This is a genomic window from Pseudoclavibacter sp. AY1H1 (genome assembly GCF_002931055.1).
Taxonomy (GTDB): Bacteria; Actinomycetota; Actinomycetes; order Actinomycetales; family Microbacteriaceae; genus Pseudoclavibacter.
The window spans coordinates 793,430-905,167 of record NZ_PSXX01000001.1; the positions used below are offsets into that span (position 1 = coordinate 793,430).

A 111,738-nucleotide genomic window follows, 5' to 3' on the forward strand; every position below is an offset into this window, starting at 1 on the left:
GCTCGGCTGGCCTGGCCTGCGCATCAGCGCCACGAGCATCCCCGCCAGCGCTCGAGCCGCCCTCGGTGTCGCGCACTCGCTCGCCGAGGTGGCCGAGCTCGGGCGCGGCGCGGCGCTGCCCACTCCTCCCGGCCCCGAGGACCTCGCAGCGGTGCTGTTCACCTCGGGCTCGACCGGACCTGCGAAGGGCGTCGTCTACACGCACCGTCAGCTGCAGGCCGTGCGGGACACGCTCCGCGACACCTACGGGGTGACGGCCGAATCGGGCCTCGTCACGGGCTTCGCGCCCTTCGCCTTGCTCGGCCCGGCCCTCGGAACCCGGTCGGTGACGCCGGATATGGACGTCACCTCCCCCCGAACCCTCACGGCCACCGCGGTGGCCGATGCGGTCATGGCGGCGGATGCTCGCATCGTGTTCCTCTCGCCGGCCGCGATCCTCAACGTCGTCGCGACGCGAGACGACCTCGATGCGGCGCAGCGGGAGGCCCTCGGGAGCGTCGACACGTTCCTCTCGACGGGAGCGCCCATCGGGGCTCGACTGCTCGACGACGCCTGCGCCCTCATGCCGAACGCGGAGGCGCACACCCCGTACGGAATGACCGAGTGCCTGCTCGTCACCGACATCGACCGCGAGGGCATCTCCGCTGCCGCGCTCGCCGCTGACCACGGCGTCTGCGTCGGCACGCCGATCGGGCGCAACGTCGTCCGCATCAGCGCTCTCGACGAGACGGGTGCCGCGACCGGCGCCCCCTCAGACGAGGCTGGTGTGCTTGGCGAGGTCATCATCAGCGCCCCCCACCTCAAGGAGCGCTACGACCGCCTCGCCATGACCGATCGGGCCGCCGTGCGCGATCTGCCCCACCGCGGCGCAGAGGCCGCCGGCCAGGGACACTCAGATCAGGCAAATCCCCACCAGGATGACCTGGGCCGCTGGCACCGCACCGGCGACGTCGGCCACCTCGACGCGGAGGGGCGCCTCTGGATCGAGGGCCGCCTCCCCCACGTCTTCGTGACGGTCGACGGTCCACTCGCGCCGGTCGGCACCGAGCAGGACCTCGAGACGCTGCCGTGGGTGCGGCGCGCCGCGGTCGTCGGCGTCGGACCGGCCGGAACGGCGCAGGCGGTGGCCGTGCTCGAAACCAGGGAGCCCTCTCGCGGGGTCCGCGTGGCCGAGGCGGAGCTCGCCGACGCGCTTCGCGCCTCCACGACGCAGCCGCTCGCTGCCGCGCTCATCGTTCCCGAGCTGCCCACCGACATCAGACACAACTCGAAGATCGACCGGACAGCGCTCGCCAGCTGGGCCGAGCGCGCGCTCTCCGGGGAGCGGGTGTCGGCCCCGTGAGGGTGCTCGTCACTGGGGCGAGCGGCATGTTGGGACGTGCCGTCGCGACGCAGCTGCGCGACGAGGGCCACGAGGTCACGACGATGCAGCGCAGTGCGAGCGGCATCGACGGCGTGACGGATGCGCTCGGCTCGATCACCGACGATGCAGCCGTGGCGCGTGCCGTCACCGGGATGGAGGGGGTTGTCCACCTCGCCGCCAAGGTGTCGCTGAGCGGATCGGAGGCCGAGTTCGAGGCCGTCAACATCGCCGGGACCGAGCGCCTCGTCGAGCACGCGAAGGCTGCGGGCGCGACGCGCTTCGTCATGGTCTCCTCCCCCTCCGTGGCCCACTTCGGTGCGGCCATCCACGGCGCGGGTGCTGATGTGGCCAGGCCCGACCTCGCCCACGGCAGCTACGCCCGGACGAAGGCGGAAGCGGAGCTGCGGGCTCTCGCCGCCGACTCCCCGGACTTCGCCGTGGTCGCGGTGCGCCCGCACCTGGTGTGGGGCCCCGGCGACACGCAGCTCGTGGCGCGCATCCTCGACCGGGCCTCGAGGGGCACGCTGCCGCTCCTCGGGCGCGGTGCGGCCCTCATCGACTCCTGCTACGTCGACAATGCCGCGTCGGGTATCGCAGCGGCGTTGCGGCGAGCGCCGGTCGCCCACGGGAACAGCTACGTCATCACGAACGGGGAGCCGCGGACCGTCGCGGAGCTCATGGAGGGGATCTGCCTCGCGGGTGGGGCTCCGCCGCCCCGCCTCCGGGTGCCTGCCGTCATCGCTCGGGCCGCCGGCTCCCTCATCGAGGGTGTGTGGCGCATCCGACCGGGGCAGGACGAGCCGCCGATGACACGATTCCTCGCCGAGCAGCTCTCGACGGCGCACTGGTTCGACCAGCGACGCACGCGCGCCGATCTCGACTGGGCGCCGGCCGTTTCACTGGAAGAGGGGCTGCAGCGCCTCGCGGATCACACCGCGGGTTGCAACCCGGGATCCGGCCAAGCGCGACGCTAGCTCGTGTCACACCGTGCCTAGTCGAGCAGGCCCCGCCGTTCGGCGGCGGCCACCGCGGACCGCCGGTCGCCTATCCCGAGCTTGCGGAACACGCTGCGCAGCTGAGCGCGCACGGTGTGCACGGAGACGAAGCGCTGGGCGGCGATCTGCGCGTTGGTCCAGTTCTGGCCCACGAGCCTGAGCACCTCGATCTCGGCGCTCGAGAGCTCCTCGCCGACCGTAAAGGCTGACAGCGGGCGGGAGTCTTCCGCGGCGACGACGAGCAGGGCGGCGATGCGGCTCGGGAGCCTGTCGCTGATGGACGCCATGAGGGCAGCGTCGCTATCCGTCGCGAAGCGGAGCGCGAACCGGGCGTTGCGGTCGTCGAGGCACTGGGTGGCGATCGTCGCGATGCGGTTGGCGGCGGCGGCCAGGTTGCCCATCCGCAGCAGGCACAGCGCCGTGATCGTTCGCCCGATCGATGCGAACCTCGGGGCGATCCGGGTGTCGGCCAGGGCCGCCTCGGCGTGCGCGAGGGCTTCCCTGTGCCGGCCGTCGGCGAGCTCGACGAGGCTCCGGGCGAGGCTGATGTAGCAGTCGCCCTGCGCACCTTCGTAGTCGGCGGCCAGCTGCGCGCGGGCGCTCTGGCCGCGCGTGAGGAAGAAGGTCGTCGCGGCGAACGTTAGCAGGGTGGAGGGTCGCCCATCGCGCCAGGCCTTCGCGCTGAGCTCGAGGAGTTCATCGACCTCGGCGATCGGGTCCTCGTCGCCGACGAGCGCTTCGATGAGGATCCGGACGCTGGCCGCCGTGTCCTGCGGCAGGACCGCTCGCGGCAGGTCTCGGAGCTGCCTGGCCAGGTCGAGCGCTCCCGCTTCATCGCCGTTGTCGAGCAGCTCGAAGCACTCGGCGAAGCCCGGGAGGCTCCGCCCGCTGAGCTTCTCCGTGTCGGCCTGGCGGACGCCGCAGATGATGCCGATGATCTCGACGTGCCGCAGCGCATCCGCGTCGGTTCGGTTGAAGCTCTCGCCCTGCTCGGCGGCGAGCGCGGCGAGCTCGAGTGCGAACGGCAGGTCGTCGGAGAGGATCGCGGCCCACTCGAGGACGAGGCAGTCGGCCGCGAACCGGCCCCGAGCGACGGGAGAGGCGGCGAGCGCGGCGAGCAGGGTCTCGTCGCCGTCGCGGAGGAGGGCCTTCGCGTCACGGAGACCCCGCCGGGCAGCCGCACGGTCGCCCCCGAAGGAGGTCGCAAGCGCGTGCCTGGTGATCTGGGCGAAGAGCCCGATGGGGTCGCTCGGGGCGATCCTCGTCGTCGCGAGGCTCGACTCGCGGAGGCTGAGCAGGACGCCGCGTGTCGCCCCGAAGCGCCGCCACTTGAAGAGCGCGACCAGCAGGCGCGTGCTCAGGAGGCGAGCGAGCACGCTCGTCGGCACGTGCACCATCTCCTCGACGGTCTCGCGGGGCGCGTACTCGTAGATGGTCCTGAAGTGGCGTTGCGCGATCGACTCGACCTCACCCCATGAGCGAGCTCTCAGGGCGAGGAAGAGCCGCTGCATGACGTTCTGCTCACCCGGGAAGGATGCGACGGCCGCGGCGGCGGACGCCCGCGCCTCGTGTGGGGAGCGGTCTGCGTTGAGGTGCCGGAAGGTGTCGGAGTGCCAGACGAACTCGACGTCGAGCGTGATGCGGTTCACCTCGGTGGTGCCGTACGGCGAGGAGGCGAGCTGGTCGAACCAGTGATCACCGGCGATCTCGGGGGCGAGCAGGTGGAGGTCGCCCCTCGAGAAGCGGCGCAGGACGCTCACGGCTCGCATCATGCGGACCGCGTCGACGCGGGCGAGTTCGGCGGGGTCGAAGCGGCGGAGCTCCTGCAGGGTCATGGCGGCGCTCGACGCACCGCTGACGACGGACCATCCTTCCGCATCCGCGTCGGAACGATACCGCTGCAGGGCTATGCGGGTTGTGAGGGGGTGGCCGGCGAACGCATCGAGGAGCCGCATCCGAAGCCCTGGCGGTGCCCCCGGCTCGTTGAGCGCCAGCAGCCCGTCGAGCTCGGAGATGTCGAAGGCGAGCTCGCTCGGATGGAGCACAACCCCGTCGGAGCCGAGCGAGGAGGCCCAGTCCGGCATGGAGAGGGATGCGACGAGGAACCGCACGCCCCGCTCGCGGTCGGGGCCAGCCACGAACCGCCTGATGTCCTGCCACAGTTCGTCGTCCTGCGCCACGATGACGTCGTCGAGCATGACCGCGGGGCGACCCGTGTGCGCCCCGGAGTCCAGCTCGTCGAGGATGCGAATCAGCTCGGCCCGAGAGTGGCACCAGAGGACCGTGGAGCCGGCCGCGCCGAGCTTGCCCTGCATCTGCCTGAGGAGCGTGGTTCGACCGCCGCCCGGCATGCCGACGATGAGGGTGAGGCGTTGTTCGGCGAGCGCGAGCTCGGAGAGCCGGTCGCGTTCGAGCGTGTGCCAAGGCTCTGCGGCCCGAGATGCATCAGTGAGCGTGCTGCTGGACATGCGTGTTCTCTCCTGCTGATTCCCAGCGCTGAGCGCTGCGGACTCCCCCCAGAGTCCTGCGTGGTCTCGGAGATCGTCCTCCTTCGCCACGCCTCGGCCCCACGATACGGTTTCGGAGATACACGCGTCGTATACGGTCCAGCGCTGTCCAACGGCGTCCACTCGATGCGACGCACGAACTCCGTTTCAGCTCGGGCGCGCCCCGCCTCGGGTGGAGCAGCAGGGTCGCTTCCGTCAGATGCCGAGCACGGATTTGGCGATCGAGAAGTAGACGATGAGTCCCGTCGCGTCGCAGAACGTGGAGATGAAGGGTGTCGAGAAGACGGCCGGATCGACCCGGATGGACTTCGCGACGAGCGGCATGACGCCGCCGACGGTCGCCGAGATGGTGCAGACGGAGAGCAGGGTCAGGCCGATGACGGTGCCGATGCCCACCCCGTAGAAGAACGTCGCGACGGCGAAGGCCACCGCTCCCAGCGAGATGCCGAGCACGATGCCCGTGCGCAGCTCCTTGAGGGCGACGGGCCAGGCGTTCCTCGGTCGCACCTCTCCCATCGCCAGGGCCCTCGTCACGGTTGTCGCGGCCTGCGATCCCGTATTGCCGCCGATGCCGGTGAGGAGAGGGATGAACAGGGCGAGGGCAACCTGCTGCTCCAGGGTCGCCTCGAAGAGCTCGAGGACGCTCACGGTCAGGATGGCGGAGATCGCGAGCACGAACAGCCAGACCACGCGCGAGCGCACGACCGCGAAGACCGGAGTGGTCAGGTAGGGGCGCCTCAGCGGCTCGGAGGCGCCGGCGTGCGCCTCGTCCTCGTCGCGGGCGGCCTCGACCATGCGGTGTGCGTCGTCGCCCGTGAGGAGACCGAGGAGGCGCTCCTCGCGGTCGACGATGGGCATCGCCAGGACCCCACGGTCGACGAGCGTCCGGGCCGTCACCTCGGCGTCGTCATCGGCGTGCGCGTAGAGGGCGGTCGCCATGTGCGCCTCGACGGCGTCGTGCGGCGACGCGAAGAACAGCTCACGGAGACTCACGACCCCGAGGAGGCGTCGACCGTCGTCGACGACGGGGATCGTGTAGATCGTCTCGGCGTCCCCGCCTCGCTGCTGGATGCGCTCGAGCGCCACTCCCACGAGCTCGTGCGCGTAGACGTGCACGTAGTCGGGGGTCATGCGCCTGCCGACGGACCCGACCGGGTAGCCGAGGATGATCGCCGTCTCGCCGCGTTCATCCGCCGGCAGCTCCTGCACGAGGCGCTTCGCGATCTTCGCCGGGAGCTCGTCCATGAGGGCGACGCGGTCGTCGGCGTCGAGCTCCGCGAAGACCCGGGCCACGTCGGCATCGGAGAGCTGCGTGACGACCTCGCGCTGAGCTGGGGCGTCCATCCGCTCGAACACGGTCATGGCCTCGTCCTTCGGCAGCAGCCGGAACGCGACCCCGGCATCCCGGGCCGGGAGGCGCTCGAGCAGCACCGCAAGGTCCGGGAGCGGCGCGCTCGCCAGGGCGGTCGCGGCGGCGCTCAGGTCTCCGCGAGCGAGTTCGGTCGAGACGAGTTCGACGAGATCGTCGAGGGAGTGGATCGGAGGCATGGGGGCATCGAAGCACACCCTGCCCTCGGGATCGTGGCTCGCGCCTCGGCGGGTCGCTACGATCGCGGCATGCATGAAACCATCCGCGTGCGCGGCGCTCGTGAGAACAACCTCAAGGGAATCGACGTCGACATCCCGAAACGCAAGCTCACGGTCTTCACGGGCGTCTCCGGATCAGGCAAGAGCTCGCTCGTGTTTGGGACGATCGCGGCCGAGTCCCAGCGACTCATCAACGAGACGTACACGGCCTTCGTGCAGTCGTTCATGCCGAGCCTCGCCCGGCCGGACGTCGAGGTGCTCGAAGGGCTGAGCGCGTCCATCGTGGTCGACCAGGAGCGCATGGGGGCAAACGCCCGCTCCACGGTCGGCACGGCGACCGACGCGCACACCATGCTCCGCATCATCTTCTCCCGCCTCGGGGCTCCGTCAGCTGGACCAGCCGGCCACTTCAGCTTCAACCTCGCCGAGGGCATGTGCCCTCGCTGCGAGGGCATCGGACGCGTCACCGACCTCGACATCGACGAGGTCGTCGATCGAACGAAGTCGCTGAACGAGGGCGCGATCACGATTCCCGGCTACAAGGTCGATGGGTGGATGGTGCGCGGATACTCGGACGCGCCGTTCCTCGACGGCGACAAGAAGATCGCCGACTTCTCCGAGGCCGAGCTGCAGGACTTCCTGTACAAGGAGCCGACGAAGGTCAACATGCCGGCTCTCAACATGAACCTCACCTACGAGGGGCTCATCCCCCGCATCCAGAAGTCGATCCTGTCGAAGGACCCGGAGGCGGTGCAGCCCGCGATCCGGGCCTTCATGGACCGAGCGGTCACGTTCACCGCCTGCCCGGAGTGCCGAGGGGCGCGCCTGAACCAGGCGGCCCTCGCGAGCCGCATCCAGGGCAGGAACATCGCGGACTGCTCGGCGATGCAGATCAGCGACCTCGCGGCGTTCATGAAGGGCGTGCAGGACCGGCAGGTCGCCCCGGTCATCGCGACCCTGCAGGAGACGCTCGACTCCCTCGTGAACATCGGGCTCGGCTACCTGAGCCTCGACCGGGAGTCGGGGAGCCTCTCGGGTGGCGAGGCGCAGCGCGTGAAGATGGTGCGGCATCTGGGCTCGAGCCTCACCGACGTCACCTACGTGTTCGACGAGCCGACGGTTGGGCTCCACCCGCACGACATCCAGCGCATGAACGAGCTCCTGCTGCGCCTGCGCGACAAGGGGAACACGGTGCTGGTCGTGGAGCACAAGCCCGAGACGATCGCGATCGCCGACCACGTCGTCGACCTCGGTCCCCGTGCGGGCTCCGATGGTGGGGAGCTGCAGTTCGCGGGCACCGTCGAGGGCCTGCGCGCGTCGGGGACCCTCACGGGCAAGCACCTCGACGACAGGGTCTCGCTCAAGGAGGAGCCGCGGAGTTCGAAGACGAGCCTCGAGATCCGTGGGGCGACGCGTCACAACCTCAAGGACGTGGACGTCGATATCCCCTTGGGCGTGCTGACGGTCGTGACGGGGGTCGCAGGCTCGGGGAAGAGCTCCCTCATCCACGGGTCGATCCCGAAGTCGGCCAACGTGGTCGTCGTCGACCAGACCGCCATCCGCGGCTCCAGGCGGAGCACACCGGCCACATATACGGGGGTCCTCGACGCGATCCGGGCGGCCTTCGCGAAGGCCAACGGCGTCAAGCCGGGCCTCTTCAGTGCGAACTCCTCCGGCGCCTGCCAGAAATGCAACGGCCTCGGGGTCATCTTCACCGACCTCGCCATGATGGCGGCGGTGTCGACGGTGTGCGAGGAATGCGAGGGCAAGCGCTTCCAAGCTGAGGTGCTCGCCTACACGCTCGACGGCAAGAACATCAGCGAGGTGCTGTCGATGTCGATCGCGGAGGCGCACGAGTTCTTCGCGACCGGTCCCGCCAACAAGGTGCTGGGGCGCCTCGTCGACGTCGGGCTCGGCTACCTGGGGCTCGGGCAGCCGCTCACGACGCTCTCGGGGGGCGAGCGCCAGCGGCTCAAGCTCGCGATCCACATGGCAGAGAAGGGTGGCGTGTACGTGCTCGACGAGCCGACGACGGGCCTGCACCTCGCGGATGTGCGGCAGCTGCTCTCGCTCCTCGATCGGCTCGTGGACTCGGGCAAGTCGGTCATCGTCATCGAGCATCATCAGGCGGTTATGGCGCACGCCGACTGGATCATCGACATCGGCCCCGGCGCTGGTCACGATGGCGGCTCGGTGGTGTTCGAAGGGACGCCGACGCAGCTCGTGGCCGATTCGTCGACCCTCACCGGCAAGCACCTCGCGAGCTACGTGGGCGCCTAGCTGCGAATCGCTTCGAGCTCGCCCTCGAGGTTCCGTCTCGCGCGTTCCTCCCAGTCCTCCGGGGCCGCGGGTGACACGAAGAGGCGGGGCGTCGCGAGCAGCGTCTCGAGCACGGACGCGCGGCCGGCGCGCCACTGCTCATCGGTGACGTGCGCGTAGTCGCGTCTGACCAGTGCGACGTAGCGCGCGTAGCCGTCCTCCGAACGGGCGAGGACGGCGAGGTCGGCGTCCATGAGGATCTGGCCGGCCGTGTCGCTCTCCGCCACCGCGTGGACGATGGTCGCGAGCACGAGGCGCTCGACGTCGCCGACGAGGGCGGGGTCGACGCGGAGGGCCGTGAGCCGTTCGACGGCGAGGTCGGCGCTGGCGCGTTCGTCGTCGCCGGCGGCGCCCGCGTAGACCGCGTCGTGGAACCAGGCGGCGAGCCTGGCGGTCAGCAGTTCGCGCTCGGCCAGGGGCGACCCGGTCTCGGCGGCGCGGAGGCGCATGATGTCGATGGCGTCCAGCACCGAGAGCAGGTGCGTCGCGTCGTGGTAGTGACGGGAGGGAGCCGACCAGGCGTCCAGGAGCTCGTCGCGGAGTGCATCCGTCGCCGGCCGCCGGTCAGCAGTCACGGGCAGCTCGAGCTCGGCCCAACGTCGGATGAGGGTGAGCCGGGCTCGCTTGGGCCTGTCGCGGGCGGGCACGCGCACGCCTCCCGCCACGAGTCGGCGCACGAGCTCGGAGCCCCCGACGGGTTCGGCCCCGAGCGCGACGAGGGCGTCGTACTGCTCGGCGGGGACGTCGTAGTGGTCGACGTCGAACGCGCGGTCGCGGATGCCCGCCCTTCGGGCGAAGGCGTGCAGCTCGTCGACGGAGGCGTCGGACACGAGGTGCGAGAACGTCGTGCCGTGCGCGGGCCAGACGGGTGGATCGATCAGGATGACCATCCAGAGAGACTACGACTACCCTTGCCACATGGTCTCCCGTGTCAAAGGTGCAGTTGTCCGTGGTAAGAACGAACCGGTGTCGATCGAGACGGTGCTGGTCCCCGATCCGGGGCCAGGCGAAGCCGTGGTCGACATCATCACGAGCGGTGTCTGCCACACCGATCTCCACTATCAGCAGGGCGGGATCAGCGACGACTTCCCGTTCCTGCTCGGCCATGAGGCCACCGGCCGCGTGTCGGCGGTCGGCGAGGGCGTGACGGAGGTCGCGGTCGGCGACCGGGTCATCCTGAACTGGCGCGCGGTGTGCGGCGAGTGCCGTGCCTGCGCGAAGGGGCAGCCTCAGTACTGCTTCAACACCCACAACGCGACGCAGAAGATGACGCTGGAGGACGGCACGGAGCTCTCCCCGGCACTCGGCATCGGCGCGTTCATCGAGAAGACGCTCGTCGCCGCCGGTCAGTGCACGAAGGTCGACGAGGAATCGGATGCGGCTGCCGTCGGCCTGCTGGGCTGCGGTGTCATGGCCGGTATCGGTGCCGCCATCAACACGGGCGAGGTGAAGCGCGGCGAGTCGGTCGCGGTCATCGGCTGCGGCGGGGTGGGCATGGCGGCGATCGCCGGGGCCGCCCTCGCCGGGGCGACGACGATCATCGCCGTCGACATCGACCCAGCGAAGCTCGAGCGTGCCGCCCACTTCGGGGCGACGCACACCATCAACTCCCGCGAGGAGGACGTCGTCGAAGGCGTCAGGGCCCTCACGGGCGGCTTCGGAGCCGACGTGGTCATCGAGGCCGTGGGTCGCCCCGAGACGTACAAGCAGGCGTTCTACGCTCGCGACCTCGCCGGTCGGGTTGTGCTCGTCGGGGTGCCGACGCCTGAGATGACACTCGAGCTCCCGTTGCTCGACGTCTTCGGCCGCGGCGGCGCTCTGAAGTCGTCCTGGTACGGAGACTGCCTTCCGAGCCGCGACTTCCCGATGCTCGTCGAGCAGTACCGCCTCGGCAGGCTCGACCTGGACGCCTTCGTCTCGGAGCGCATCGGCATCGACGACATCGAGGCGTCGTTCGGCCGCATGAAGGACGGCACGGTTCTGCGTTCGGTGGTGGAGCTGTGAGCGGCCACGGCAAGGTGCGCATCGACCGCGTCGTCACCAGCGGCACGTTCTCCCTCGACGGGGGCACGTGGGACGTCGACAACAACGTGTACCTCGTCGGCGACGACGAGGACGTCGTCGTGATCGACCCGGCCCACGACGCCCAGGCGGTGCGTGATGCGGTCGGCGACCGCCGGGTGCGCCGGGTGCTCCTGACGCACGGGCACGACGATCACATCGCGGCGGCGCAGGAGTTCGCGACGCTCGTGGACGCGCCCGTCGCCCTGCACGACGGCGACCGGATGCTCTGGGATGCCGTCTACCCCGACTCGGCTCCCGACATCGAACTGGCGGACGACGACCGCATCGTGATCGATGAGGTCGACCTGCAGGTCCTGCACACGCCGGGCCATTCGCCCGGGTCAGTCTGCTTCTACGCCCCGGCCCTCGGGGCGCTGTTCAGCGGAGACACGCTCTTCAGTGGCGGGCCCGGGGCCACGGGTCGGAGCTACAGCGATTTCGGGACGATCATCGCGTCGATCTCGGAGCGCCTGCTGACGCTGCCGGCCGAGACCAAGGTCTTCACGGGTCACGGGGACTCGACGACGATCGGGGCGGAAGCGCCGCACCTCGAAGAATGGATCGCACGTGGCCACTGAGTCTCAGGCCTCGTCCGAGGCAAACGTGCCTCCCACGGCTGCGACGACGTTCGACGTCATCGTCATCGGCGCGGGCCCCGTCGGGGAGAACGTCGCTGACCGCACCGTTCAGGGTGGCCTGAGCACCCTCATCGTCGAGAAGGAGCTGGTCGGCGGTGAGTGCTCGTACTGGGCGTGCATTCCCTCGAAGGCGCTCCTTCGGAGCGGGGCCGCTCTGCGCGCGGCGCGTGCCGTGCCGGGCAGCCGCGAGGCGGCGACGGGAGACCTCGACGTGTCGGCGGTCCTCGCTCGTCGCGACTCGTACGTGTCCGAGTGGAGCGACGAGGGCCAGGTGGCCTGGCTCGCGGACGCTGGCATCGAGCTCGTGCGCGGGCATGCCCGCCTGGCGGGTGAGCGTGAGGTGACGGTCGGCGAGACGACGTACTCGGCGCGTGTCGCCGTCGTCGTCGCGACCGGGTCGGCGGCACTGCTGCCCGACATTCCGGGGCTCGCTGACGCGGAGCCGTGGACGAGCCGAGAGGCGACGTCCCTCGAGCGCATCCCCGAGTCGATCACGATCATCGGCGGCGGCGTCGTGGCGGTCGAGATCGCGACGGCCTACACCGATCTCGGCGCCCAGGTGACGCTGGTCGCACGGAGCACGGTGCTCGGCAGCTTCGAGGCGTTCGCCGGTGAGGCGGTCGTGGCGGCCCTGCGTTCGCGTGGGGCGACGATCATCACGGGTGCGGCGCCAGCTGGTGTCGTCCGGGATGCGTCCGGCCGGGTCACGGTGACGCTCGACGACGGCCGCACACTCGAGAGCAGTGAGCTGCTCGTGGCGACGGGCCGGGTCCCGCGCACGGGCGATGTCGGTCTCGAGACGGCCGGGCTCGAGTCCGGGGCCTGGATCGATGTCGACGACACGATGCTCGTCCGCGGCAGCGACTGGCTGTACGCGGCGGGCGACGTCAACCATCGCGCCCTGCTGACGCACCAGGGCAAGTACCAGGCGCGGGCGGCGGGTGATGCGATCGCGGCGCGCGCCGCGGGGCGCACCCTCGACGATGGACCCTGGGGCACGCACGTCGCGACGGCTGACCATGCCGCGGTGCCTCAGCTCGTCTACTCGGACCCTGAGGTCGCCGCTGTCGGGCTCACGGCTGGTGCCGCCGAGGAGCAGGGCCTTCGGGTGCGGGCCGTCGACGTGCCCATCGGCAACGTGTCTGGGGCTTCGCTGCACGCGGAGGGCTACGAGGGAACGGCCCGGATGGTCGTGGACGAGGATCGCCAGGTTGTCGTCGGGTTCACCATGGTGGGCCCCGACGTGGGCGAGCTGCTGCACGCGGCGACGATCGCGGTCGTCGGCGAGGTGCCACTGTCACGGCTGTGGCATGCGGTTCCGTCGTTCCCGACGATCAGCGAGCTCTGGCTGCGGCTGCTCGAGGGATACGGGCGCCCGCAGTAGCAGGCGGCTCACGCGCGCGCCCACCGGCGGAGGGCGCGAGCGGGTTCTGCGAGCCCCTCCCGCCGGTACGGGGTATTGGCGCGAGGTGCTGGTGCCGGGTGCTGCTGCGGGCGGGTGGTTGGGCGTCAGCAGACCGGCGGCTCGGCATCACCAGACCGGCGGCTCAGCGTCAGCAGCCCGGCGGCTCGGCATTACCAGACCGCAGGCTCGGCATCACCAGACCGCAGGCTCGGCATCACCAGACCGCGGGCTCGGCATCACCAGCCCGGCGGCTCGGCATCAGCAGCCCGGCGGCTCGGCGCCACCAGACCGCAGGCTCGGCATCAGCAGACCAGCGGCTCGGCGTCACGAGACCGCGGGCTCGGCATCACCAGCCCGGCGGCTTGGCATCACCGAGCGTCGGCTCCGTGTCACCTGACGGGCGGGAACCCGGCATGTGCGAGGCAGTGTGCATTCCAGGTTGGGCCTCGGTTCTGGCACTCGCGCTCGCTTCGGTACTCGCTCCGACCCAGGTCTCGCTCTTGCTCTGAATTCTGCGTCGGCGACGGCTCCGACTTTGACTTCGGCACCGGTTCTGACTTTGCCACCGACACCGACACCGGCACCGGCTTCGACTTCGCTTGTCTCAGCCGCCGTGGTCGCCGGAGAAGACCTGACGAACTGTCGGCGCACCCTCATCAGCAGTCTCGAGGACTTCGACGGTGTCGCCCGCCGCGATCTTGCCGTTCTTCGCGACGCGAAGGTAGGCGCCGACGCGGGCGGCTGCGCTGAATCGCTTCACCCAGCCACGTTCGTCGTCTCCCCCGACCCACCTGGCGAAGGTCTGGCATGGGACGCGCGGGGCGGTCACGACGAGTTCGACGACGCGGGATGAGCCCGCGGCGGTGAGGTCTCCGATGCGGAGGGTGTCACCGATGTGGAGGTCGTTGACGTCGAGCCCGTCGATGCGGAGGTTCTCGCCGAAGAACCCCGGAGGGAGCTGGCGGCCGAGTTCCTCGGCCCAGTGGTCGGCGTCAACCTGCGAGTAGGCGTAGACCGCCTGGTCGAGGCCGCCGTGGTGCTTCCGATCGGCCTGCACGTCGCCGTAGACCCCGTAGCGCCCCACCTTGACGGGCCCCTCGAGGGTCCGCTTGTCGATCGCGGTCACGCCGACGGCACCCGGGTCCCGGCGGAGCTGCGCTACGGCGCAGACGGCGAGCAGCTGGGCCAAGGTCGGCTCAGTTCTTTCGCTTCGCGTGCAGTTCGGCGACTCGGGCGTTCTCGGCGCGGACCTTCGCCTGGACGCCTCGCTCGTGGGAGAGCCACGATGGGGCGCTTTCGAGGAGAGCCTGGATCTCTTCAGTTGTGAGCGCTTCGGTGACGCCGCCACGGGCGAGGCCGGAGTTGGTGATGCCGAGCTTGCGGGCGACGATGTCGCGCGGGTGGGGACCCGTGCGGCGCAGCTCCTGCAGCCATTCGGGTGGGGTCTCCTGCAGCTCGAGGAACTCGCTGCGGGTGAGCGGGGCCTCCTGGAATGCTTCTGGGGTTGCCGGCAGGTAGATGCCGAGCTTCTTGGCGGCGGTCGCCGGCTTCATGGTCTGGTCTGACCCGCGGTCGGCCGCGGTGTGGCTCTCGGCCGAGTTGCCTTCTGATTCGCTCATCTGAGCATCGTACCCAGTAGCCTTGCGGGCATGGAGACTCCGACGCACCTCACGGTCGCTCTCGCCCCCGGCATCAACCCACGGAAGTGGTCTCGAGTGTGGGAGGAGCGGAGAGCAGAGACGCCGCTGGAGTTCGCGACCCTGCATTCGGCCGAGGCCAGGCAGCTCGTTCTCGACGACGGCGCGCAGGTCGCCTTCGTGCGGCATCCCTTCGAACGTGAGGGGTTGAACGCGATCGACCTGTTCGCCGAAGATGTGGTCGCTGTGGTCGCTGTCGAGTCGGATCTCGACATCGATGAACCGTTGCGGTTGGAGGAGCTCGACGACTGGCAGCTGGTGCTGGCCGCTTGGACCCCCGATTGGGCGGAGGCGGCAGAGCGCCTGGGGCTCGACTCGGGCGAGGCGGCCATGACGACCGATCCGGCGGACGCGATGGAGCTTGTGGCGGGCGGGGCCGGGGTGGCGATCGTCCCTCAGTCGGTCGCGAGGCAGCACGCCCGCAAGGACGTCACGTATCGGGTCATCAGCGACCTCCCTCGGGTTCCCGTTTCTGTGGTTTGGGCGGTCGCCGATGACCGTCTCGACACCGAGGAGTTCGTCGGCATCGTCCGCGGGCGCACCGCGGGGAGCTCGAGGGGACGCACCGGCGCAAAGTCTGCCGCGCTGCAGCGGGAAGAGCAGCAGGCGCTGGCGGAGGCCGAGCGCCGCGTGAAGGAGCAGCAGAAGAAGCGGGCGACCGCGAAGCGAATCGGCACCTCCTCCGGGACGAGCCGCGGCGCCCAGCTCGCCGCGAAGCGCGCAAAGGCGGGCGGATCGGGCGGCAAGCGCAAGCGCCGCTAGCGCTGGCTGGGTGGCTGGCTCGCTGGCTTGTTGGTTCGCTCGCTTGTTGGCCGACCGGCTGCGTGCTCGCCTGCCAGACAGATGAGCCAACAAACCAACAGGCAGGCAGGCAGGCAGGTACGCACGCACGCAGGCGGGTAAGCAGGCAGGCAGGCCGAGCTCTTGCCGACTTCTCTGACAGGGTTCGGGTGAAATCCAGCGGCAGCGGCAGCGGCAGCGGCAACGGCAACGGCAACGGCAACCTTCTTGACGTCGCGCGGCACCGAGCCTAGAAGGGCGGCGATTCGTCTGCGCTCCCCCGCTGCTCCGGCTCATCTGGGGCTGGCGCCTCAACGTTGCTGTTCTGCTGAGACGTTGGCCGCGGCATCGCCATGCCTGTCGGGGCGCGACCGTCGCGCGCCTCATCGCTCGGCCTGAATTCGATGTTGGTGTTGGCGTGGGTGTCGTGGTGTTCGGGGTGGTCGGTGTACGTCTTGCCACTGGGGGTGCGCCATTCGAGGACGCCGCCGCCGAGTTGTCTCACGGTCCAGGCGGTGGCGTGTTTCATGACGTGGTGCCCTCTGCACAGTCCGCAGAGGTTGTCGATGCTGGTGGTGCCGCCGTGTTCCCAGGCGTGGGTGTGGTCGAGGTCGCAGCGCGCGGCGGGTTGCCGGCAGCCGGGCCAGCGGCAGTGAATATCTCTCGCGGTGAGGAAGGCGCGCATCGCCGCGGTGGGACGGTAGGTATCGACGGCCGCGACCGCGCCCGTGATGGGGTGGGTGAGGATCCGCTGGAATGAGGGAGCGTTCGCCGCGAGTCGTTTCGCTTCCTCGAGCGGAATTGGTGACATGCCGTTCAGCAGCGCGGGCGCCGGAGTCAGGCGATCAGTGTCCGAGGCGACAGCGCGGTCAGAGCCGAGGAGAGTGAGGATCGGGATCGTGAACTGCACGCTCGCCTGTATCCCCGCAGCCGCGACGTTGGAGGTGGGCGTCGAGGTGAGGAGCACGTCTGCGAACAGGTCGGCCTTGACCTGGTCGACCGTTCGCTCATCCGAAGCCTCGTCCGTCATCTCGCCCGGCATCACGCCCGGCTCCTCATCCCGAGTCGCGTCCGCCCCCTCGGCGCGGGCCCCGCTCGCGGCGCTCTCGCTGATCCCAATACCCCCGGTGCTCTGGGTGCTCTGGGTGTTCTCGGTGTTCTCGGTGCTCTGGGTGTCCCCGGCCCTCCCGGCAGTCCCGGCCCTGCCCGTGATGCCGGCGGGTGCAGGCCTCGCCCGGATCACGGCCTTCGCCTGCTTGCGCAGGCGGTCCGCGATCGCCCTGCCCTCGATGAGCGGCAACCGAGCTCGCAGCAGGCACATGCCGTTCTCCGCCTCGGTCACCGACATGTACCGCGTCTTCCGTGCCCGCGCGAACCGCTCGCACACCGACTCCTGCGTCAACGACTCCGCGACCCTCGCCGCCGTCCCCCGCAACGCGCGGGGCGGCAGCACCCGCGCACCAACCTCCGCGAGCATCACGCGGACGAACGCAGCTCGGCGTGCTGTCTGCTCCCCCGCATTCACGTGCGACACCGACAGGCCTGCCTCGGTCAGAACCCGCAGTTGCGCCTCGCTCACCGCGCCCGCCCCCATTGCGTCCACGAGCCCCGGGAACTCACGCACCGCGGTCACCGCCTCCTGCAGGAGTCCCTCCGCGACCGACTGCCCAACCTGTTCGACCAGCGCCACCTCGGCTGCCAGTGACCGCACATGCAGACCGTGTTCCACCGAGCCCTCAGCCGCATCCAAGGCTGCCGCGATCTCCGCCAGCTCAGCCCGAACTCGCACCTGCGCCGCCGCGACCACAGCCGCCGCTGCCATCAGCCCCGTCTCCCTCGCCAGGAGCAGCCGACGACGCGCAGCGACCGACCCCGGATCGCGGGGATCGCACCCCAGCCCGGTCGGCGTCACATCATCGTTCGAAGACATACCCGAATCTTGGACCGGACCACCGACAATTGGCACCCCGGGTGCTCACCGTTCAGCGAAACCCCAGATCAAACGGCGAGTTTCCGGGAAGCAGGGAGACGCCCGACCCCCGGCCGGTGGTAGCTTGAAAGGCACGAACAAGGAGGTTCGCTGATGCGCAAGGTCACCTACTCGCTGGCCCTCACCCTCGACGGGTACATCAAGGACTCAGACGGCAGCTTCGACTGGGGAGACCCCAGCGAGGAGGTGTTCCGCTTGGCGACCGAGGAGGTGCGAGCGGCCGACTTCCACCTGATGGGTCGCCGCCTCTACGAGACGATGGTCTACTGGGAGCCGACCGATGAAGCCCGGGAATATGGGGAGCTCGAGACGGAGTTCGCCGAGCTCTGGCGCGCCCTGCCGAAGATCGTGTTCTCGAACACGATCACCGAGGTGCAAGGCAATACCAGGATCGCCGAGGACGGGCTCGCCGAGGAGATCGAACGCCTGAAGGCCGAACCGGGAGAAGGACCGATCGCGATCGGTGGAGCAGAGCTGGCGCATCAGGTTGCTGATCTCGACCTGGTCGACGAGTACCTGCTGCGCATATGTCCCGTCCTCGTCGGAGGCGGCACGCCGTTCTTCTCACAGAACGACCGCCGCACGAACCTCGAGCTGCTCGACTCGCGAACCTTCGAGTCGGGCGTCGTGCATCTCCGATACCGCGTCCTGCGCTGACCCGCGCTGTCGACTACCCCTCGCGCGACCAGCCGATCGCCGGAGCGATGTGCTCGGCGATGGTGGCGAGCATCCGCGTGTTGTAGGCGACACCGAGCTGGTTCGGCACGGTCAGCAGAAGCGTGTCCGCCGCCTGGACGGCAGCATCCGCCGCGAGCTCCTCCGCGAGACGATCGGGAGTGCCCTGGTAGGTGCGACCGAAGCGTGAGCGCATCCCGTCGAGTACACCGACCTGATCGCCCTCCCCGCCGCCTCGCCCGCCGAAATAGGTCACGTCCTCATCGGTCGTGATGGGGATGACGCTGCGGCTCACCGAGACCCGGGGCTCTCGACGGTGTCCGGCGGCCGCCCACGCGTCCCGGTACCCCTGGATCTGCTCGGCCTGCAGCTCATCGAACGGAACGCCCGTGTCTTCCGTGAGCAGCGTCGAGCTCATGAGGTTCATGCCCTGCTCCGCAACCCACACGGCACTGGCTCGGCTTCCGGAGCCCCACCAGATGCGGTCGTCCAGGCCGGCGGACTGCGGCTGGATGGGGAGCGGCGCCGTCGAGCCTGTCATCTGCGGGTTGCCGGCAACGAGCCCCGCACCGGTGATCGCCGCGCGGAACAGCTCCGTCTTCGCGCGGGCCAGCTCGTCATCGGTCTTGCCCGCAGGCGGGGTGAAGCCGAACGCGTGTGCGCCGTCCTGGGCGGGCTCGGGTGAGCCTCGGCTCAGACCGAGCTGGAGCCTCCCCTCGCCACCGGCGTGTGCGCTGATGAGGTCGGCAGCGGCAGCCTCCTCCGCCATGTACAGGGGGTTCTCGTAGCGCATGTCGATGACGCCGGTGCCGATCTCGATGCGGCTGGTCCGAGCCCCGACGGCTGCCAGGAGCGGGAATGGGGCAGCGAGCTGTCGCGCGAAGTGATGCACGCGGTAGTAGGCGCCATCGATGCCGAGCTCTTCCGCCGCGACCGCGAGTTCGATGGACTGCACGAGCGCATCACCGCCCGTTCGCGTGCCCGATTGCGGAGACGGGTGCCAGTGCCCGAACGAGAGGAAGCCGATTTTCTTGCGCATGCTGAGCACAGCGTCTGGGATGCATGTCGCATTCCCGAGACCGCTCGCGTGTCGCCTTCTCCCGATTGTCGGAGGTCGGGGTTACCTTCCTCGCATGACGAACGTGATCTACAACACCGCCACGACCCTCTCCGGCTTCATCGCCGACGACGACGACGCTCTCGACTGGCTGTTCGTCGTCGACCAGCCCGACGACGACAGCTTCGGCTCGTTCCTGGCGAGCGTCGGGGCGCTCGTGATGGGATCGACCACCTACCAGTGGGTCTACGACCACGAGGGTCTCGACGAGCATCCCGAGAAGTGGCGAGCCTCCTACGCCGACCGTCCGACGTTCGTGTTCACGAGCCGCGACCTGCCCGTCCCTGAGGGACTCGACATCCACCTCGTGCGAGGTGCCATCGCCGACCACATCGGCGCCATTGCAGCGGCCGCCGGCGACCGCGATATCTGGGTCGTGGGTGGCGGAGACCTCGCCGGCCAGTTCTACGACTCGGGCCACCTGACTGAGGTCCGCCTCTCCATCGCGCCGGTGACCCTCCCCTCCGGAGCTCCGGTACTCCCCCGCCGCATTGAAGCGGATGCACTGCGCCTGACCTCCGCGCACGCGCGGGGACAGTTCGTGGAAGCCCGCTACGAGGTGAGCTACCCGCGGAGGTGACGAAGGCGTGACCTCGTCGCCAGAGCGAGCACAAGCGCGCCCGCGACCAGAAGCACGATCGAGACGACTGGAAGGCCCACAGCCCAGAGCATCGTCGCGGCCAGCCCGAGGAGCCCCGAGATGATGACCGAGTCGAGCTGCCAGACGAGCCTCGCGAGCACGGACACGTCGCCGACCTCGCTCGGCATGGGCGTCAGGAGCAGCGGAGGGAGGTGCCCGCGGCCCGCTTCGTAGGCTCGCACGGCGACCATGGCGAGGCTTGCGAGCAGGGGCGCGGCACCACCACCGCCACCCGAGACGAGGAGCGTGACTCCGACGACAAGGACGACGACGACCAGCGGGAACGCGGCGTGCAGGAGGAACTGCTCGCCCGTCGGCGTTCCGAAGACGGCGGCCCCTGCGGCAGCGTCGGCCGCATGCCGGAACCCCTCGGTGAACGGGGCCAGGGCGAGGAACATCAGAATGGAGCCACCGAGCGCGGCCAGCGCGGCGACCGCCGACGGGCTGACGGCCAAACCCAGGAGCAGGGCCGCGGCCACAACCCCGACGAGCCCGAACACGGTCCGCTGCGGTGTCCGCAACGCACCGACCCCATCGCGGACCAGCATGGACAGCACGCGCGGCCCGCCGACGACGGCTCGAAGCCCCCTCCCCATCGAGGGCACCTCGCGGTACGCCGCCGATGCGCCCGCCAACTCTCCTGCCGCTGCGGCGAAGGCGGCAGCCTCACGGCGCCGTGCCTGCCGGAGGAGCTCGTCACCCCGCAGTCGATCCAGCAGCCGAGGCACGGAGGCGAGCGCAACCGCAAGGACCCCGAGGAGCACCAGTGCACCGACGAGAACGAGACTCAGGCCCGCGTCATGCCCAAGCCAGCCCTCGAGGGCCGAGTGGAGCCCTCGACCGTTCCCGCCGCTCAGGCCGACGACGCCGGTCCAGATCGACCCGAACCAGGCCCCGACCCCAACGGGCGCCACCCCGAGAAGACCGAGAGCGATCGCCGCCACCCACGCGCGCAGGCTGCCGATGACCTGGCCTACGAGCGCCGCGATCACGCCGAGGCACGCCAGGGCGACGGACGCCGCCACGAAGCACGCCACTGGCACCAGAGGGGCCCCGACGCCCACGACCAACGCGGCCCCCAGGAGACAGGCCAATAGCCCCGTCCCCGCCGAGGCTGCGAGTGCACTCCGCCGGAACGGCCGCCGCAACGAGACGCGCCTCGGCACGTCATTGGAACCGAGGGTGACCGTAGCGAAGGGATCAAGCAGGGCCGGACCACGAGTCGTCCCCACCAGCAGACCGAGGGGTACCACCGCGGCAGCCACGATCCGAAGTTGCTCTGCGAACGCCGGAGACGTAAGCCAGGCGATCGAGGCCGGTTCCAGGAGCGCGATGAACAGCATCCGCGCCAGTGGCGCGACCGCGACGAGCACCACCGCCCCCACAAGGTACGCGCGATACGCACCCTCACGCCGCCGCACGCCCACCGCCCTGGTCGTCGCCATCGCGTTCGCGTTCGCCGGCAAGCCGCAACTCGTCCGCACCCAGCGCCTCGATGAGCGCTCGGCTGTGGGTCGCGACGATGATCGCCGCGCCCCTGTCTCGCTCTTCCACGAGGATGCGGGCAAGCAGCTCACGTCGCTCCTCGTCGAGACGCTGCTCGGGTTCGTCGAGCACGAGCACGTCGAACGGACGCGCCAGAACGGTGGCCAGTGAGAGCAGCTGGAACTGCCCGGACGAGAGCTCGTGCGGGAACCGCGTGGCCAGATGCTCGATGCCGAGGCGCGCCAGCACCGTATCTGCGGAACGCTCCCCCTCGAGCGTGGTGGTCCCCCACGATGCTGCGACGGCCGTCAGATGCTCTCGTGCAGTCAGGGTGAGCGAGAAGGGGACCGACCCGAGCAGAGCCGCGAGGCTGCGCCGGAACCGCGGACTCCGTTCATCCACCGGCCGGTCGTCGAGGAGGATTCGGCCCTCGCTCGGCGTGACGAGCCCGGCCAGCGCGCGGAGCAGCGTCGTCTTCCCTGAGCCGTTCGCCCCCGTCAGGCACAGCACCGATCCGGCCGGCACCGCGAGATCGACATCGGAGAGCACCCGCGTGCCCCCGCGCTTCACCGAGAGACCCTCGACGCGGACGACTGGCACGCAGCCATCCTCCGCTCGACCAGGACCGCGATCACGTCCCCCAGGGCCGGACCCGCTCACGGCCGCAGCCCCTCGACGAACGCTTCGAGGCGGCGCAGCCCTTCGACGAGCTCCGCTCGCGAGGCGGCATAGGAGAGTCTGACGTGGGTCTCGCCCGTGTGCGCTCCGAAGTCGCGGCCAGGTGTCAGCGCGACCTGGGCCTCCTCGAGCGCCCGTCCGCAGAAATCCCACGAGGACAGACCGGTCCGGGACACGTCGAAGTACACGTAGAAGGCTCCGTCGGGCAGGACTGGAACCGGGAGACCGATGCGCTGCAGGCCCTCGAGCACGAGTTCGCGACGATTGGCGAGCTCGACCCGGCGCTCCTCGCAGATCGACAGCGACTCGGGGGTGAACGCGGCGAGAGCGGCAAGCTGCGCCGGTGCCGACGCCGACAGGAAGTAGTTCGTCGCGAGCTTCTCGACGGCCGGGACGAGAGCCTCAGGGAGCACGGCCCAGCCGAGTCGCCAGCCGGTCATGCCGAAGTACTTGGAGAAGCTGTTGATGACGATCGCTTCCGGATCGACGCTCAGGACGCTCCGCGGAGGGGTGCCGTCCTCGCCCGGGTCGGAGAGGTTCAGGTAGATCTCGTCGACGATTCGCCACGCGCCCCGCTCTCGGGCAAACGCGCAGAGGGCACCGAGCTCCTCGAAGGGCACGGAGGTGCCGGTCGGGTTCGACGGCGTCGCGACCATGATCGAGGACGTCCGCTCACCCCAGACCGCTTCGACGCTGGACACGTCGAGCTGGTAGCGGGACTCGATGCTCGTGGGCACGCCGACCACCCGTCCGCCGAAGCTCTCGACCAACTGCCGATTGCAGGGGTACGACGGATCGGCCATGACCACATCGTCACCGGGGTCGGTGGTGGCGGCCACGACGACCAGGAGGGCCGCCGAGGCGCCCGAGGTCACGAGGATGCGGGCCGGGTCGACCTCGACGTCGTGACGGATGCGGTAGAACTCGCTGATCGCCTCGCGGAGCGCTGGGAGCCCGAGCGCGACGGTGTACGGGAGCGGCCGACCATCCATGGCATCGCGCATCGCCTCGCGAACCTGAGGCGGCGCCCCGAAGTCGGGTTCCCCCAACGAGAGCTTGACGACGCGCTTGCCCTCCGCTTCGAGGGCGGCGGCACGCTGCCCGAATGCCATGGCGTGGAACGGCTCGACCGTCTGGGCGCGATGCGAGAGCTTCATACCCCAAGGATGCCAGGTGGCCCGGTCTCAGGGCAGCTGGCGGGTCGTCCGCCGAGCAGCGCGACGCTCAGCTCCTGGTGGCGCCAGCCCCGGTGCGCGCGCCCTGGGACGGAGAAGAGCCCTGGGACGGAGAAGAGGCCTGGTCGTCCGTGATCGCTCGCACTCGCGGGCTCCTGCCCGCTTGGGTGTGCAGCCAGGCGCCCGCCGGGACGGTCTTGATCGACTGCCAGGCGTCCCGGTCGAGGTGCCCAGAGCGGGGCGAGAAGACCTCCTCGAGAAGTCGGGGGTCGTCGCTGATGAACGCCGACGTGCCTTCCTCCAGCCACACCGGCCTGCTCTCCCCTCGTTCTCCGAGGCGTGCGCCTTGGACCCGCAGCGCCCCCGCCCGGTCCTTGGCGATCATGATCGCGGATGGCACGAGCAGCTCCGGGACATCGTCGAGCTCGTCCAGGAATCGTCGCCCCTGGGCCCGCAGCACGACGGACGTCGCCGGCTCACTGGAGAGGCGAGTGAGGAAGATGAGGTCGAGGTGCCTCGTTCGGACCTCGGTGAGCGCCCGCTCCAATGGTCGCGCGAGCAGCCACGGTGCACCCGAGCCGTGGTCGGCGACAACTCGAAGACGCCCTTCGACGATCGCCAATCGGACGTCAGGATGCACGTCCTGGTCCGGATGTACGAGTACTCCCACGGCTCTCCAAACTCACGAGCGGTGTTGCTCCGCACTGAAAATCTCCGCGCAACGTAGCATGCTGACGGAGCAGTGTCGGCGCGTTCGCGACGAATTCGTCTTCACATATGGCCGATACCGCCATCCTCGCCACACCCCGAACGGGGTGCGGTACTGCCCCGATCGTCACTACACTCACTGGCTATGAATGCCCTCGCCCGATCGGCCGGCGGACCCCAGCAGCAGCGCAGCATCCAGACTCGGAGTCGCCTGGTGCTCGCAGCGGCCACCACCTTCGTGGAGTACGGCTTCGCCAGCTCGACCCTGTCGCGCATTCGGGCGAACTCGGGAGTCACGAACGGGGCCTTCTACCACCACTTCGCGACCCGCGAGGCGGTCGCCGAGGCGGTCCTCGGCGAGTACGCGGCGCGGGCATCGAATGCGGTGGCCGAGGCCACGAGGTCGGCGGCAAGCGGCATCGACGCGCTCCTGAAGGTGTCCGTCGCGTTCGCGAAGCTCCTGCAGAGCGATGTCGTGGTCCTCGCAGGCGTCATCGTGACGTCGGAGATCGGCTCGAGCTTCCTGTCGCACGGCTCCTATCTCGACTGGCTCGCGCGCATCCGTCCCGTCATTCGCATCTGCCAGCGAGAGGGCAGCATCCGCGGTGACTTCAGTGCCGACCACGTCAGCTCGCTCTTCGTCTCGTCCTTCACGGGCACGCAGCTGCTCTCTGGGGCGCTGACCGACCGGCAGGACCTCGTGGAGCGTATCGGCGTGCACTGGCGGATGATCCTGCTCGGCCTCACGACGCCCGAGAGCGCCGAGCGCGTCGAGAAGCTCGTGGACTCGGCCTTCGGCGACTACCAGACCACCCGCGTCTCCGAGATGACTGACGACGCGCTGAGCACGTCGCGCACGGAGGAGGCTCAGCATGCCCTTCGCTGATGAGCTCCTCGGAGCCCAACAGGCTTCCGCGATGGTGCAGCTGCTGCAATCGGCGGCCGGAGGCCATCAGCTCTCCGCGACGCGGGCGACCGCTGATGGCCTCGACGGGCTCGCCCTCGGCTCGCGGAGCTCCCACCTCGCCGCCTCCATCTTGGAGGACCTCCCGGTCGGCTACCCCGAGTTCGCCGCGATCATCCGCCGTGCGCTGGAGTCGTCCGCCCTCGAAGGGTGGATGGTGTGGCCGATCTCGAATGCGGTTTCCGCTGCCGCCATCGCCGATGGCGGCGCTGCGGCGTTCGACGACGGCATGCAGCTCCTCGCAGAACTCACCCCTCGGCTGACCTGCGAGTGGGCGGTGCGGCCCATGCTGCGGGCGAGGCTCGAGCGGGCACTCGAGATCATGCTCGAGTGGACCAGGAGCGACGACGAGCATGTGCGTCGGCTCGCGTCTGAGGGGACGCGGCCGTACCTGCCGTGGGGCACTCGAGTCGCCGAGATCACCCGCGATGCGCGGCTGTGCATCCCGATTCTGGATGCGCTCTACCGCGACGACAGCGAGGTCGTTCGCCGTTCGGTCGCCAACCACCTGAACGACATCAGCAGGCACGACGCGGCCCTGGTCTGCGAGACGGCCGCCGCGTGGCTCGCCGACGGTGACGAGCAAACGCCGAGACTCGTTCGCCACGCCCTCAGGACGCTCGTGAAACGGGGAGACCCCGACGCCTTGGCGCTCCTCGGCTTCGGCTCGGCGGAGGTCGTCGTGGAGGGGCCCACGCTCGATCGCGCGAGCATGGTGCTCGGCGAGGAACTGCTCATCACCGCCACCATCATGAATCGCGGTGAGGTCGCGGCGGATCTCGTCGTCGACTACGTCGTGCACCACGTCAAGGCGGACGGCAGCCGCACCCCGAAGACGTTCAAGATCTCGACGACGACACTCGCACCGGGCGCCACGCTCAGCATCAGCAAACGGCACGCCGTCAGACCCATCACCACGCGCCGCTACCATCCCGGCGTGCATGCCATCGAGCTGCAGGTCAACGGTGTCCGGCACGGATTCGCCGAATTCGACCTGGTTCTCGACCCGGTGTGCTGAGATACCCGCATGTCCGAAGAACCCTCCGAAGCAGTCGACACCGAGACCATTCGCCTCGAGCGGAGCGTGGACACCGCTCGGGAGGAGCTGTGGCTGTGGTTCACGGCGAGCGAGAAGACGGCCAAGTGGATCGGCCCGTGGCACTTCACTGACGAGCAGCGCGGCCGGATCGGGCTGCAGCTCGTGGCCGAGGAGGGTGCCCCGGCAAGCGCCGCGACGATCCGGCGCTGCGAGGCCCCGAGCCTGTTGGAGGTCACGACCGAGGATGCAGCCGGATCGTGGCACCTGCGTGTCTCGCTGGCGGAGTCCGGGGTGCGGGGCGAGGCCACTCGGCTCGTCTTCGAGCACTTCGAGGTGCCCGTGGCGATGCTCTCGGACATCCGGGCAGGCTGGAACTACTACCTCGACCTGATGCTGGCTGCCAAGGACGGCCTCGAGACGCCCGTCTTCGAGGACTACCTAGAGGCCCCCTCAGCAGAGGCCTGACCGACCGCGCGATCACCACTTCTCCTCGCATCACCCGAGCGGATGTCATTCCCGGTCATGATGGATGCCGTGTCACATTGTCGATACACAGCATCGGTAGCCTGGGCTCATGCTCGAAGCCCCAACGAACTCCCCCGCCAGCCGCACTGAGGCTGGCGCTGAACTGCCAGATGAGCTGCGCTCTGACGTGCACCTCCTCGGCACCCTGCTCGGCCAGGTCCTGACAGAGACGGGAGGCCCCGAGCTCCTCGACGACGTCGAGCGACTGCGTCGCCTCACGATCTCGGCCTACGAGCACGACGGCGCGGCCGCGAACGACTCGTTCGCCTCCGCCGAGGAGCTCGTGGATGCGCTCTCGCCGGCACGAGCAGACGAGGTCGCGCGGGCGTTCACCTGCTATTTCCACCTCGTGAACCTCGCCGAGGAGCACCACCGCGTGCGCGTGCTTCGCGCCCGCGGCACCTCACCATCGAAGCAGCAGGAAGACACGATCTCGCAGGCGTTCGCGCGCCTGAGCGACGAGATCGGTGCGGAGGCCGCGTCGGTGCGGGTCCGCGCCCTGCGTTTCCACCCCGTCTTCACGGCGCACCCGACCGAGGCCCGCCGACGGGCTGTCTCCTCCGCGATCCGTCGCATCAGCGACCTGCTCGAGGAACGCGACGAGCAGCGGCTCTCGGGTGGCGCATCCGAGGGCAGCCCCGCCGCTCAGGAGCTGACCCGTCGCCTGCTCGAGGAGATCGACCTGCTGTGGCGCACCTCGCCGCTGCGCAGCGACAAGCCGACGCCCGTCGACGAGGTGCGCACCGTCATGGCCGTCTTCGACGAGACCCTCTTCACGACGGTCCCCCGCGTCTACCGCCGAGTCGATGAGGCCCTGCAGGGTGCGCTCTCTGGAACGTCGAAGCCCATCGCCGAACCCTTCGTGCGCGTCGGCTCCTGGATCGGCGGCGACCGAGACGGCAACCCGTTCGTGACCGCGAAGGTCAGCCGTCAGGCCGCCGTCATCGCATCCGAGCACGTCCTCCTCGGCCTCGAGCGCGCCTCGGCTCGAATCGGGCGCACGCTCACGCTCGGCGCCGACACCACGCCCCTCGACGCGGCCGCCGCGACCCTACTCGCGCGCCTCGGCAGCGGCGACGAGAGTGCCGCGGCCGAGATTGCCCAGCGCTCGCCCGGAGAGCCGCACCGCCGCATCCTGCTGCTCATCGCCCGCCGCATCGAAGCCACCCGGAGACGCAACGCGGACCTCGCCTACAAGGTGCCGGACGAGCTGCTGCGGGAGCTGCGCATCCTGCAGGCATCGCTCGTCGCCGCTGGCGCTGGCCGGCACGCCTACGGCGAGCTGCAGCACCTCATCTGGCAGGTCGAGACGTTCGGCTTCCACCTCACCGAGCTCGAGGTGCGCCAGCACTCGCAGGTGCACCGCAAGGTGCTCGCCGAACTCGCCGAGCAGGAGGCGGGCGCGGAGCCCAGCGAGCTGACCGCCGAGGTGCTCGACGTGTTCCGCTCGATCGCGTTCATCCAGGAGCGCCACGGCCCGCGCGCGGCAGGCCGCTACATCGTGTCCTTCACGCAGTCGTCCGAGGACATCGCCAACGTCTACAAGCTCGCCGTCGCGGCGACGGGCCCCGGGGCGACTCCCCCCGCGCTCAACGTGATCCCCCTCTTCGAGACGTTCGCCGACCTGCAGGCGGCTCCTCGCATCCTCGCCGAGATGCTCGAGCAGCCCGAGGTCGTCGAGCTGCTCGCCGGCAACGGGCGCAGGCTCGAGGTCATGCTCGGCTACTCCGACTCCTCGAAGGACGTCGGGCCAGTGGCTGCGACGCTCGCGCTGTACGAGGCGCAGAGCCAGATCGCCGCCTGGGCCCGCGAGAACGGCATCGAGCTCACCCTCTTCCACGGCCGCGGCGGTGCGCTCGGCCGCGGCGGCGGCCCCGCGAACGTCGCGATCCTGGCCCAGCCGCCGCACTCCGTCGACGGTCGCTTCAAGCTGACCGAGCAGGGTGAGGTCATCTTCGCCAGGTACGGCGACCCGGACATCGCGGCCAGGCACATCGACCAGGTCATCTCGGCGACGCTCCTCGCCTCGGCCCCGTCGACGGAGACCCGCAACGCGGATGCCGCCGAGAAGTACGCAGGGGTCGCCGCGACCATGGACTCCGCGTCACGCGAGCGGTTCTTCGCGCTCGTGAAGGCCCCCGGGTTCGCACCGTGGTTTGCCAGAGTGACCCCCATGGAGGAGGTCGGGATGCTCGCCCTCGGGTCGCGCCCCGCCCGCCGCGGCCTCTCCGTTGAGTCCCTGGAAGACCTGCGCGCCATCCCGTGGGTGTTCGCGTGGACGCAGGCGCGCATCAACCTGACCGGCTGGTTCGGCCTCGGCACGGCGCTCGACGCGGTCGGCGACCTCGACCAGCTGCAGGCCGCCTACGCCGAATGGCCGCTCTTCAGGTCGATGATCGACAACGTCGCGATGAGTCTCGCGAAGACGGACGGACGCATCGCCCGCCGCTACCTGGAGCTCGGCGACCGCCCGGAGCTCGCCGAGCTGGTGACGAGCGAGCTCGATCTCACGGCGAGCTGGGTCACCCGGATCACGGGTGGCGCCGAGCTGCTCGAGCGCAAGCCCGTGCTGCAGCGCGCCGTGAAGATGCGCAGCCCCTACGTGGACGCGCTCTCGCTCCTGCAGCTGCGCGCGCTCCGCAGGCTGCGTGACGACGCCAGGAAGCCGGACGGGGATGAGGCCGCCGAGCTCCAGCGACTCCTGCTGCTCTCCGTGAACGGCGTCGCCGCCGGTCTCCAGAACACCGGCTGACGCCGCCGGCGACTCGTGTCGCCGACGCAGCGAGAGGTCGTCATCCCCGCGGGGATGGCGGCCTCTTCGTCGTTGTGGCCCGGCTGGCTGGTGGAGACACGAAAGGGCAAGTCCCTCCCAGGTGCGCGCCTCAGTCGCGGATGACCCTGCCGTCGACGTAGACCCAGCGCCCGTCGCTTCGCCTGAAGCGGGCGCGCTCGTGGAGGAGACCTGCACCGTCGGCGTCACGGTACGACGCCCGGAACTCGACGACCCCCGTCGAGTCGCCCTCTGCGCCGCCGAACTTGTCGACGATCTGCAGACGCCGCCACACCGTGCCGTCTTCGAGCTCGAGGTCCGCCGGGCGGGTCTCCGCATCCCAGGTCGCGTTGAGATAGTCCGGCAACCGGCGAGCGAACGCCGAGTACCGGGATCGCATGAGCGCCTCAGCTGTCGGAGCTGGGGCGCCTGCGTGGAAGACGCCGCAGCACTCGGCGTACGTGGCCCCGCTTCCGCACGGACAGGGCTCGGCCCGAGACTGGGTCTCGGGCTGGGTCTCCGTGCCCGGCGCCGCGTCGTGGGACGCTGCCGTTGCCTCGCTCATTCGCTCGCCGCCGAAGGCTTGGTGGCCTTGCCATCCAGCCACAGGGTGTCCGACTCGTCGCCGTGCGGGCCCGCCTTTCCGACGTGCTTGTCGCTGATCCTCGGACCCTTCTTGATGACGTGCACCAGCGCCATCCCGTGGCCTCGACCGAGGTCGTAGTCCTCCTTGAGCCAGGCGAGGATCTCCCCGGCCTTCGTGGCCTCGCCATCGAGACCCTTCTCCTTCGCGATCGCGATGAACTGACGCGGCGTGAGGCCCGTCTTCTCCTCGATGTTGTCGAGGTACGACTGGAACGACATGGATGCACCCTCCCTGGGCTCGCCTCTGGCCGGAGAACCGTGCTGGCATCCTAACGACCCGACCTTCCTTCCAAATGCCTGCGGATCGGACCTGGCCCGCCGGGGCAGGAGGATGATGAGGCTATGTCGCACCATCCAGCACTGTCGCGGCCGCTGTTCCACGACGCAGACCAGAACTTCGAGGCCAAGGTCGTCCTCGGATCCGTCGGTGCGGGTGCCGGCGATCTGGGCGAGATCTTCGCAACGCTCGCCGCCATCGAGGACGGGAAGCGGGAGTCGTGGATCAGGGCATGGTTCGCCCGAGCCCAGGTCACGCGGCAGCTTGCCGAGGTCTCGACGGACAATGGGCGAACAGCGACGGCCGCCGCCCAGTGGCTTCGCGCATCCGCCTACTACGGCCATGCCCTGAACGCGATCGCTGCGATCGGCGACGATGACGGCTACACGAACGCCTTCGCGCTGCACCGCGCTGCCTGGGACCGCTTCGCGGACCTCCGGCGAGTGCCGCTGGAGCGACTCTCGATCCGCTTCGGGAAGGGAAGGCTCCCCGGCTACCTGCAGCGTCCCGAGGTCGGCGCCGAAGACGGGCCGTCTCCGCTCCTGGTGCTCGTGAACGGCAGCGACGGAACACTCACCGACCTCTACTCCACGATGGGAGCATCTGCCGCCGCCCGGGGCTACGCCGTGCTGTACTTCGACGGCCCCGGCCAGCAGGGCCAGCTCGTCGCCGGGTCGCACTTCAGGTCCGACTTCGAGGCTGTGCTGACGCCGGTCGTCGACACGGCGCTCGGACTCTCCGGCGTGGATGCCTCACGAGTCGCGGTCTACGGCGTCAGCCAAGCCGGCTACTGGGTGCCACGAGCGCTCGCGTTCGAGCACCGCGTGGCCGCGGCCATCGTCGACCCCGGGGTGACGGATGTGTCGACCTCATGGCTCTCGCACCTGCCCACTCCCCTGCGCCACGAACTCGCGAAGGGCGATTCGAAGCACTTCGACCAGTACATGAAGCTGGGTCTCGGCCACAGCGCTGCGGAGCGCGCAGTGTGGAGCTTCCGCGCAAAGCCGTACGCCAGCACCGGCTACTTCGCCGTCTACCGGGAGGTCGAGAAGTATCGCCTCACGGCTGAGCTCGCCAGCTCGATCACGACGCCACTGCTCATCACGGCACCGGAGAACGAGCAGTTCTGGCCAGGACAATCCGAGGAACTCGCGTCGCTTGTCCCCGAAGCAGAGCTCGTCCGCTTCACCGCCGTCAACGGCGCCGACGCACACTGCGAGCCGCTCGCTCGCACCGCGGTCAACGAGGTGCTCCTCGATTGGCTCGATGCGCGCCTCGTTCGCTAGCCTCTCGGCGCTACTCGCTGCGCTTCGCGACGAGCCCGTCCCGCACCTGTCGACGGAGCACCTTGCCGATGAGCGACTTCGGGAGCTCGTCGACCTGCACGACCCGCTTCGGCACCTTGTAGGAGGCGAGGCGGGAGCGGCAGAAGTCACGAAGGGCATCTGCATCGAACGCGGCGCCCTCCCGGAGGACAACGGCGGCAGTCACATCCTCGCCACCGGAGCTGCGGGGCAGGCCGACGACTGCCGCCCCCTCCACGTCGGGATGCGCCGTGAGCGCCTCCTCGACCTCTGAGGGGCTCACGTTGAAGCCCCCCGTGATGATGAGCTCCTTCATGCGGTCGACGACCGTCACGAACCCGTCGTCCGAGACGGTGACGATGTCACCCGTGCGAAGCCAGCCGCCCGCGAGCAGCACCTCCCGCGTCTCGTCGGGGCGCTTCCAGTAGCCCTGGAAGACCTGGGGGCCGCGGATGAGCAGCTCGCCCGGTTCGCCGAAGGCACGCTCCACACTCGGATCCTCGGGGTCGACGACGCGGATGTGCGTGCTCGGGAACGGCACCCCAACCGTGCCGGGGCGGCGGCTCGGACCGACCGGGTTGCCGAGGGCGACCGGTGAGGTCTCGGTCATGCCGTACCCCTCGACGAGGAGTCCGCCGGTGACCTCCTCCCACCGTTCGACGGTCTTCACTGGCAGGCTCATGGCCCCGGAGATCGCGAAGCGGATGCTCGTGAAGCTGACGCCCTTGCGGGAGGACGCCCGCGAGAGCGCGTCGTAGATGGGCGGAACCGCGGGCAGGAACGTCGGCGGCGACGCCTTCGCCGCCGCGACCACGAGATCGACGTCGAACTTCGGGAAGAGGACGAGCTTGGCGCCGAGGCTCATGGCGAAGGTCAGGCACAGCGTCATGCCGTACGCATGGAAGAGCGGAAGGACGCCGTAGAAGATCTCGCGCCCCTCGGTGAGGCCCGGCACCCAGGCGCGTCCCTGCGCCGCGTTCGCGCGCAGGTTGCGGTGCGTCAGGATCGCCCCCTTGGGGTTGCCGGTCGTTCCGCTCGTGTACTGCAGCAGCGCGACGTCATCGATGCCGGGATGCGGCACTCGCTTCGAGATGCGCTTGGCGTTCGCGATGCGCTCCCACTTGAGCACCCTGCGGTCCGAGGGCGCTGCCGTCATGGCCTCGCGCGACTCGCGGGCCTTGGCGATGGGCAGGCGCAGGGCGAGTCGCTTCCCGAACGGGAGCGCCGAGGACATGTTGACGGCGACGATCGTCTCCGGCACCACATCGCTCGGCAGCTCGGAGATGAGGTCCGCGACCTTGTCCCAGACGATCGCGAGCTTCGCGCCGTGATCTTCGAACTGGTGCCGCAGCTCCCGGGCCGTGTAGAGCGGGTTGTGCTCGATGACGATGGCCCCGAGCCGGAGCGCGGCGTAGAAGGCGACGACGTGCTGCGGGCAGTTGGGGAGCACGAGCGCCACCCGGTCTCCGGCCCCGACTCCGAGCTTGCGGAGCCCCTCAGCAGCCCGAGCAACCTGCTCGCCGAGCTCGCCATAGCTGGTCTCCGCCCCGAAGAACTCGAGCGCGGGTCGAGACCCGAACCGCTTGACCGCGTTGTCGAGCAGGTCCACGAGCGATTCCCGAACCTCCGGGATGTCGTGGGGCACGTCCTCCGCGTAGGCGGCCAGCCATGGCCGGGATGCGAGGGCGGAAGTCTTGCTGGTCTCGTTGGCGTCGTTCACCGGGGTCCCTTCGACGATCACGGCTGCGCGCACAGCGGTGCACTCGAACCTTATGACGGGGCGGTTGTGCTGGAGCCGTGCGTCGGTCAGGGCCGTGCCATAGACGGGTCGCGGATGAAAGCACCAGTCCTCTTCTCAGACGAAGGTGACGCCAAACCCATAGCTCGTCCATAGAAAAGTGCTTCAAGCTACAACTATGAAGAAGCCATCGAAGAAAGCCACCATCGGCATCGTCATCGCGGCTGTCGTCGTGGTGATCGGCATCGCGGCCGCAGTGTTCGGCCCCATGATCTACCGCGATGTCATCGCCGCCCCCGCAGCTGAAGCTCCTGCCCTCGAGATCGAATCCACGACCCCGAGCAGCGCGGATGTCGGATCGCTCGCCGGCTCCTGGACCGTCGCCGCTGGCTCCTACGCGGGCTACCGCGTCGACGAGGTCCTCAACGGCACGGATGTGACCGTCACCGGACGCACCGAGACCGTCTCCGGCACTCTCACGACCACCGACACCGAGCTCACGGCCGCCGACATCACGGTCGACGTGGCGTCCATTGCCACCGACGAGCAGCGCCGCGACGAGTACTTCCGCACCGAGGCCATGGACACGACCACGAACCCGGAAGCGACCTTCACGCTCGACGAGCCCGTCGCAGCACTCGATGGCCTCGCCGAAGGCACGCAGGAGACCATCCCGGCGACGGGCACGCTCACGCTCAACGGCGTCAGCCAGCAGGTGAGCATCGACATCACGGCCGGCCTCGACGGCGAGACCGTGCAGGTCGCCGGCAGCATCCCCGTGACCTTCGCCGACTACGGTGTCGAGGCGCCGAACCTCGGGTTCGTCTCCGTCGAGCCCACTGGCGACGTCGAGTTCCTCCTGGTGCTCGAGCGCGCCTAGCCTTCATCGCCCAGCCGACACCTCCGGCCTGGGCTTCGTCCCCAAGCCGCCCCACACGCCCGTCCTCGCACACCATCCGCTGACCAACTTGCGTGACAGAACCGGTGCATCCGGCCAGAACTTGGCCCGGGCAGCCCGCCTGTCACGCAAGTTGGTCGTTTCTGCGTGACGCGGCTTCAGCGCGACCCCGGTTTCAGGCCCCGAGCGCGTCGAGCTTTCCTTGCAGCACCCGGCGCTGCTGCTCGTTGCCGCTCAGCTGGATAGCGACCAGCAGCTCGGAGCGAGCCTCATCCACCCTCCCGAGCTGCACCAGCAGCTCCCCGCGGACGCTCGCGAGCAGCGGACCGCCGTCGAGAGCACCGGATGCACCCAGCCGGTCGACGATCGCCAACGCGCTGGCGGGTCCCGTCGCCATCGACACGGCCACCGCACGGTTGAGCTCGACGATGGGGCTCGGCGCGACGCGTCCGAGGACCTCGTAGAGCAGGACGAGCTGCGGCCAGTCGGTGTTCGCAACGGACGGTGCGACCGCATGACGCTCGGCGATGGCGGCCTGCAGACAGTAAGTGCCTCGCCCTTTGCCCAGCGCATCCGCTCGCGACAGGAGGGTGCGACCGCGGAGGATCGCAGATCGGTCCCAGCGGCGACGGTCTTGGTCTGCGAGAAGGATCGGGGTTCCATCCGCCGCTTCGCGCGCCGCGAAGCGCGAGGACTGCAGTTCCATGAGCGCGACGAGCCCGAACACCTCCGGCTCGCGCGGCAGCATGCTGCTGAGGGAGCGACCGAGGCGCAGCGCCTCGGCCGCGAGGTCGGATCTCAGCCAGCGGTCGCCGGAAGTCGCCGCGTACCCCTCCGTGAAGATGAGGTAGATCACGGCGAGGACTCCCTTGAGACGGACGGTCCATTCGCTGGGGTCGGGCGTCTCGAAGGGCACCTTGGCGGCGCCGAGGCTCCTCTTGGCGCGCACGATGCGCTGCTGGACGGTCGCGACCGGCAGCAGGAAGAGGCGCGCGATCTCGCCAGTCGTCAGTCCGCCGACGATGCGCAGGGTGAGGGCCACCTGGGCTTCGCGGGAGAGCGCCGGGTGGCAGGCGACGAACATGAGCCGAAGGACGTCGTCGCCGATCGGCTCCCACTCGTCGCTCGCGGATGCATCCGCTTCGCTGAGGTCGTGCGCGATGGCGCTGTAGCGCTCGTCGAGTCGCTCGCGCCGCCGCCACCCGTCGATGGCCTTGCGCTTGGCGACGGCCGTGAGCCAGGCACCCGGGTTGACCGGGACGCCCGACTCTGGCCACTGCCTCAGCGCGTCGGCGACCGCTTCCTGCGCAAGGTCCTCTGCGAGGGAGACGTCGCCGACCATCCTCGTCAAGGTGGCGACGATTCTTGCGCTCTCGATGCGCCAGACGGCATCGACCGCCGCCGCGCTCGCACGCCGAGCTCCGCGGGCGTCGACGTCGACGTCGACCTCGACACCATCGGCAGCGGAAGCGGCAGCACCCCCGGCGGAGCCGCCGCGCGTCTCAGGTTCGTGGCCGTGCTCGGAGGCGGTCATGGCCGTTGGCGAGGTGAGGACTCGAGACGTGCCGGGTCTCAGGCGCCCGCCTGTTCCTCGCGCCAGCCCTCTTCCTTGCGGAGGTACTCGTTGTCCTCGTGGCCTTCGAAATCGCTCATGTCGGTGACGCGGCGAACTTCGAGCTTCGACCCTGGACCCTGGAGCGGGGCGCGGGACGCCCACTGGATGGCTTCGTCGCGGGTTGCGGTCTCGATGATCCAGAAGCCGTTGAAGAGCTCATGCGTCTCGCCGTATGGGCCGTCGGTGACGACGGGCTGCTCGCCGGTGAAGTCGACGACAAACGCCGTGCTGAGGTCGTCGGCGAGGCCTTCGCCTGCGAGCAGGACACCGGCCTCCATCATCGACTCGTTGTACTTGCCCATGGCGTTGATGATCTCGGTGAAGTCGGTGTTCTCGTACGAGGCCTTGGCTTCGTCGGTGGCGCGCATGATGAGCATGAACTTCATGATGGTTCTCCTTGTCTGCGACCCATTCGGGGCCGGTTTCAGGGTGCCGGTCAGCACCCTTCTACTATTGCGTCGAACAGGAGCCGGCGGAATCGACACACGTCGGAAACTTCTTTGGATTTTCTTCTGCAGGCCGGTCGGCGCATCCCCACCTCGGGTTGTTACCTTCCGGTCATGACAAGCGATTTCGAACCACGCGTCGACCGGGTCTCCCGGGTGCTGCCAGCGAGCGCATCCCATGTCTACGGGGCTTTGCTGGACCAGCGGGCGCTTGAGTCCTGGTTGCCGCCGCAGGGCATGTCGGGGAGATACCTGAGCTTCGAGCCCTGGGTGGGCGGGCGCAGCGTGCTCGAGCTCACCTACGCGGAGGCGCCGGCGGGTGGCGGGAAGACGTCCCTGTCTCGGGATGTCTCGGCGTCTGTACTCGTGGAGCTCGTCCCCGACGAGCGGGTCTCGCAGCAGGTCGTGTTCGAGTCGGAAGACCCCGCGTTCGCTGGAACGATGACGATGGTGTGGGAGCTGGCGGAGTTCCCTGGCGGAACCTTGGTGACGGTCTCGGCCTACGACGTGCCGAGCGGCATCACTCAGGCGGACCACGTCGACGGTATGTCGTCGTCGCTGGAGAACCTGTCGGCGTTCGTGGGTCGCTCGTGAAGCAGCAGGTGAACTTCGTGACGTTCGCGACTCGTGATCTGGACGAGGCGCGGCGCTTCTACTCGGAGGCGCTGGGGTGGGAGCCGTTGCTGGACGTGGTGGGCGAGGTGCTGTTCTTCCAGATCGGGGCCGGTCAGGTGCTTGGCTTCTTCGATGCGGAGAAGTTCGACCGTGACCTGGGCACGGGCGAGCAGCGGTCGACGGTGTCCGGTGTGACGCTGGCGCACAACGTGGGCAGCCGGGAGGAGGTCGTCGCGGTGGTGTCGGCGATGGCTTCCGGTGGCGGGGTGATGTTGAAGGTGCCGCAGGAGGGTGAGTTCGGCGGGGTCTTCCATGGGCTCGTCGAGGACCCGAATGGCGTCGTCTGGGAGGTGGCGCACAACCCGGGCTGGGCGGTGCTGCCCGACGGTTCCGTCGTCTTCGATCAGGCCGGGCAGGAGTAGCCGGCCTCGAGCTGGGTTCGAGTTCGCGTTCGTGCTCGCTCGCCTTCGCTCGCGACGGTCGTTGTCTGGGGCAGATCAGCAACGGGGCTGTTGCGGGTGCTCGCTGCAGTCGCCGACGGTGATGACGGTGTCGGCGGTGAAGAGCTCGATCGGCACAGCCGCGGAGGCTCGGTCGAGGGTGCCGGTGACGGGAATGCTCGCCCCGTTCGCGAGGGTCACGCTTGCCGCGTAGACGACGGTGACGGAAGCCTGCACGGTGGCCTTCTCGCGGTAGACGTGGCTGGTCGCCGTTGCGGTGAAGTCCTCCTGGCCGAGTGCCGCCCAGCTCGCTCCGGGCGTGGTCGTCTCCCGCGTGGTGCCGTCGCCGGAATTCCATCGGTAGGACACGGGCGTGAACGTCGCGGTGACGGGGTGCCCGAGGACGGTGCCTGCAGCGCTATGCCTGGTCGCTGTCGTGAAGAAGTTCGTGTGGGAGCCGACGATGCTCCACGTGGACGGCTCTGCCGTGAGCGTCACCGATGCCGGTGCGAGCGTGAGCACGTCGCTGATCGTGAAGCTCCTGGGCGGGGCCGGCACGGTCGGTCGTGCGCCTCCCCCACCGCCCCCGCAGCCTCGGCACTGCACCGGCGTGAGGAGCGAGCTCATCGGCGACGCCAGAGCCCTCACGCTGGGCGTGAACGAAGGCGGGCCGCCCGGGGCAGCTGCATCGCCACCATCTCCGCCGCTCTCTCCGTCGTCCCACCCGCCCCCGCCGCCGTCGGAGAAGTCCGGAGATGTGGACTCCTCCGAGTACGTCTCTTCCACCTGAATGTTGACGCTGTCGCCACCATTCGATGCGCCTCCGCAGCTGCCGCCCTGGAAGGCGAAGACCGTGCACGTGGGCAGGAGATCAGGTGTTTCAACCAGGATGCCCGCGGCCAGAACCGAGGCCACTAACAGGACGTGGAACTTGGCCACGGCGAAGTCTCCATTAGCTTGAAGTCCAACGGGTCAGTTTGCACGCGGAACACCACAGGTACGCGCACCGGCACTTCTGAACCTCTAACATTTGTGCCGGTCACGTCCACAAGTTGAGTCGACGAAATGTCATAGCACCCGTAAGTGCGAATGACTACAAGCCCGTGATCGACGCTCACGCTCTGAACCGCGAACGAATCCACGTGGATTTGACCTGTTATGTGGAGCGACTCTGCCGCCATGTTTTCCGCCCCGGTACGTGCTTCAGTTACATAGTCGGGGCCCGCCAATGTCTCCAGTTCCGCAAAGTCGCCGGTTGTTCCTGCGCGGACCTCAGCCGCGATCGCAGCGGGCACGAGCTCCTCCACGATCGCGAGGGCTTCTTCGTTGGTCGGCAGCACGGGCGCGGTGCCGAGCGGCGCGCTGAGCGTTGGACTGGGGGTTGACCCTGGGGCCGGTTCCTGGGGCGCGCATCCGCTCACCCCGATGGCCGACCCGACGCTGAGCATGACGAGCAGCGCGGCCGTGACGGCACGCCTGCTTCTCTCCCCTGAACGCATGGGCGTCAACGTAGTGGCCTCCGAGAATTCGCGCAGAAGTTATCCACACCTCGCCAACCGTCTGCGGCGGCTGGCTAGCATCGGCGCATGACTGCACCCAGCGAATGGATCGAGCACCGACGAGGAGACGGCGAGCTTCTCGGGTGGATGTGCCCGCGCGGCGACGGCTTCGTCGTCATCGACCTGCTCGGGCGGGAGCGCTCGGATGCCATCGACTGGCTGGAGGCCGAGACCCTCCTGGAGGAGACCGGCATCGGCTACCTCGCCGACGCCTACGAGCTGCGCCTCGAGGACGACCGCTGGACCCGTGTGCGCATCACGGAGGTGTCGGCGATCCGCATCCGCGTGAAGCGCGAGGACTGGGGTGACATGACCGTGCCGCACAACGAGTACCTGCTGCCGTTCCCACCAGCAGGTGACCTCCGCGCAGTCCAGACGACCTGACTCACCTCGACCACGGCCCCCACCACTCCTCGCCCCGCCCGCTGAGACTCTCGCCTCCGCCCTCAAGACGGCGACGCTCGGAGCCTTTCGGTGTCACAGTCTCGGTTCGCGGTCAGGCGCGTGCCCTTGGATTGCCTCCGCGACGCCTCGCCGCACGATCTCGTCTCGGGGCCGGTCGCATTCGCCACGATGAAGGGAGCACCGCCATGGGCTACATCAAGGTCGGGACGCAGAACAGCACGGACATCGAGCTCTACTACGAGGACCACGGCGCGGGGCAGCCGGTGGTCCTCATCCACGGGTACCCCCTGAATGGGGCGAGCTGGGAGCGGCAGACGCGAGAGCTGCTGGCCGCTGGCTACCGCGTCATCACGTACGACCGCCGCGGCTTCGGTGAGTCGAGCAAGGTCACCGAGGGCTACGACTACGACACGTTCGCGAACGACCTGAACGTGGTCCTCGAGACCCTCGACCTGCGCGACGTGATCCTGGTCGGCTTCTCGATGGGCACCGGCGAGCTGGCGCGGTACGTGGGCAAGCACGGTCACGACCGTGTTGCGAAGCTGGCTTTCCTCGCCTCGCTCGAGCCGTTTCTCGTGCAGCGCGACGACAACCCCACGGGCGTTCCGCAGGAGGTCTTCGACGGCATCTCCGACAACGCGAAGGCCGACCGTTTCGCCTGGTTCACGAACTTCTACAAGGACTTCTACAACCTCGACGAGAACCTGGGCTCGCGCATCAGCCAGGAGGTCGTCGACGCGAACTGGACGACGGCAACCCAGTCGGCGCCGGTCGCCGCCTATGCCGTTGTGCCCACGTGGATCGAGGACTTCCGCGAAGACGTCGCGGCGGTGCGCGCGAGCGGCAAGCCGTCGCTCATCCTGCACGGCACGAGCGACAACATCCTGCCGATCGACGCGACGGGGCGCCCGTTCCACGCGGCGTTCCCTGAGGCCGAGTACGTCGAGGTCGACGGCGCCCCGCACGGACTCCTGTGGACCCACACCGAGGAAGTCAACGCGGCGCTCCTGAAGTTCGTCAAGGCCTGACAGACCGAGCAGTCCGCACGACGTCGCGCCCCGCGCCTCCGCAGATATCAAAGATATAAAGCGGATGCGCGGGGCGCGATCGCGTGGCGAAACAGTCGCTGCCGACCCATGCAGCTCGCGAAAGCGACCGACGCGGTCAGCCTTCGACGTGTTGCCCATCTCGTTCTCTAGGCTGGCCCCATGCCCCGCACTCTGATCCTTCTCCGCCATGCCAAGGCCGAGCATCCGATGACGATCGACGACCGCCAGCGCTCGCTCGCCGACCGGGGCGTGCAGGAGGCCGCGGAGGCCGGCGACTGGCTGCGCGCGAACGCGCCGAAGGTCGACAAGGTGCTCTGCTCGCCGGCTGCCCGCACGCGGCAGACGCTCGAGACCGCCGAGATCCTCGCTCCCGCCGAGTTCCCGAGCACCCTCTACATGGGCGGCGAGGACGACTACCTCGAGCAGGTCAAGGAGACCGACGCCGAGGTGCAGACGCTGCTCGTCATCGGCCACGAGCCGACCGTCTCGGGCACTGCGATAGCGCTGGCCGCCGACAAGGACTCGGAGCTGGCTCGGGAGATCCGGCACGGCTACCCCACTTCGGGGATCACCGTGCTGACGTTCCACGGCGAGTGGGATGCGCTGCGCTGGAACTCCGCGAACATCACGGCCTTCCGAGCGCCGCGCTGACCTCTCCACACGAGCGCCGTCTCTGACGGTTGCCGCACCTGACGGCCCTCACACCTGACGGTACGTTCCTCACTGCCGTGTTCCGTCGGCAATCCCGCCGTGTCCCTGCAGCAATCCCGCGGCGTCAGACGTTGGCGCTCTCGTGCCGCTTCGCGTCCGCTGGCCGCAGTGCCATGCCGAGGATGGGGAAGAGCAGCACGGAGAGCATTCCCGCTCCGACGAGCGACGACGCGAGGCCGGGGTCGAGGACCTTCTGGTCGACGCCGATCGCGGTCACGGCGACGATGATGGGCAGGGCTGTCGCGCTGAGGAGGCCGATACCCGCCCGTTCGCGGTTGCCCGCGCCACGCGGTGCGACGAGCTGGGCGGGTAGCCCCCTGATCGCCAGCAGCAGGATGAGGAACACCGGCAGCAGGATGAGCGCGAGCTGGCTGCCGAGGAGCGCATCGAGGTTGAAGGTGACGCCCGTGTAGATGAAGAAGAGGGGCACGAGGAAGCCGAAGGCGATGGCCTCGATCTTGCTCTCGACCTGCTCGCGGTCGGCCTCCGGCGCGCTGCGCATGATGATCTGCCACATGACTCCGGCGGCGAAGGCGCCGAGGAGGATGTCGAGGTCGAGCATCGCACTGAGGGCCACGAGGCAGGCGAGCGTGAAGATGACGACGCGCACCGCGAACTGACCTGAGGTGTGGAGGCTCGCGCTCACGAGCCGATGCAGGTGCCCGTGCTGCATGCGCACCGCGACGAAGATCGCGACGCCGGTGATGACGACGAACAGCGCGAGCACGAGCGTGGAGACGCCCGGGGAGCGGGTGCCGAGGAAGATGGAGATCGCGACGAGGGGCCCGAACTCGCCGACCGCTCCCATGGCGGTCGTCGCCTTGCCGAAGGGCGAGCTGAGCTCCCCCGCGTCGCGGAGGATGGGGATGAGCGTGCCGAGCGCGGTCGAGCTGAGGGCGATCGCGATGATGACGGCCGCCTCTCCCGGCGCGATGAGGAACCCGGCGGCGAGGCCCATGACGAGGCTCGCAACCCAGGCCAGCGATGCGCGGGCGAGTGGGCCGCCGCCGAGGCTGCGGAAGCGGATCTCGTTGCCGGCGACGAAGAAGAGGGCGGCGAGGCCGAACTCGGAAAGCCAGTCGAGCAGGTCCGATTTGTCGACCCAGCCGAGGAAGCTCGGCCCGACGGCGATGCCCAGGAGGAGCTCGAACACGACGATGGGCACCTTCACCCAGCGCGAGATGCTGCGCGTGAAGAGGGGGGCCAGCACTGCGAGGGCCGGTATGAGGAAGACCCCGGGTTCCGACACGCGCTCAGAGTAACAGCGGGCACGCGTAGCGTGGGCGGCGATTCGGACACGAGCACTGGAGCGGATGCATGAAGCTGCACACGATCACCACCGGCGACGGCCCGCGGAAGGTGGCGCTGGTGCACGGCATCGGCGCGAGCGCCGACCTGTGGGGCTCGCTGGCCGGGCGCATCGCCGAGTCGGGCGAGTACACGGCCATCGCCGTCGACCTGCGCGGCCACGGCGAGAGCCCGCGGGCCGAGAGCTACCGACTCGACGAGTTCGTCGATGACCTGATCGAGACGCTTCCGCACGATCTGCACAGCGCGGTCGGGCATTCGCTGGGCGGTGCCCTGCTCGTGCGGGCGGCGCCCCGGCTTCGCCCCGAACGGGCCATCTACCTCGATCCGGGGTTCAAGCTCGGACTGCCGAGCGAGGGAGTCGGAGCGCGCGTGTTCTGGGCGCTGTCCGGAGTGACACTGCCGCTCGTGATGCTGGCGGGCGCCGCAACGGGCACGAATGACACCAAGCGGTACTCGGCAGAGACGCGGGCGCTGAACGCTCGGGCGAAGAAGCGCTTCGACGGGAAGATGACGGTGGGCATCTTCGATCAGGTCGCGCATGCCCCGTACGCGCCTGCCGTCCCGGTCGTGCCATCCACGATCGTGCTCTCCTCCGAGGGGAAGGCAGTGGTTCCCGCCCCGATGCCCGCCGAGCTCGAGGCTCTCGGGTGGCAGGTGCGTCAGCTTCCCGAGGTCGGCCATCCGTTCTGGCTGCACGACGTGGATGCGAGCTACGGGGCGATCCGCGACCTGATCTGACGAGGAGTCAGGGCACTTCTCCCCCGCCCCGGGGCGGCTCGCTCCCCTAGGCTGAGCCGCACATCGATGAACGATGAAGGGGTGCGCATGCTGTCCGTCGAATTCCCGAGAGATGTCATCTTCACTGCGTCCCTGTTCGGCTTCGCGACGTTCGTCTGGGCGGGGTGGGCGCAGGAGCGGCCCCGACATTGGGCCTGGCGCATCGTCTTCGGGGTGCTGAGCCTCGCCGGCGTCGCACTTGTGGGCATCACGCTGCCGACGGCCATCAGGAACTGGACGAGCGCGACGGCGCTGCGGGTCGACTCCGTGCCGTTCGCGGTCTACATCGCCATGGTGGCGGTCGAGGTCGTCGGCGGCCTCATCGCCGCAATCATCCTGCTGCGGAAAAAGAAGGGCGAGCTCATGGCACCCGTCATGCTGCTCATCGTGGGCCTGCACTGGGTGCCGATGATCTGGGTGTTCGAGCAGCCGTTCCTGGCCCCCGTGTCGCTGTGGGCGATCGCGGTGGCGATCGTCACCTTCTTCCTGCCGAGCGAGAAGCAGGCGCCGAGTTTCTGGTGCGGCATCCTGGGGGCGCCCGTGTTCCTCATCACCGGCGTCATCTTCGCGGTCGTCGGGCTCAACCAGTTCGCGAGCATGACCTGCGCCTGCTGAGCGAGGCGCGACGACGCGGTGACCTGGCGTTCACGGAGCGCGCGTGACACCCCGCGTCGGGTCTAGCATCAGCCCTCATGGACTTCTTCCCGATCTTCGCCGTCGCCGCACTCTTCGCCGTGCTCGGGGTGTGGCAGGCCGGCTGGCCGGCGGCTGCCGCATCGACGGGCCAGCGGTGGATGTTCCGCGACCGCGAGCCGAACTGGAGCGACGCGTACCTCGGCTACATCAGGTTCGGCGGCGTCGTGTTCTGCCTGCTGGCGATCGCGGCCACGATCTTCGGGGGCACGCTCGTCTTCCGTTCGACGCTGGCTGAGCGGTGCGAGACCGAGCTGAAGCCGGCACTGGATGCGACCCGCAGCCAGGAGGGCTGGACTGCGTCCTCCATGCAGGCGTTCGCCGACGAGCACGAGCTGACGCTGAAGACGGACACCGAGAAGCTGGAGCTCCCCGAGCTGCCCGACTTCGGCGCGGTCTACGGACTCGACACGGAGGCGCCCGCGAAGCCGACCCCGCTCGTCACGACGACGTACACGTTCTCGACGATGGGGACGGCCATCGTCGCCGGCTCGGTACAGACCGGCGGCTATGACTCGTCGAGCACCGAGGTCGAAGAGGACAGCGCTGTCTGCATGCCCTGAGCGGCGCATCCGCGTCGCCGTCGGCGGCGACGAGAACGCGACTTGTTAACCTGGTGGTCAGTACAGCGTCATACGTAACTCGACCAGACATACAGAACCAGGGAACAACAGAACATGAGAATTGCGATCATCGGTGCGGGCCCGAGCGGCATGGCACAGCTTCGAGCGTTCGAGTCGGCGGCAGAGCAGGGGCGGGAGATCCCGGAGATCGTCTGCTTCGAGAAGCAGGCGGATTGGGGCGGCCAGTGGAACTACACGTGGATGACCGGCCTCGACGAGCACGGCGAGCCCGTCCACTCGAGCATGTATCGCAACCTCTGGTCGAACGGCCCGAAGGAGGCCCTCGAGTTCGCTGACTACAGCTTCGACGAGCACTTCGGCCGCCCCATCTCCTCGTACCCGCCGCGGCCGGCCCTGTGGGATTACATCTCGGGCCGCGTCGAGCGCGCCGGGGTGCGCAAGCACGTGCGCTTCAACACGGTGGTGCGCTGGGTCGACTTCGACGAGGCGACGCAGCAGTTCACGCTCGTGAGCGAGGACCTGGAGTCGAAGAAGACGAGCCGTGAGGTGTTCGACCGCATCGTCGTGGGATCCGGGCACTTCTCGTTCCCGAAGATGCCCACGTTCGCGGGCCTGGAGACGTTCCCCGGCCAGGTGAGCCACGCGCACGAGTTCCGCGGCGCGGAGAACCTGCGGGGCAAGGACGTGCTGGTCATCGGCTCGAGCTATTCGGCGGAGGACATCGGCAGCCAGGCCCACAAGATGGGTGCGACCTCGGTGACCGCGAGCTACCGGACGGCGCCGATGGGCTACGACTGGCCGCTCGGCTTCGAGGAGCGCCCGCTCGTGACGCGGTTCGACGGCTCGACCGCGCACTTCGCGGACGGCACGGAGAAGGACTTCGACGCGGTTGTCCTGTGCACGGGCTACCTGCACAAGTACCCGTTCCTCCCGAGCGAGCTGGCGCTCGACTCCCCCAACAACGTGTACCCGGAGGGCCTCTACAAGGGCGTGGTGTGGGAGCAGAACCCGCACCTCTTCTACCTGGGCGCGCAGGACCAGTGGTTCACGTTCAACATGTTCGACGCGCAGGCCTGGTTCGTGCGCGACGTGATCCTGGGCGACGTCGTGCTGCCGAGCGTGGATGCGCGCCGGGCCGACATCGAGGCGTGGCTCGATCGCTTCCACGCGATCGGCGGGGCAGCGGATGAGATCCGCTTCCAGGCCGACTACGTGCGTGACCTCATCGAGGCCACCGACTACCCCATGTTCGACCTCGATGAGGTCGTGGAGATCTTCCTCGAGTGGAAGCGCGACAAGGCGGAGGACATCATGGGGTACCGCGACCGCGCCTACCGTTCCGTGATGACGGGCACGATCGCATCCACGCACCACACGAAGTGGGTGGATGAGCTCGACGACAGCCTGGCCAGGTACCTCGCTCCGCTGCCGGCTGCGAACACGGCCGCGGACTCCGCCGGTGCGGCTGCGCTCTAGGCTGGCGGGATGAAGCTCAGCCGACATGATGCAGCGATCCGCCTCGACATCCCTCTGGAGATGGCGAAGCGGAACGGCCTGCCCCCGTACATCGCCGAGGAGGCGTTGGCGGAGCTGGACGCGAACCCGCCGGCGTGGCTGGCGCAGTCGCGGGCGAACCGCACGGGCAAGCGCCCGGTGTGGGCGACGCTGACGTGCGAGGTGTGCGGGACGGTGGAGAAGGTGCGGCCCAAGAAGTGGTGGCCGGAGTTCACGTACGTGTCGTGCGACAACCATGACCTCGACGAGTTGCCGGAGCCTGCCGCCGGAACGACCCGGGAGTTCTCGTATGGCATCGGGACTCGCTTCACGGGGGTCGTCGACGCGTAGGCGTCCCTGCTCCTCCTGTCCGACGCCCGCTCGAGGGCAGCCGGCGAGGGCATGACCTTTCTCTCGAAACCACTGCACGGCGTCCAGCGCCCGCTGTTCGGTGGTTTCGAGAGAACGCCGCCCCTCAGTCTCGCTCGCTGGGCTTCCGGCTCAGGTGCTCGAGGTTCGTGTCGCGCAGCCGGTTATCGCCGCGCGTACCCTCATCGCGGAAGGCGCGCCGTTCGAGCCTGCGGGCGACGCAGCTCGCGCATCCGCTCTGAGCCTCCCCCGCTCTCGTGAGCCAGACGACGACCGCACTGGCGAAGTCGCCGTTCTCGTAGGCGGTGGGGATTTCCTTCCAGTCGCTGGGACGCAGGTGACCTGCCCGGTAGCCGATGCGCCCCTGCTCGAACCCGGCGCGCTCGAGCAGCGGCGCGGGCGATGCCCCGTTCGGCGCCTTCTCGTGGGCTTCGAGCAGGAACCGCGCGCGGCTCTGCGCCGTCACGTTGAGCAGCAGGAACAGCATCGGCGAGAAGCCGAGCTGGTGCCAGCGCCCCGCGAACTCCTGCCAGTCGGGTTTGGTGTCCACCTGCCCCTTGCGGAACATGCCGGACAGGAACGCCATGGCGAAGGTCGGCGTGCCGTGCGAGTGGGGCGGCCAGCGCAGGACGGCGAGTAGCCACTCGCGGCGGAGCTCCTGGGGCAGCCCTCGGAACGCGGCCAGGGCGTCCTGGTCGAGTTCCGCGTCCCAGTCGCGCCTCGCGTGAATGAGGTGGATGCCACGCCGGTTGCGGGTGGTGTCGCCACCTGGGGTTGGTGTTTCGGGCATGGGTGCGCTCCTCGCGGGTACGCCACGCGTTCGGCGGATGCACGCGCGGGTTGCCCCGCTCGGCACCGGCTGGTGCGTGAACTGACTTGTCGCGCACCGGGCGGTGCCGACCCGTTCTTCCCCTGGGGCACCCCACTCAGGTGGAGGGTTGCCGTGCAGCTAGCCAGGTACTTGACGCTGCAGCTCGTGAACGTGGGATGGAGGCTAGCACGAGCGACGGACGGGCATGCGATGTCGGACGGTGACGAAATCCGGTCGTGTGTCCCGAGTCGGTCGCCCGCTGTCTCTAGACTTGCGCCGTGAATGACGCCTCCTGGACTGCCGAGCGGCTTGTGCGCGCCTTCGCTGCCGCCACGAACCTGGTGATCGCCGGGCAGCGCATCCACGTCACTGGTTCGGGCGAGCTGGCCGGCGCGCTCCGCAGCCTGCTGCGCGCGCTTGGCGCGGTCTCCAGCGGGTCAGACCGGGCCGACTACGTCTTCCTGACCGCCGACGGAGCCAGTCCGTCGGCTGCTGAAGCGGACGAGCTGCCGTTCCGCGACGGGGCGATCGTTGTCGACGCGAGCGACGACGGGGCTCTCGCAACCGCACTGGAGGCACTCGGCCTCGCAGCGCTCGCGACGCGACTGCCCTCGCGCCGCTATCGCCTCGCCGACGGCCGCGGCCTCGACGTGCTCCGGCTCGACCCCACAGCCCTGCGCCTCGACCCCGTCGCTGCGCGACTCGACTCCACTCGCCGCCGGGCCGAGGCGCTCGAACCTGGCTCCGACGCGGCCGCCCGTGACGCCGACCTGCGCCTCGACTGGGCTCGCCGGTTCATGCCAGCCTCCTCGAGGGTGGCCGCGTCGCTCGCGGCAGAGGGAGTGCTGCGGGGGCGTCGCTTCGGGGTGAGCATGGTGCTCGAGCCGAAGACGGCCGTGCTCTCGCTGCTGCTCGCCGAGGCCGGGGCGCAGGTGTCGCTCTACGCGCACAGCGACGAGACAGATGACGCCGTCGCCGATGCCCTGAGGGCTCGCGGCTTCGCCGTGCACGCTGGTTCTGGCGCGGACGCCGACGGGCAGCTCGCGAACGCGCGCGCGTATCTCGCCGAGGGCCACGAGTTCCTGCTCGACGACGGCTCGCACCTCATCCGCCTCGCGGCCCACGACGGTGTCGAGCTGCTCGGTGCCGCCGAGGAGACCACGAGCGGCCTCCGCCCGCTGCACGCCATGGGCGAGGCGCTGCGCATCCCCGTCCTTGCCGTCAACGACGCCCGCGTCAAGACCCGCTTCGACAACCGGTACGGCACGGGCCAGTCGTGCGTCTTCGCGATCGCCGACCTCCTCGACCAGCTCGGCAGGGGCTTCGCGGATGCACGCGTCGCGGTGGTCGGGTTCGGCCCGGTCGGGGTTGGGGTCGCGCAGCACGCGTCCGCGCTTGGGGCGGTGGTCACGGTGTGCGAGCTCGACCCGGTGCGGGCGCTCGAGGCGCGGTACGCCGGCTACGACACGGCGCCCCTCGAGGACACGGTGGGCACCGCCGACATCGTCATCTCTGCGACCGGTGAGCCGCAGACGATCACCGCCGCCCACCTGCGCGCGGCGGGCCCCGGCACGGCGTTTGCCGTCGCGGGCGGTGTGCTCGACGAGATCGAGCTCGGCGACGCGCATTCGCTGTGTGCGCTGCTGGAACCGCGGGCGTGGAAGGTCGACGCGGTGCTCTGGCCCGGGGCCGAGCACGGCGACCGCGCGGGCGACGACGCGGCAGCGGCATCCGCGTCCGGCTCCGGCTCCGCGGCCAGCTCCGTCTCCGGCGACTCCCCCGCACTGGTCCTCGATCGTGGCGGCTGCATCAACATCACCGCCGCTGAGGGCAACCCGGTGCAGATCATGGACCTCTCGTTCGCGGCGCAGCTCACGGCGGCCGGCATGCTGGCGCGCGGCGACGTGCGGGGGCCGGGTGTGCATCCGCTGCCCCCGAGCGCCGACGAGGTCATCGCGGCGGGGATGCTCGGTGCCGACGACGGGCCGAGAAGTCCGGAACTCGCGGAGACCGAGTCGGAGACCGAGCCAGAGTCCGAACCGACGGCCCCGGGTTCGCGCCTGAGCCCGAGGTCGAGGCCCGCCTGGCATCCCACCAGATTCCCGAACGCATGACTGGAGCGCCCGTGCAGAACGCAGCGACGACCTCGACGAACGACGTCACGGTCTACACGGCGACGTTGGTCATTCCGATCACCGCGCCCCCGATCCTGGGCGGCGCGGTCGCGGTGCGCGGCGGCAAGATCGTGCACGTCGGCGAGCGCGCCTGGGTGACGGAGTCGCTCGCCGAGCAAGGCGTCGTGGCGCGGGAGGTGCACCACGACGGCATCCTGATGCCGGGGCTCGTCAACGCGCACTCGCACCTGCAGTACACGGGCATGGCCGCGGTCGGGCAGCGCCAGTACAACGGGTTCGAGGACTGGGCCGAGGCCTTCAACCGCGACTACGTGCTCCCTCACGACTGGTACGCCGACGCCATGGCGGGCGCGCAGAGCCTGTTGCGCGCGGGCACGACCAGCGTCGCCGATATCGTCACCGACCCGACGGCGATCCCCGTGCTGCACGAGTCGGGCCTGCACGGCATCACCTACTGGGAGGTGATGAGCTGGACCAACGAGGACTGGCAGGAGCGGGGCCGTCAGCTCATCGTGGAGGAGCTCGATCGCATCCCCACCACGCCCGGCGCCGGGCTCTCCCCGCACGCGCCGTATTCGCTCGACGCGATTCCCCTGCTCGACATCCCCGACATCGTGCGACAGCGCGGGCTGCGCACGCACCTGCACCTCGGCGAGGCCGCGTTCGAGGGTGAGCGCGATGGCAGCGGCGTCGACGGCGAGCCCTGGCAGATGGTGAAGCTCGAGAGCTTCCGGGCGATGCGCTCGGCGGGCTTCGGGATGAGCGCGACCGAGTTCGTCGACCAGCTCGGCGTGCTCGGCCCCGACTGCCACGTCGCGCACGGCGTGTACATGACGGCATCGGACCGGGCGCTGCTGCGCAAGCGGGGCACGAGCGTCGCCCTGTGCCCGCGGTCGAACGAGGTCATCGGCCTCGATGCGCCGCCGGTCGCGGAGTACCTCGTGGAGGGCAGCCCGATCGCGATCGGCACTGACTCGCTGTCATCGAGTCCCTCGCTCGACCTCATGCACGATGTCGCGACGCTCGTCGAGGTGGCGCGCTCGCAAGGGTATCGGGGCGACGACCTGCACGAGCGGATCCTGTCGGCGGCGACGCTCGGCGGGGCGCACGCGATGGGCCTCGACCTCGGTCCCGACCGCACCGGGTACCTCGCCGTGGGCGCGCGCGCCGACCTGGCGTTCTTCGACGTGCCCGTGGTGTCGGTGGCTGACGGTATCGTCGCGCTCGCCGAGGCGGGGGCAGGCCGTGCGTCCGCGACCATGATCGGCGGCGAGCTCGTCTGGGCCGCCGACACCACTGAGCTGGAGGTTTCACGTGGCTGAGCAGGAGAACGCAGAGCAGCAGCAGGGCGAGACGCAGGCGACTGCAGCCGAAGGGGCAGTTACGCAGGGGCGTCATGATGCGGATGCGCGCGAGCCGTCCGCCATCCCCGCGCGCGCCAGGGAGCTGGGCCTCCAGCCGCACCCCGAGGGCGGCTGGTATCGCCGCACGTGGACGTCGGGCGACCGCCTGCAGACCCCGAACGGCGAGCGGCCCGCGGCCACGCTCATCCACTTCCTGCTCCCACCTGGCGAGTCGTCGGCCTGGCACCTCGTGACGAGCGACGAGATCTGGATGTGGCACGGCCCAGGCTCGCTCAAGCTGCAGCTGGGCGGCAACGGGTCTGCGCCGGATGCCCGCGAGCCCGTCACGCTCGACCTCCGGCACGCGCAGGCCCTTGTCCCCGCCGGGCACTGGCAGCGCACACTGCCGGGCGAGGACGAGGTGCTCGTGAGCTGCCTCGTCTCCCCCGGTTTCAGCTTCGACGATTTCACGCTGGTCGACGATCACGAGGCGTGAGCCTGCCTTGCCTGCAACCAGGCGTAATGGGCGCATGCCTGCGTGCGCCTTCCCTTATCTTCAGCAGTGAACGAAAGGCTTGTCATGACTCTCTCCTCCCGCATCCGCAAGGGCGCTGCCGCCGCTGGCGTCATCGCCGCGCTGTTCGCACTTTCCGCGTGCTCCGGCACGTCCACGACTGAGCCGGCTGCCGAGGGTGACGGGCTGCAGACGCTCACGCCGGGCAAGCTGACGATCGCGACCGGCGAGCCGGCGTACTACCCGTGGGTCATCGACAACGCTCCGGAGACGGGCGAGGGCTTCGAAGCCGCCGTCGCGTTGGCGGTTGCCGAGGAGCTGGGGTACGCGCCGGAGGATGTGGAGTGGGTGCGCACGACCTTCGACAGCGCCGTCGCGCCGGGGCCGAAGGACTTCGATCTGAACCTGCAGCAGTTCACGATCTCCGAGGAGCGGAAGAACGCCGTCGACTTCTCGTCGCCGTACTACACGACGACCCAGGCGATCATCACGACCGAGGGGTCGAGCGTCGCAAGTGCTGCATCGATCGCCGATTTCGCGGACGCCAAGGTCGGTGTCGCCGCGGCGTCGACGAGCTACTCGGTCGCGAAGGATGCGCTCGGCAAGGATCCTGAGGTCTTCAACTCGAACGAGGACACGGTGCTGGCGCTGAAGAGCGGCCAGATCGACGCGCTGGTCACCGACCTGCCGACGGCGTTCTATCTCACCGGGGTGGAGCTCGATGATGGCAAGATCATCGGCCAGTTCGACTCGACCGAGGGTGGCGACGAGTTCGGCATCGTGCTGCCGAAGGACTCTGCGCTGACCGCACCGGTCACGGCCGCCGTGGATGCGCTGCGTGACAACGGCAAGCTCGGCGAGCTCGAGACCGAGTGGCTCGAGACGTCGGTTGACGTTCCGACGCTGAAGTAGCCCGTGTCGCAGGTCCCTCCTTCTCCCGCCGAGGTGTCGGCGAGCGCCGCGGCCGCCGAGCCTTGGTCGCCGAGTGCGATCGAGCTCGAGCGGCGCGCGTTCCGGCGACGCCAGTCGCAGCGTTCGGTGCTGGTGGCGCTCGTCTCGACGCTCGCGTTCGCGGTCATCGTGTGGGCGACGCTCATCAACACGCCTGGCTGGGCGGCGGTGTCGGAGACGTTCTTCGATCTCGACTACGCGATCGAAGTGCTGCCGACGGTGCTCGAGGGGCTGTGGTTGAACATCCGCGTGCTCGCCGTCGCCGTGGTGGGGGTGGCGATCTTCGCGACGCTGCTGGCGGTCATCCGCACGCTGCGCGGTCCGGTCTTCTTCCCATTGCGTGCCGTCGCGACGGTATACACGGACCTGTTCCGGGGCATGCCGATCATCATCGTGCTCTACCTGGTGGGTATCGGCGTTCCGGCGCTGGGCATCTTCCCTCGGGTGGATGCGGCCGTCTGGGGCACCCTCGCGCTTGTGCTCGTGTACTCGGCATATGTCGCCGAGGTGCTGCGGGCGGGTATGGAGTCGGTGCATCCGACGCAGCGCGTGGCCGCGCGTTCGCTTGGCCTCTCACACGCTGCCACGCTGCGCCTGGTGGTGATGCCGCAGGGTGTGCGGAAGGTGACGCCGGCCCTCATGAACGACTTCATCTCCATGCAGAAGGACGTCGGCCTCATCTCGATCCTGGGTGCGGTGGATGCGGTGCGGGCCGCGCAGATCGAGACGGCGCTCACCTACAACTACACGCCGTACGTAGTCGCGGGTCTGCTGTTCGTGCTGATCAGCCTGCCGATGATCCGTCTCACGGATTGGTACACGGCTCGGGCGCAGAAGCGCGAGCAGATCGGGGGCACGGTATGAGCGACGTGTACGCGTACGACGACGAGCCTGCCGCCGCGGGCGCTGCTGCATCCGCTGGCACCACCGGTGACCTGAAGCCGGTCCTGGAAGTTCGGGGCGTGCACAAGCAGTTCGGTGACGTGCAGGTGCTGCGCGGCATCGATCTTTCCGTGCTGCCGCATCAGGTGATCGTGCTGGTGGGATCGAGCGGTTCGGGCAAGTCGACGCTGCTGAAGACGATCAACCTGATCGAGCGGGTCGACGATGGGCAGATCTTCCTCGACGGCGAGGACATCTCCGACCCGCGCGCGAATGCCGACGCGGTGCGGAGCCGCATCGGTGTGGTGTTCCAGCATTTCAACCTGTTCCCGCACATGACGGTGCTCGACAACGTGACGCTCGCTGCCCGGAAGGTGCACAAGACGCCTCGGGCTGAGGCGGCAGCGCGGGGCACGGCCATCCTCGAGCGCGTGGGCCTGGGTGCGCATGCGACGAGTTACCCGGATCGCCTGTCTGGTGGTCAGCAGCAACGGGTGGCGATCGCCCGGGCCATCATGACGGAGCCGAAGGTGCTGCTGCTAGATGAGATCACGAGCGCGCTCGACCCGCAGTTGGTGGGTGAGGTGCTGGATGTGGTGCTCGAGTTGAAGGAGCAGGGAGCCACGATCCTGATGGCGACGCACGAGATGAGCTTCGCGCGCCGCGTGGCCGACCAGATCGTGTTCCTCAAGGACGGCGTGCTCATCGAACGCGCGGCACCCGAGCAGTTCTTCACGAACCCGCAGCGGCCCGAGACGGTGGAGTTCCTGTCGCGGGTGAACTTCGGGGCGTGAGGAGTAGATCGGGAAAGTCCTAGCTCTCGTTTGTCCGAAAGCTAGCTATGGCAGCGCGCAACTCGCACAGACGCAGCGGAGCTGGTCGATGGCTCGAAGACCGCGTTTGACGATGTCGCCATCGATCTCGCCTGTGATCTGGTCACGGCTCAGGACGTAGATCGGCAAAGCAGCACCGTCCCACGATCCCTTTCGGTGGGCTTCCGTCGAGGAGGTCAACGACCTGGAGTGGGGCGGATCAGACGTTCCCGCTGTCGCAGCACAGCTAGGACGCTTTCACTCATCACGGTTTCCGCCCCTGCTCCCGAGCGCCACTCGAAGTGACGAGTACCCGCGTGCACCGGCAGTTTCATCGAGAGTGCGCCCCGATCCTCCTGCCCACAATACCGTTGCTGCATTGGCCCGACGTGCCCACACCCGCGCCACACTTTGCGGGAAGCGTCCGTGGGTGAAAACACATTCGAGCACGTCGCCTCCGTCACCGTCACATAAGTTGCGAAGCCATCTAGCCCTTGACGGCTCCGGCTGTCATACCTTTCGCGAGGAAGGGTTCGAGGAAGAGAAAGAGGATGACCATCGGGATTGTCGACAGAAGGCCAGTTGCCATGAGGCCGGACCAGTCGACGCTGAACTCGCCGATGAATGAAGCGATACCGACTGTGATGGTCCATCCGTCAGGGTTTGACATCAATGTGCGCGCGAACAAGAAGTCGCCCCAGGTCAGGATTGCGGCGTAGGTGAATGTTGCGGCGATGCCGGGCAGGAGCACGGGAAGGACGACGAGCCGGAGCGCTTCGAGCCTCGAGCATCCGTCGATCATGGCAGCCTGCTCGATTTCAACCGGGACCGAATCGATGAAGCCCTTCATAAGCCAAGTCGTGAATGGCACCGTCGCCGCGATATTCACGAGGATGACCGACCACAGGTTGTTGATGAGATGTGTCGTGGCGAACACCATGAACAACGGAATAATAAGCAGGGTGCCCGGCAGCACCCGGCTCACGAGAAGACTGAACCCCATAGCCTGCTGCCCTCGCGTGCGGAATCGCGACAGGCTGTATCCGCCCAGCGTGCTCACGACGGTGGACACGACGGCGGCGCCGAGCGTCGACAGCGCGGAGTTCCCGAGCCACGTCAAGATCGGGCGGCCCGTGATGACCTCCGTATACGCGTCGAACGAGACCTCGTCCAACGCAGGGAAAAGTGGCGGGTTCTCCGTCAGGAGACTTCGAGACGGCACGAGGGACGTCATGACCATCCAGTAGATGGGAAACAGTAGGATCCCGCTCGCGACGAGAGCGATCGCAAGCAGCCCGTACTGCCGAGGGCGTGAAAGTTGACGCATGCTTCGTTCCTAACTCTGAGTGCGCAGCGAGCGCATGAAGAATGCCAGCACTGCCGTAGCGATGAGCATCGTGATGACCCCAAGGGCCGCAGCGAGCCCGAGCTGGAAGTACTGAAATGCCTCGTTGTAGATGCGTATCGCCAACGTCTGCGTGGCGTTGTTCGGCCCGCCCCCGGTCAGCGGGTAGATGAAATCGAACTCCCGGAAGATGCCGATAGCCGTGATGACGATGGAAAGCGCCGACGCAGTGCGCACGGCAGGCCAAGTGACGTAGCGAAATTGCTGCCTGGCCTTCGCACCATCGAGTTGCGCAGCCTCGTACAGCTCACCCGGCACGCTCTGCAGCGCGGCCAGCAACACGAGAGTGAAGAACGGGTAGTACTTCCAGACAGTCGGAATGATAACCGCCAGCATTGCCGAATCCGGGTCGGCCAACCAGGCAATGTTCTCCTGAATGATGCCCAGATTGCGGAGGATAGCGTTCACGATGCCGTACGACGCGTCCAGCATCCATGCGAATGCCGCGCTGACTGCGATGCCAGGCACGGCCCACGGCAGCAGCACGAGCGGCCGGAAGATCCTGCGCCCCGGGAAACTGCGATTCAACAGGAGCGCCAATGCGAGTCCGATGAGGAACGCCGGGATGAGCACTCCAAGCGTGTAGACGACGGACCGTCCGAGGTCGCCGAGCAGTTGAGGATCGGTAAGGATCTGCACGTAATTATCGAACGTCAACGGCAAGGAGCCGACCTCATCCAACGACTGCACGCGGCCGCCCCTGAACGACAGGTCGATGGCGACGTAGAACGGATACGCCATAAGCAGGCCAACCACGACCAGCGTTGGCGTCAGCGTCGAGTAAGCAAACAGTCCATCCCGTCGACGAGTCGGAGAAGCCTGCCGACCAGTCTTCGTCGCGGGTCGCGACCGCGGTTGCCGGTCAGAAGCTACGTTCACGCTCTCCCGTTCGCGTACATCAGTCACGAGCCGCTCCCGAATTCGCGCACCAACTGTTCCTGCAGGGAAGCTGCGACCTCAGGCGTGGGTGTGTCTGTGGTCGTGAGCGTGATGGCCGCCTCCGACACGATCTGACTGAGCCTTGTGAACTCTTCACGCTGCTGCGCATCCTGCGGGTAGATGCTCACAGCCTCATCCGCGAGCTCCTGGAAGAGCTCCAACTCCGGCCGGTCGGTTAGGGCTTCTTCGGTGATCGAACCAGTGCGCGGTGCAGGCACCGCCGCGAGCTCCGTGTAGCGTTCCTGCCACTCAGCGCTCGACGCGAGCTCGATGAACTCCCACGCCGCCTGCTCGGTCCGCTCATCCAAGCCCGCCGGCAAGTGGATGCTGTTGCTCACCCCGCCTGGGATGGTCTCGAATGGCGCAGCCGCCGTCTTCAGCGAACCAGCGACACTCTCTGCGGCTCCGTCGAGCTCTGCAACAAAAAAGGGCCCGTCCAACAGCATCGCGATGTTGCCGTTGAGAAACAGCTCGTTGCGCTGCTGCGTCTGGATACCCGCCGGTGCCTGCGCCAGCGCGGCCCTATACTGCTCCATTCCGGCGATAGCCTCAGGAGTGTCGACCGTAAACACGCTCCCGTTTGCGAGCGCACCCCCGTTGCCGGTGATGAACGACATCAGCTCGGTGTAGTTGTCTGGACTCTGCTGGGTTGTTGCACCGAATCCGTAGACGCCGTTGCCAGTTATCGCTTCCGCGGCGGCGACAACCTCTTCGCCCGTAGTCGGTACGGGTAGGCCGGCCTGCTCCAACAGATCCGCGTTGTAGTAGAGCGTGTAGCCATAGCCCAGGAGCAGCACTCCGTACGACTGGTCTTCCCACTCCATCTCCGTTTGCAGCGGCGTCCACGTTTCCGGGATGTCGGTGCCGTCAAGGTGCGCATCCAACGGAGCGAGCCAACCCCGGCTCGCAAACTCAGACGCGTTGCGCGCAGGCAGGTGCACGATCTCCGGTTGGTCGTTCGCGGCGAACCGAGTCGTCAACTGGTCAACGTAGCTGCCGAACGGGACCTGGTAGAAGTCGATGTCAACGTCGGAGTGTTGGGCTTCGTATTCGGTGATCACCTCGCTCCACCAAGCGCCGAATGCAGGGTCTTCGGCCTGCCAACTCGGGAACTCCAGGGTGATCGACCCCGTGGCATCCGGGGTGTCACCGGAGCCGCAGGCGGTCAGTCCGAGAACGGTGATCGCTGTGAGGGAGAGGATGCTGTTTCTTCGGGTTCGTTGCATGCTGCGACACTTCCTTGTGTGCTGAGGTGGGGATGATTGCTGAGCCAGCTATGCGCGGTGCGGGTGTTGGGTCGAAGCGCGGGGACCCAGATAGCCCATCGCTGTGCTGATGGAATCGGCAACCTCGATTGCCCGCTGGGCGATCTCCGACTCGCGAGTAGTCAGGTCAAGCGCGCTGAGGGGTCCTGAAATCGAAATCGCGGCCACAATGCCTCCTTCGGAGTTGCGGATGGGGGCGGCAACGCAGGATCGCCCCAGGGCCAACTCCTCGCGTTCCGTCGAGTAGCCGCTGCGGTGCACGGACGCGACTGCCTCATCAAGACGCTCATGGTCGACGATGGTGTGCACGGTGAACGGTTCGAGATCAGGCAGCAATGCACGGCGCTCGTCGCCGGATAGCCCTGCGAGCAAGCATTTTCCGAGAGCCGTCGAATGCAGAGGACTGCGATGCCCCATGAGTGTGAAGCTCTTCGGCGCGAGCGCACCCTCGAAATTCGAGAGGTAGTAGAGCTCCCCACCCCGACGGATGGCGACGTTCACGCCTAGCCCCAGCGACGCCGCGAGGTGCTGACCGGGTTGCCTCGCGTGCCGAAAAACGGACTGCTCGTTGAGCGCGGCACCGGCCATCGCCAGGAAGATCAACCCGAGACGATACGTGCCGGATTCCGGATCGCGCACGACGTAGTCGAGCAGCTCGAGCGAGGTCAGGAGCCGGGAAACCGTGGACTGTCCCAATCCTGTCTCCGTCACGATGTCCGCGACCCGGGAAGGCCCGCAGCGGGTTATCGCTTCTAGAACGGATGCAGCCCGCTCAAGCCCCTGATTGGCTCCATCTGCTGCCATGACTTCTCCCATCGCTAGACAACCCCGACAATAATGGATAGCGTAATCCGCACAGTGCATGACTGCAACCACTGATTGGATATATGCATGCGAATTGCGTCCGTAGAGGTCTTCGTCCTCAAGCTGCAGCACCGGGAGAACTACCTCGGGGCCTTGCAGGGTGGAGCCAGCGTGCCCGCTGGCTACCACGTTCGTGAACCGTGGCGGAGCCTGTACTCCCCACTTTTCGAGACAGTGCTCGTCAAGATCACCGCCAATGACGGCACAGCCGGATGGGGAGAAGGGCTCGCACCAGTTGGCCCGGAGATTCTGGCCATGATCATTCGGCGGCTCATTGCGCCGCAACTCATAGGCATGAGTGCCGTCGCACCACGACCAGCCTGGAACCGCACGACTTCTCTCATGCGTGAGCGAGGACACCTCGTGGGCCACCAGGCTGACGCGCTCGCAGCGATAGACATAGCCCTCTGGGACCTCGCAGCCCGTCTCCACGACGTTCCGCTCGTCGAGCTGCTCGGTGGAGCCTTCCGCGAAGAAGTTCCCGTGTACGTCTCCGGCCTCCCACGCTCAACCGACGCCGACCGCGCGCTACTCGCCCGCGAATGGCAGGACGCGGGCATGAGGTCCGTAAAACTGCACCTCGGCCTGGGTGTTGACCACGATCTGGCGACCGTCGCGGCAGTCCACGAGGCAGCGCCTCAGCTGCGGATCGCCGTCGACGCCCATTGGGCTTATTCGCCCCACGACGGCCTGCGCCTCGCGGAAGGGCTCAGCGCACTCGGCGGCTGGTTCCTCGAAGCTCCGCTTGTTCCCGAGGACGAGCAAGCCCATCGCGAGCTTGTTCGGCGCAGCCCCATCCCCATCGCCGTCGGAGAAACGCTACGCAACCGATTCGAGTTCGAACGCTGGACCGCACAGCGTGCACTCGACCTCGCGCAACCTGACGTCGGGCGCACGGGCCTCACCGAGGCTCTCAGCATCGCCGAAGTCTGCTCAGCCCGCCACTTGCCGACCGCGCCCCACCATTCAGTGGGCCTCGGCGTGCTCCTTGCCGCTGGCATCCACTTCAGCGCCGCAATCCCCGACCTTCTCGCTTTCGAATACCAGCCGACGAGCACCGAGATCGGCCAATCAATCCTGACCACCTCGCTCCTCCCGGACGGGGCGAGCTTCCGGATACCGAACGGCCCCGGCCTGGGAATCGACATCGACGAACCACATATCCGCCAACTCGCAAAGGAACACAGCTGATGCCAGCCCCCCAAGGCCTCATTCCCATTCTCGCGACGCCGTTCAATCCCGACGGCACGCTCGATCTCCCCAGCCTCCGCAGACTTACTGAGTTCTGCTTGGAAAGCGGAGTCGACGGAGTCGCTGTCAACGGCAACGCGAGCGAGGCCTTCGCGCTCACAGCATCGGAGCGCCGCTTGGTTCTCGAAGAAGTTCGCGCCGTGGCTGACGGCGCCGTTCCTGTCGTCGCGGGAGTGAACGCCATGTCGACAGTTACTGCCGTCGAACAGGCGAGAGATTCCTCCGAGCAGGGCGCCGATGTACTGATGGTCCTTCCGCCGTTCATGGTGAAACCCACCCCACCGCAACTTCTCGACTTCTACGGCGAAGTCGCGAACACCTGCAGCGAGTTGGGTTCCGAGGTCATGCTGCAGGATGCTCCCGGCCCGACCGGAGTGCAGTTCCCAGTCGACACCATCGTGGAGCTGAGCCGAGTCACGGCTATCTCATCGGTGAAAGTCGAGGCACCGCCGACGGCAGAGAAGATCGACACTGTCGCCGCGAGCTGCGCTACACCCGAGTTCACCGTTCTGGGTGGGAACAACGCACAGCTCTGCCTCGAGGAATACGCTCGTGGCGCGACGGGCACCATGCCTGCGAGCGAATTCGTCGATGTCCTCAGACCTGTCCTTGATGCGTGGAACGCTGGAAATCATCTCGAAGCACGCCGCGGTTTCGCGTCCCTGCTGCCACTGATTCTCTTGGGTGTGCAACCCGGCCTCGCCTGGAGCGTGCACAAAGAAGTACTCGTGCTCCGCGGCATCATTGCTGCGGCGACCGTGAGGGCGCCCGCAAAGCCCCTGAGCGCTCGTTCGCGGGATGCACTCACAGCCGTCCTCTTGTCTCTCTCGATCCCGACTCCGGTATCGAGCCGGTGATGACCGTATGCGAGGATGCAGTCCGGCAGTCATGAACGACGCGTGGTTTCGTTTTCGCATCCCAAGCGCGGTGGCGACTTTCTCACCGTCGTGGATCTCCGCGCTCGGACGGTCGGGCTCGTAGCGGCGGACTGGTTCCACTGTCCGAACATCAACATGCGAGGGCCGATTCAAGCGAGCAAGGACCTCTCTGGTGCAGCGCGGAGTGGTAGCAGCGGCACGAAGCACCGAGAGGTCCTCACTCTCATTCCTTGCCTACAGCGAATCGTCACCCACCAACCAACTGCCTGAGCATTACAACTAGCCGTCGCGCGTAGCTTGGACCAGACTGTCTGGCGTGGCTATGGGACACGAGACAACGATTACAGTCGTCGCGGGCGTTTTTCTTCAAGATGGAAACGTGCTCGCTTGCAGACGAGGCTCGGACAAAAGTGGGGCCGGATCATGGGAGTTCCCCGGTGGCAAAGTGGAACCTGGCGAGACACACGAGGTGGCGCTTGCTCGGGAGATTTCGGAGGAACTTTCCATCCAGGTCAACGTTCTAGAACTCGTCGATCGTTCGAGGACGACGCTGCAAGATGTGACCATCGACCTCAGCTGCTATTTCGTCGAGGCTCTTGAAACTGAGCCCAGCAGCAGCACGGACCACGATCTTCTGCGCTGGGTCCCGATTAGCCAGCTCGCGGCTCTCGAATGGGCGAAACCAGATCTTCCAACTGTGGGGGCACTCATACGGAGCGTCGACTGAGCCGGAACGCCCCGTTCACCAGTCGCTTTCGACGAAACCCTCTCCCACGCGCGTGTGGACCCGAACGTTGAGCTCGCGACAGAGCTCTGAGAGGTCGTCTTCCATGCGACCTGGCATGAGGATCGCCGGTTTCACGGGGTAGCCGGCTCGCCGCGCATTGTGCGCGTAGTCGAGCGACTGCCCAATGGCCGTGCGAACGTACGAGCGAGCGGTGGATTTCTTCGCCTCGATGACTTCGCCCGCAGTGCTGTCGTAGAAGTCTGGACGGATCCGAGTGTTTCCGACTGTCAGCGACATGGACTGAACCACATGGTTCTTTGACTTCAGCCAGGTTCCGAATGCTGCCTGGAGATTGAATTCGACCCTCGATATCTCCAGTTCGCGAGGCTGCAGCTCGACAGTGAAGCCTCCCCATTCGGGCATGACCCAATCAGCGACGACGACTTGTTCAGCCTCGGGTGCGCCACTCGGCATGAGCCGCGCCACGTCCGCGTCGACCGGAGCGAGTAGGAAGATGATGCCGCGCCGGGATCCCCCCTCTACGTCCGGTATCTCCTGGTACTCGAACGCCGGGTCAGCAAGAGTGAAAGCGCCGACGTAGGTGGCATCAACTCCCCGCACTGTGAAGAGCCTGATCAGTCGACCATCTTGCACAGAGGACATGATGGCTGCGTTTCCGCGAAGAAACTGCTGATTACCGAGGGTTCCTTCACCCGTATACGCGTAAATTCCGTCGGCGCGGAGGCCTTCGTGGAGGTCGTACCCATATCGCTGCCCCTTCTTGGGGTCCGTGAAGATGAGGATATTCGGGTTTCCACGGGGAGTCGATATTCCCTGCTGTTGTTGCCCGCCCAGCATCTCGTGGATTCGGCGTCGCCGAAGGGTCTCACCGATGCGTATGGGCCAGGGGAAATCCACGTTTCTAGACTAGCGATAGCCGTGCACGAGGAAAACCTCGCGGGTGCGTCTAGTTCAAGCCACACGCGCGCTCTCCCTCTCCACTCAGAGCTGAGCACCCAATTCCCCAGCACCCGGGCATTTCACGACATGAACTCTGGTCGCATAGGCTCGCCCGGTCTTCCTCGCTCTCCCCCACCTCTGGAGCCCCTCATCGTGAACTCCCCTCGCACCCCTAAGTCGCGCCTGCCCCGCCAAACCCTTTTGGCTGCAGCAGCGGCTCTTTCGATCGTCGCGTTCGGAGTGCTCAGTGGATGCGCGTCCGCGAGCGAGCCAGTCGCCGAGCCAGCCCCAACGGTCACCGTAACGGCGACGGCCACGCTTCCCGTCGAGACGGTGACGGTCACCGTCACAGCGACCCCTGAAGTTGTCGTCCCCGCTGAAGAAGTCAGCGTTCCCGAGGCGGCACCCGCGGCGCCGGAGCCCGCACCTGAACCCGAAACGGCGCCAGTGCCGCTCGCCGCGGAACCGGTCGAGCAGCCGTCAAACGTTTACTACAAGAACTGCACCGCAGCTCGCGACGCAGGCGCAGCACCCGTCTACTCCGGGGATCCTGGCTACGGCCCACACCTCGACCGCGACGGTGACGGCATCGGCTGCGAGTAGCCAAATCGTCACCGGGTCTCGAACCAACAGCGGGTCAAGAGCGAGAGCGTTGAAACTGCAGTCGAGCAGTCGGATGCTCGAAGGACGCAATGATCTCAGCGTCTGATGCGGGGAGACCAAGTTCTACGAGGTACGGCGGCTCCGGCACCTCAGGCTCGTCGACGAATTGGCCCGCGTCCCAGCGGTCTCGGGTAGCTTCGACAGCTCTCTCGTAAGAATCCCACTGCTCTGCCGTGGGCTCCGGGTCCGACGGCACCACCTGAGTCTCGAGAGAGAACTCGGCCAGAACGTCGTCGACCGTCGGCTGCTCAAGCATGCGAGTCAACACGAGACGTTGCCATTCGTTCTCGCAGGAGGCGACAACCGCGTCGAAGGCGCTCTGGGTTCGTGCATCCCATGCACGCGCGAAGAGTTCTCGAGGCAAACCGATTCGCCGCTCGACGTCCATGGGCGGGAAACGACCATGGATACCTTCGAAGCCATCCACATTCTGGTCTTGCTGCCCCTGCTCGAAGGCACGCATCTGCTCGAAGGTCACGAACACAGCCGTCACCTCGCCGCTCTGCGTTCGCGAACCGATCCACTCACCAAGGGCCTCATCAATTGGATCCCCCTTGGCTGCAGCTTCCACCATCACTCGTTCGGTGGCTGCCCTCCACTGAGCGTCAGCGTCGTCCGAGGCTTCAGATTTGTCTGTGAGCTCTGGGGCGTTCCCCGGCTCCGATTGTTCCTCTCCGCTCAATGGCGCAAAGTGCTCAGAACACCGCTCAGCGTCCGAACGCATCATGCGCTGCATCTCAGCGCGGCGTTCGATTGCGGCCTCGGCGCTCGCCGCCTGCTCGAGTTCAGGCAGACCGTTGACCGGGTTCAGCTGCAGCACCAAAGTGCGTGCCTTCTCTCGGGCGACAGCTGCAGGCCATATGCCGGCGATTACCGCGGCGCTCGAAGCCGGCAACACCTCGAGCACGAAGACCAGCGCCGAATATCCGCCGTCGAGAGCCACCAGTCGCGCCCGCGAGTCTGTTGCCCCGGGAACACGCTCAAGCCCGGGCGCGGAATCCGCACCGAATTCGAGCATCCGCCTGAAGAGCGTCTCGAGGGCTTTTCGTGCCTGCGGGTCAGCTTCGATACTGCGCTGACGGTTGATATAAATCGACGTCATCAAGCTTCTCCCCCGTGCAACGATCAGCTTCCAACCATAGAGGCGACTGGTCCTCGCGTGAGGGCGGGAAAGTAAGTCAGCTCCCCTGCACGCACCCCGGCGGCAGCGAGTTCCCGCTGATGGCGAAGTCGTCGCAGGTGAGGAAGTGCGCCTGGTTGAGGCCGAGCGCGTAGGCCACCACGACGATGCCGCCGACCACGGCGACGATCAGCCAACGCCGATGCAGTGAAGTGCGGTCGACGAAGTCGGGCCACACGATGCGCAGCAGCACCCACAGTGTGAAGGGCACGCACACGAGCACGACGAGGATCGCGGCGAGGTCCACGAAGGCGACACCGAGGTTGCCCGAGTCGTCGTCGACGAGGAAGTTGAGGACCAGCCACATCGTCGGCACGAGCAGCAGCCCCGCGCGCCACAGCCTGCCCCACACCCTCCGCCGTTCGAGCAGCACGAACACGAACGCGGCTGTCGATGCCGCCCAGAACCCGAGGATGTCGTCGAAGAACACCTCTCCCCACGCTCCGAGCGTGAACGCCGGCCACCAGGCGACCGCCGCCATGCCCACCATGACGACGCCGAGCGGCACGTCGCGCTGGCGCTCGTCGGCGGGCTCGTCGACCTCTCCTGGGGTGCTCACCCTCGAAACGTAGCGCCGATGCCGCCGACTCGGAAGCCTCCGCGGCGACCCGCGGTCCCGGCCGAGCGCTTGTGCGTGATCTCAGCCCCGCATCCACCCATCGCCACCCAGCAATTCGCTCCGCCTTCGCGTGTAGCTTTCTCTCACCCCGTGTGAGAAGTTGAGTCCACCGGCACCCGAGATTCACCAGAATCCCCGTAGCGCTTCGTACGAAGGAGCACCAGATGTCGTTCCCCGCGCGCGCATGAGCGCCATTCTCGAGCTGCCCATCGTCGACTCACCCGCGATGTGGATCATCTACCTCCTCGCGGTCGCCCTCACGATCACGCTGCTCGTGCGGGACCCCGACCCGAAGTGGTTCGTGCGCGCCTCCATCGGCGCCGTCGCGGGAGCGCTGCTCGGCATGGGCATCTACTTCGCCGGCAACCTGCTCGACCTCTTCGGCGTGAACCTGCCCCTCATGGTCGGCGTGTGGACGACCGCCATGTTCGCGGGCGTCGGCCTCGCCATCGCTTCCTTCCCGGACGCGAAGCCGTGGCGCAAGGTCGTCGCGAGCGTCGCCATCCTCGCCTACCTCCTCGCGGGGGCAACCGGCATCAACGCGTTCTACGGCCTCAACCCCACCCTCGGCTCCGTCTTCGGCGACGTCGAAGAAGCGCAGATCTCACTCCCGGACTCCAACCCAGACAACCGGGCCGCACCCGCGCAGCCCCTCTCGGCAACCTGGCAGGCGCCAAGCAACATGCCCTCCGTCGGCGAGCGCGGCTCGGCCCCCATCCCCGGGACCGAATCCGGCTTCGTGGCGCGAGACGCGGGCATCTACCTGCCCCCGGCGGCTCTGGTCGACAACGCCCCCGCTCTCCCCGTGATCATCATGATGATGGGATACCCGGGAAACCCCGACGGCACGATCATCAGCGACGTTCTCGACGAGTTCGCCGCCAAGAACAACGGCCTCGCGCCGATCGTCATCATCGCTGACCAACTCGGCGCCGCCGGCGTCCAGGACCCGGCCTGCGCCGACTCCGCAAAATACGGGAACGCCGAGACCTACATCACGACGGACGTCGTCAACTGGGCGAACACGAACCTCAACGTCATCAAAGACCCCAAGTACTGGACCATCGCCGGCTACTCGAACGGCGGCGGCTGCGCCGCGAAATACGGCGCCAAGCACCCCGACCTCTTCAAGAACGTCATCAGCGTCTCGGGCGAGGAGTTCCCCGGTTCCGAGGGCGCCGATGCTGCGACCGCCGACATCTACGGCGGTGACACGACCGCTTTCGAAGCCTCCAAGCCCATCAACATCATGAAGGCTGCCCCCGCCGGCAGCTACTCCGGTATGACCGCGATCTTTACCGCCGGCAGCGAAGACCCCACGTTCGCCGCCGCGGCAACGGCCGTCTCGCAAGCGGCCGAGGCAGTCGGCATCGCCACAACCCTGTTCCTCGTGCAGGGCGCCGACCACGGCGGCGACGCCGTCAGCGGCGGCCTCACCGAGGGCTTCGACGTGCTCTACCCCGTGCTCGGACTCTCTACCGGCACCTGAACGAGCTCCCGCCAGCCCTCGGCCACCACGCTCACGAGCGACAGCTAGGGGCGGGCCGACCCCACAGCGTCACGCGCTTCCGCAACGCGCCCCACCCGACGCCTCACGAGCGTCCACGCGATGCCGAGAACGACGAACCACACCGGGGTCAACAGCAGCGGCCCCCGAGTGTCGTCGAACATGCCGAGCACCACGAGCATGAAGACGAAGAACCCGAGCACCACCCACGAGAGCGGCACCCCGAAACGCAGCCGGTAGGCGGATGCGGCATGCAGCTCGGGACGGCGGCGCCGGTACACGAGGTACGACGCGAGGATCATCGACCACACGAAGATGAAGAGAATCGACGAGACCGCCGTGACGAGCTGGAACGCGTCGTCGAAGATCAACCCGAGCGATCCGCCCAGCAGCACGACCCCACACGACAGCAGCAGGGCACGGCCAGGCACGGCTGTCCGTGTCAGCTTCCCGAACATCGCGGGAGCCTGCCTCCTCGTCGCGAGGCCGTAGGCCATGCGACTCGAGGAGAAGAAGCCGCTGTTCGCGGCTGACACCGCCGACGTCATCACCACGGCGTTGATGAGGGCCGCCGCCCCACCGAGACCGATGAGCAGGAAGAGCGCCACGAATGGGCTCTCGCTCGGGTCGATCTCGCTCCACGGCGTCACGCACATGATGACGCCGAGCGCGAGCACATAGAAGAAGAGGATGCGCATCGGCACCTGGTTGATCGCCTTCGGCAGGTTCTTCTCAGGATCCTTCGCCTCGGCCGCCGTCGTGCCGACGAGCTCGATACCCGCGAACGCGAAGATCGCGATCTGGAAGCCGCCAAGGAACCCGATGAGACCGTTCGGGAAGAAGCCGCCGTCGTCCCACAGATGCGTGACGCTCGCCGTATCCCCGTCCGGAGCCGTGAACGCCGTCGCGATGAGGAAGATGCCGACCACGATCAGCCCGAGAATCGTGACCACCTTGATGAGCGCGAACCAGAACTCGGCCTCTCCGAACGCCTTCACGGCGATGAGATTCAACGCCAGCACAAACGCGACCGCGATGACCATCGGCACCCAACCGGGAAGATCCGGCCACCAGAACCTCGCATACGTCTGCACGCCCACCATGTCGGCCGTCGCGATCGAGATGAGACACAGCCAATACGTCCAGCCGATGAAGAAGCGCGCCCATTCACCGAGATAGTCGGCGGCGAAGTCCTGGAAGGTGCGATAGCCGAGATTCGAGAGCAGCAGCTCCCCCATCGCCCGCATCATCACGAACAGCATCGCCCCGACGACGACATACACGAGCAGAATCGACGGGCCAGCCTTATGGATGCCGATGCCGGAACCCAGGAAGAGTCCCGTTCCGATCGCACCGCCGATAGCGATCAGCTGAATGTGTCGGTTGCTGAGACCGCGCTCAAGGGATGGCCCGGCAGTTGGGGAATCGCCTTCGATACCGCTCATGGCCAGAGCCTAGATCCAGTGAGAGGAAAACTCACCAGAAAAGATTGGTGGAGGACTCTGGAATTGCACCAGACAAGGCGTCTCAAGAACGCATCCCCCAAGGATTCGAGTGTAAGCCCATGATCGTTCCGGGAGCAAGTTGGAAACGCCGAGAACGGATGCGAGAACCGGCGCTTTCCACTCGTCAGCCGCCGCGCTTCTGCGCATCGAGATCCCACACGAGCCCGAGCGGGGAGAAGCCCTCCTCACCATCGGAGTCTCGATACAACTCGACGAAGCGTCCGATGTCCTCCTGCCAGCTCACATTCGCGGGATCGACGTCGAGCGCGGCGATGGCCGCATCCCAGTCATCGCAGATCACGTCGTGGAAGAGCCGATGCCCGGAGCGGAAGATCGTCCAGCTACGGATGCCGACCCGGTCGAACGCGGCCATGAGCTCGTCAGGCACGACGGCGTGGCTGGCGCGGTACCCCTCGATCGATCCCGGCTTGATCTCCGAGTGGAGCGCGACCCTCATCGTGAGACTCGCATCCGGCGCTCGCCGCGGGCTGCAGCACACGTCTCGTCTCGAAGAAGGGCTCCATCGGTAGCTTCCATACTCGAATGCTAACGACATCGTGCCCCGCGGGAGCGCAGCACAGGGCATGCAGAATGGCCCAGCCACCGCGGGAGCGGTGACTGGACCATTCGAGGCAAGGACCTAGGCCAGGGCGGCCTGCTGGTTGCTCGCGTTGCGCGAGTCGATCGACTTGGCGAGCACACCCGTGACGGCGATGAGGATCGCGACCGCGAGGGCGACGACGCCGACGAGCGTCGACTCGGGTGCATCCGCGAGCCGCCCGAAGCCAACCCAGGCGACACCCCAGATGATGGCCGCCGACACGGCGAGGTTCTTCCATCGCCACACGTAGAACGTCGCGAGTCCGAGGACGGCGATGAGGGCCGCGGTGGTCGAGATCTCGCCGAGCGTGCTCTCCGCAGCCACCCCGGTCGAGACGATGGCCGCCCCGAGGTTCGCGAGGGTCGCAACCGACACCCAGCCGAGGTAGAGGCCGAAGGTCGTGTCGACCGCGAGGCGCTCGCCCCAGTTCTCGGCAGGGCGCGCGGCGATGCGGCTCACCAGCGCGATGCACACGGCGAGCAGCGCGACGATGACGACGACGCTCACCCAGATCAGGCCGAACTGAGTGACAAGGAGCCATCCGGCGTTCAGGAGCATCGACAGCGCGGCCAGCCAGCCCGTGGAGCGAGCCTTGGCCGACGTGGCCTGCTTCGGCAGCCACTGCCAGACGACGTAGGCGAACAGGCCGAGGTAGATGACCGACCAGATCGAGAAGGCCGTGCCGGCCGGGGCGATGAGCGTTGCGTCGGCGGAGAGGTTGCCGCTCGACGATTGATTGACCTCAGTGCCGCCGAAGAGACCCACCCCGTAGAGGGTCCCGACGACGCAGAGGATTCCGGAGACGGTCACGAACAGACGGCGGAGAAGATCGGAGGACATGCAAAGAAGCTAAACGATCTAACTGAATGCGGCGTGGATGTTGACACTCTCGCGTGCCAGAGGCGATCGAGTCGCCGCAGCATGGGAAAACGCCCCCGACCATGAACCGCACCGCGTGGTGCTCATGGTCGAGGGCGTCAGCGGAGTCCGGCTCCGAGCCGCCCGCGTGCCTGTTACAGCTCGACCTTGCCGCTGTCACCCTCGATGGGCTCTCCGGAGACCCTCGACTTGATGAAGCTGAAGACCGTCGCGATGCGGCCGCCCGGGGTGTCCCAGTACTCGCCACCGCTCGCCGTGAACTTCAGGACGCCCACGTTCGGGTCCTCGGGGCCGTCAGGGAACCACGCCTCGGCCGCAGGGTTCCAGAGCTCGCGCAGCTTCTCCGGCGCATCCACGACCCCCGCCGTCCCGGAGAGCGAGACCCACGAGTCGTTCGAGCTCAGTGAGACCCCGGCGCGAGCATCCGCTGCGAGGTTGCGGACCGTCGTCGAGTCCTTCTGGATGAGGAACCACAGGTCGCCGTCGAACTCCGCCTCCTGAATCGTGAGCGGATGCGCGACCAGCGACCCCGAGCCCTCGATCGTCGTGAGCATGGCGAAGCGGAACTCCTTGACGAGCTTCGCGATCTTCGCAACCTCGTCGGCATGCGAAGCGTTCGAGTGGGTTCCGTGGCCGTCGTGCGTCGTGTGGTCGGTCATGTGTTGCTCCTCGGGGGATCAGATCGTGCGCGTCGTCGCGCCCGTCGTCGGGCGCTCCCGCTGACGGGACCCGGCGAACGTACGCACGGGGCCTCCGAATCCCCCTCGTGTCTCCCGGATGCCCGCCGTGCACTCCCGGCGCGGCGCCTGGGAGCGAGACGAAAGGCGTGTGCTCTAGCGGCGAGCGCCGTAGCCGATCAGCTCGCGCAGCCAGCCGACACCCTTCACGGTCGCGCCGACCGCCGCGACGCGTTCGCTGAGCTCGCGATCGCTCGTGGCGACCGTCACGGTCTCGCCCCCATCGACCCGGCGACGTGCCTCATCGACGATCGCGTCGTCCCCTGACGCACTCGCGCGCACCACTCGAACCTGGGCGTGCTGTGCCTCGTCGTCCGACGGGCCGCGGATCTCCCGCGCGGCGCCCTCGACGACAACCGCGAACTCCGGGAACCAGCTCGTGCCACCCAGCCCCAGATCTTCGGCCGAGACGCCGGACGTCACCGACGTGGATCCGGACGACACAGGTGAGGCCGCTCCGGCTCGAGCGAAGGCCTCGACCTTCGACAGCAGCCGCTCAGCTGCGCCCGCACGGTCCCGCCACCAACCGTCGGGGACCGAGCCGACCACGTTCGCCGCGTCGACGACAACCGCCGGACGCACCTCGAGGGCGGCCCGCAGCGCAGGCCAGGAGGCTGCGAAGCCGTGGTGCAGCGGCAGCGTGTCCACCTCGTCGATGGGAACCCAGCGCAGCTCGAGGCTCTCCGCGTCGGCGATGACGGGATCGAACGGCTCGACGACGCGAGCGACGAGCGTCGTGTACCGCCAGAAGCCCAGCTCCAGCACGCTCGTGAAGAGCGGCGAGACGGAGCCGCACGGCACACCCGCTTCCTCTGCGGCCTCGCGGAGGGCGCCGACGGCCGGGGATTCGCCCTCGTGCAGCGCCCCGCCCGGGATGCCCCACGTGCCGCCGTGATGGCTCCACTCGGCGCGATGCTGGAGCAGGATGCCGCGCTGCGGGTCGACGGCCACAAGCCCTGCGGCACCGAACCTGCCCCAGTAGCGCTGTCCGGTCTCGGAGTACACCCACGCGTCGCCGGGATCGCGCGGCCCATGCAGCAGGCGGCGCGAAACCTGGTTGCCGGCGGGGGAAGTCGTCACCCCGCCAGCTTCACACGGCGCGGCTCCGCTGCCAAGAGCCCAGCCAGACGGGCGTAACAGATGCTCTCGCATGGACCGTGCGGACGAGGGGCGACTCCGCAGACGTGCAGCCTGTGGACGCGCCCCTTCCACAGGCGAGAGGGCAGCGCGGTTCCGGCCCGTTCGTCGCGCGCACACTCGTCGCATGACAGCGATCCCAGCCCCGATGACCGAGCCCATCATCACCGACGAGGAGGTGCTCCGTCACGTGACCGGCCTCGTCGGAGAGGCCTATCGGCGCCAGCTCTGGCTCATGTTCCTCGACGCCGACGACCTCGCCCTCCCAGTGCTCATGCCGATCGAGGCCTACCCGAACAGGCCCACGTATCCGCACCTCGAGAAGATCGCCGGCGCCATCGCCGAGATGGTCGCCGAGCTGCGGGCCGCGAGCATCATCCTCACGTGGGAGCGGCCAGGCCCTGGCGCCTCCACGCCAGACGAGCGGCTGTGGGCAGCCGCTCTCGGCATCGCGTGCGAGGTGCGCGAGCTCTCCGTGCGCGCGCAGCTCCTCGCATCGCGCGAGGGCGTGCGCCATTTCGACAAGGCCGAGTACTTCGCCGTGGCGGCGTGACCGATGCTCACGCTCCCTCCGAGGCTGTCGACAGAGGTCACACGAACCGTGGCGGCGACACGAACCGCGGCGGCCACAGCAACCGCAGCGGCGACACGGTCCGCCGAGTCAGTCGGTGGTCAGCACCACGAGGCGCTGCGTGGCCCGGGTCATGGCGACGTACCGGTCGACGGCACCCTCGATCCCGGTCCCGAACTGCTCGGGATCCACGAGCACGACCAGGTCGAACTCGAGGCCCTTCGCCGTCTCCGGAGTGAGCGAGCGCACCCGGCCTCGGTTGTCGAACTCGACTCCGCTCGGGCCATCACCGCCACCGCTCCCGCCCCCGACGGCCGTGATGACGCAGGCGATTCCCTCGAGGTTCTCGTCCAGCCACACATCCAGCACCTGCTGGAGGTCAGCGACCGATCCGTGCACGACGGGCAGCCCGCTGCTGCGCACCGACACCGGAACGTTGGCATCCGGCAGCGCCGCCAGGATGACGGGCGCAGCCTCAGCCATGACCTCCTCCGGCGTGCGGTAGTTGATCGTGAGCTGCGCCACCTCGACCTTCGGCAGGCCGATGCCTCGCAGACGCTCCTCCCACGTCTCGCGGAAGCCGTGCCTCGCCTGCGCCCGGTCGCCGACGACCGTGAAGCTGCGCGAGGGGCACCGCGCAAGCAGCATCGCCCACTCGGCATCGGTGAGCTCCTGCGCCTCGTCGATCACCACGTGCGCGAAGGGGCCAGCCAGCTCGTCGAAGTCGACCGGGGGCAGGGAATCCTCGTCGATGAGCGAGTGCTGCGCATCCTCGACCCGGAGCATCGTGACGACACCCTCGCCGTCGTCGTCGCCCTCGATGAGGTTGTCGACCACGTGCGACATGTGCTCCTGCTGCGACACCAGTGCCTCGGCCCGCCGGGCCCGCTGCCGGAACTCGTTCGGGTCGCCCGTGAGTCGCCTCGCCGCGTCGATGAGCGGGAGATCCGAGACGGTCCACGAGCGAGCATCCGCCCGCTGCAGCGCCCGAACCTGTTCAGCGCTCAGCTCAGGGGCGCACCACTGCAGGTACGCCGGCACCGACCAGAGGTCGGCGATCACGGAAGCCGGGTCGAGCAGCGGCCACGCCTTCGCGAACGCGGCCCGCAACCGCTCATCACGCACCAGCGACGCCCGCACCGCGTGCTCGGAAGCCTGCGGCGAGCGCTTGTCGACGAGGAGCCGCAGCACCTCCTCCCACACCTGCTCACGAGCCTCGTTGTGCGTGAGCCCGGGCTCGTACGCCACGAACGCCTCCGCCCAGTCGCGGGCATCCAGGGTCAGCTCCTGCGAGTCCGTCGTCGTCACCGAGAACGGCGCCCGCGGTGGACGCTGGTGGTACCGCACCGCCTTGCCCACGGCCCGCACCAGGTCGAGCGACGACTTCAGCCGGGCGACGGATGCATCGGTCTCCTCCCGCGCGTCGGCCCCCTCCGGGAGCAGGTCCCGGAGCGTGCACAGCTGCACGCTGTCCTCGCCGAGGCTCGGCAGCACGTTCGCCACATAGTTCAGGTACGGGCGGCTCGGGCCCACGAACAGCACCCCGCCGCGCCCCTGCTTGAAGCGGGGGTCCGAGTACAGCAGGAACGCCGTGCGGTGCAGCGCCACAACCGTCTTGCCGGTGCCGGGCCCGCCATCCACGACCAGCGCGCCCCGCGAAGGGGCACGGATGATCGCGTCCTGATCGGCCTGGATCGTGCCGAGCACGTCGCGCATCTCCCCCGACCTCGCCGACCCGAGACTCGCGATGAACGACGACTGGTCGTCCAGTGCCACACGGCCGACGAGATCTCCGGGCACAAACACCTCATCCCAGTAGTCGACGACCCGCTCCACGTTCCAGCGGTACCGACGGCGACTCGCCAGGCCGAGCGGATTCGCGTGCGTCGCCGCAAAGAAGGGCTCAGCCGCCGGCACACGCCAGTCGATGAGCAGTCGACGCCCGGCCTCGTCGGCGAGACCGAACCGGCCGACGTACACGTCGGGCGAACCATCCGCCGGCGTCATGCGCCCCAAGCACGCATCGACCCCGAAGCGCTCCAGGCCACGCAGCTGACGCGACAGGCGATGGATCTCCGTATCCCGATCGAGCGCCTGCTGCCCCGCGCCACCCTCCGTCAGCCGCAGCTCGTCGAGCCGCGCCGCGAGCTCGCCCTTCTGCAGGGCCAGCGCCTCAGCGACCGCAGCGAACTGCTCAGCATCAGCACCCACCAGTTCCGGGTCGGACTTGAAAGAAAGGTGGGGCGGGAGGGCAAAGACTTCAGCAGAAGATGTCACGATCGCTCATTCTGGTGCCTCGACGGGGCCTTGCGGCAAGCCCCTGGTGATTTATAACTTGGAAGAGGCAGGCAGGCGCTCGAGAACCACCGCGATCGCCACCGCGACAGCCACCCCGATGAGCGTCTCCACACCCCGCTCGAGCAGCAGCTGGCCGGCCGAGACATCCCCCGCGAGGCGCCCCATGACCAGCACAAGCGGCGTCAGGAACAGCAGCCCCAGCGTGTAGTTGCGCACGATGAACAGCTCGACCCCACCCTGCAGGGCGATCACCAGCAGCACCACGACCAGGCCGCTCGGCTCGAACGCCATCAGCACGGCCGCCGCCCCGAGGCCGAGCACCGTCCCCACAAGCCGATGCGTCGCCCGCAGCACCCGATGGAACCCCGTCGCCGCTGACAGACCGGCGATCGCGGACACCATCGCCCAGTACGGATGCCCGATGCCGATCAGCAGCGGAATCGCCCCAGCCACCAGCGTGCCGACCGCGAACATCCACGCACGCCCCAGCGGCGTCGACCTCGCCGGACGAACCGACCTGATCGACCCCGTCGACAGCGAACCCACAGCGGAGGCCCCCGAGGCGGGTGCACCCGTAGCGGAGGCCCCCGAGGCGGCTGGTCCCGAGAAAGCTGGCCCCGGAGCCTGAGCAGGAGCACCGGCCCCGCCGCCAGCAGCGCGCGCCGCTCGGCCCCTGTCCACGAGCTCCCCGACCGCGCCGAACACGAGGCCGAGGAGCAGCGACCACACGGCCGTCACGACGGCCACGCCGAGACCGCGCAGCAGCACCGCCCCGTCCACCGCGAGCGCCGCGATCGCGGCGAGGGCGAAGATCTGGAACATGGGGCCGGGAGGCGCCCACCGCACCCGGTCGCCGAGGAGGGACATGAGGAACGCCCATGCGGCGGCGATGGGCAGCACGAGCAGCCCGCGCTCGGGCGACAAGGAAATGAGCGCACCCACCCCGACGGAGACGAGCAGCGCCCCCGCGGCGATCGACTGCAGCCGGAGGCGAGCGAAGACGTCCAGCCCGCGACCGTAGACGCTCGTGAATGCGCCGAACACGGCGAAGATCGCCAGCTGCATGGATCCGGTCGCCCACAGGAGCACCAGTGGCGCGCCGATCGCCAGCGCAACCCGCAGCGCCACCCAGTGGTCACGTCGGTAGGGCCCCATCGTCACGAGGTCGCGCCAGCCAGGAATCAGCTCGTGTCGGGAAAAAGGCATTGCGCCATTATCTCCCCGCCCTGGGGACTTCTCCCCGTCTGCCACCCCTGACCACGTCCCCGAACTTAAGATAGGCTCGCCTTACTCAAAGCCGAGTCGCGTTGGACGTTCAGCGCGACGCGCAGGCTTGGCCCGTCCGCCCCCAAAGCGCCCGTGCGGCCCCTGCAACGGCTCCACTCTCTGTGCGCGCAGCACAGCACATCCCCGAACCGAGGATCCGCCATGCCCGAAACGCTCACGACTTCCACGCGGCGCACGGCCGCCCGCATCCAGGGTGCCGGCCTGCTCGCCATCTCCGCGCTCCTCCTCGCCGGATGCGCCCCAGCGGCCACCGGCGCCGCGCCCGAAGAGACCGCCGCTGCATCCGGAACCGTCACCATCACCGACAACCACGGCGAGATCGAGGTTCCCGTCAACCCCGAGCGCGTGATCGCCCTCGACAACACGACGTTCCAGACCCTCAGCGACTGGGGCATCAACGTCGTCGCAGCCCCCAAGCCGCTCATGGAGAGCGTCTGGCCCGACCTCGCTGGCGGCGACGAGGTGCTCGACGTCGGCCTCCACCGCGAGCCCAACCTCGAGGCCGTCATCGAAGCCGAGCCCGACCTCATCATCGGCGGCTACCGCTTCCAGGACTACTACGAGGACCTCAAGGGCATCCAGCCCAAGACCATCGAGATCAACCCCCGCGACGGCGAAGAGGCCACGAGCGAGCTGAAGCGCCAGGTCGAGATCCTCGGCCAGATCTTCGACAAGGAAGCGGAAGCCGCCGAGACGGTCGCCGCCTTCGACACCGCCATCGCCGACGCCAAGAGCGCCTACAACGGCACCGACACGGTCGTCGGCCTCATCACCTCCGGCGGCGAGATCGCCTACGCGGCACCCGGCGAGGGACGCGGCGTCGGCCAGCTCTTCCCCACGATCGGCCTCACCCCCGCCATCGACCAGGCCGCTGAAGACGCCTCCCACGGCGACGACATCAGCGTCGAGGCCATCGCCCAGGCCAGCCCCGAGTGGATGATCGTGCTCGACCGCGACGCCGGCACCGGCGAAGAGGGCGCTGCGGCAGCAGCCGATCTGATCGCCGGCGCCGAGGCCCTGCAGAACGTGCCAGCCGTGCAGAAGAACCAGATCGTCTACCTCGACCCGACCTTCTACCTCGACGAGGGCATCCAGGCCTACACGGGCCTGTACACGGACGTCGCAGCGGCGTTCTCCGGCGCGAGCAGCTAGCCACGCTCCGGGCCTCGTGCCCCGCCGCTCCCCTGGTGCCCTCGCGGCACCCGAGCGGCGGGGCACGAACCGGCCCCGGGTATCCCGGGGTCTCCCGCCGCGACAGCCGCGCAAGCCGCGACTGCCGCACGGCCCCCTCCGCGGGGCCCCCTCCGCACGGCCCCATCCGCACGTCACCCACGACAGCGAGCGAATGACAGCAACAGCCCCACCCCCAGCAGCGCCGGCGCCCCGAGCCGCGCCGAAGCCGCACGTGCCGCTCCTCAACCGGCGAGGGGCGCTCCCCATCGGCATCGTCACGGTCGCCGGTCTCGCCGTCCTGTCGCTCTTCGTCGGCGCGTACGACATCGCCGGCAACGAGTTCGGCGGCGAGATGATCTGGATCTCCCGGGTTCCTCGAACCGTCTCGCTCGTGCTCGCGGGCTGCGCGATGAGCGTCTCCGGCCTCATCCTGCAGCTGCTCACCCAGAACCGCTTTGTGGAACCCACGACGACCGGCACCACCGAGTGGTCGGCCCTCGGTCTGCTCGTGAGCTACATCGTCGCCCCAGCGGCCGGCCTCACGACCCGCATGGTCATGGCCAGCGTCTCGGCCTTCATCGGCACCATGGTGTTCCTCGCCGTGCTGCGCCGCGTCGCCCTCCGCTCCGCCCTCATCGTGCCGCTCATCGGCATCATGCTCGGCGCCGTCGTCTCCGCCTTCACGACCTGGCTCGCCATCGAGACGAACTACCTGCAGATGCTCGGCACCTGGTTCATGGGCAGCTTCACGAGCGTCGTCCGCGGCCGCTACGAGGTGCTGTGGATCGTCGCCGTCATCGTCGTCATCGCGTACTTCGTCGCCGACCGCTTCACCGTCGCGGGCCTCGGCAAGGACATCGCCACGAACTTCGGGCTCAACTACACCCTCGTCATGTTCATCGGCACGGCCCTGGTCGCCATCGCCACCGGCGTCACCACCGTCGTCGTCGGCTTCTTGCCCTTCCTCGGGCTCATCGTGCCGAACCTCGTCTCCATGGCGCGCGGCGACAACCTCAGATCGAACCTGCCCTGGGTGTGCGTGCTCGGCGTCGGCATCATCATCGTCTGCGACATCATCGGCCGCGTCATCCGCATGCCCTTCGAGCTGCCCGTCTCCATGATCCTCGGCATGGTCGGCGCCGCCGTCTTCATCACCCTCCTGCTCCGGATGCGCCGCAATGGCTGAGACCGTGCCCCGCTTCCCGAGATCCACGTCCCGTCGCATCGGCGACCAGGTCAGCGACGCCAGCCGCCCCGCGAAGGCGCCCCGACTGTGGCTGCGCTTCAGCATCCTCGGCGCCCTCGTCGTCCTCGCCGCCGTCGGCGTCCTCACCTACGACATCGCCATGGAGCCCGGCAGCCGCGGCTTCTGGCTCGCCGTGAACCTACGCGTCGTGACCGTCGCGACCGTCATCGTCGTCGCCGCCTGCCAGGCCGTCGCGACCGTGCTGTTCCACACCGCGACCGGCAACCGCATCCTCACCCCCTCGATCATGGGGTTCGACGCGATCTACGTCGTCTTCCAGACCGCGCTCGTGTTCTTCCTCGGCGGCGCCGCCCTCGCCTCCACCGACGGCCTGCCCAAGGTGTTCCTGCAGAGCTTCCTCATGGTGGGCTTCGCGACGCTGCTCTACACGTGGCTGTTCTCCGGCAAGCGCGGCAACCTGCACATCATGCTGCTCATCGGCGTCGTCTTCGGGGTGGGCTTCGGGTCGCTCTCCACCTTCATGCAGCGCCTCCTCACCCCGAGCGAGTTCGACGTGCTCTCCGCGAAGCTTTTCGGCAACCTCAGCAACTCGAACCCCGAGTACCTGCCGTGGGCTGCGCTCATCATCGCGGTCGTGCTCGCCTTCATCTGGAGCACCCGGAACACCCTCGACGTGCTCGCCCTCGGCCGCGACACCGCCGTCAACCTCGGCGTCGCCTACAAGCGCAAGGTCACGGTGCTGCTCATCCTGACGGCCGTGCTCATCTCCATCTCGACCACCCTCGTCGGCCCCATGACGTTCTTCGGGTTCATCGTCGCGACCCTCGCCTACCAGCTGACGGGCTCCTCCCTGCACAAGCACGTCATCCCGTTCGCGATGCTGCTCGGCATGCTGACGCTGCTCGGCGGCTACTTCGTGCTGCGCCACGTGTTCTACGCGGCCGGGTCCCTCTCGATCATCATCGAGTTCGTCGGCGGCCTGTTCTTCATCGTCTACCTGCTCCGCAAAGGTGCACTGTGACTCCGACTGGCTACCTCCTCCGAAAGGGTGCTCTGTGATCTCGCTCTTGAACGTCACCAAGACCTACGGCAAGACCACCGTGCTCGGCCCCGTGACCCTCGACATCCCGGCTGGCGGCATCACGGCGCTCGTCGGGCCGAACGGCGCAGGCAAGTCGACGCTCCTCACGATCGTCGGCAGGCTGACGGATGCGAGCACCGGCACCGTCACCGTCGGCGGACACGACGTCACGAAGGCCAGGAGCCGAGACCTCGCGAAGGTCGTCTCGATCCTCCGCCAGGAGAACCACTTCGTCACCCGGCTCACGGTGCGCGAGCTCGTCGGCTTCGGTCGCTTCCCCCACTCGCAGGGGCGCCTCACCGCCGACGACAAGGTGCACATCGACCGTGCCATCGAGTTCCTCGACCTGGCGGCGCTCGAGCACCGCTACCTCGACCAGCTCTCCGGCGGGCAGCGCCAGCGCGCCTACGTTGCCATGGTGCTCGCACAGGACACCGACTACATCCTCCTCGACGAGCCCCTCAACAACCTCGACATGAAGCACGCCGTCGCCATGATGGGCCAGCTGCGCCGCGCCGCCGACGAGCTCGGCAAGACGTTCGTCATCGTCATCCACGACATCAACTTCGCCGCCGCCTACGCCGACAACATCGTCGCCCTCACAGACGGCCAGCTCGCGCACTCCGGCAGCCCGAGCGAGCTCATGACCACCGAGACGCTCGAGCAGGTCTTCGGCACCCCCATCCAGGTGCGAGACGACGGCGACTACCCGCTCGCCGTCTACTACCGGTAAGCACTCGCCGGCCGCGCATCCCCCCCTCCCCATCCCACCCCACGGAAGTCGTTCACCATGCACACACGCACCACACGCAGAGTCGCAACGCTCATCGCCTCCGCAGCCCTCACCGGCCTGCTGCTCGCCGGATGCTCGGCCGGAGCCGCGGACGCCCCGACCGCGGGAGACGCGGACGGCAGCGCATCCGGGACCCGGTCCGTCGAGCACGCCCGCGGCACGGCTGAGGTCCCGACCGACCCCCAGCGCGTCGTCGTCCTCGAACCCGTCGAGCTCGACACTGCCGTGGCCCTCGGCGTCACCCCAGTGGGGGCAGCAGTCGCGAGCAACGTCGCCGGCGTGCCCGAGTACCTGGGCGTCGACGGCGTCGAGCCCGTCGGCACGGTGCCGGAGCCCGACCTCGAGGCCATCGCCGCCCTCAAGCCCGACCTCATCCTCGGCACGGAGTCGCGGCACTCGAAGCTCTACGAGCAGCTCGGAGCCATCGCCCCCACCGTCTTCATGGCAAGCCAGGCCGACCCGTGGCAGGAGAACGTCCTCCTCATCGGCGAAGCCCTCGGGCAGCAGGACGAGGCACAGGAGCTGCTGACCGGCTTCAACGACCGCTGCGAGGAGATCAAGACCGAGTTCGGCGTCGGCGGCAAGACCGCCAACCTCATCCGCCCCCGCGACGAGACGACGCTCAGCCTCTACGGTCCGACCTCGTTCGCCGGCGGCGCGCTCGAATGCGCCGGCCTCACCATCCCCGAGCAGGAATGGGAGGACGGACTCCAGGCCGACCTCTCCCCCGAGAACATCCTCGACGCCAAGGCCGACTACGTGTTCGTGACGACCGCCGACGTCGACGACGCATCGACCGTCCCCGCCGCGATCACCCAGAACGCTGCCGAGTTCCCCTCGGTGACCCTCGTCGACACCAGCTACTGGGTGTCCGGCGTCGGCCCCAAGGGCGGCGCGCTCGTGCTCGACGACATCGAGCGCTTCCTCGAAACCCAGCGGTGACGATCCTCCACACCGATCGCACCCCGGCTCGGCTCAGGGCGGGGTCACGAGCGCGCGCAACCATCGGCGCCCTCGTGCTCCTCGCCATGCTCGTGACCGCAGTGGCACTCTCCCTCATGCTCGGCTCCAACGCGCTCGCGCCGCACGTCGTGCTCGACGTGCTGCGGGGCGGCGGCTCCTCCGAAGCGCGCTACGTCGTCGCCGAGCTCCGGGTGCCGCGCACGGTCACGGGCATCGTCGTCGGCATCGCCCTCGGCGTCGCCGGATCCCTCATCCAGGCCTTCACCCGCAACCCGCTCGCCGACCCCGGCATCCTCGGCGTCAACGCCGGGGCCGCATTCGCGATCGCCATCGGAGTGGCGTTCCTCGGGCTCCGAGACATCTCGTCGTTCGTGTGGCTGGGCTTCCTCGGCGCCCTCATCGTGACCGTCGCCGTGTACCTCATCGGCTCCTCCGGCCGCGGCCCCGCCGACCCCATCCGCCTCACCCTGGCCGGGGTGGCCCTCGGCGCCGTGTTCTCGGGGATGACCACCGGCATGACCCTCAGCAACCCGGATGCCTTCGAGCGGATGCGGTCCTGGAACGCCGGCTCGCTGCTCGGCCGCGGCTTCGACGTCCTGCTGCCGGTGCTCCCCTTCATCGCGCTCGCAGTGCTCGGCGCCCTCCTGCTCGCCCCCGGCCTCAACGCCCTCGCCCTCGGGGAGGACGTCGCCCGCTCCCAGGGCGCCAACGTGGGCGCGATCCGAGTCGGCGTCATCCTCGCCGTCACCGTGCTCGCGGGAACCGCGACCGCACTGGCCGGCCCCATCTCGTTCATCGGCCTCATGGTGCCGCACGTCGCACGGTGGCTGTTCGGCGTCGACCAGCGGGTCATCCTCGTCATCTCCGTGGTCCTCGCCCCCGTCATCGTGCTCCTCTCGGACGTGCTCGGCCGCGTCCTCATCGCGCCCGCCGAGATCCCCGTCGGGATCGTCACGGCGTTCGTCGGAGCCCCGATCCTGATCGCCCTCGCCAGACAGCGGAAGGCGAGCACCCTCTCATGACAGCGACCCGCACCCCGACCCCCACCGAGGACCGCCTCGAGCCCGTCGACCTCGGCTACCGGCAGCTCCGCCTCGGGGCCGGCCCCATCGCCGTCTCCGTCCGCCTGCGCAGCGCCATCGTCGGTGCGGCCGTGGCCGCGGCCGTGCTGGTCCTCGGATTCCTGGGCCTGGGGCTCGGCACGTATCCGCTCAGCCCCGATGCCGTCGTCCGCGCCCTGCTCGGCGGCGGCGACGCACTCGACCGCACCGTCGTCTACGAGTGGCGACTCGCTCGGGTCATCGCGGCCATCACCCTCGGCGCCTTCCTCGCCGTTGCCGGCGCCCTCTTCCAGACGGTCACGAGGAACCCGCTCGCGAGCCCCGATATCCTCGGCCTCTCCAACGGCGCCTTCACGGGCATGCTCGTGAGCGTCGTCGTGTTCTCCGCCTCCTGGCCGCTCATGACCGCCGGCGCGGTGATCGGCGGCCTCCTCACGGCCCTCGTGATCTGGGCGTTCGCGCATCGCGGTGGCGCGCAGGGGTTCCGCCTCATCGTGATCGGCATCGGCGTCTCGGCCATGCTCGCCTCCGCGAACACGTGGATGCTGCTCGAGGTCGAGCTCGAGACCGCCATGTTCGCCTCCGCGTGGGGCGCCGGCACCCTCAACGGCGTGACCGGGCCGCCCCTCGCCGGCGCGATCGCCTGCGGCATCCCGCTGTTCGCCGTGCTGCTCTTCCTCGCCCCGCAGCTGCGTCAGCTCGACCTCGGTGACGACGTGGCCGCCGCGACCGGCGCCAGGCCGCAGCTCGTCCGCGCGCTTGTCCTGCTCGCCGCGGTCGGCCTCGTGTCGATCTCGACCGCCGTCATCGGCCCCGTCGCCTTCATCGCCCTGGCGGCTCCCCAGATCGCGCGCCGCATCGCGCGCACCCCGTACCTGTCGCTGCCGCTCGCAGCGCTGGTCGGGGCCCTGCTCCTCCTCGCCTCCGACCTCATCGCCCAGCACGTCCTTCCCGTCACACTGCCGGTTGGGGTCGTGACGGTCTCCGTCGGCGGCCTCTACCTCGTCGTCACCATCGTCCAGGAGATCCGCCGCCGTGCCTGAGCACCAGCCACCACCCACCGCCCGCACGCACCGAGAGCGCGCCACGCTCCCCGCCTCGTCGCGCCTCAGCGCCGAGGACATCACCCTCGGCTACGACGGCAGACCGATCATCGAGCACCTGAGCGCCGATATCCCCGACGGCTCCTTCACCGTCATCATCGGCCCGAACGCGTGCGGCAAGTCCACCCTGCTCCGCGGCCTGTCCCGCCTGCTCGCGCCGGACGCCGGCCGGGTCGTGCTGGACGGGAAGGCCATCACGAGCATGCGGGCGAAGGACGTCGCCCGCCGCCTCGGCCTGCTGCCGCAGTCGGCCCTGGCCCCGGATGGCATCACCGTCGCCGACCTCGTCGGCCGCGGCAGGTTCGCGCACCAGCGTCTTCTGCGCCAATGGTCCGAGTCCGACGAGCGAGCGGTCCGCGATGCCCTCGACGCGACGGGCACCCTGCCGTTGGCGTCGAGACGCGTCGACGAGCTCTCCGGCGGCCAGCGCCAGCGGGTCTGGGTCGCGATGGTCCTCGCGCAGGAGACCGAGCTCCTCCTGCTCGACGAGCCGACGACGTTCCTCGACATCGCGCACCAGGTCGAGCTCATGGAGCTCTTCGCGCACCTCAACCGGCAGGGCCACACGATCGTCGCCGTGCTGCACGACCTCAACCACGCCGCGCGCTACGCCGATCACATCATCGCGATGCGCGACGGGCGCATCCTCGCCTCCGGCACACCCCGCGACGTCGTGACGAGCGAACGGGTCGAGGAGATCTACGGCCTGCCGAACGTCGTCATCGAGGACCCCATCACGGGCGGGCCGCTCGTCGTGCCGCGCGGGATGCCCCACCCTCGCTCGACGGAGAGCTCACGGGCGGCCGGGGGCTCCCCCGCCTAGTTCCCGCTGGCGTCGTTCCCGCCGGCTTTGTTCCCGCCGGCCCGGACGGGATCGAGCGCGTCGATCCAGCCACCGACGACGGTCCGCGCGGCGGCCGTGAGGCGTGGGGCGAGCGTGAGCGCATCCGCGCGGATCTCCCGCGGGTCCAGCTCGTGGATGGCCAGCTCGTAGGCGTTCGCGATGAGCCAGGTCTCGACCATCCGCGGGTCGACCTCGAGGTGGAACTGCAGGCCGAGCAGGTTCCGGCCCGCGGCGAACGCCTGGTTCGGGAAGCCGGGGGTCTCGGCGAGTCGCTCGGCGCCGGCGGGGATCTCGAACTGGTCGCCGTGCCAGTGCAGCACCGGCACGTCGGCGAGGCCGCCCAGCACCGAAGCCGCCCCATCCGGGGTCAGCGTGAGCGGCGAGAAGCCGATCTCCACGCGCCCCGTCGGCGCGACCGCAGCCCCCATGGCTGCCGCCATGAGCTGAGCCCCGAGGCACACGCCCAGCGTGGGCCGGTCTCTTTCGACGCGAGCCCTGATGGCGGCGATCTCGGGGGTCAGGAACGGGTACCGCTCCGCATCCCCCACCCCGATCGGCCCGCCGAGCACCACGACGAGGTCGGCGTCGACGAGCAGCTCGGCAGTAATCTCGTCCTGCCCGGCCTCGAGGTAGCGGATGTCGTAGCCGCGCTCCGTGAGCACGTCACGAAGCAGCCCGAGGTCCTCGAAGACGACGTGGCGGACGACCAGAGCGGTGAGGGACACGGCGGGCTCCTTGGGGTTGGGTGCGACTCGAGGCGACGAGTCGAGCGTCGGGGCAGGGCGTTGAGTCAGCGCGTCGGGTCAGAGCGTCGGGTCAGAGCGTCGGCGCCGGGGCGATGCGCGCGTAGGCGGCGAGCACGGTGCGCTCGGAGCGCACGAGGTACTCGTCGAGGGCCTCAGCCGCCCCGGCGGTATCGCCAGCGAGGTGGAGCTCCAGCACGCGCTGGTTGAGCTCGATGTAGGGCGCGTGCAGGTACTCGAGGTCCTCGAGGAAGCCGAACGCGAGCCGCAGCTCCGCCGAGACGTTCGCGTAGACGCGGTCGAGGCGCTCGCTGTCCGCGAGCGCGACGATCGCCGTGTGGAACGCCATATTGGCGGTGCCGACCGCCGCCCAGTCGCCGGCCTCTCGCCCTCGGATGGCGTGCTCGACGGCCTCGCGCATCCGCGCCCCGGCCGGGTGCCGCCCCGGGGCGGCGCGCAGCGCCTGCACCTCGATCATGCGCCGAACGCGGTAGATGTCGAGGATCGAGGCCAGTGAGGGGATGGCGACGAAGACGCCCGCGTTGGGGCGCCGGGTGAGCAGCCGCTCCGCCGTGAGCATGCGGAATGCCTCGCGGAGGGTGTTGCGCGAGACGTCGAGTCGCTCGGTCATGGCGCTCTCCGAGAGCCGCTGCCCTGGCACGATCTCGCCCGTGACGATCATCTGGCGGAGGCTCGAGGCCGCCCGTTCCGCCCTGTCGAGGGTCTCGTCGGCTGCGTTCACGCTTCGCACTCTACCGGCGGCGCTCCCCAGCGACCCGTTCCACGAAATACCCCCGATACATCTTGTAACAAGACATTTACGCGTCTATCGTTGAACAATCTGTTGCTCAGCGTTGAACAACCGTAGGGTTGCCGCAATCACTCGCTGCTCCCCTACCGAACTGGAACGAGTCATGACCTCCACACCTCCTCCCGCTTCCCCGGCGTCCCCAGCGTCCGGCTCTTCTGCCGCCGACGAGGCGAGCACCCCCGAGAAGCTCAAGCAGTACGCCAAAGCCCGTCGCACCTCGCTGGTCGGCGCGCTCTTCCTCATGGCCACCTCGGCCATCGGCCCCGGCTTCATCACCCAGACGGCGACCTTCACCCAGCAGCTCGGCGCCGCGTTCGCCTTCGGCATCCTCATCTCGGTGCTCATCGACCTCGCCGTCCAGCTCAACATCTGGCGCATGATCACGCTCTCCGGGAAGCGCGCGAGCGCCCTCGCCAACGACGCCCTCCCCGGCAGCGGCTACGTGCTCGCCGTGCTCATCGTCATCGGCGGCCTCGTCTTCAACATCGGCAACATCGGCGGCGCCGGGCTCGGCCTGAACGTGCTGCTCGGCCTCGACGTCAAGGTCGGCGCCGTCATCAGCGCCGCCATCGCGATCGCCATCTTCCTCATCAAGCGCGCCGGCATCGTCATGGACCGGGTCGTCATCGTGGCCGGCGTCGCGATGATCCTGCTCACCGTCATCGTCGCCATCGTCGCGCAGCCGCCCATCGGCGACGCACTCCGCCAGACCGTCCTCCCCGACACCATCAACTTCGCGACCATCACGACGATCGTCGGCGGCACCGTCGGCGGGTACATCGTCTACTCGGGGGCGCACAAGCTGCTCGACTCCGGCAACGCCGGACCTGAGCACATCAAGGAAGTCAACCGCGCGGCCGTGACCGGCATCCTCATCACGGGCATCATGCGCTACGTGCTGTTCCTCGCCATCCTCGGCGTCGTCGCGAGCGGCGTCGTGCTCGACACGACCCTCAACCCGGCAGCAGACGCCTTCCAGGCAGCAGCCGGCGAGGCTGGCTTCCGTATCTTCGGCGCCATCTTCTGGCTCGCCGCCCTCACGAGCATCATCGGCGCCGCCTACACCTCGGTGTCGTTCCTGCCGGTCTTCTCGAAGCGCATCGCCGGTCGCACCGCCGACTTCTGGACCGTCGGCTTCATCCTCTTCTCGCTGGCCATCTACCTGTCGATCGGCACCCCGCCCGCGACGCTCCTCGTGTTCGTCGGCGGCTTCAACGGCCTCATCCTGCCGATCGGCCTCACCCTGTTCATGTACATCGGCTGGTTCCGCCCGTCGAAGCTGGGCGGCGCGAAGTACCCGAAGTGGCTGCTCATCATCGGCACGCTCGCGACGCTCATCACCTGGTACATGGCCGTCAACGCGGTCGGACCGATCTTCGACCTCCTCAACACCTGATCCGTATCCCGAGCGAAAGGCTGACCACATGAACGCACGCTCCATCGACCTCAACAGCGACCTCGGCGAGGGCTTCGGCCGCTGGACCCTCGGCGACGACCAGGAGATGCTCGGCATCGTCACGAGCGCGAACGTCGCCTGCGGCTTCCACGCCGGCGACCCGCGCGCCATCCGAGCCACCGTCAAGGGGGCGGCGGATGCGGGGGTCGCGATCGGCGCGCACGTCGGCTACCGCGACCTGGCCGGCTTCGGGCGCCGCAACATCGACGTCGCCTCCGACGACCTCGTGGCCGATGTGGTCTACCAGATCGGCGCCCTGCAGGCACTCGCCGCCGCCGAGGGGACCAGCGTGAGCTACGTCAAGCCGCACGGGGCTCTCTACAACACGATCGTGCACGACGAGCGGCAAGCGGCGGACGTCGTCGAGGCCGTGCGCCTCGTCGACCCGAGCCTCGTGCTCCTCGGCATGCCGGGCTCGGCCGTGCTCCGCCTCGCCACCGAGGCGGGCATCCCCACCGCGATCGAGGCCTTCGCCGACCGCGCCTACACGCCGCAGGGCACGCTCGTCTCCCGCCGGGAGCCCGGCGCCGTGCTGCACGACGTCGACGAGGTCGCGAAGCGCATGGTGCGCCTCGCGACCGAGGGCCTGCTGGAGGCGATCGACGGCAGCACTCTCGAGCTGCGGGCCGACTCGATCTGCGTGCACGGCGACAGCCCTGGGGCCACCGACATGGCGAGGCAGGTGCGGCTCGCGCTCACGGAGGCCGGCGTGGAGCTGCGCCCGTTCGCAGCCGCCCCGGCAGCCGCCGGAAAGCTGGCCTGACCCCATGAGAGTCCTCACCGCCCGCGACGACGCGGTCCTCATCGAGTGCAGCAGCCTCGACGAGACGATCGCGCTCTTCGACGCCCTGACCGCACTGCGCATCCCCGGTGTCGGCGAGATGGTGCCGGGTGCGCGCACCCTGCTCGTCCCGTTCCGGCCAGCCCGGGTCACCGCCGAGGAGATCGAGGCCGCCGCGGCGGCAGCCGACCTCAGCGGCGTGCGCACGGGAGAGCCGAGGCGCCTCGAGATCCCGACGCGGTACGACGGTGAGGACCTCGCGGAGGTCGCCGAGCTCCTCGGCATCTCCGCCGACGAAGTCGTGCGCCGCCACACGAGCTCGACCTTCACGGTCGGGTTCGTGGGCTTCGCTCCCGGCTTCGCGTACCTGACCGGCGACGACCCCGTGCTCGACGTGCCGCGCCGGTCGACGCCCCGCACGCGCATCCCCGCGGGTTCCGTCGCGCTGGCAGGCACGTACAGCGGCGTCTACCCGCGCGAGAGCCCCGGCGGGTGGCAGCTCATCGGCACGACCGAGGTGCCCATGTGGGACCTCGACCGCGACCCGGCCGCGTTCATGGCGCCGGGAGACCTCGTCACGTTCAGCGTCGCCGCCGCGACCGAGCGGGCGCGCTCGACCCTGAGCGCTGCCAGGGCGAACGCGCCCCGGGAAGCTGAATCCGAGCGTCCCAGGGGCAACGCCGACCGCGGGTCCGCCCTCGAGGTGCTCTCCCCCGGCCTGCAGACCCTGTTCCAGGACCTCGGACGCGACGGCTATGCCAGCATGGGCGTCTCCGCCTCAGGGGCACTGGATGCGCCAGCCCACCGCCAGGCGAACCGCCTCGTCGGCAACACCGCGGCAACCGCCACCCTCGAGGTCGCCTACGGCGGCCTCGTGCTGCGGGCACGCGGCCCGCAGGTCGTCGCAGTGACGGGCGCCGACGTGCCCCTGACCGTGTCCGGCGCCCTTCCCCGCACCGCCCCGTTCGGAGCGGCGTTCGCGCTGGACGACGGCGACGAGCTGCAGCTCGGCTCCCCTGCCGCCGGAGTACGCAGCTACCTCGCGGTGCGCGGCGGGTTCGACGCGCCCCCGGTGCTCGAGAGCCTCGCGACCGACCTCCTCGCGGGGCTCGGCCCCGACGCCCTGCAAGCCGGAGACGTGCTCGGCGTCCTCGCGCCGCACGCCACCCTCGTCGCTGCGAGCCCCGTCGCGGATGCCCAGCCGCGGGAGCTTCCCCGGGCCGGCGGTGACACCGTCGAGCTGCGCATCGTGCTCGGCCCCCGCGACGACTGGTTCTCGGCCGAGGAGATCGAGCGTTTCACGAGCCAGGACTGGCACGTGACGCCACAATCGAACCGGGTCGGCGTGCGACTCGACGGCGACGCCCTCACCCGAGCGAAGAGCGGCGAGCTGCCCAGCGAGGGCTGCGTCAGCGGGGCGATCCAGATGCCCCCGAACGGGCAGCCGGTGCTCTTCCTCGCCGACCACCCCCTCACTGGCGGCTACCCCGTGCTCGGGGCCGTCATCACCGATGACCTGCCCCTCGCGGGCCAGCTGCCCGTCGGCGCCGCCGTGCGATTCCGCATCGTGGCACCACGCACCCACACCCCACGCACCCAGACTCCAGGAGAACTCCGATGACCCGCATCACCAAGGTCCTCATCGCGAACCGCGGCGAGATCGCCGTGCGCGTCGCCCGCGCCTGCGCCGACTACGGGGTCGCCTCCGTCGCCGTGTACGCCGACGGCGACGCCGATGCGCTCCACGTGCGCCTCGCCGACGAGGCCGTGCCGCTCGAGGGCGCGACGTCGAAGGAGACCTACCTCGACGCCGACAAGCTCCTCGCCGCGGCCAACGCGACGGGCGCCGACGCCGTGCACCCGGGCTACGGCTTCCTCTCCGAGAACGCCGAGTTCGCGCGCGCCGTCGAGGGGGCGGGGCTCGTCTGGATCGGCCCGTCGCCCGAGGCGATCGAGCTGCTCGGCGACAAGATCTCGGCCCGCCGCCTCGCCGAGCAGGTCGGCGCGCCGCTCGTCGCCGGAACCAGCGGCCCCGTCGACTCCCCCGCAGAGGCGAGCGCCTTCGCGGAGGAGCACGGCCTCCCCATCGCGATCAAGGCCGCGTTCGGGGGCGGTGGCCGCGGCCTCCGCGTCGCGCGCCGCCTCGACGAGGTCGAGGAGCTCTTCGCCGCAGCCGGGCGAGAAGCCGTCGCCGCCTTCGGCCGGGGCGAGTGCTTCGTCGAGCAGTTCCTCGAGTCGCCGCGCCACATCGAGGCGCAGGTGCTCGCCGACGAGCACGGCAACGTCGTCGTCGTCGGCACCCGCGACTGCTCGCTGCAGCGCCGCAACCAGAAGCTCGTCGAGGAGGCACCTGCCCCCTTCCTGACCGCGGAGCAGCGGGAGCGCATCCACACCTCGGCCCGCGACATCTGCGCGGCCGCCGGCTACCGCAGCGCTGGCACCGTCGAGTTCCTCCTCGACGCGAACGGCGTCATCTCGTTCCTCGAGGTCAACACGCGCCTGCAGGTCGAGCACCCCGTCACCGAGGAGACCGCGGGTGTCGACCTCGTCGTCGAGCAGCTCCGCATCGCCGACGGGCTCGCGCTCGACGCAGCCGAGTTCGCGCCCCGCGGGCACTCGCTCGAGTTCCGCATCAACGCCGAGGATCCGGCGCGCGGCTTCCTCCCGGGGCCGGGCACCATCTCGCTGTTCCGCGCACCGTCCGGACCGGGCGTCCGCGTCGACTCGGGGGTCGAGACCGGCTCCGTGGTCTCCGGCCAGTTCGACTCCATGCTCGCGAAGCTCATCGTCACCGGCGCGACCCGCGAGGAGGCGCTGCGCCGCGCGCGCCGCGCCCTCGCCGAGTTCGAGGTCGAAGGCGTGCCGACGGTGCTGCCCTTCCACCGTGCGGTGCTCGAGGACCCGGACTTCGTCGGCGGCGAGAGCGCCGAGGGCGTCCGCGGCTTCGGCGTGCACACGCAGTGGATCGAGACGACCTTCGCCGAGCGGGTCCCCGAGCAGGCGCTCGCCGTCGAGCCGAGCGACCCCTCCGTGGTCTCGACGTGGGTCGAGCTCGACGGCCGCCGCGTCGCCCTCCGGCTCCCTGCGACGCTCTTCGCCGCCGGAGGCTCTGGCCCCGGGGCGTCATCGCTCGACTCGGCGGGTGGGGTCGAGTCAGCGGATGCGGGCGGCGCGTCAGCTTCGTCGGTCACCGCACCGATGGCCGGCACGCTCCTGCGCTGGCTCGTGGAGGACGGCGCCGAGGTCGAGGCGGGGACTGCCGTCGCCGTCGTCGAGGCCATGAAGATGGAGACGCCCGTGCAGGTCACGGCCGCTGGAGTCCTCCGCCAGCGCGCCGAGGCGGGGAGCCCCATCGCTGCTGGCGAGGTGCTCGCGGAGCTCGCGGCGGCAAGCTGATCTCCTGCCAGGCGACGGTGAAATGTCGGTGGCTGCGGGCAGACTGGTTGGCATGACGGAACCAGCAGCCCGCGCCCACCATTCCATCGACTACCTCGAGTTCGGAGTCACCGACCTCGCCGTGGCCAAGCAGTTCTACGGCGATGCCTTCGGGTGGAGCTTCAACGACTACGGCCCCGGCCCCAACTACGTCGGCATCCGGCGACCCGGCGGTGACGCGACCGACGAGGTGGGCGGCTTCCGACTCGACCCCCAGGTCACGCCGGGCGGGGCGCTCGTGCTGCTCTACTCCGACGACCTCGAGGCGAGCGTCGCGCAGGTGCGCGCGGCCGGCGGCGAGGTCGTGAGCGGGCCCTACGAGTTCCCCGGTGGCCGCCGCTTCCACTTCACCGACCCGGCGGGCAACGAGCTCGGGGTCTGGTCGAGCTCCTAGCGCGAGACCGAGCTGGAACGAGCGGCCGCGATGCGCGCCCGCACCTCGTCGAGCGTTCGCATGATGGCGATCGACTCGTCGAGCGGCATGCGCGGGCTCTCGAGCTCGCCGGCGCTGAGGCACCGTTCGACCTCGAGCGCCTGGAACTGCATGCCGCGACCCACGTGCTGCGGCTTGTCGAAGCGCAAGAGCTCCCGCTGCCCTCGGCCGCCGTCGTAGACCGTGAACGAGGTCGACGCGTAGAAGACCGAGTCGATGTCGATCCAGCCGTCCGAGCCGACGATGGCCGCGCGGTTCGAGCCGGGCGCATCCATGCGCGTGAGGGTCGCCGAGGTGCGGCCGGCACCATGACGCAGGAGCACGGAGGCCGAGAGGTCGACCCCGAGCTCCGAGGCCTCGCCGTCGACGAGCATCGAGGTGGGCTCGCCGAGGTACCTCGAGGCGAACGAGATGCCGTAGACGCCGAGGTCGGCCATGACGCCGCCGCCGAGCTGTGGGTTCCCGTGGCGGCTCGTCGGAGCCACGTCGAGGTTCTGGAAGTGCGAGCTCGAGACGCTCACGAGCTCGCCGATCGAGCCGCGCTCGAGGACGTCGCCGATCGCGTCGGCCGTCGGCAGGAAGCGCGTCCACATGGCCTCCATCACGAACACCCCCTTGGCGCGGGCCGCCGCGACGACCCGCTCGGCTTCGGGGGCGTCGTTCGTGAACGACTTCTCCACGAGCACCGGCTTCCCGCCGTCGATCGCGAGCAGCGCCTGCTCGGCGTGGAACGCCTGCGGCGTCGCGATGTAGATGACGTCGACGCCGGGGTCGGCGACCAGGGCCTCATAGCTGCCGTAGGAGGTCGGAATCGACAGCTCGGCGGCGAACTCGGCGGCGCGCGTCGCCTCCCGAGAGGCGACTGCCGCCACCTCAAGGCCCTGCGCCACGAGGTCGCCCACGAAGGTCCTCGCGATGTTGCCAGCCCCGAGAATTCCCCACCGCACCCGTTCAGTCGTCACGGAAAAACCCTAGCCGGGCGCCGCGCGCACCGCGAGGGCTCCGCGCGTCGAGCAGGAGTCCTTCTCGAATGGCAAGACGGAGCAGTCCTTCGACGTCGCCAGGTGAGCCGCGTCTCGCGGATGCGGGCGCGCGTCAGTCGCTGAGCCCGGCCCGACGCGCGAGCACGGCGGCCTCCATCCTGGACACGACGCCGAGCTTCGCGAGCACCCGCGAGACGTGGGTCTTCGCCGTGGAGGCGCTGATGTGCATCCGCTGGCCGATGCCGGAGTTCGACAGCCCCTCGCCCAGTGCGGAGAGCACCTCCCGCTCTCGCGCCGTGAGCTCGGCGAGTCCGGGCACCTCCGGAGTCGGCGTCGGAGCGCCGTCACCCGTCTGCGCGAAGCGATCGAGGAGACGCCGTGTCACCTCCGGCGACAGGGCTCCCTCGCCCCGAGCCACCGCCTCGACTGCGGCCTGGAGGGCCGGCCCCGACGTCGTCTTCAGCAGGAACCCGGCGGCCCCTGCCCGCACGGCGCCGAACACGTACTCGTCGAGGTCGAAGGTGGTGAGCACCAGCACCTGCGCGAGCGAGTCGGCGACGATGGCTCGCGTGGCCTCGATGCCGTCGGTCCCCGGCATGCGGACGTCCATGAGCACGACGTCGGGTCGCAGGGCGCGCGCGTTCCTGATCGCCGCGGCCCCGTCGCCGGCCTCGCCCACGACCTCGACGCCGTGGGCCTCGAGCAGCAGCCGCAGCCCGGCCCGGATCGCGGCGTGGTCGTCGGCGACGAGCACACGGATGGGGTCGTCGATCTCCTCGGTCACGATGCGCTCCCCTCGGGTCGTTCAGTGGTCTGCGCCCTCGAGCCCGCGGTGCGCGGCACCGTCGCTGCGACTCGCCACCCAGCGCCCTCTGGCGTCGGCCCGGCTTCGAGGCGTCCGCCGAGGCGCTCCGCCCGCTCGCGGATGAGACCGAGCCCGTTGCCGGTGCCCGGCGCTGCCTCCATCCGGGTGCCGCCCGTCGAGGTCACGACGACGGAGAGCCAGCCCGCCCGCTCCTCGAAGCGCACCTCGACGACCGCCCCCGGCGAGTGCCGCCCGGCGTTCGAGACGGCCTCGGCCACCACACGGGCGAGGGCCTGCTCGGTGGCGGCAGATGCACTCGGCACCTCCCCGACGATCCTCGCCTCGACCGACTCCGCCGAGGCCACGAGCTCCGCGACTTGAGCCAGCCTCGGCGGCGCCGCGACCTCCCCGTCGCCGGCGCCGCTTCGGAGGATGAGGATCATCGACCGCATCTCGTCGAGCCCGTCGAGGGCCGAGTCGCGGATCGCCTGCAGCGCCCCCGCCTCCCGGCCTCGAACCCCGGACCCCGCGAGGGCCGCCTCCGAGGTGATGGCGATCGCCGAGAGGTTGGCCGCTACAACGTCATGGAGGTCGCGGGCCATGCGCTCCCGCTCGTCGCGCACCGCCTCCTCCCGCTCCAGCACGAGCAGACGCTCGGCGTCGTCCGCGCGCGCTTCCTGCACCCGCGCGAGCTCCGCGCTCTGACGCACCGAGCTCGCCCACCAGAGCGGCGTGCCGAAGATCGCGAGGGCCTGCAGTCCGAAGAACACGCCCTGCCGCAGCGCCTCGCCGAGCAGCACGGGCACGGCGAAAGCCGCCACCACGGCCACCGCGACGAGCACCTGCACCGCTCGCAGCGCCGCCGGCGGGCTGTACCGGCCGACGATATAGAGGGCATCCAGCACCAGAACGGCCCCGCCGATGACGCCGACGAGCACGAAGGCGGACACCGAAACGGTCACGCAGATGAGCAGCACCAGCACGGGGAAGCGCCGCTTCTGGGTGAGCGCCAGCCCGCCGAGCGCAACCGCACCGAGGCTCAGCGCGATGTGCTGGGGCGAGTCGAAGAGCGCCAGCAGGACGGCAGCCGCGATCGCGAAGAGCGTGGTCGTCGCGTCCTCGTCGGGCCGCCAACCGGCGCGGAGGTGCCGGGTTCCCGGCGCGACGGCGCTCTGCGGTTCGGTCATGGCACCATCCCAGCACACGGACGCCAACGCGCGGTCACCCGAACGATGTACGCGAGCACCGCGGCTGGCATCCTTCAGCGGATGCGGCCGGGAGCCGGCGCGCAGGAGGGTTGCGGCATGTCCACTGAACTCCTGCTCTCGCTCCTCGGTCTCGCGCTCGTCGACAGCCTGAGCGCGGGCACGCTCCTCATCCCGATCTTCTTCCTGCTCGCGACCGGCCGCGTCCGCTTCGGACGCATCCTCACCTACCTGGGGACGATCGCCGGCTTCTACTTCCTCGTCGGGCTCGCCCTCACGGCCGGCGCCTCAGCCTTCCTGGAGAACGCGGCTGCCGTGCTCGAGACCCCTGCGGCCTACGCCGTTCAGCTGGTGGTCGGCGGCGGACTGCTTGTTGTGGGCATCTGCATGCCGACCAAGAAGCGGGACCGGGTCGCGGCCGGGGCCGGGGCCGCCCAGGACGGGAGAGCGCTGCCGGCACGCCCCGGGGAGCCGGCGAAGCCCGCCAAGGGCAGGCTCTCCCGCTGGCGCGACCGCGCCCTCGGAGATGGCCCACCCGTGACCGTCATCGCGCTCGCGCTGGCGGCGGGGCTCATCGAGCTCGCGACAATGATCCCGTACCTGGCGGCGGTCGGCCTCCTCACGGGCTCGGGGCTCGGCATCGCCGGTTCGGCTCCGCTCCTCGCCGCCTACTGCGTGGTCATGGTCGCGCCGGCGCTGCTGCTGCTCCTCGGCCGCGTCGCCGCTCGACGCGCGGTCGAGCCGCGCCTGCGTCGGCTCGCCGACTGGCTGAGCCGCAACGCCGCGGAGAACACGGCCTGGATCATCGCCATCGTCGGCTTCTTCCTGCTCAGAGACGCGCTCGCGCATTCGGCGAGCTTCGACTTCTGGCCGTTCAACACCTGACGGCCGCGGTGCCGGCGCGGGTTGCCACCAAGACCGCCGTCAGCGCACGCTGAGCTCGATGAGCTGCGCCTCCACCGACTCACGCAGCGGGGACCCGTCGAAGCGACCGGCGCGGTTCCCATCGGCGTCGAGGAGCAGCACCGTGGGGGTCACCACGATGTCGTAGGGCAGCACGAGTTCGGGGCGGATGCTCGTGTCGACTTCCGCGAGCACAACCCCCGCCGAGGTCGCCGCGACGTCCTGCAGCATCCACCTCGTGGCGGCGCACTCCGCACTGTCGGGGGCGGTGAAGAGCACGATCGTCGCGCGGCGGCCAGGCAGTACGTCCTCGGGCAGGAGCTCGAGGTCGATCTCGGACTGCTCGGGCTCGGGCTCGCCCTCGCCGTCGAAGCGGCTCACCCCTCGTCGCGCGACCCACCCGACGACGGCGACGATGAGCACAAGCGCCATGATCACGAGCAACACCACTGATCCGTCCACGCGCTCAGCCTCCCATACTCGAGGGTTCGGAGGTCAGGTCCGCGGGCGTTCGCGTCACGAGCTGAGCTGCAGGAGCTGCGCCTCGAGCTCAGCTCGTCTCGGAGGGCCGCCGATGCGTGCGACCCGCTTGCCGTCGGCGTCGAGCACCAGCACGGTCGGCGTCTGCCGCACGTCGTAGCTCCTGGCCAGGTCCTGACGGTCGGTGAGGTCGACCTCGGCCACGACGACGCCGGGGGCCGTCGAGGCGAGCTGGTCGAGCATCCGCTTCGTGGCGGGGCACCTCGCGCAGAACTCCGTGGAGAAGAGGATGATCGTGGCGCTGTCCCCCGGCTCGACGCCGGCCCCGAGGAGGTGCAGGTCCGCGGCCCCCGCGGCTGCACCGCCTGGGGCACGCGAGGTCTTCAGGCGACCGTTCGTCCGCTGCAGGACGACGCCGATGACGCTGGCGACGACGACGAGTCCGACGAGCACCATGACGGCGAGCGAGGCATCCACGGGCGCCTCCTTCAGGCCTGCACGCCGCGCGGCCGGATGACGCCGACCCGGAGGAGCAGGACATACAGCTGGCAGCCGAGGCAGTAGCCGAAGGCGGCGTTCAGGAAGGCCGCGATGAATGCCGCGCCGGCGGCCATCGGCACGGCGAGCGGTACACCGAGCACGTGCAGCACGACGCCGACGAGGGTCACCGCGAACCCGACTCCCTGCGCGAACGTCGGCGGCGCCGCCTCCTCCGTCTCGGCGGGTGGCGCGAGCCGCGGTCGGATCACCGCGGCGAAGAAACGCCCGTAGGGGTGCCGCTGGATGCCCGCGAACGCGCCCCACGCGAAGAGCGCCGTCAGGGCGGCAAGCAAGAGGAAGCCGGGCTGCAGGAGCCTGCCTGCAAGCGTCTCCGCCGCCGGGGCGACGAGGCCGAGGAAGACGGTGACGAGGAGCAGGGCAGCCGTGATCGCTGCCCCGAACCGCGGCCCGCGTGGGTCGATGCGAGTCTGTGCCGACATGATGCTCCGTCTTCCAGGGGTGACCTCGGCGACGGCTTCGAGCGAAGCCAGACCCGGGGCGGCAGCGGATGCTGTGCCGAAAGGGTAGGCGCGCTCGGCCCAGAGGGGAACGACTGTGACGCTCCGCGACGACCAGGTTCGGCGGGAGGTGGCTTGAGATGATGCCCGCATGAAGACCTTCACTCTCCCCCAGACCGACGTGCGTGCCTCGAGCATCGTCCTCGGTCTCATGCGCATCATGGACCTCGACGACGAGCAACTGCGCACCCTCGTGGGCACGGCCCTCGACGCTGGCGTCAACGTCCTCGACCACGCCGACATCTACGGCGGCGAGCGCCACGCCTGCGAGCGTCGCTTCGGCGAGGCCATCCGCCTGTCCCCTGCCGAGCGCGAGCAGGTGCTCATCCAGTCGAAGGTGGGCATCCGCGAGGGCTACTTCGACTTCTCGGCCGAGCACATCCTGCGCACGGTCGACGAGTCACTCGAGGCCCTCGGCACCGAGTACCTCGACGTGCTCCTGCTGCACCGTCCCGACACCCTCGTCGAGCCCGAGGAGGTGGCGACGGCGTTCAACGAGCTCCACAGCCGCGGCAAGGTCCGCCACTTCGGCGTCTCCAACCACACGCCCGGTCAGGTCGAGCTGCTGAAGTCGGTGGTCGCGCAGCCCCTCATCATCAACCAGGTGCAGCTCAGCATCACCCACGCTCCGATCATCGCGTCGGGGATCGCGGCCAACATGGTCGGCCTCGACCAGTCCATCGACCGCGACAACGGCATGCTCGACTACGCGCGCCTCAACGGCATCACCCTGCAGGCGTGGTCGCCGTTCCAGAAGGGGTTCTTCGATGGCGTCTTCCTCGGCGACCGCGAGCACTTCGCCGAGCTCAACGACGTGCTGGAGGCGCTTGCCGACAAGTACGGCGTCACGCCGATGGGCATCGCGACGGCCTGGATCACGCGTCACCCCGCGAACATCCAGGTGGTGCTCGGCACGACGACCCCGTCGCGCGTCGCCGAGTCGGCCGCGGGCTCGGACGTGCACCTGACGCGCGAGGAGTACTACCGCATCTTCACGGCGGCCGGCCACACGCTGCCGTAGCTTCGGCACGCTCCCGAGCCTGCTTGAGCCTGCCTGAGCCTGCCTGAGTGCAGAGTTGTGGCCCGGTGCTGCTCCCGATCTCGGGAGCAGCACCGGGCCACAACTCTGCGGGCGGGCGACCGTGCACGCGGGGCGGGCGGCCGTGAGCACGGGGCGGGCGGCCGTGCACGCGGGGCCGGGCACCAGCGGAGACCGCCGGCGGCGGCGACTCGCAACCGGCGCCTCAGTCGACGGCGAGCGCCGCGACTGGCGAGACTCGGGTGGCTCGACGAGCCGGCAGCAGCGACGAGGCGACGGTGATGAGCAGCGTCACGAGCAGCACGGCGGCGACGGTCACCCACGGGATGCTGGGCGGGACGAGCTGACCGACGAGCGACCCGAAGGTGGCCTGGGCGCCGACCCACCCGTAGAACACCCCGAGGAGCAGACCGAAGAGCGCGGATGAGGCGATCATGGCGACCGCCTCGGTCACGATCATCCGCCGCACCTGGCCGACGGTGAAGCCGAGCGCTCGCAGCAGCCCGAGCTCCCGCCGGCGCTGCATGACGCTCAGTGAGAGCGTGTTGACCATGCCGACGGCGGCGAGCAGCACGGAGAAGCCGAGGAGCACGCTCATGATGGCGGTCGTGACGTCGATGACCTGCTCGAAGGCGGCGTACATCTCGGGCTCCATCTGCCCGAACTGGAGGGTGATGGCGCGGAAGGTCTCGCTGGCGACCGCGAACATCGTGACGAGCGTGATGCCGATCACGAGGCCGATGACGGCGCGGCTGCTTCGCGCGGGGTTGCGCACGGCGTTGGCGGCGGCGAGGCGCGGCACCGGGCCGCGACCGAGGGCGCTGCCCACGAGGCTCATGAGGGGCGGGAGGATGACAGGAGCGCCGATGATGACGCCGACGAACGAGAGCATGCCGCCGCCGAGGCTCACGAGCACGCCGCTCGGGCTCTGCAGGCCGAAGAACACGCCGCCGATGAGCATGGCGATGCCGAGGGCGATGAGGATCGTCGCCGTCACGCTGCGCCCGCGACCGGCGCGGAGCTCCTGCATGGTGGGCTCTGCGCTGGACGAAGTCGCCGCGATCGGCGAGACCGTGAGCACCCGTCGCGAGCCGACCCAGGACGCGATGATGGTCGCCGCCGTGACGGCGATGACAGGCGCCAGGATCGCGGGGTGCACGATCGGGAACGGGAACGGGTCGAGCGCACCGTTCGTGATGGCGAGCTGCGCGCCGAGGGCCGTCAGCCCGACACCGAGGGAGGCCCCCGCAACGGCACCCGAGGCACCCTGGACGAGTCCTTCGCGGACCGTGCGCCGGCGCAGCGACCGACCGGACGCGCCGATGAGGCGCAGCAGCGCGATCTCCTTGGTGCGTCCGGCGATGACGGTGGCGACCGAGTTCGACGTGACGACGGCGCCCACGAAGAGCGCGATCGCGAAGAACAGCGCGGCCACCGTGCCGAGCACGCTGGCGAGGGCGCCGATCTCGCTGAGGCCCATCGCGTCGAAGTAGGCGGCCAGGTCGGCGACGATCATGATCAGCACCGTGCCGAAGGCCGCCGAGAGGGCGGAGACGATCACGACGGCGGCGCCTCCGCTGCTCTGCTGGGACTCGGGGGCGCGCTGCGCCTTGGCGGCGCTGCTGGCCTGCGCCTCAGGTGCGGTGCTCGTGGCACTCATGCTGCCGTCTCCATGGAGAGCATGAGGTTCGCGATCTCGGCGGCGCTCGTGCGCGGACGATCGGCGACGACCTTGCCGTCGGCGAGGAACACGACGCGGTCGGCGTGGCTCGCGGCGATCGGGTCGTGCGTCACCATGGCGATCGACTGCCCGTACTGGCTGCTCGCCGTCGAAAGAAGCGAGAGGACCTCGCGGCCGGTCTTGGAGTCGAGGTTTCCCGTGGGCTCGTCGGCGAAGATGAGCTTCGGCCGGGTCGCGAGGGCCCGGGCGATGGCGACCCGCTGCTGCTGCCCGCCGGACAGCTCGTACGGGCGGTGGGCGAGACGCTGCGAGAGCCCGAGCGTCTGGATGAGGTGCGAGATCCAGGCTTCCTCGTCGCGCGAGACGGTCCGGCCATCGAGGTCGAACGGCAGCATGATGTTGCCGCGCACATCCAGTGTGGGCACGAGGTTGAAGGCCTGGAAGATGAAGCCGACCGCTCGGCGCCGCAGCACCGTCAGCTCGCCGTCGTTCATGCCCGTGATCTCGGTGTCGCCGAGGAACACGCGCCCGGACGAGGCACCGTCGAGGCCTGCCATGACGTGCATGAGCGTCGACTTGCCAGAGCCGCTCGGGCCCATGATGGCCGTGAACTCACCGCTTCTGATGCCGAGGCTCACGCCGTCGAGGGCGGCGACGCTGCCGTGGGTGCCGTAGATCTTCCGAACGTCGACGACGCTCGCGACAAGTGGGGGTGTGGTGTTCATGTCATCGACGCTACGAACGCGCCCCGCTGGGTCGCGTCCACCCCAGGTCGCGGCCGCATGCTCCTCTGGGATGACACGGGCGAGCCTCACGTCCAGCCAGCGAACGAGGTTCGCCCAATAGCCTTGCCGCATGGCCTCCCCAACGCTCGTCTGGTTCCGTGACGACCTGCGCATCCACGATCACCCGGCCCTCCACGTCGCGCTCGAGCGCGGTGGGCCCGTCATCGCCCTGTTCGTGCTCGACGAGGAATCCCCAGGCGTGCGCGCGCTCGGGGGCGCCGCGAAGTGGTGGCTGCACCACAGCCTGCTCGCCCTGCGCGAGCGCCTCGAGGAGATCGGCGGGGCGCTCGTGCTGCGCCGCGGCCAGGCCGAGGAGATCGTGCCAGCAGTCGCCGAGGACGCGGGCGCCGAGCTCGTCGTCTGGAACCGGCGCTACGGCGGGGCAGAGCGCGAGATCGACGCTCGCATCAAGCAGGGCCTCGTCGACGGTGGGATCGAGGCGCATAGCCTCCCCGGGTCGCTCCTCACGGAGCCCTGGCAGATCCAGACCGGCCAGGGTGAGGCCTACCGCGTGTACACGCCCTTCGCCAACGCCTGCCAGAGCCGCTTCCAGCACGAGCCGCCCCGCGTGCCGCTCGAGGCCCCGGACGCCCTGCCCCACGGCTCGAAGGCGAGCTCGCTCGACTCCGACCCCCTCGACTCCTGGGAGCTGCTCCCCACACGACCTGACTGGGCCGAGGGCCTCCGCGAGGAGTGGACCCCCGGTGAGCACGGCGCCCACGAGCGTCTCGAGGCGTTCCTCGACGGGGTCGTCGGCGACTACAAGGCCGATCGCGACCGGCCAGACCTCGAGGGCACGAGCCGGCTCAGCCCGCACCTGCGCTGGGGCGAGATCTCCTCCGCCCAGGCCTGGCACGCCCTCGAGGGCCGCACGGGCGAGGGGGCGGCGACCTTCCGTCGCGAGCTGCTCTGGCGGGAGTTCGCCTGGCACACGCTCTACAGCTTCCCTGAGCTGCACACGCGGCCCTGGCGAGCCGCCTACGAGGACTTCCCGTGGCCCGAGCTCGACCGCGATGCGCTCGACGCCTGGCAGCGCGGCAGCACCGGGGTCCCCATCGTGGATGCCGGCATGCGCGAGCTCTGGCGCACGGGCAGCATGCACAACCGCATCCGCATGGTCACCGCCTCCTTCCTCACCAAGCACCTGCTCACCGACTGGCGTCGTGGCGAGGAGTGGTTCTGGGACACGCTCGTCGACGCCGATCAGGCTTCCAACCCCTTCAACTGGCAGTGGGTCGCAGGCTCCGGTGTGGATGCCGCGCCCTACTTCCGGGTCTTCAACCCGGAGCGCCAGGCCGAGCGCTTCGACCCGCACGGGGCGTACGTGCAGCGATGGGTCCCCGAGGCCGGCAGCGACGAGTACCCGGAACCCATCGTGGGGCTGAAGGAAGGGCGGGAAGCCGCCCTCGCCGCCTGGCGCGAGGTTCGCTGACACCCGAGGGCGACCCGTCCAAAGCACCTCCGGGAACTGTCGGCGGCCGGTGCTAGATTGCCCGCACGTTGCGCCGTCGACGGACCGGCATCCACCGGTCGCGGCCGAACGGCACACGAGGGGAACCAGGGGCATCATCATGGTTGAGTACCGCATCGAACTCGTCGGCGTTCCCGTCGCCGACGTCGACCGCTCGCGCGCCTTCTACGGCGAGACGCTGGGGTGGCCGGTCGACCACGACCAGGTGGTGAGCGACGAGATCCGGTTCGTGCAGGTGACTCCTCCGGGCTCCGCATGCTCGATCGCGTTCGGCATGGGCATCAGCGACATGCCTGCAGGTTCCCTGCGCGCGCTCCAGTGCGTCGTCGCGTCCATCGAGGAGGCGCACGCCGACCTCGAGAGCCGAGGCGTCGCCGTGAGCGACATCGACGAGCAGGCGTGGGGGCGCTTCATCTCCTTCGCCGACCCTGACGGCAATTCCTGGTCCATCCAGGAGCTGCCCGACTCCTCCAAGATGGCCTGACCCAGTTCCACCGAAACGCAAGATCACCGACGAAAGGGATGCACCACATGACGGAAAAGAAGAGCGGATACGAAGAGTTCAAGGTCTCCGGGGAGAACCTCCTCGGCAAGGTCAAGGAGCTCATCCACGAGGGCAACGTGCGTCGCGTGTTCATCAAGAACGACGACGGCACGACACTCCTCGAGATCCCCCTGACCGCTGGCCTCGCCGTCACCGTCGTCGCCGCGGCGCTCGCCCCGGTGCTCGTCGCGGTGGGTGCGATCGCAGCGCTCGTGACGCAGGTGACGGTCGGCGTCGAGCGCCGCGGCCCGGACTCCACCGACCGTGCGGGCAGCTCGGCTGACACCGACGGCGTGCCGAAGAGCGACGTCGTCGCGCCTGCGCCCGCTGCGGAGGCCACCGACCCGGACCTGGGACCGACGACGGCGTAGCTTGTCCTTCACACCGCCGGAGCTTCGGCTACCGGCGGTGTGAAGCTCGCGCTTGCTACTCTGTGGGTTCCCAGAGCCGAGAGGCGCGTGACCAGTGCCAGAACCAGAGACCGTCACCCCCAGGTCCGACGCGGAGATCGCCGCCGCTTCGACGCTCGCCGATCAGGCAGGCGATGCCGCCGAGCTAGGTGCCAGGCTCCGCGTGCTCCGCGAGGAAGCCGGCCTCTCCCTCAGGGAGCTGGCAAGGCGCCTCGACATCTCGGCCAGCGCCGTCTCGCAGATCGAGCGTGGCGTCATGCGGCCGAGCGTGAATCGGCTGATCGCGATCGTCGGCGAGCTGGGCGCCTCCATCACGGATGTGTTCGCGGGCGGCACTGGCGCGCATGCCGAGCGTTCGAGCTTCGGCAGCTACAGCCTGCTGCGGCAGGGCGAGATCGCTCCCGTGGTGCTCGAGAACGGCGTGATCTACCGCCGCCTCTCCGGCTCGCGTACCTCGGGCATCGACCATTTCGAGTCGACCTTCCCGCCCATGACCTCCGCCTCCGCAGGCGACGCGAGCTCGTTCGCGACCCACACGGGCGTCGAGTCAGGGGTCGTCATCTCCGGCGAGCTCACCGTCGAGGTGCATGGCGACACCGTGACCCTGCGTGCCGGCGACTCCATCACGTACTCCTCGGAGACACCGCACCGCGTGAGCAACCGCTCGCCGGAGCCGTGCGTCGCGAACTGGGTCATCGCCAGGTCCCCGCACTCCGACCCGAGCGATCCGCTGTTCTCCGAGTCGCACACCGCGCACGCCTGACGGCAACCCGCCCCGCCGCTGAGGCGGGCTCGTCGGCGCTGAGGTGAGCTCGTCGGCGGTGTTCTCGAAACGCATCGAAACCTCTCTTTTACCTCGCTGAAATCTCCCACGGGGCGTGAAGGGATAGCTTTACGGTTATCCGCCACGGAGGGATCTGCCTGTGCTCATCAGCGACTTCAATCGGCTCAGCGAAGCCGATGCAGCCGACTTCGCCGCGACGCTCGTCGCAATACCCACCTTCACGACCACGATGGTTCGATCGCGACCGTTCGCCTCGAAGGCCGCCATGCGAGAGCGCGCCGCCGAGGCGGCGTCCGCCTGGAGCCAGGCTGAGGTGCAGCTCGCGCTGTCCGGCCACCCGCGCATCGGCGAGCGGGCCAGCGCCGCCGAACCGGGCGCCGGGCACTCCGCCAGGGAGCAAGGGGCGGTCGCCACCGCGGGCGATGAGCTCCGCGAGCGCATCGCCGAGGGCAACCGCCGCTACGAGGCGCGGTTCGACCGCATCTTCCTCGTCAGGGCGGCGGGCCGCTCCCCCGCCGAGATCCTGGAGCAGCTCGACGCGCGCCTCGAAAACGACGACGACGCGGAGCTCGCCGTCGTCGCCTCGGAACTCCGCGACATCACCCTCCTCCGCCTCGACGAATCGGTGACCGAATGACCAGCCACATCACGAGCCACGTGCTCGACAGCTCCGTCGGACTGGCCGCCGCGGGTGTGCGCATCCGCCTCCGGACACTCGACGGCCGGGAGCTGGCGCAGGCGGTGACGGATGTGGACGGCCGCGTCACCGACCTCGGCCCGGAGGCCCTCCCCGCCGGCTCCTACGAGCTCGTCTTCGAGACGGGCGCGTACTTCGCCGAGCGCGGCGTCGCGACCTTCTACCCGCACATCACGGTGGCGTTCACCGTCGCGAGCGCACCAAGCACGGCCGGCGACGGCGACCCGCCGCACTGCCACGTGCCACTGCTGCTGAGCCCATTCGCCTACTCGACCTACAGGGGGACCTGACCATGACCGACGTCACCGTGAGTCTCGGCGCGAACAAGTACGGCAAGGCGGAGAACCGCCTCGTCAGGATCACCCGCGACACCGATCGCCACGAGATCGAAGACCTCAACATCACCAGCCAACTGCGCGGAGCGGCCCTCGCCGGGTCCTACCTGGACGGCGACAACTCGCTCGTCGTCGCCACCGACACGCAGAAGAACACCATCTTCGCCTTCGCCCGCGAACACGGCGTCGGCTCCCCCGAGAGTTTCCTCCTCAAGCTCGGCTCGCACTTCGTCGAGGCGTTCGAGTGGATCGAGGGCGGCCTGTGGCAGGCCGAGCAGTTCGAGTGGGAGCGCATCCGCGTGGACGGCGCCGAGCACGACCATGCCTTCGTGCGCAAAGGCCAGGCGACCCGGCTCGCGACCGTGCAGAAGATCGACGGCGCGACCCACGTCACGGCCGGGCTCAAGGACCTGACGGTGCTCAAATCGACGGGCAGCGAGTTCCACGGCTTCCCGCGAGACAAGTACACGACCCTCGCGGAGGCGACCGACCGCATCCTCGCGACCTCCGTCACGGCGCGCTGGCGCTACACGCCAGAGGCCGTGGATGCGGAGCCCGACTACAACGCCCTCTACGAGGCGATCTCCGCGGTCCTGATCTCGACCTTCGCGACCGTCCACTCCCTCGCCCTGCAGCAGACCCTGTGGCAGATGGGCAAGGCCGCGATCGAGCAGTTCCCCGAGATCGCGGAGGTCCGCTTCGCGATGCCGAACAAGCACCATTTCCTCGTCGACCTCTCCCCGTTCGACCTCGACAACCCCGGCGAGGTGTTCTTCGCCGCCGACCGCCCCTACGGCCTCATCGAGGGAACCGTCATCCGAGACGGCGTCGCACCGGCGCCCGAGGCCTGGGCAGACACGCCCGGGTTCATCTAGGGTCCTGCCGGCCAGCGAGCCGGCGTTCTCCGCACACCCTCAGCTCAGCGCTCCGCCCAGCTCCCGCGTGGCAGCGCTGCTTGACGACCCCAAGAGAGGTCAGCTCATGTCTCCCGAATCCAGCAAGAGCCCAGCGCCGTCGACTCCGCCCGCAGCATCCGCGTCACCAGCACCGTCACCTGATGCGCGCCCGGAGGACGAACGGCTCAGCCCGGGCAAGACCGTCGGCTACGGCGTCCAGCACATCCTCGCGATGTTCGGCGGCGTCATCGCCGTTCCCCTCATCGTGGGTGGCGCCGCCGGCCTCGACGTCGGCCAGAAGGCGCTGCTCGTCGCCTGCGCGCTCTTCGTCAGCGGCGCGGCGACCGTGCTGCAGACCATCGGGGTGCCGTACTTCGGCTCGAGGCTCCCCCTCGTGCAGGGGATCTCGTTCGCGGCCGTCTCGACCATGCTCGCCATCATCGGCAGCAACGGGGAGACCGGACTCCAGACCGTGTTCGGCGCCGTCATCGTCGCGAGCGCCCTCGGCCTCATCGTGGCCCCGTTCTTCGCCAGGATCGTGCGGTTCTTCCCTCCCGTCGTGACCGGATCGATCATCACCGTCATCGGCCTCTCCCTGATGCCGGTCGCGGGACGCTGGGTGACGGGCTCCGACCCGACCGCCGAGGGATTCGCATCCGCCGACAAGATCGGCCTCGCCCTGCTCACGTTCGCGGTGGTGCTCATCCTGAGCAAGATCCGCGCCCTCTCCCGGCTCGCCGTGCTGCTGGGCCTCGCGATCGGCACGGTCTTCGCGCTCATCCTCGGCCAGGCCGACTTCGACGCCGTCGGGTCCGCGTCGATCTTCGCGTTCCCGCAGCCATTCGCCTTCGGCATGCCGATCTTCGAGATCGGCGCCATCGTCTCCATGACGATCGTGATCCTCGTCATCATGGTCGAGACGACGGCAGACGTGCTGGCCGTCGGAGAGGTCGTCGGAACGAAGGTCGACTCGCGCCGCGTCGGCGACGGGCTGCGCGCCGACATGCTGTCCTCGCTCATCGCCCCCGTCTTCAACTCGTTCCCCGCGACCGCCTTCGCGCAGAACGTCGGGCTCGTCGCCCTGACCGGCATCAAGAGCCGCTTCGCCGTCGCGGCCGGAGGCGGGCTGCTGGTCCTCCTCGGCCTCTCCCCCATGGCCGCCGCCGTCTTCAGCGTCATCCCGAGCCCCGTGCTGGGCGGCGCGGGCATCGTGCTCTTCGGCAGCGTCGCGGCCAGCGGCGTGCGCACCCTCTCGAAGGTCGACTACACCGGCAACAACAACATGATCATCGTTGCCTCGTCGCTGGCCTTCGGGCTCATCCCGGTCGTCTCGACGCAGTTCTGGCACGCGTTCCCCGACTGGTTCGTGACGATCTTCGACTCGGGCATCAGCGCGGCGGCGATCGTCTCGGTGGTCCTGAACCTCTTCTTCAACGTGTGGCTCCCCGGCACCCCGGAGCAGCCGTCGAACCTGGCGGCCGCGCCCGCACTCCGGGTGCAGACCGAGGAGCTGCGGGTGCTGAAGTCCGGTGGCTCACTCGACGAGCACTCCTACGAGCACAACCCGACGCCCGTCGAGCAGGGCACCCGCGCCCGTCCGTCGGGGCCGGACGAAAGCTGAGGATCCGGTCGGCGGGTGCGACCGCCCGGAATGACTCCGACCCCGCCTCGGTTGCACCCCAGTGTCCAGTTCGACACAGCGGAAGGCGACAACATGAAGGTGTTCCTGACCGGAGCGACCGGCTACATCGGCTCGGCAGTCCTGCGCGCGCTCCTCGCGAACGGCCACGCCGTGACCGCCGCGGTGCGCAGCGAGGAGAAGGCGGCGCGCGTTCGAGAGACCGGCGCGAAGGCGGTTGTCGTCGACCTCACCGACCGGGCGGCGCTCGCCCCGCTGCTCCGCCAGGCGGAGGGCGTCATCCACACCGCATCGGCGCAAGACGTCGACCCCAGCTTCGTGCCCAGCGTGCTCAACGAGCTGGTGCACTCCCCGACGCAGTTCGTGCACACGAGCGGCATCTGGCTGTTCGGCGACAACTCGTCCATCACGGAGGAGTCCGAAACCGACGCACCCGAGATCGTGTCGTGGCGCGTCCCCATCGACCGCCAGGTCATCAACAGCAACGTCAACACCGCGATCATCGCACCCGCGGTGGTCTACGGCGGGCAGGGCGGCGTCACCCAGCTCCTCGCTGGTGACGGGTCCGGCCCCGTGTCCCTCGTCGGCGACGGCAGGCAGCGGTGGACACTCGTCCACGTCGACGACCTCGCCGAGCTGTACGTCCGGGTCCTCGAGAAGGGTGCCGCCGTCGGCTACGTGATCGCGGCCAGCGGAGAGAACCCCACGGTTCGCGAGATCGCCTCGTCGGGGCACGGCACGGTCGAGCTCGTCGAGGAGACACCGGATGCGAGCCGCGAGCGGCTCGGCGCCCCCTTCGCCGACGCGCTCCTGCAGGACCAGGCCGCGACCGGGCAGTACGCGCGGGACGCCTACGGGTGGACGCCGACGTCCGGTGACTGGCTGAAGGCCGAGCACAGCTGAACGACGACCGCCGTGCGGGCGGCATCCGCTCGGCTCCGTAGGCTGGTGCCATGAGCACGTTCGGCGCTCCGGAGGTCGACCGGAGGAGCCTGCCCCTCTACGAGGCAGGCTCCATCGACGTGCCGTATGTCATCGACGGCATGAACGAGGCGATCGAGCGGAACACGTTCTGGGAGGAGCACTCCCACCCCACGCACGAGCTCATCTGGAACACGCGCGGCGCGTCCTCGCTGACCGTCGGCCCACGCACGTGGACGATCACGCCGGCCGTCGGCCTCTGGATCCCCGCCGGGGTCAGGCACACGGCGTGGACGCCGGCCGGCACCTGGTACCGGACGGCGATGTTCAGCGTGCAGACGACGGCCCCCATCGCCGACGAACCCGTCGCTGTCGACGTCACCGACCTGCTGCGCCTGCTGCTCGACCGTCTCGCGGAGCCCGGACTCGAAGACGCGTCCAGGGCGACGACCGAGGCGATGGTGCTCGACGTGCTCGCCCCCTCCCCGCATGAACTGCTGCTGCGCATCCCCGACTCGCCCCTGCTCGCTCCCATCGTCGACGCGGCCAGGGCGGATGTCCGCGACGCTGGCACACTCGAGGAGTGGTCGGTCGAGCTGGGTGTGAGCGCCCGCACGATCACACGGCAGTTCCAGTCGGAGACCGGCCTGGGCTTCAGCCGCTGGGTCGCAACGGCTCGCATCCAGCGCGCCATCGTGCTCCTCACTGACGGAGAGAGCATCGACGACGTTGCGGTCGCCACGGGGTTCCGGTCGGCGAGCGCCTTCGGCACCGCGTTCCGGCGGGTCACGGGGATGAGTCCGGGGCGGTTCCGGGCTCAGTAGCCCTGGCGGGCTGAAGCAGCCGCCGATCGCGACCACACGTACCACACGGTGTCCGTTTCGCAAAGAAATGTGTCGGTTCGCCTCGATTGCAAACGCGACGCGCGTCGCTTAGCTTTGGTAAGGCACTCCTAACAGGGCAAGCTCTCGGCCCTGCACGGCTGCCGCTGACTTCGACACCGCACCCCGCCTCTCCGCCGCCAGACGGCGTTCATCGGCGTGCGCAAAAGGCTCAGCTCCCCCCTCGAAAGGACACCATGCCCCGCGCTTCCAAGCTCGTCGCCCTCGCCGCGACAGCGCTGCTCACGGCAGGCCTCGCCGCCTGCTCGACCACCCCCTCCGCCGGCACGAACGCGGAGCCGGGCGCAGCGAACGGCGACTTCACGCCGATCACCATCGAGCACGCCCTCGGCACGACGGAGATCACCGAGAAGCCCGAGCGCATCGCCACGGTCAACTGGGCCAACCAGGAAGTGCCCCTCGCCCTCGGTGTCGTACCCGTCGGCATGGCCAGGGCCGACTTCGGCGACGACAACGGCGACGGCATCCTCCCCTGGGTGAGCGAGAAGCTCGAAGAGCTCGGCGGCGAGACCCCAGTGCTCTTCGACGAGACCGACGGCGTCGACTTCGAGGCCGTCGCGGACACGAACCCCGATGTCATCCTCGCCGCCTACTCGGGCCTGACGCAGGAGGACTACGACACCCTCTCCGAGATCGCACCGGTCGTCGCCTACCCGGAGACGGCCTGGGCGACCTCGTGGCGCGACATGATCCGCCTCAACAGCCAGGGCATGGGCCTCGAGGCCGAAGGCGACGCACTCATCACCGAGCTCGAGGGTGAGATCGAGGCGACGGCGGCCAAGTACCCGGCCATTCAGGGCAAGAAGACCATGTTCCTCACCCACGTCGACGAGACCGACCTCAGCCAGGTCAGCTTCTACACGACGCACGACACCCGCAGTGCCTTCTTCGAGGACCTCGGCATGACGTTCCCGCAGAGCCTCGTCGACGCGTCGGCATCGACCGACCAGTTCTCGCAGACCATCAGCGCCGAGCAGAGCGACACGCTCGCCGACGTCGAGATCATCGTCACCTACGGTGGCGAGGAGCTCGTCCAGACCCTCCAGGGCGACCCCGTGCTCTCGCAGATCCCCGCCGTCGCCAACGGCTCGATCGTCAACCTGCCAGGCACGGAGCCACTCGGCACGGCCGCGAACCCCACGCCGCTGTCCATCTCGTGGATCCTCGACGACTACGTCGCGCTCCTCTCGCAGGCAGCAGAACAGGTCAAGTGACCCAGACCGCTCCTCCCGTAGCCGCCGGGGGTGTCGCCATCGTGCGACGCCCCCGGCGGCTGCGGGCGTTGTGGTTCCTCCTCGCGATCTCCTCGCTCGGCGCGCTCATCGTGGTGTCCGTCATGATCGGATCGCGCGACGTGAGCTGGGCGGATGCGGTGGCAGCCCTCGGCGGATCGACGAACGGCTTCGACGAGGCGGCCGTCGCGAAGCGCATCCCCCGCACCTTCCTCGCCGTCGCCGTCGGGGCCGCCCTCGGCGTCTCGGGCGCCGTCATGCAGGGCGTCACCAGGAACCCGCTCGCAGACCCGGGCATCCTCGGCGTCAACATGGGCGCATCCCTCGCCGTCGTGACGGGAATCGCCTACTTCGGCCTGGCTTCCGCGTCGAGCTTCATCTGGGTCGCCATCTCCGGCGCGGCCCTCGCGGCCGTCTTCGTGTACGTCGTCGGCTCGCTCGGGCGGGGCGGGGCGACGCCGCTCAAGCTCGCCCTCGCCGGCGCGGCGACGTCGGCCGCGCTCGCGTCGTTCGTGACCGCCATCATCCTGCCCCGGGGCGACATCAGTCAGAGCGCCAGGTCGTGGCAGATCGGCGGCGTCGGCGGAGGCACCTGGGACAGCATCTCGCAGGTCCTGCCGTTCCTCATCGTCGGCTTCCTCGTCAGCCTCGCCTCCGCGAAGGGCCTCAACTCGCTTGCCCTCGGCGACGATCTCGCCGCTGGGCTCGGCGAACGCGTCGCGCTGACGCGCGGCGCGGCGGCCCTCGGCGCCGTCGTGCTCTGCGGCGCCGCCACCGCCGTCACGGGCCCCATCGCGTTCGTCGGCCTCGTCGTGCCTCACGCCTGCCGCCTCATGTTCGGCGTCGACCACCGCTGGGTGCTGCCCTTCTCCGCCGTCGTCGGCGCCTCCCTGCTGACGGGGGCGGATGTGCTCGGCCGCATCCTCACCCGCCCGTCCGAGATCGACGTGGGCATCATCACGGCCATCATCGGAGCCCCCATCTTCATCTGGATTGTCCGCCGCTCGAAAGTGCGCGCCCTATGACCGCGACCCGCCCTAGGGGCTCTGCCGCGCCAGCCTCCTCGCCGACCTCGCTCGCCCCGGCCTCCCCGAACTCCGTCATCGAGGCGACAGCCCGCGCCGTCGCGCGCAGCCGCGGCCGACGCAACGCGCGACGCCGACTGCTGATGCTGGTACTCGTCGCCCTCATCCTCGTCGTCTTCGTCGTCTCGCTCATGGTCGGACAGACCTTCTACGGCCTCGACCAGGTCATCGCCGTCGTCCTCGGCCAGGACGTGCAGGGCGCGACCTTCACGGTCGGGCGGCTCCGGCTCCCGCGTGCCGTACTCGCGATCCTCGCCGGCCTCGCGTTCGGCCTCGCCGGCGTCACCTTCCAGACGATGCTGCGCAACCCGCTCGCGAGCCCCGACATCATCGGCATCTCCTCCGGCGCCAGCGCGGCCGCCGCCTTCGGCATCGTCACGCTCTCGCTTGGCGCGAGCGAGGTGTCCTTCTTCGCGATCTTCGTCGGCCTCGGCGTCGCCATCCTCATCTACGTCCTGTCGTTCAAGGGCGGCGTCACGGGAACGCGCCTCATCCTGATCGGCATCGGCATCGCCGCCATGCTCGACAGCATCACCAACTACGTGCTCTCGCAGGCCGCCCAGTGGGACCTCCAGGAAGCGCTGCGCTGGCTCAACGGCAGCCTCAACGGCGCATCCTGGAACGCCATCCTCCCGGTCGCGATCTCGATCGTCGTGCTCGTCCCGATCCTCCTCGCCCAGAGCCGCAGCCTCTCGGCAACGCAGCTCGGCGACGACACCGCAGCGGCCCTCGGGGTGCGCGTCAACCGCACGAGGCTCGTCGTCATCGTCACCGCCGTCGGCGTGCTCTCGTTCGCGACAGCCGCCGCGGGCCCCATCGCCTTCGTCGCGTTCCTCGCCGGACCCATCGCCGCCCGGCTCTTCGGCGGAGGCGGATCACTCCTCATCCCCGCCGGCCTCGTCGGAGCCCTCCTCGTGCTCGTCGCCGACCTCGTCGGCCAGTTCCTCCTCGGCACCCGCTACCCCGTCGGCGTCGTGACCGGCGTGCTCGGTGCGCCGTTCCTCATCTACCTGATCATCCGCACGAACCGCGCGGGAGGCTCGCTATGACCGCAGACCACACCCTCATCGTCGAGCAGCTCAGCCTGGGCTACGGCGACCGAGTCGTCATCGACGAGCTCGACCTCCTCGTGCCGCCAGGCAAGGTCACGGCGATCGTCGGTGCGAACGCGTGCGGCAAGTCCACGCTGCTGCGCTCCATGTCGCGGCTCCTCACGCCTCGCGACGG

Annotated in this window: 110 protein-coding genes and 1 riboswitch (2 of these 111 only partly in view); of the genes, 66 read left to right on the forward strand and 44 right to left on the reverse strand. The window is 69.0% G+C overall.

Annotated features, from left to right (window positions below; all coding sequences use genetic code 11):
• Both C5E05_RS03750 and C5E05_RS03755 read left to right on the forward strand, forming a co-directional pair.
• Positions 1-1,342, forward strand: partial view of an alpha/beta fold hydrolase gene (locus tag C5E05_RS03750; RefSeq protein WP_308471890.1) — the final stretch only. It extends 1,364 nt beyond the left edge of the window; 1,342 of the gene's 2,706 nt are visible here — the last part of the coding sequence; its start codon lies off the left edge, out of view; it ends in the stop codon at positions 1,340-1,342.
• A complete protein-coding gene (locus C5E05_RS03755; protein ID WP_104341116.1) occupies positions 1,339-2,337 on the forward strand; it encodes an NAD(P)-dependent oxidoreductase in 999 nt (332 codons plus the stop codon). Before C5E05_RS03750 ends, C5E05_RS03755 begins: the two co-directional genes overlap by 4 nt.
• Before the next feature lie 17 nt (positions 2,338-2,354).
• Here the strand turns inward: C5E05_RS03755 and C5E05_RS03760 are convergent, their stop codons facing one another.
• Both C5E05_RS03760 and mgtE read right to left on the reverse strand, forming a co-directional pair.
• Positions 2,355-4,826, reverse strand: a complete 2,472-nt coding sequence (locus tag C5E05_RS03760; RefSeq protein ID WP_104341117.1) for a helix-turn-helix transcriptional regulator — start codon at positions 4,824-4,826, stop codon at positions 2,355-2,357.
• Positions 4,827-5,060: 234 nt separating this feature from the next.
• Positions 5,061-6,413 carry a magnesium transporter gene (gene mgtE, locus C5E05_RS03765; RefSeq protein WP_104241097.1) on the reverse strand — a complete coding sequence of 451 codons (1,353 nt, stop codon included), beginning with the start codon at positions 6,411-6,413 and terminating at the stop codon, positions 5,061-5,063.
• Positions 6,414-6,482: 69 nt separating this feature from the next.
• Here mgtE and C5E05_RS03770 point away from each other — a divergent pair, with 69 nt between their 5' ends.
• Positions 6,483-8,732 carry an excinuclease ABC subunit UvrA gene (locus C5E05_RS03770; RefSeq protein WP_104341209.1) on the forward strand — a complete coding sequence of 750 codons (2,250 nt, stop codon included), beginning with the start codon at positions 6,483-6,485 and terminating at the stop codon, positions 8,730-8,732.
• Here C5E05_RS03770 and C5E05_RS03775 read toward each other — a convergent pair.
• The gene (locus C5E05_RS03775; protein ID WP_104341118.1) at positions 8,729-9,661 is read right to left on the reverse strand and encodes a DUF4031 domain-containing protein; all 933 of its coding nucleotides are present in this window, start codon (positions 9,659-9,661) and stop codon (positions 8,729-8,731) included. The two genes, C5E05_RS03770 and C5E05_RS03775, sit on opposite strands and share 4 nt — an antisense overlap.
• Before the next feature lie 28 nt (positions 9,662-9,689).
• On the opposite strand from C5E05_RS03775, the gene C5E05_RS03780 reads away from it, so the two are divergent.
• Genes C5E05_RS03780 through C5E05_RS03790 form a run of 3 tightly spaced genes read left to right on the forward strand, consistent with a single transcriptional unit; the run spans position 9,690 to position 12,857 of the window.
• Positions 9,690-10,775 (forward strand): S-(hydroxymethyl)mycothiol dehydrogenase, encoded by a 1,086-nt coding sequence (locus tag C5E05_RS03780; protein ID WP_104299094.1) that lies wholly within the window; start codon positions 9,690-9,692, stop codon positions 10,773-10,775.
• On the forward strand, positions 10,772-11,413 hold the full coding sequence (locus tag C5E05_RS03785; protein WP_258064751.1) for an MBL fold metallo-hydrolase: 642 nt from the start codon (positions 10,772-10,774) through the stop codon (positions 11,411-11,413). Before C5E05_RS03780 ends, C5E05_RS03785 begins: the two co-directional genes overlap by 4 nt.
• Positions 11,403-12,857 carry an NAD(P)/FAD-dependent oxidoreductase gene (locus C5E05_RS03790; RefSeq protein WP_104341119.1) on the forward strand — a complete coding sequence of 485 codons (1,455 nt, stop codon included), beginning with the start codon at positions 11,403-11,405 and terminating at the stop codon, positions 12,855-12,857. Before C5E05_RS03785 ends, C5E05_RS03790 begins: the two co-directional genes overlap by 11 nt.
• Positions 12,858-13,482: 625 nt before the next feature.
• Here C5E05_RS03790 and C5E05_RS03795 read toward each other — a convergent pair.
• Both C5E05_RS03795 and C5E05_RS03800 read right to left on the reverse strand, forming a co-directional pair.
• The gene (locus tag C5E05_RS03795) at positions 13,483-14,067 is read right to left on the reverse strand and encodes an MOSC domain-containing protein (RefSeq protein WP_104341120.1); all 585 of its coding nucleotides are present in this window, start codon (positions 14,065-14,067) and stop codon (positions 13,483-13,485) included.
• A gap of 7 nt (positions 14,068-14,074) precedes the next feature.
• Positions 14,075-14,431, reverse strand: a complete 357-nt coding sequence (locus C5E05_RS03800; RefSeq protein WP_219819490.1) for a DUF5997 family protein — start codon at positions 14,429-14,431, stop codon at positions 14,075-14,077.
• Positions 14,432-14,527: 96 nt separating this feature from the next.
• Here C5E05_RS03800 and C5E05_RS03805 point away from each other — a divergent pair, with 96 nt between their 5' ends.
• Positions 14,528-15,337 carry a substrate-binding domain-containing protein gene (locus C5E05_RS03805; protein WP_104241091.1) on the forward strand — a complete coding sequence of 270 codons (810 nt, stop codon included), beginning with the start codon at positions 14,528-14,530 and terminating at the stop codon, positions 15,335-15,337.
• 268 nt (positions 15,338-15,605) lie between these two features.
• On the opposite strand, the gene C5E05_RS03810 is transcribed toward C5E05_RS03805, so the two are convergent.
• Positions 15,606-17,285, reverse strand: a complete 1,680-nt coding sequence (locus tag C5E05_RS03810; RefSeq protein ID WP_146081020.1) for an HNH endonuclease signature motif containing protein — start codon at positions 17,283-17,285, stop codon at positions 15,606-15,608.
• 153 nt (positions 17,286-17,438) lie between these two features.
• Here C5E05_RS03810 and C5E05_RS03815 point away from each other — a divergent pair, with 153 nt between their 5' ends.
• Positions 17,439-18,002, forward strand: coding sequence for a dihydrofolate reductase family protein (locus C5E05_RS03815; protein WP_104241089.1), 564 nt, complete (start codon positions 17,439-17,441; stop codon positions 18,000-18,002).
• A 13-nt stretch (positions 18,003-18,015) separates the two neighbouring features.
• Here the strand turns inward: C5E05_RS03815 and C5E05_RS03820 are convergent, their stop codons facing one another.
• Positions 18,016-19,059, reverse strand: coding sequence for an LLM class flavin-dependent oxidoreductase (locus C5E05_RS03820; RefSeq protein WP_104341210.1), 1,044 nt, complete (start codon positions 19,057-19,059; stop codon positions 18,016-18,018).
• Between the two features lie 94 nt (positions 19,060-19,153).
• Between C5E05_RS03820 and C5E05_RS03825 the strand changes: the two genes are divergently transcribed.
• Complete coding sequence (locus C5E05_RS03825; protein ID WP_104341122.1) at positions 19,154-19,717, forward strand: dihydrofolate reductase family protein; 564 nt, start codon at positions 19,154-19,156, stop codon at positions 19,715-19,717.
• On the opposite strand, the gene C5E05_RS03830 is transcribed toward C5E05_RS03825, so the two are convergent.
• The 4 genes from C5E05_RS03830 to C5E05_RS03845 form a co-directional block, all read right to left on the reverse strand.
• The gene (locus C5E05_RS03830; RefSeq protein WP_146081021.1) at positions 19,702-20,802 is read right to left on the reverse strand and encodes a hypothetical protein; all 1,101 of its coding nucleotides are present in this window, start codon (positions 20,800-20,802) and stop codon (positions 19,702-19,704) included. The genes C5E05_RS03825 and C5E05_RS03830 overlap by 16 nt on opposite strands.
• A 382-nt stretch (positions 20,803-21,184) precedes the next feature.
• On the reverse strand, positions 21,185-21,862 hold the full coding sequence (locus C5E05_RS03835; protein WP_258064752.1) for an ABC transporter ATP-binding protein: 678 nt from the start codon (positions 21,860-21,862) through the stop codon (positions 21,185-21,187).
• Between the two features lie 56 nt (positions 21,863-21,918).
• Positions 21,919-23,097 carry an aminotransferase class I/II-fold pyridoxal phosphate-dependent enzyme gene (locus C5E05_RS03840; protein WP_104341124.1) on the reverse strand — a complete coding sequence of 393 codons (1,179 nt, stop codon included), beginning with the start codon at positions 23,095-23,097 and terminating at the stop codon, positions 21,919-21,921.
• A gap of 67 nt (positions 23,098-23,164) precedes the next feature.
• Positions 23,165-23,785: a hypothetical protein gene (locus C5E05_RS03845; protein WP_146081022.1), complete on the reverse strand. Its 621-nt coding sequence runs from the start codon at positions 23,783-23,785 to the stop codon at positions 23,165-23,167.
• A gap of 183 nt (positions 23,786-23,968) precedes the next feature.
• Between C5E05_RS03845 and C5E05_RS03850 the strand changes: the two genes are divergently transcribed.
• The 4 genes from C5E05_RS03850 to C5E05_RS03865 all read left to right on the forward strand — a co-directional run bounded on the left by C5E05_RS03850 (position 23,969) and on the right by C5E05_RS03865 (position 29,103).
• The gene (locus tag C5E05_RS03850; protein WP_104341126.1) at positions 23,969-24,709 is read left to right on the forward strand and encodes a TetR/AcrR family transcriptional regulator; all 741 of its coding nucleotides are present in this window, start codon (positions 23,969-23,971) and stop codon (positions 24,707-24,709) included.
• Positions 24,696-25,805 carry a DNA alkylation repair protein gene (locus tag C5E05_RS03855; RefSeq protein ID WP_104341127.1) on the forward strand — a complete coding sequence of 370 codons (1,110 nt, stop codon included), beginning with the start codon at positions 24,696-24,698 and terminating at the stop codon, positions 25,803-25,805. Before C5E05_RS03850 ends, C5E05_RS03855 begins: the two co-directional genes overlap by 14 nt.
• 9 nt (positions 25,806-25,814) lie before the next feature.
• On the forward strand, positions 25,815-26,291 hold the full coding sequence (locus tag C5E05_RS03860) for an SRPBCC domain-containing protein (protein ID WP_104341128.1): 477 nt from the start codon (positions 25,815-25,817) through the stop codon (positions 26,289-26,291).
• 109 nt (positions 26,292-26,400) lie between these two features.
• Positions 26,401-29,103: a phosphoenolpyruvate carboxylase gene (locus C5E05_RS03865; RefSeq protein WP_104241081.1), complete on the forward strand. Its 2,703-nt coding sequence runs from the start codon at positions 26,401-26,403 to the stop codon at positions 29,101-29,103.
• Between the two features lie 130 nt (positions 29,104-29,233).
• On the opposite strand, the gene C5E05_RS03870 is transcribed toward C5E05_RS03865, so the two are convergent.
• A complete protein-coding gene (locus tag C5E05_RS03870; RefSeq protein WP_104341129.1) occupies positions 29,234-29,686 on the reverse strand; it encodes a YchJ family protein in 453 nt (150 codons plus the stop codon).
• Entirely contained in the window at positions 29,683-29,985 is a 303-nt protein-coding gene (locus C5E05_RS03875) for a DUF4287 domain-containing protein (protein ID WP_104341130.1), read from the reverse strand. Before C5E05_RS03875 ends, C5E05_RS03870 begins: the two co-directional genes overlap by 4 nt.
• A 123-nt stretch (positions 29,986-30,108) precedes the next feature.
• Between C5E05_RS03875 and C5E05_RS03880 the strand changes: the two genes are divergently transcribed.
• Positions 30,109-31,329, forward strand: coding sequence for an alpha/beta hydrolase (locus C5E05_RS03880; protein WP_104341131.1), 1,221 nt, complete (start codon positions 30,109-30,111; stop codon positions 31,327-31,329).
• Between the two features lie 10 nt (positions 31,330-31,339).
• Here the strand turns inward: C5E05_RS03880 and C5E05_RS03885 are convergent, their stop codons facing one another.
• A complete protein-coding gene (locus C5E05_RS03885) occupies positions 31,340-33,067 on the reverse strand; it encodes a long-chain-fatty-acid--CoA ligase (RefSeq protein ID WP_104242003.1) in 1,728 nt (575 codons plus the stop codon).
• A gap of 196 nt (positions 33,068-33,263) precedes the next feature.
• Between C5E05_RS03885 and C5E05_RS03890 the strand changes: the two genes are divergently transcribed.
• Complete coding sequence (locus C5E05_RS03890) at positions 33,264-33,965, forward strand: YceI family protein (protein ID WP_104241077.1); 702 nt, start codon at positions 33,264-33,266, stop codon at positions 33,963-33,965.
• 193 nt (positions 33,966-34,158) lie between these two features.
• Here the strand turns inward: C5E05_RS03890 and C5E05_RS03895 are convergent, their stop codons facing one another.
• Both C5E05_RS03895 and C5E05_RS03900 read right to left on the reverse strand, forming a co-directional pair.
• Positions 34,159-35,325: an RNA polymerase sigma factor gene (locus C5E05_RS03895; protein ID WP_374953443.1), complete on the reverse strand. Its 1,167-nt coding sequence runs from the start codon at positions 35,323-35,325 to the stop codon at positions 34,159-34,161.
• Between the two features lie 230 nt (positions 35,326-35,555).
• Positions 35,556-35,984 (reverse strand): YciI family protein, encoded by a 429-nt coding sequence (locus tag C5E05_RS03900; protein ID WP_104241075.1) that lies wholly within the window; start codon positions 35,982-35,984, stop codon positions 35,556-35,558.
• Positions 35,985-36,158: 174 nt separating this feature from the next.
• Between C5E05_RS03900 and C5E05_RS03905 the strand changes: the two genes are divergently transcribed.
• Together C5E05_RS03905 and C5E05_RS03910 are read left to right on the forward strand one after the other, a co-directional pair.
• Positions 36,159-36,638 carry an SRPBCC domain-containing protein gene (locus C5E05_RS03905; RefSeq protein ID WP_104242001.1) on the forward strand — a complete coding sequence of 160 codons (480 nt, stop codon included), beginning with the start codon at positions 36,159-36,161 and terminating at the stop codon, positions 36,636-36,638.
• Between the two features lie 17 nt (positions 36,639-36,655).
• Positions 36,656-37,081 (forward strand): VOC family protein, encoded by a 426-nt coding sequence (locus tag C5E05_RS03910; RefSeq protein WP_258063109.1) that lies wholly within the window; start codon positions 36,656-36,658, stop codon positions 37,079-37,081.
• Positions 37,082-37,156: 75 nt separating this feature from the next.
• Here the strand turns inward: C5E05_RS03910 and C5E05_RS03915 are convergent, their stop codons facing one another.
• Both C5E05_RS03915 and C5E05_RS03920 read right to left on the reverse strand, forming a co-directional pair.
• Positions 37,157-38,038 (reverse strand): hypothetical protein, encoded by an 882-nt coding sequence (locus tag C5E05_RS03915; RefSeq protein ID WP_146081023.1) that lies wholly within the window; start codon positions 38,036-38,038, stop codon positions 37,157-37,159.
• A complete protein-coding gene (locus C5E05_RS03920) occupies positions 38,014-38,598 on the reverse strand; it encodes a hypothetical protein (protein WP_104341134.1) in 585 nt (194 codons plus the stop codon). Before C5E05_RS03920 ends, C5E05_RS03915 begins: the two co-directional genes overlap by 25 nt.
• A gap of 87 nt (positions 38,599-38,685) precedes the next feature.
• On the opposite strand from C5E05_RS03920, the gene C5E05_RS03925 reads away from it, so the two are divergent.
• The 3 genes from C5E05_RS03925 to C5E05_RS03935 all read left to right on the forward strand — a co-directional run bounded on the left by C5E05_RS03925 (position 38,686) and on the right by C5E05_RS03935 (position 40,763).
• On the forward strand, positions 38,686-39,042 hold the full coding sequence (locus C5E05_RS03925; RefSeq protein WP_104341135.1) for a hypothetical protein: 357 nt from the start codon (positions 38,686-38,688) through the stop codon (positions 39,040-39,042).
• 206 nt (positions 39,043-39,248) lie between these two features.
• The gene (locus C5E05_RS03930) at positions 39,249-40,091 is read left to right on the forward strand and encodes an alpha/beta fold hydrolase (protein WP_104241070.1); all 843 of its coding nucleotides are present in this window, start codon (positions 39,249-39,251) and stop codon (positions 40,089-40,091) included.
• Between the two features lie 180 nt (positions 40,092-40,271).
• A complete protein-coding gene (locus tag C5E05_RS03935; protein WP_104241069.1) occupies positions 40,272-40,763 on the forward strand; it encodes a histidine phosphatase family protein in 492 nt (163 codons plus the stop codon).
• Between the two features lie 124 nt (positions 40,764-40,887).
• Here C5E05_RS03935 and C5E05_RS03940 read toward each other — a convergent pair whose 3' ends face one another.
• Positions 40,888-42,072, reverse strand: coding sequence for a cation:proton antiporter (locus C5E05_RS03940; protein ID WP_181059341.1), 1,185 nt, complete (start codon positions 42,070-42,072; stop codon positions 40,888-40,890).
• 68 nt (positions 42,073-42,140) lie between these two features.
• Between C5E05_RS03940 and C5E05_RS03945 the strand changes: the two genes are divergently transcribed.
• The 5 genes from C5E05_RS03945 to C5E05_RS03965 all read left to right on the forward strand — a co-directional run bounded on the left by C5E05_RS03945 (position 42,141) and on the right by C5E05_RS03965 (position 46,033).
• Positions 42,141-42,872 (forward strand): alpha/beta fold hydrolase, encoded by a 732-nt coding sequence (locus tag C5E05_RS03945; protein WP_104341136.1) that lies wholly within the window; start codon positions 42,141-42,143, stop codon positions 42,870-42,872.
• A gap of 87 nt (positions 42,873-42,959) precedes the next feature.
• Positions 42,960-43,526 (forward strand): hypothetical protein, encoded by a 567-nt coding sequence (locus C5E05_RS03950; protein WP_146081024.1) that lies wholly within the window; start codon positions 42,960-42,962, stop codon positions 43,524-43,526.
• A 77-nt stretch (positions 43,527-43,603) separates the two neighbouring features.
• Complete coding sequence (locus C5E05_RS03955) at positions 43,604-44,167, forward strand: hypothetical protein (protein ID WP_104241065.1); 564 nt, start codon at positions 43,604-43,606, stop codon at positions 44,165-44,167.
• Positions 44,168-44,281: 114 nt separating this feature from the next.
• Positions 44,282-45,664, forward strand: coding sequence for an NAD(P)-binding domain-containing protein (locus C5E05_RS03960; protein WP_104341138.1), 1,383 nt, complete (start codon positions 44,282-44,284; stop codon positions 45,662-45,664).
• Between the two features lie 9 nt (positions 45,665-45,673).
• Entirely contained in the window at positions 45,674-46,033 is a 360-nt protein-coding gene (locus C5E05_RS03965) for a hypothetical protein (protein ID WP_104241063.1), read from the forward strand.
• A 124-nt stretch (positions 46,034-46,157) separates the two neighbouring features.
• Here the strand turns inward: C5E05_RS03965 and C5E05_RS03970 are convergent, their stop codons facing one another.
• Positions 46,158-46,841, reverse strand: a complete 684-nt coding sequence (locus tag C5E05_RS03970) for a hypothetical protein (protein ID WP_104341139.1) — start codon at positions 46,839-46,841, stop codon at positions 46,158-46,160.
• A gap of 77 nt (positions 46,842-46,918) precedes the next feature.
• A riboswitch (SAM riboswitch) is annotated at positions 46,919-47,033 on the reverse strand.
• A gap of 107 nt (positions 47,034-47,140) precedes the next feature.
• Here C5E05_RS03970 and C5E05_RS03975 point away from each other — a divergent pair.
• The 6 genes from C5E05_RS03975 (at position 47,141) to C5E05_RS04000 (ending at position 53,481) form a co-directional block, all read left to right on the forward strand.
• Positions 47,141-48,976 (forward strand): adenosylhomocysteinase, encoded by a 1,836-nt coding sequence (locus C5E05_RS03975; RefSeq protein ID WP_146081025.1) that lies wholly within the window; start codon positions 47,141-47,143, stop codon positions 48,974-48,976.
• Positions 48,973-50,319 carry an amidohydrolase family protein gene (locus C5E05_RS03980; protein ID WP_104306533.1) on the forward strand — a complete coding sequence of 449 codons (1,347 nt, stop codon included), beginning with the start codon at positions 48,973-48,975 and terminating at the stop codon, positions 50,317-50,319. The genes C5E05_RS03975 and C5E05_RS03980 overlap by 4 nt, the downstream gene beginning before the upstream one ends.
• The gene (locus C5E05_RS03985) at positions 50,312-50,836 is read left to right on the forward strand and encodes a cupin domain-containing protein (RefSeq protein ID WP_258064753.1); all 525 of its coding nucleotides are present in this window, start codon (positions 50,312-50,314) and stop codon (positions 50,834-50,836) included. Before C5E05_RS03980 ends, C5E05_RS03985 begins: the two co-directional genes overlap by 8 nt.
• Positions 50,837-50,920: 84 nt before the next feature.
• The gene (locus tag C5E05_RS03990; RefSeq protein ID WP_104341141.1) at positions 50,921-51,766 is read left to right on the forward strand and encodes an ABC transporter substrate-binding protein; all 846 of its coding nucleotides are present in this window, start codon (positions 50,921-50,923) and stop codon (positions 51,764-51,766) included.
• Between the two features lie 33 nt (positions 51,767-51,799).
• Positions 51,800-52,669, forward strand: a complete 870-nt coding sequence (locus C5E05_RS03995; RefSeq protein ID WP_104241997.1) for an amino acid ABC transporter permease — start codon at positions 51,800-51,802, stop codon at positions 52,667-52,669.
• Positions 52,670-52,788: 119 nt separating this feature from the next.
• Entirely contained in the window at positions 52,789-53,481 is a 693-nt protein-coding gene (locus tag C5E05_RS04000) for an amino acid ABC transporter ATP-binding protein (RefSeq protein WP_258064754.1), read from the forward strand.
• A gap of 505 nt (positions 53,482-53,986) precedes the next feature.
• Here C5E05_RS04000 and C5E05_RS04005 read toward each other — a convergent pair.
• From C5E05_RS04005 to C5E05_RS04020, 4 genes are read right to left on the reverse strand one after another with little or no spacing between them, the layout of a single operon-like run.
• Positions 53,987-54,826, reverse strand: coding sequence for a carbohydrate ABC transporter permease (locus tag C5E05_RS04005; RefSeq protein WP_104341143.1), 840 nt, complete (start codon positions 54,824-54,826; stop codon positions 53,987-53,989).
• A gap of 9 nt (positions 54,827-54,835) precedes the next feature.
• Positions 54,836-55,810 (reverse strand): carbohydrate ABC transporter permease, encoded by a 975-nt coding sequence (locus C5E05_RS04010; RefSeq protein ID WP_146081026.1) that lies wholly within the window; start codon positions 55,808-55,810, stop codon positions 54,836-54,838.
• Positions 55,807-57,069: an ABC transporter substrate-binding protein gene (locus C5E05_RS04015; protein WP_104306529.1), complete on the reverse strand. Its 1,263-nt coding sequence runs from the start codon at positions 57,067-57,069 to the stop codon at positions 55,807-55,809. Before C5E05_RS04015 ends, C5E05_RS04010 begins: the two co-directional genes overlap by 4 nt.
• Positions 57,070-57,117: 48 nt before the next feature.
• Complete coding sequence (locus C5E05_RS04020; RefSeq protein WP_104299197.1) at positions 57,118-57,912, reverse strand: IclR family transcriptional regulator; 795 nt, start codon at positions 57,910-57,912, stop codon at positions 57,118-57,120.
• A gap of 87 nt (positions 57,913-57,999) precedes the next feature.
• Here C5E05_RS04020 and C5E05_RS04025 point away from each other — a divergent pair, with 87 nt between their 5' ends.
• The 3 genes from C5E05_RS04025 to C5E05_RS04035 all read left to right on the forward strand — a co-directional run bounded on the left by C5E05_RS04025 (position 58,000) and on the right by C5E05_RS04035 (position 60,828).
• Positions 58,000-59,163 (forward strand): mandelate racemase/muconate lactonizing enzyme family protein, encoded by a 1,164-nt coding sequence (locus C5E05_RS04025; RefSeq protein WP_104306528.1) that lies wholly within the window; start codon positions 58,000-58,002, stop codon positions 59,161-59,163.
• Positions 59,163-60,080: a dihydrodipicolinate synthase family protein gene (locus C5E05_RS04030; RefSeq protein ID WP_104341144.1), complete on the forward strand. Its 918-nt coding sequence runs from the start codon at positions 59,163-59,165 to the stop codon at positions 60,078-60,080. The genes C5E05_RS04025 and C5E05_RS04030 overlap by 1 nt, the downstream gene beginning before the upstream one ends.
• Positions 60,081-60,423: 343 nt before the next feature.
• Entirely contained in the window at positions 60,424-60,828 is a 405-nt protein-coding gene (locus C5E05_RS04035) for a (deoxy)nucleoside triphosphate pyrophosphohydrolase (protein ID WP_104306527.1), read from the forward strand.
• Between the two features lie 15 nt (positions 60,829-60,843).
• Here the strand turns inward: C5E05_RS04035 and C5E05_RS04040 are convergent, their stop codons facing one another.
• Positions 60,844-61,746 carry a hypothetical protein gene (locus tag C5E05_RS04040; protein ID WP_146081027.1) on the reverse strand — a complete coding sequence of 301 codons (903 nt, stop codon included), beginning with the start codon at positions 61,744-61,746 and terminating at the stop codon, positions 60,844-60,846.
• 243 nt (positions 61,747-61,989) lie between these two features.
• Between C5E05_RS04040 and C5E05_RS20625 the strand changes: the two genes are divergently transcribed.
• Positions 61,990-62,391 carry an excalibur calcium-binding domain-containing protein gene (locus tag C5E05_RS20625; protein WP_228496730.1) on the forward strand — a complete coding sequence of 134 codons (402 nt, stop codon included), beginning with the start codon at positions 61,990-61,992 and terminating at the stop codon, positions 62,389-62,391.
• 34 nt (positions 62,392-62,425) lie between these two features.
• Here C5E05_RS20625 and C5E05_RS04050 read toward each other — a convergent pair whose 3' ends face one another.
• Positions 62,426-63,553 carry a hypothetical protein gene (locus C5E05_RS04050; RefSeq protein WP_104341146.1) on the reverse strand — a complete coding sequence of 376 codons (1,128 nt, stop codon included), beginning with the start codon at positions 63,551-63,553 and terminating at the stop codon, positions 62,426-62,428.
• 76 nt (positions 63,554-63,629) lie between these two features.
• Complete coding sequence (locus C5E05_RS04055) at positions 63,630-64,190, reverse strand: hypothetical protein (RefSeq protein WP_258064755.1); 561 nt, start codon at positions 64,188-64,190, stop codon at positions 63,630-63,632.
• A 244-nt stretch (positions 64,191-64,434) separates the two neighbouring features.
• On the opposite strand from C5E05_RS04055, the gene C5E05_RS04060 reads away from it, so the two are divergent.
• Complete coding sequence (locus C5E05_RS04060) at positions 64,435-65,739, forward strand: esterase family protein (RefSeq protein ID WP_104341147.1); 1,305 nt, start codon at positions 64,435-64,437, stop codon at positions 65,737-65,739.
• Positions 65,740-65,783: 44 nt separating this feature from the next.
• Here C5E05_RS04060 and C5E05_RS04065 read toward each other — a convergent pair whose 3' ends face one another.
• The 5 genes from C5E05_RS04065 to C5E05_RS04085 form a co-directional block, all read right to left on the reverse strand.
• Positions 65,784-67,202 carry an amino acid permease gene (locus C5E05_RS04065; protein WP_104341148.1) on the reverse strand — a complete coding sequence of 473 codons (1,419 nt, stop codon included), beginning with the start codon at positions 67,200-67,202 and terminating at the stop codon, positions 65,784-65,786.
• Positions 67,203-67,386: 184 nt separating this feature from the next.
• Positions 67,387-67,719 carry an L-rhamnose mutarotase gene (locus tag C5E05_RS04070; protein WP_104341149.1) on the reverse strand — a complete coding sequence of 111 codons (333 nt, stop codon included), beginning with the start codon at positions 67,717-67,719 and terminating at the stop codon, positions 67,387-67,389.
• A 183-nt stretch (positions 67,720-67,902) separates the two neighbouring features.
• Positions 67,903-68,703, reverse strand: coding sequence for a tryptophan-rich sensory protein (locus C5E05_RS04075; RefSeq protein ID WP_104341150.1), 801 nt, complete (start codon positions 68,701-68,703; stop codon positions 67,903-67,905).
• Between the two features lie 173 nt (positions 68,704-68,876).
• Positions 68,877-69,401: a pyridoxamine 5'-phosphate oxidase family protein gene (locus tag C5E05_RS04080; protein ID WP_104341151.1), complete on the reverse strand. Its 525-nt coding sequence runs from the start codon at positions 69,399-69,401 to the stop codon at positions 68,877-68,879.
• Positions 69,402-69,575: 174 nt separating this feature from the next.
• Positions 69,576-70,559, reverse strand: a complete 984-nt coding sequence (locus C5E05_RS04085; RefSeq protein WP_258063103.1) for an NUDIX domain-containing protein — start codon at positions 70,557-70,559, stop codon at positions 69,576-69,578.
• Between the two features lie 184 nt (positions 70,560-70,743).
• Here C5E05_RS04085 and C5E05_RS04090 point away from each other — a divergent pair, with 184 nt between their 5' ends.
• A complete protein-coding gene (locus tag C5E05_RS04090; RefSeq protein WP_146081028.1) occupies positions 70,744-71,169 on the forward strand; it encodes a hypothetical protein in 426 nt (141 codons plus the stop codon).
• 108 nt (positions 71,170-71,277) lie between these two features.
• On the opposite strand, the gene helR is transcribed toward C5E05_RS04090, so the two are convergent.
• A complete protein-coding gene (gene helR / locus C5E05_RS04095) occupies positions 71,278-73,467 on the reverse strand; it encodes an RNA polymerase recycling motor ATPase HelR (protein WP_104341153.1) in 2,190 nt (729 codons plus the stop codon).
• Between the two features lie 48 nt (positions 73,468-73,515).
• Complete coding sequence (locus C5E05_RS04100; protein WP_104341154.1) at positions 73,516-74,691, reverse strand: FUSC family protein; 1,176 nt, start codon at positions 74,689-74,691, stop codon at positions 73,516-73,518.
• Positions 74,692-74,913: 222 nt separating this feature from the next.
• Between C5E05_RS04100 and C5E05_RS04105 the strand changes: the two genes are divergently transcribed.
• From C5E05_RS04105 to C5E05_RS04140, 8 genes are all read left to right on the forward strand, one after another.
• Positions 74,914-75,924 (forward strand): siderophore ABC transporter substrate-binding protein, encoded by a 1,011-nt coding sequence (locus tag C5E05_RS04105; RefSeq protein ID WP_104341155.1) that lies wholly within the window; start codon positions 74,914-74,916, stop codon positions 75,922-75,924.
• A gap of 193 nt (positions 75,925-76,117) precedes the next feature.
• The gene (locus C5E05_RS04110) at positions 76,118-77,131 is read left to right on the forward strand and encodes an ABC transporter permease (protein WP_104341156.1); all 1,014 of its coding nucleotides are present in this window, start codon (positions 76,118-76,120) and stop codon (positions 77,129-77,131) included.
• The gene (locus C5E05_RS04115) at positions 77,124-78,173 is read left to right on the forward strand and encodes an iron chelate uptake ABC transporter family permease subunit (RefSeq protein ID WP_104341157.1); all 1,050 of its coding nucleotides are present in this window, start codon (positions 77,124-77,126) and stop codon (positions 78,171-78,173) included. The genes C5E05_RS04110 and C5E05_RS04115 overlap by 8 nt, the downstream gene beginning before the upstream one ends.
• 34 nt (positions 78,174-78,207) lie before the next feature.
• Positions 78,208-78,966 (forward strand): ABC transporter ATP-binding protein, encoded by a 759-nt coding sequence (locus tag C5E05_RS04120; protein WP_104341158.1) that lies wholly within the window; start codon positions 78,208-78,210, stop codon positions 78,964-78,966.
• 57 nt (positions 78,967-79,023) lie between these two features.
• Complete coding sequence (locus C5E05_RS04125; RefSeq protein WP_104341159.1) at positions 79,024-79,968, forward strand: ABC transporter substrate-binding protein; 945 nt, start codon at positions 79,024-79,026, stop codon at positions 79,966-79,968.
• Entirely contained in the window at positions 79,965-81,011 is a 1,047-nt protein-coding gene (locus C5E05_RS04130) for an iron ABC transporter permease (protein ID WP_258064757.1), read from the forward strand. Before C5E05_RS04125 ends, C5E05_RS04130 begins: the two co-directional genes overlap by 4 nt.
• Positions 81,008-82,093 carry an iron chelate uptake ABC transporter family permease subunit gene (locus C5E05_RS04135; protein ID WP_104341160.1) on the forward strand — a complete coding sequence of 362 codons (1,086 nt, stop codon included), beginning with the start codon at positions 81,008-81,010 and terminating at the stop codon, positions 82,091-82,093. Before C5E05_RS04130 ends, C5E05_RS04135 begins: the two co-directional genes overlap by 4 nt.
• Complete coding sequence (locus tag C5E05_RS04140) at positions 82,086-82,976, forward strand: ABC transporter ATP-binding protein (RefSeq protein ID WP_104341161.1); 891 nt, start codon at positions 82,086-82,088, stop codon at positions 82,974-82,976. Before C5E05_RS04135 ends, C5E05_RS04140 begins: the two co-directional genes overlap by 8 nt.
• Here C5E05_RS04140 and C5E05_RS04145 read toward each other — a convergent pair.
• The gene (locus C5E05_RS04145) at positions 82,973-83,722 is read right to left on the reverse strand and encodes a glutamine amidotransferase (protein ID WP_104341162.1); all 750 of its coding nucleotides are present in this window, start codon (positions 83,720-83,722) and stop codon (positions 82,973-82,975) included. The two genes, C5E05_RS04140 and C5E05_RS04145, sit on opposite strands and share 4 nt — an antisense overlap.
• Before the next feature lie 91 nt (positions 83,723-83,813).
• A complete protein-coding gene (locus C5E05_RS04150; protein WP_236558243.1) occupies positions 83,814-84,482 on the reverse strand; it encodes a GntR family transcriptional regulator in 669 nt (222 codons plus the stop codon).
• A gap of 172 nt (positions 84,483-84,654) precedes the next feature.
• Between C5E05_RS04150 and C5E05_RS04155 the strand changes: the two genes are divergently transcribed.
• Genes C5E05_RS04155 through C5E05_RS04175 form a run of 5 tightly spaced genes read left to right on the forward strand, consistent with a single transcriptional unit; the run spans position 84,655 to position 90,617 of the window.
• Positions 84,655-85,947, forward strand: coding sequence for an NRAMP family divalent metal transporter (locus C5E05_RS04155; RefSeq protein WP_104241031.1), 1,293 nt, complete (start codon positions 84,655-84,657; stop codon positions 85,945-85,947).
• A gap of 28 nt (positions 85,948-85,975) precedes the next feature.
• On the forward strand, positions 85,976-86,770 hold the full coding sequence (locus C5E05_RS04160) for a LamB/YcsF family protein (protein WP_104341163.1): 795 nt from the start codon (positions 85,976-85,978) through the stop codon (positions 86,768-86,770).
• Positions 86,771-86,774: 4 nt separating this feature from the next.
• Entirely contained in the window at positions 86,775-88,409 is a 1,635-nt protein-coding gene (locus C5E05_RS04165; RefSeq protein WP_104341164.1) for a 5-oxoprolinase/urea amidolyase family protein, read from the forward strand.
• Positions 88,406-90,184: a biotin carboxylase N-terminal domain-containing protein gene (locus C5E05_RS04170; RefSeq protein WP_258064758.1), complete on the forward strand. Its 1,779-nt coding sequence runs from the start codon at positions 88,406-88,408 to the stop codon at positions 90,182-90,184. The genes C5E05_RS04165 and C5E05_RS04170 overlap by 4 nt, the downstream gene beginning before the upstream one ends.
• A 52-nt stretch (positions 90,185-90,236) precedes the next feature.
• A complete protein-coding gene (locus C5E05_RS04175; RefSeq protein ID WP_104241028.1) occupies positions 90,237-90,617 on the forward strand; it encodes a VOC family protein in 381 nt (126 codons plus the stop codon).
• On the opposite strand, the gene C5E05_RS04180 is transcribed toward C5E05_RS04175, so the two are convergent.
• From C5E05_RS04180 to C5E05_RS04190, 3 genes are all read right to left on the reverse strand, one after another.
• Entirely contained in the window at positions 90,614-91,618 is a 1,005-nt protein-coding gene (locus C5E05_RS04180; protein WP_104341165.1) for a Gfo/Idh/MocA family protein, read from the reverse strand. The two genes, C5E05_RS04175 and C5E05_RS04180, sit on opposite strands and share 4 nt — an antisense overlap.
• Before the next feature lie 133 nt (positions 91,619-91,751).
• Positions 91,752-92,423, reverse strand: coding sequence for a response regulator transcription factor (locus C5E05_RS04185; RefSeq protein WP_258064759.1), 672 nt, complete (start codon positions 92,421-92,423; stop codon positions 91,752-91,754).
• On the reverse strand, positions 92,420-93,631 hold the full coding sequence (locus C5E05_RS04190; protein WP_104341166.1) for a sensor histidine kinase: 1,212 nt from the start codon (positions 93,629-93,631) through the stop codon (positions 92,420-92,422). The genes C5E05_RS04185 and C5E05_RS04190 overlap by 4 nt, the downstream gene beginning before the upstream one ends.
• Before the next feature lie 117 nt (positions 93,632-93,748).
• Between C5E05_RS04190 and C5E05_RS04195 the strand changes: the two genes are divergently transcribed.
• A complete protein-coding gene (locus tag C5E05_RS04195) occupies positions 93,749-94,534 on the forward strand; it encodes a GAP family protein (RefSeq protein ID WP_104306503.1) in 786 nt (261 codons plus the stop codon).
• A gap of 39 nt (positions 94,535-94,573) precedes the next feature.
• Here the strand turns inward: C5E05_RS04195 and C5E05_RS04200 are convergent, their stop codons facing one another.
• The 3 genes from C5E05_RS04200 to C5E05_RS04210 are packed head-to-tail and all read right to left on the reverse strand — an operon-like array spanning position 94,574 to position 96,012.
• Positions 94,574-95,014 carry a thioredoxin family protein gene (locus tag C5E05_RS04200; RefSeq protein ID WP_146080186.1) on the reverse strand — a complete coding sequence of 147 codons (441 nt, stop codon included), beginning with the start codon at positions 95,012-95,014 and terminating at the stop codon, positions 94,574-94,576.
• 54 nt (positions 95,015-95,068) lie between these two features.
• The gene (locus tag C5E05_RS04205) at positions 95,069-95,509 is read right to left on the reverse strand and encodes a thioredoxin family protein (protein ID WP_104341167.1); all 441 of its coding nucleotides are present in this window, start codon (positions 95,507-95,509) and stop codon (positions 95,069-95,071) included.
• Positions 95,510-95,520: 11 nt separating this feature from the next.
• Positions 95,521-96,012, reverse strand: a complete 492-nt coding sequence (locus C5E05_RS04210; RefSeq protein ID WP_104341168.1) for a DUF4395 domain-containing protein — start codon at positions 96,010-96,012, stop codon at positions 95,521-95,523.
• A 169-nt stretch (positions 96,013-96,181) separates the two neighbouring features.
• On the opposite strand from C5E05_RS04210, the gene C5E05_RS04215 reads away from it, so the two are divergent.
• A complete protein-coding gene (locus C5E05_RS04215; protein ID WP_104241021.1) occupies positions 96,182-97,111 on the forward strand; it encodes an aldo/keto reductase family oxidoreductase in 930 nt (309 codons plus the stop codon).
• A 223-nt stretch (positions 97,112-97,334) separates the two neighbouring features.
• Here the strand turns inward: C5E05_RS04215 and C5E05_RS04220 are convergent, their stop codons facing one another.
• The gene (locus C5E05_RS04220; RefSeq protein ID WP_258064760.1) at positions 97,335-98,789 is read right to left on the reverse strand and encodes an ABC transporter permease; all 1,455 of its coding nucleotides are present in this window, start codon (positions 98,787-98,789) and stop codon (positions 97,335-97,337) included.
• A complete protein-coding gene (locus C5E05_RS04225) occupies positions 98,786-99,535 on the reverse strand; it encodes an ABC transporter ATP-binding protein (protein WP_104241985.1) in 750 nt (249 codons plus the stop codon). Before C5E05_RS04225 ends, C5E05_RS04220 begins: the two co-directional genes overlap by 4 nt.
• Before the next feature lie 130 nt (positions 99,536-99,665).
• On the opposite strand from C5E05_RS04225, the gene C5E05_RS04230 reads away from it, so the two are divergent.
• From C5E05_RS04230 to C5E05_RS04295, 14 genes are all read left to right on the forward strand, one after another.
• The gene (locus tag C5E05_RS04230) at positions 99,666-101,027 is read left to right on the forward strand and encodes a deoxyribodipyrimidine photo-lyase (RefSeq protein WP_104341169.1); all 1,362 of its coding nucleotides are present in this window, start codon (positions 99,666-99,668) and stop codon (positions 101,025-101,027) included.
• Between the two features lie 139 nt (positions 101,028-101,166).
• The gene (locus C5E05_RS04235) at positions 101,167-101,550 is read left to right on the forward strand and encodes a VOC family protein (RefSeq protein ID WP_181059343.1); all 384 of its coding nucleotides are present in this window, start codon (positions 101,167-101,169) and stop codon (positions 101,548-101,550) included.
• Positions 101,551-101,597: 47 nt separating this feature from the next.
• On the forward strand, positions 101,598-101,981 hold the full coding sequence (locus C5E05_RS04240; protein ID WP_104241981.1) for a DUF4342 domain-containing protein: 384 nt from the start codon (positions 101,598-101,600) through the stop codon (positions 101,979-101,981).
• 94 nt (positions 101,982-102,075) lie between these two features.
• Positions 102,076-102,783: a helix-turn-helix domain-containing protein gene (locus C5E05_RS04245; protein ID WP_258064761.1), complete on the forward strand. Its 708-nt coding sequence runs from the start codon at positions 102,076-102,078 to the stop codon at positions 102,781-102,783.
• A 160-nt stretch (positions 102,784-102,943) separates the two neighbouring features.
• Complete coding sequence (gene uraD / locus C5E05_RS04250; protein ID WP_181059345.1) at positions 102,944-103,441, forward strand: 2-oxo-4-hydroxy-4-carboxy-5-ureidoimidazoline decarboxylase; 498 nt, start codon at positions 102,944-102,946, stop codon at positions 103,439-103,441.
• Positions 103,438-103,791, forward strand: coding sequence for a hydroxyisourate hydrolase (uraH, locus tag C5E05_RS04255; protein ID WP_104341171.1), 354 nt, complete (start codon positions 103,438-103,440; stop codon positions 103,789-103,791). The genes uraD and uraH overlap by 4 nt, the downstream gene beginning before the upstream one ends.
• A 2-nt stretch (positions 103,792-103,793) precedes the next feature.
• Positions 103,794-104,711, forward strand: coding sequence for a factor-independent urate hydroxylase (pucL, locus tag C5E05_RS04260; RefSeq protein WP_104306496.1), 918 nt, complete (start codon positions 103,794-103,796; stop codon positions 104,709-104,711).
• A 106-nt stretch (positions 104,712-104,817) separates the two neighbouring features.
• On the forward strand, positions 104,818-106,353 hold the full coding sequence (locus tag C5E05_RS04265; protein WP_104341172.1) for a nucleobase:cation symporter-2 family protein: 1,536 nt from the start codon (positions 104,818-104,820) through the stop codon (positions 106,351-106,353).
• A gap of 93 nt (positions 106,354-106,446) precedes the next feature.
• The gene (locus tag C5E05_RS04270; protein WP_104341219.1) at positions 106,447-107,274 is read left to right on the forward strand and encodes an NAD-dependent epimerase/dehydratase family protein; all 828 of its coding nucleotides are present in this window, start codon (positions 106,447-106,449) and stop codon (positions 107,272-107,274) included.
• A 50-nt stretch (positions 107,275-107,324) separates the two neighbouring features.
• Positions 107,325-108,116: an AraC family transcriptional regulator gene (locus C5E05_RS04275; protein WP_104341173.1), complete on the forward strand. Its 792-nt coding sequence runs from the start codon at positions 107,325-107,327 to the stop codon at positions 108,114-108,116.
• Between the two features lie 254 nt (positions 108,117-108,370).
• Positions 108,371-109,408, forward strand: coding sequence for an iron-siderophore ABC transporter substrate-binding protein (locus C5E05_RS04280; RefSeq protein WP_104241013.1), 1,038 nt, complete (start codon positions 108,371-108,373; stop codon positions 109,406-109,408).
• Entirely contained in the window at positions 109,405-110,451 is a 1,047-nt protein-coding gene (locus C5E05_RS04285; RefSeq protein WP_219819486.1) for an iron ABC transporter permease, read from the forward strand. Before C5E05_RS04280 ends, C5E05_RS04285 begins: the two co-directional genes overlap by 4 nt.
• A complete protein-coding gene (locus C5E05_RS04290) occupies positions 110,448-111,560 on the forward strand; it encodes an iron chelate uptake ABC transporter family permease subunit (protein ID WP_104341174.1) in 1,113 nt (370 codons plus the stop codon). Before C5E05_RS04285 ends, C5E05_RS04290 begins: the two co-directional genes overlap by 4 nt.
• Positions 111,557-111,738, forward strand: partial view of an ABC transporter ATP-binding protein gene (locus C5E05_RS04295; protein ID WP_104341175.1) — the 5' portion only. 679 nt of this gene lie beyond the right edge of the window; only the first 182 of its 861 coding nucleotides appear in the window; it begins with the start codon at positions 111,557-111,559; its stop codon lies beyond the right edge, outside the window. The genes C5E05_RS04290 and C5E05_RS04295 overlap by 4 nt, the downstream gene beginning before the upstream one ends.

Bases quoted from the DNA above. Each gene is read 5' to 3' on its own strand.
- C5E05_RS03760 (WP_104341117.1), bottom strand. From the start codon at position 4,826: ATGTCCAGCAGCACGCTCACTGATGCATCTCGGGCCGCAGAGCCTTGG.
- mgtE (WP_104241097.1), bottom strand. From the start codon at position 6,413: ATGCCTCCGATCCACTCCCTCGACGATCTCGTCGAACTCGTCTCGACC.
- C5E05_RS03770 (WP_104341209.1), top strand. From the start codon at position 6,483: ATGCATGAAACCATCCGCGTGCGCGGCGCTCGTGAGAACAACCTCAAG.
- C5E05_RS03775 (WP_104341118.1), bottom strand. From the start codon at position 9,661: ATGGTCATCCTGATCGATCCACCCGTCTGGCCCGCGCACGGCACGACG.
- C5E05_RS03780 (WP_104299094.1), top strand. From the start codon at position 9,690: ATGGTCTCCCGTGTCAAAGGTGCAGTTGTCCGTGGTAAGAACGAACCG.
- C5E05_RS03800 (WP_219819490.1), bottom strand. From the start codon at position 14,431: ATGAAGCCGGCGACCGCCGCCAAGAAGCTCGGCATCTACCTGCCGGCA.
- C5E05_RS03805 (WP_104241091.1), top strand. From the start codon at position 14,528: ATGGAGACTCCGACGCACCTCACGGTCGCTCTCGCCCCCGGCATCAAC.
- C5E05_RS03810 (WP_146081020.1), bottom strand. From the start codon at position 17,285: ATGTCTTCGAACGATGATGTGACGCCGACCGGGCTGGGGTGCGATCCC.
- C5E05_RS03815 (WP_104241089.1), top strand. From the start codon at position 17,439: ATGCGCAAGGTCACCTACTCGCTGGCCCTCACCCTCGACGGGTACATC.
- C5E05_RS03820 (WP_104341210.1), bottom strand. From the start codon at position 19,059: ATGCGCAAGAAAATCGGCTTCCTCTCGTTCGGGCACTGGCACCCGTCT.
- C5E05_RS03825 (WP_104341122.1), top strand. From the start codon at position 19,154: ATGACGAACGTGATCTACAACACCGCCACGACCCTCTCCGGCTTCATC.
- C5E05_RS03840 (WP_104341124.1), bottom strand. From the start codon at position 23,097: ATGAAGCTCTCGCATCGCGCCCAGACGGTCGAGCCGTTCCACGCCATG.
- C5E05_RS03850 (WP_104341126.1), top strand. From the start codon at position 23,969: ATGAATGCCCTCGCCCGATCGGCCGGCGGACCCCAGCAGCAGCGCAGC.
- C5E05_RS03855 (WP_104341127.1), top strand. From the start codon at position 24,696: ATGCCCTTCGCTGATGAGCTCCTCGGAGCCCAACAGGCTTCCGCGATG.
- C5E05_RS03860 (WP_104341128.1), top strand. From the start codon at position 25,815: ATGTCCGAAGAACCCTCCGAAGCAGTCGACACCGAGACCATTCGCCTC.
- C5E05_RS03865 (WP_104241081.1), top strand. From the start codon at position 26,401: ATGCTCGAAGCCCCAACGAACTCCCCCGCCAGCCGCACTGAGGCTGGC.
- C5E05_RS03870 (WP_104341129.1), bottom strand. From the start codon at position 29,686: ATGAGCGAGGCAACGGCAGCGTCCCACGACGCGGCGCCGGGCACGGAG.
- C5E05_RS03875 (WP_104341130.1), bottom strand. From the start codon at position 29,985: ATGTCGTTCCAGTCGTACCTCGACAACATCGAGGAGAAGACGGGCCTC.
- C5E05_RS03880 (WP_104341131.1), top strand. From the start codon at position 30,109: ATGTCGCACCATCCAGCACTGTCGCGGCCGCTGTTCCACGACGCAGAC.
- C5E05_RS03890 (WP_104241077.1), top strand. From the start codon at position 33,264: ATGAAGAAGCCATCGAAGAAAGCCACCATCGGCATCGTCATCGCGGCT.
- C5E05_RS03895 (WP_374953443.1), bottom strand. From the start codon at position 35,325: ATGGTCGGCGACGTCTCCCTCGCAGAGGACCTTGCGCAGGAAGCGGTC.
- C5E05_RS03900 (WP_104241075.1), bottom strand. From the start codon at position 35,984: ATGAAGTTCATGCTCATCATGCGCGCCACCGACGAAGCCAAGGCCTCG.
- C5E05_RS03905 (WP_104242001.1), top strand. From the start codon at position 36,159: ATGACAAGCGATTTCGAACCACGCGTCGACCGGGTCTCCCGGGTGCTG.
- C5E05_RS03920 (WP_104341134.1), bottom strand. From the start codon at position 38,598: ATGCGTTCAGGGGAGAGAAGCAGGCGTGCCGTCACGGCCGCGCTGCTC.
- C5E05_RS03925 (WP_104341135.1), top strand. From the start codon at position 38,686: ATGACTGCACCCAGCGAATGGATCGAGCACCGACGAGGAGACGGCGAG.
- C5E05_RS03930 (WP_104241070.1), top strand. From the start codon at position 39,249: ATGGGCTACATCAAGGTCGGGACGCAGAACAGCACGGACATCGAGCTC.
- C5E05_RS03935 (WP_104241069.1), top strand. From the start codon at position 40,272: ATGCCCCGCACTCTGATCCTTCTCCGCCATGCCAAGGCCGAGCATCCG.
- C5E05_RS03945 (WP_104341136.1), top strand. From the start codon at position 42,141: ATGAAGCTGCACACGATCACCACCGGCGACGGCCCGCGGAAGGTGGCG.
- C5E05_RS03950 (WP_146081024.1), top strand. From the start codon at position 42,960: ATGCTGTCCGTCGAATTCCCGAGAGATGTCATCTTCACTGCGTCCCTG.
- C5E05_RS03955 (WP_104241065.1), top strand. From the start codon at position 43,604: ATGGACTTCTTCCCGATCTTCGCCGTCGCCGCACTCTTCGCCGTGCTC.
- C5E05_RS03960 (WP_104341138.1), top strand. From the start codon at position 44,282: ATGAGAATTGCGATCATCGGTGCGGGCCCGAGCGGCATGGCACAGCTT.
- C5E05_RS03965 (WP_104241063.1), top strand. From the start codon at position 45,674: ATGAAGCTCAGCCGACATGATGCAGCGATCCGCCTCGACATCCCTCTG.
- C5E05_RS03970 (WP_104341139.1), bottom strand. From the start codon at position 46,841: ATGCCCGAAACACCAACCCCAGGTGGCGACACCACCCGCAACCGGCGT.
- C5E05_RS03980 (WP_104306533.1), top strand. From the start codon at position 48,973: ATGACTGGAGCGCCCGTGCAGAACGCAGCGACGACCTCGACGAACGAC.
- C5E05_RS03990 (WP_104341141.1), top strand. From the start codon at position 50,921: ATGACTCTCTCCTCCCGCATCCGCAAGGGCGCTGCCGCCGCTGGCGTC.
- C5E05_RS04005 (WP_104341143.1), bottom strand. From the start codon at position 54,826: ATGCGTCAACTTTCACGCCCTCGGCAGTACGGGCTGCTTGCGATCGCT.
- C5E05_RS04015 (WP_104306529.1), bottom strand. From the start codon at position 57,069: ATGCAACGAACCCGAAGAAACAGCATCCTCTCCCTCACAGCGATCACC.
- C5E05_RS04020 (WP_104299197.1), bottom strand. From the start codon at position 57,912: ATGGCAGCAGATGGAGCCAATCAGGGGCTTGAGCGGGCTGCATCCGTT.
- C5E05_RS04025 (WP_104306528.1), top strand. From the start codon at position 58,000: ATGCGAATTGCGTCCGTAGAGGTCTTCGTCCTCAAGCTGCAGCACCGG.
- C5E05_RS04030 (WP_104341144.1), top strand. From the start codon at position 59,163: ATGCCAGCCCCCCAAGGCCTCATTCCCATTCTCGCGACGCCGTTCAAT.
- C5E05_RS04035 (WP_104306527.1), top strand. From the start codon at position 60,424: ATGGGACACGAGACAACGATTACAGTCGTCGCGGGCGTTTTTCTTCAA.
- C5E05_RS04050 (WP_104341146.1), bottom strand. From the start codon at position 63,553: ATGACGTCGATTTATATCAACCGTCAGCGCAGTATCGAAGCTGACCCG.
- C5E05_RS04060 (WP_104341147.1), top strand. From the start codon at position 64,435: ATGAGCGCCATTCTCGAGCTGCCCATCGTCGACTCACCCGCGATGTGG.
- C5E05_RS04065 (WP_104341148.1), bottom strand. From the start codon at position 67,202: ATGAGCGGTATCGAAGGCGATTCCCCAACTGCCGGGCCATCCCTTGAG.
- C5E05_RS04070 (WP_104341149.1), bottom strand. From the start codon at position 67,719: ATGAGGGTCGCGCTCCACTCGGAGATCAAGCCGGGATCGATCGAGGGG.
- C5E05_RS04075 (WP_104341150.1), bottom strand. From the start codon at position 68,703: ATGTCCTCCGATCTTCTCCGCCGTCTGTTCGTGACCGTCTCCGGAATC.
- C5E05_RS04080 (WP_104341151.1), bottom strand. From the start codon at position 69,401: ATGACCGACCACACGACGCACGACGGCCACGGAACCCACTCGAACGCT.
- C5E05_RS04090 (WP_146081028.1), top strand. From the start codon at position 70,744: ATGACAGCGATCCCAGCCCCGATGACCGAGCCCATCATCACCGACGAG.
- C5E05_RS04100 (WP_104341154.1), bottom strand. From the start codon at position 74,691: ATGCCTTTTTCCCGACACGAGCTGATTCCTGGCTGGCGCGACCTCGTG.
- C5E05_RS04105 (WP_104341155.1), top strand. From the start codon at position 74,914: ATGCCCGAAACGCTCACGACTTCCACGCGGCGCACGGCCGCCCGCATC.
- C5E05_RS04110 (WP_104341156.1), top strand. From the start codon at position 76,118: ATGACAGCAACAGCCCCACCCCCAGCAGCGCCGGCGCCCCGAGCCGCG.
- C5E05_RS04115 (WP_104341157.1), top strand. From the start codon at position 77,124: ATGGCTGAGACCGTGCCCCGCTTCCCGAGATCCACGTCCCGTCGCATC.
- C5E05_RS04125 (WP_104341159.1), top strand. From the start codon at position 79,024: ATGCACACACGCACCACACGCAGAGTCGCAACGCTCATCGCCTCCGCA.
- C5E05_RS04135 (WP_104341160.1), top strand. From the start codon at position 81,008: ATGACAGCGACCCGCACCCCGACCCCCACCGAGGACCGCCTCGAGCCC.
- C5E05_RS04155 (WP_104241031.1), top strand. From the start codon at position 84,655: ATGACCTCCACACCTCCTCCCGCTTCCCCGGCGTCCCCAGCGTCCGGC.
- C5E05_RS04160 (WP_104341163.1), top strand. From the start codon at position 85,976: ATGAACGCACGCTCCATCGACCTCAACAGCGACCTCGGCGAGGGCTTC.
- C5E05_RS04165 (WP_104341164.1), top strand. From the start codon at position 86,775: ATGAGAGTCCTCACCGCCCGCGACGACGCGGTCCTCATCGAGTGCAGC.
- C5E05_RS04170 (WP_258064758.1), top strand. From the start codon at position 88,406: ATGACCCGCATCACCAAGGTCCTCATCGCGAACCGCGGCGAGATCGCC.
- C5E05_RS04175 (WP_104241028.1), top strand. From the start codon at position 90,237: ATGACGGAACCAGCAGCCCGCGCCCACCATTCCATCGACTACCTCGAG.
- C5E05_RS04190 (WP_104341166.1), bottom strand. From the start codon at position 93,631: ATGACCGAACCGCAGAGCGCCGTCGCGCCGGGAACCCGGCACCTCCGC.
- C5E05_RS04195 (WP_104306503.1), top strand. From the start codon at position 93,749: ATGTCCACTGAACTCCTGCTCTCGCTCCTCGGTCTCGCGCTCGTCGAC.
- C5E05_RS04210 (WP_104341168.1), bottom strand. From the start codon at position 96,012: ATGTCGGCACAGACTCGCATCGACCCACGCGGGCCGCGGTTCGGGGCA.
- C5E05_RS04215 (WP_104241021.1), top strand. From the start codon at position 96,182: ATGAAGACCTTCACTCTCCCCCAGACCGACGTGCGTGCCTCGAGCATC.
- C5E05_RS04220 (WP_258064760.1), bottom strand. From the start codon at position 98,789: ATGAGTGCCACGAGCACCGCACCTGAGGCGCAGGCCAGCAGCGCCGCC.
- C5E05_RS04225 (WP_104241985.1), bottom strand. From the start codon at position 99,535: ATGAACACCACACCCCCACTTGTCGCGAGCGTCGTCGACGTTCGGAAG.
- C5E05_RS04230 (WP_104341169.1), top strand. From the start codon at position 99,666: ATGGCCTCCCCAACGCTCGTCTGGTTCCGTGACGACCTGCGCATCCAC.
- C5E05_RS04235 (WP_181059343.1), top strand. From the start codon at position 101,167: ATGGTTGAGTACCGCATCGAACTCGTCGGCGTTCCCGTCGCCGACGTC.
- C5E05_RS04240 (WP_104241981.1), top strand. From the start codon at position 101,598: ATGACGGAAAAGAAGAGCGGATACGAAGAGTTCAAGGTCTCCGGGGAG.
- uraH (WP_104341171.1), top strand. From the start codon at position 103,438: ATGACCAGCCACATCACGAGCCACGTGCTCGACAGCTCCGTCGGACTG.
- pucL (WP_104306496.1), top strand. From the start codon at position 103,794: ATGACCGACGTCACCGTGAGTCTCGGCGCGAACAAGTACGGCAAGGCG.
- C5E05_RS04265 (WP_104341172.1), top strand. From the start codon at position 104,818: ATGTCTCCCGAATCCAGCAAGAGCCCAGCGCCGTCGACTCCGCCCGCA.
- C5E05_RS04270 (WP_104341219.1), top strand. From the start codon at position 106,447: ATGAAGGTGTTCCTGACCGGAGCGACCGGCTACATCGGCTCGGCAGTC.
- C5E05_RS04275 (WP_104341173.1), top strand. From the start codon at position 107,325: ATGAGCACGTTCGGCGCTCCGGAGGTCGACCGGAGGAGCCTGCCCCTC.
- C5E05_RS04280 (WP_104241013.1), top strand. From the start codon at position 108,371: ATGCCCCGCGCTTCCAAGCTCGTCGCCCTCGCCGCGACAGCGCTGCTC.
- C5E05_RS04290 (WP_104341174.1), top strand. From the start codon at position 110,448: ATGACCGCGACCCGCCCTAGGGGCTCTGCCGCGCCAGCCTCCTCGCCG.